This is a genomic window from Candidatus Enterococcus moelleringii, assembly GCF_017377575.1.
Lineage (GTDB): Bacteria > Bacillota > Bacilli > Lactobacillales > Enterococcaceae > Enterococcus_A > Enterococcus_A moelleringii.
In genome coordinates this window covers 1-83,800 of the sequence record NZ_JAFREM010000017.1, presented here as the reverse complement: position 1 = coordinate 83,800, position 83,800 = coordinate 1, and the positions used below count along the sequence as shown (strand labels likewise).

The following is an 83,800-nucleotide window of genomic DNA, read 5'->3' as shown; positions in this document are numbered from 1 at the left end:
GACTTATGTCACAGCCTCTTCTGTGTTTGCTTATTGTTTTAAGATGTAACCTTTGCGCCAAACGGTTTGAATAATTTCGCCTTCGATGTCGTTGGCTTCAAATTTCACCCGCATGTTTTTGATTAAGGAAGACAACTGAACCATTCTTGATTGGGTAATTTCACCCCACAGCAATTCACACAGCTCTTCTCGGCCAACTGTTTGACCACGTTCTTGTTTCAGCTTCTGGAAAACCTTGAACTCACTAGCTGAGAAGGACGCCAGTACATTTTCCATTTGTTTGCTGTTGATTTTCGAAAATTGACCTTGCGTAAATTGCTGGAATGACGAGTTGTCCAAGGCAATATTGTAAAATGGCGAAGCAATTAGTTCGCGAATTTCTTCTGCCGAAGCGTCCGAGAACATCCAGTCAGTAATTTGATCCTGACCTAACAACACTTTTTCTTCTTCGACAAACGAACGATTCGCTTTACGGAAAATCAACCGTCCTTCTTTAACGATATGAGGCAGAATTTCTTGAACTTCCCGACATGAGATTGTTTCGCTTAGGATCACTACTGAGAAATAATCGGCTAAGCCAGCACTGTCGTCAGATACGATTAACGACTGAAGGGTACTTGAAGATGAGAAAACTTCGAAGTTTAATCGTTGAAGCTGTTGAAGTAATTCTTGTTCGGACAACACGTTTTTGGTGAGTAATAGTATTCTGATCATTGGTCTTCCCTCTTTTTATGTATTAATTTTCTAAAATTTAACTTTCTATTACTATACAATAAAATAATATTATAGTCTTGCTTTTTTAGAAAATTCTTTTTCTTTCAATACTTGTTATTTAAGAAGGGGAAACCGCGCCAATACTAGGCTCAGTTGTTCTTTTTCCATTTTTTTTACAAAACTGAAAATAATTTGTCAAAAAAATTACTGAAAAAAAGAAAAATCGCAGTAGCAACTGCGATTAAGCGACCATTTTTTTCAGTTCTTTTTCCTGTTTAATTGCTTTATCAAAAATTGGTAAATTGAAATGTTTATAAAGCGTGCCGGCCACAAAGTAGGCAATGTTGTAATCCACTAGGCTGTGAATCACTCCGCCGATCCCCATCAAAATAAACACGGTGTAAATATAACCTTGCGAATAATACGTATCCGGCATATTTCCCATAAAGTAGAACACGCTGACTACGATCATTTCCGCAGCTGAATGAATTAAGCCGATAATTAGGTTAAAGACTTGAAATTTTCCATTCGACAAAGTAAACTGACCGTTTTTAAAGACGATTTCGGGATGCTTTTGCAGGTAACGAGCGCCGATTACCGCAAACAAAATGTGAGAAAACGCCCGCAATGCGATGATTGGTGATGTTGAGATGAAAAAGCCAAAGGCGGTTCCGAGAACTACCGCTACTGCCATTCCTGGTGAAAAAAACATGGCGATAAATACTGGGACGTGACTGGCCAACGTAAAGGATGCCGGTGGAATCACTACCTTGGGCATTACCATAGGAATCAAAACCCCTAACCCGATTAGTAAAGCTGAAATCGTTAAATGTTTTACAGAATTATTTTTCATAATTGCCTCCTGAGGTGTCTTGACATATATAGCTGAGTTCAAGTTTAGTTGAAGTCGACAGATGTGTCAAGACATATCAAAAAGAAGCATGGCGATCCATGCTTCTAGCGGTAGGCGATTTGAGCTAAACGGTCTTCTTTTTCTGCTTCGGAAATATCGTGTGCTTCGGCATAACGATTGTGTTCGTGAGCCGCGCATTCATAAGAGCAAGCGCCTAAATAGCGTGCTTCATTTTCTTCTGAGACTAAAATCTGACGGTTGCATTCTGGATTGCTGCAATTGATATAGCGTTCGCAAGGTGTTCCGTCGAACCACTCTTTGCCGACAACCTGTTTATCCACTTGGTTGATTTCGACTGCGATCCGTTCGTCAAAGATGTACATTTTGCCATCCCACAGCTCCCCTTTGGTTGCTGGGTCCTTGCCGTAGTTGGCGATTCCACCATGTAATTGAGCTACATCGTCAAAGCCTTCTCGCAGCATCCAGCCGGAAAATTTTTCACAACGGATCCCGCCGGTACAATAGGTAACGACTTTTTTGTCCATAAATTTTTCTTTGTTAGCGCGAATCCATTCAGGCAGCTCACGAAACGCACGAATATCGGGACGAACAGCGCCGCGAAAATGTCCCAAGTCATATTCGTAATCGTTTCGAGCATCAATTACGACAGTATTTTCATCTAATAGCGCTTCCTTGAATTCTTTTGGTTCCAAATAGTTCCCCGTTACTTCTTTCGGATCGATGTCGTCTTCTAAATTCAAAGAAACCAACTCTTTACGAGGTCGGACAAACATCTTCTTAAAGGCATGATCTTCACTTTCGTCTATCTTGAAAAAAGTATCCTTAAAGCGTTCATCTTGATGCATGTATTTCATATAGCGATCAGTTGCTTCATTGGTGCCGGATAACGTTCCATTGATGCCTTCTTCAGCCACCAGAATCCGCCCTTTCAAATCCAGCTCGCGACAAAAAGCCAAATGCTCCTTCGCAAACTGCTCCGGATCGGCAATTGGTGTGTATAGATAATATAATAAAACACGGTAATTCATGATAATTCCCCCACTTTCTTCTCCCACTATACGGAAAGTTCAGGAAATTGACGACTGCTTTGCTTGTTCGGTTATGTACAAATAGAACTACCGGGGTACGAAAAAGATCTTAGCGAGACGCTAAGATCTTCATTTATTTTACTCTTGATCATTTTCTTTTAGCTGACTTACCAACTAACGTTTGGTTTTAAAGTTCTTTATACTTAACTCATACAAAGTCTCACTAATTTTATCTAATTCACGATTAGTCTCTTTTAGGTAGCCACCTTGGCTGCCTATCGCTGTTGCAGAGAGTCCTTTTTCCAAAAGACTGATTATACTTTGATTCAAAGACATGCCATCATCTTCCGCATAGTCCGCAACTCTTCGATGCAGATCTTTTCCAATTCTCACAGTTAGTCTGCCACTATAACTATGATTTTCTTTGAATGGCAAGGGAATATCTCTGCCTTCAGCTAAACGAGCATCCACCCAAATTTCTTTTGCTTCCAATAATTCATCATAGACCTCTTGATAAGAGTCTCCGTAAACTTTCAAGCCGGGCATTTCTTTAATCTCGGCTGAAAAAATATCCTGTTCCTCATCTTCATCATAAAATTTCTTGATTACGACAGGGTATTCTAAAGTTAAATACTCTTCTTTAGTCATCAATTTCTTTCACCTCATCTATGAACCTGACACAATCTCTTATATAAACAGCTTTTATTGGTTTCTTTGAAGGGATTGTCAGAGTCCTTTCAATTTTTGGGTGACTAACTGCAAAATGACTTCCACCCGACCTCTCAAAAACAGTACATCCAAATCTTCTAAGAATAGTTATTAGTTTTTCTTTCGAAACATTCTTAGGGTTATTCCTCATTTTCTCTAACTCTTTTTCCGCTCTTGTCAGATTATATCACCACGCACCATATATAGTGTCATTATATGTTTAGTATCCCATAAATAAAATTCGGATTCAAGCACCCTCTGATCTTTCCAACAAATAAAAACTGACCCGCGCGTAATTCGCCGGATCAGTTAGCTTGCTTATTGAATTGATTCTACATTTTCTGCTACGGGTTGTTCCGCTTCCGGAGTTGGTGCTGGATGAGCGGCTAAATATTGCGCCACTCGGTTTTCCGCATTTTGCTGCAGGTTGTAGTAATAGAAGCTGATATCGTTATTGTGGAAAGACCCTTCTGGGAAAATTTTGCGGGCACTTTCCGGCATTCCGTAACGAGCGACATCGGCAGTGGAACAAATAACTAAGCCGCGCGCGGTGTCAACGCGGGCATCTGCCACTCCCATTGCTCTTTCATAGTTCCCTTCCTCATTACGCACATAGGAGCCTAGGTTAGCCTCCACTGGTGCTGGTGTCTCATCTCGCGTCCAAGTGATCGGGTTAATTGCCAAAGCACCAGGAGCCGTAGTAGACAGCTCTCCTTCAAAGGTTGGCGAAACTGTGTTATAAGAAATAATTACGCCAGTATCATCGGGACCTTCCGCAAACTTAGTTTGAGGATTGGCATCTAGTTCAGCTTGAGTTACTGATTGACCTAACACATAAGCCGCTACCATTCGCTCATTTACCTCAGGATTCTTTTTCAAATAGTCAAACAAAATTTCTTTCACCATTGAAGCCCCTTGAGAATGTCCAACTAAAATAAATGGTCGACCATTGTTATAATTTTCGATGTAATAATGGAAGGCCGCTAGTACATCAGCTTTCGGTACACCGTTAGCATATTCAGCCTGCTTTTCCGCTGATTGACTCAGCAGCCAATTAGCATCCAACTGACGATAATATGGCGCAAAGACGTTGCCGCTGCTTTCAAAGGCTGAGCCTTGGTTGGCCAGGAAGACTTGCGCACCTGCTTGCATACTCAAATTATCAATCTTCGATACTGGAGATTGATTGCCCTGTTTTTGATAAGCGGTCGGATATAAAATAAATACGTCCGCCAGTTCAGTTGGATCGGTGGTTTTCGCCAACCAATTGTCCACATCATGATAATCAGATGGTTCAATCGTATCCCCGGTTTTAGCCGGTGTTTCTACCGCCGCTGACTGTTTGGTTTCAGTTTTTTTATCGTTTTGATTACAAGCAGAAAGCAAACCTAACGCCAGTAATCCGATCATGGAGCCGTAAATCAATTTTTTCATAGGAATCCTCCTTGCAGCTTAGTATAAATAAATTCCGAGGAATAAAGCAGAGCCGCGGGTTCTTTTTAACAAAAAATACGAAAAGAATTACTCTTCTCGTATCGTTTTATTGGCTTCTAATGCATTGGATAAATCAGCATATTCCGCTAATGACAAGGTCTCGCCTCGGCGTTTTGCATCAATGCCAGCTTGTTCTAAACTTTTCTCCAACCAGGCGCGGGTTTCTTCATCCTTGCCATAGCTGTGCAGCAAGTTGTTCCAAAGAGTCTTCCGACGCAAAGCAAAACCGGCTTTAGTTAAACGGAAAAATTCTTTTTCGTTGGTAACCGTCACTGCTGGTTTTTCCCGACGGACCAGACGCAAAATTGCTGAATCCACATTTGGTTGCGGAATAAAGACGGTTTTAGGCACAATAAAAGCCGTAGTTGCTTCCATATAATATTGCACAGCAATGGTTAGTGAGCCGTAAGCCTTGGTTCCCGGCTGAGCTGACACACGATCCGCCACTTCCCGCTGCATCATTACTACCATTTCATCGACTTCCAGCGCTGAGTCCAGCAAGTGCATCATGATTGGTGTCGTAATGTAGTAAGGTAAGTTTGCCACGACTTTAATCGGACCTGCTTGGTCGAAATAATCAGCTTCTTTGACTAAGTCCGCTTTCAAAATGTCCTCGTGTACCACTTTGATGTTGTCATAAGGGCTCAGTGTATCTTCCAACACAGGAATTAGACGATCATCGATTTCAAAGGCTAACACTTGATGCGCGGCTCTAGCCAGGTGCTCAGTTAAAGCACCAATCCCAGGACCAACCTCGATGACATTGGTTTGGGCATCAATACCGGCAGTTTCGACAATTTTTTGTAAAATATTTGGTTCAGTCAGGAAATTCTGACCTAGGCTTTTCTTAAAGGAAAAACCGTGTTTTTTCAAAATCTCTTTGGTTCTTGAAGGTGTTGCTATATCTTTATTCACAGTGTCTCCTCGACTTTCTTCATGGCCGCGTGCAATTCTTCTTCGGTGATACGAAACATCGCTAGACGCTTTTCCAGCTGTTTGGCATTCATATAGCCAATCCGCAGTTCTTCACCTAAACGTTCCCGTTTTTCACGGGCTTGAGCTCCCGCTATTAAACCATATTCCATCAAGGTTTGTCTAGGTATCATCGTACTTTTTGTTTGTTGCGGCGTAACCACCTGCCGCAGCGCTTCAATAATTGCCTCGTCACTGGCATGTTCGACTCCAAGACTGGCTCCGCGTTTTGCCGGGGTGGCCATGCGCCGAGACAAGAAAGCATGCTTAGCTTCGGGAATCTCTGCCATAATGGTTTTGCGGATCTTCTCCCCGGAAAAATCTGGATCAGTAAACACGATTACCCCACGAGTATCTTGGGCATGTTCGATTTGCTCCAAAATATCTTCGTTAATTGCTGAGCCTCTAGTTTCAATCGTGTCCACATCGCCAAAGACTTCCTTTAAACGCTTGGTATCGTCTTTACCTTCAACCACAATAATTTCTTCAATACTATGCTCAGTCATGGGCCGCAATCCTAAATAAACGATGAGCATTTTCAGTCGTATGTTGGGCAATTTCTTCCAATGGCAACTCCCGCAACTCAGCAATTTTTTCCGCCACATAGCGAGTGTAACCTGGTTCATTGCGTTTGCCGCGATAAGGCATCGGTGCCAAATAAGGCGCATCAGTTTCCACTAATATTTTATCCAAAGGCACAACTTTGGCAGCTGCCTGAACATCTGGTGCATTCTTAAAGGTCACCACACCAGAGAAAGACACGTGCATGCCTAAGTCCAAGAAACGCTTCGCCCATTCGTCATCACCGCTGAAGCTGTGCATGATACCGCCGATTTCACGAATGTCCTCTTCCTTCAGAACTTTATAGGTATCTTCAATCGCATCGCGGGTATGGATGCTGATAGGCAGGTTCATTTCTTTGGCAATCGCGATTTGGCGGCGAAAGACTTTATCCTGCACGTCTTTAGGATCTTCCATCCAGTGATAATCCAAACCGATTTCACCTAAGGCCACGACTTTTGGCAAGGTCAATTGCTGCAACAGTTTTTCTTCTACTGCTTTGGTGTAACTGCCGGCTTCAGTTGGGTGCCAGCCGATAATCGAATGGATGCCTTCATAGGTTTGGCTCAACTCCAGGCTTTTTTCAATCGTAGGTGTGTCAAAGCCCACGACCGCCATTTCGGTAACTCCTAGTTCTTTCGCACGTTCCACCGTTTCTGGGATTTCATCTTTAAATTGTTCTGCATTCAAATGGGTATGTGAATCAAAAAGCATTATTTATCGCTCCTTATTTCTTCAAATTCAGTTTCTTCACGCTTTCCATTCTACTACAATCTTAGCCGAAATGCAGAGTTCGCCTTTTTCTAAACTGACTCTTAAACTTATTAGGTAGAAACTTACATCTTTAGTCGGATGTAAGTCGGGTCAAAACTTTCTATAATAACTTAATGTCGGCAGCAAACCGACATACTTTAACTAGATGGAGGGATTCGATGAATAGTTTTCAACAAGAATATCCCAATACAGCAAAAGCTCTCAAACAAAAATTTCCCGAAAAAGCGCCCTTATCCAGCATTTGGCACTGGGTAGTCTTAGTACTTTTCAGTTTTCTAACCGTCACCACCATCCAAAATCAGCTGTGGACAATTGGCGGATTAATTCTTTTGACCGCCTTAGTAAAAGGACCAGGTTTACTGATTTGGGGGATTATTTATTCCTTTTTAGTCAGTTTGTTTCCACCATTAGGGATCGTTTTGTCCGCTATTTTCTTTTTGCTGAACATTCGATTGCTGACTCGCAGCTGGCGCGTCAATCTGATTACCACCCTGTTTTATTTTTACCCGTTAGGAATCAGTATCCTGCAGCACTTCACTAACTGGACAGCTACTTGGCAATCCGCTTTACTGCTGTTACCGGGTTTGATTGTTCTGCACTTTGGCTTGACCAAAGTTTATGCTTATCATCCTAACGCTCGCCAAGTGGCTTGGACTATTTTAGCCACTCCTTTTGAGCTGATGTCCTTGCTGCTGCCAAAACGCTTCAAGAACCGTTTCAAAGGACCGGATTACCGGAAAAAACCAACCATCCATAAAACCAGCCGATTTTAGGCGAAAAAATAGCCGTAGGCAGAGTGCCCGCGGCTATTTTCTTATTCAAAATCTAATCGTTCCTGTGCATGCATCTCTCTCTTTAGTTTCTTAGCTGCTCCGATGTAAAGGGTGCCTGTCAATAAAACTGACACTGCATCGGAAAATGGTGCGGAATATAAGATACCTTCCAAGCCCCAAATATTAGAGAACACGAAAATCGCTGGCAGCAACAATAAAAATTGCCGAGTCAAGGTCAAAATAATCGCAATTGTCGTCTTACCAGTCGCCTGGAAGTAGTTAGAGGCAACAATTTGAAAGCCAATCACTGGCAAACAAGTGAACCAAGCCTGTAAGGCGAATGAGCTAAAAGCCATCAACTCTGGATCGCGGTTAAACATAGATACCAACAATCCTGGTGCCACACGAGTGACAATCCAACCAACCACAACGATGGTGGTCGCTGCCATAATGGCGATTTTCTGCGCCTGCCATACCCGATTGAATTTCTTCGCTCCATGATTGAAGCTGATGATCGGCTGCGTTCCCTGCACCAATCCCGTAATCGGCATCAACAAAATCGTTTGAATACTGTTAACAATCCCCATACCAGAAACTGCGATGTCGCCACCGTAAGCGGTCAAATTCACATTCAACACAACATTTAACAAGCTATTAGCCAATTGAATGAAAAACGAAGGCAAGCCCAGCGCAGTTAGACGGCTAGCCGTGCGCCATTTTAGACGCATGTTTTTCAGGTGAATCTTGTGCCGGCTGCGTTTGCCTTTAAAATAAGCTAGAATCCAAACCATGGAGATAAACTGTGAAAGAATGGTCGCCCAAGCCGCACCAGCCATTCCCATATTGAAGACATAAATAAAGACTGGGTCCAAAACGATATTCACGCCGGCTCCCATGAACATAGTGATCATGGCTAGTTTCGGCTGACCATCTGCCCGCATGAAGTTGTTCATGCCCAGGCTGACAATTTGAAAAATCGCACCAAAGAAAATAACCCGCATGTATTCCATTGAGTAAGGCAAGACTGTTTCACTGGCACCGAATAGCGTCAGTACGCGGGTTAAGAATAATTGGCCCAATATCATAAAGGCTAATCCGCTGACAATCAATAAAGTAAAGGCATTCCCCAAAGCTTCTTCCGCTTCCTTAGGCTTCCCTTCCCCTAGTTTGATAGAAAACAGCGTTGCACCGCCGACACCAAACAATAGTCCGATCGCGATCAGAATAATCATAATCGGAAACCCGATTGTAATCCCAGCCAATCCATTTTGGCCTAAACCAGGTGCATTGCCGATATAAATCCGGTCTACTACGTTGTACAAGGCATTAATCACCATGCCGATAATTGCGGGAATTGAAAATTGAATAATTAATTTTGAAACCTTCTCGATTCCTAATGGATTTTTACTTTCTTCCATTGCTTCACCCCTCATATTTTTCTGCTTTTTCAACGATATCTAACAAACTATTGTAAATAAATTCCTGTTGCTCCTGATCAAAATCCTCTAATAAAAACCGATTCCAGTCCTGCAGCTTTTCCATAATCGTAGGCTTGATTGCTGCACCCTTTTCCGTAATTGAAACGAGGTTATACCGCTTATCAGCAGCATCCTTCTTCTTCGTCACATACTCTTTTTTCATCAATGACTGCAGTGTCCGGGTGATTGATGCCTTATCCAATTGCAGATAATGGGCAATCTCGTCTTGGGTAACCGGACTCTTCTTATATAGATACATTAAAACTGCCTGTTCGCTGGCTGTCAGATCATAAACCACCAGCGCTTCATTTAAGTAGGCCTGATTTTTACGATACAAAATAGAAATTAATCGACCTAAGCTTTGTGCCATACATTTCGCCTCCCTATTCATACTAAGAAGAATTAGTTGCGTTGTCAACTAATTTTTTTAATTGCTCTACTTGATTAGTTTTAGGTTGAGCCAATTTATGAGGATTTTCTTATTCAAATAAGCATTAATTTTGTCGTGATTTTGCCGATTTGTTACGATAAACCTGAAGATAAGCCAATTTGTAATTATTATCGAAAGGAAGTGAAACCAATGACTGCAACTCGAGCACCCTTTCTCAAGACCATTATGCCTTATAAGGAACCCGAGGAATTGAGCTTTTACTGTGCTTCAACGATGGTCAGCACCCACCGGGTTACCTCCTATCAAAAAACAAATGGTTCATTATTTTACATAGCTGAATATTTATATGGTACACCAGCTACTATGTGGTGCGAGCAAGACATGATCATTGCCTGTGCCTACTTGAATACAAAAAATCTCGAAATGTACTTCCAATTACCAGATAATCGTTTCGAGAAAATCGTTTATAAACGGTAGCTTTCAGCATTGTAAGGTTGCTTGCCTATTTTGTAAGTGGTTTCTCCTTTATCGGCTTGGTATGATAAATACAACAAGAAGGACAAAGGAGATGGATGAAAATGGATCAAGTATTAGTAGCAGCAGCAGCGGTGAGTGCGATGTTAATCGTCAGCATCATTCGTAAAAGAAGAACCCAAAATAAATAATCCACTTAAGGCTGGCCTTGCCAGCCTTTTTTGGTATAATAGCCTGTAAAAAACGATTAACATTGGAGGCAGGCATGGATCAAACTTACTCGTGGAACACCCATGAACAACTAACGGAAAAGCAATTGCCAACTGCTCCCAAAATAAAAATACTGGATGATCCTCAGCTGCGCATCCAGCTGGAAGCTACTTTAGAACTGCTTCCCCATGCCTTATTAGCTGAATGGACTATACACCAAGCGCTGCCCTACTTGCGTTACCTGGATGTACCCTTGCAAAAAGATCCGCGAATTAATAAAGCAATCGAAACTTTAAATCGGCGAATCAAAGGTGAGTGCTCGGCTCACGAACTCCGGCAAGCCGGGTTTGCGGCAAATCAATTAGCCCAGGAATCTTCTTCAGAACTTAGTAAATACGCGGGCAGAGTCTTTGCTCAAGCCATCGCCACCGGCCACATGCGGGGACACGCCTTAGTTTCGGCAGATTACGGAATTAAAGTGATCAACCGGCTTTTTCCTAAGGATTCATTACAGGTTAGACAACAGCGAGAAATGCAGCTGGCTAGTGCCCGGCATTTTTTAACTCGAAAAAAATAGACTGAGTACGGCAACGGGGGCTGCCATACTCGGTCTATTGGTGCTGCCTAGTTGGTTAAATCTTCGCCATTAGTTTCAATGACTTTTTTGTACCAATCAAATGATTTTTTCTTGCTGCGTTTTAACGTTCCGTTGCCTTCGTTGTCACGATCGACATAGATGAAGCCGTAGCGTTTTTTCATTTCACCAGTTCCCGCAGATACTAAATCAATACAGCCCCAAGTTGTGTAGCCTAATAGGTCCACACCATCTTCGTCCACTGCATCACGCATCGCTTCAATATGTGCTGCTAGATATTCAATGCGGTAATCATCTTCCACATAACCATTTTCATCCGGGTTGTCCACAGCACCTAAGCCGTTTTCTACTACGAATAATGGTTTTTGGTAGCGGTCATACAGGTCGTTCATCGTAATCCGCAATCCAAGTGGGTCAATTTGCCAGCCCCATTCGCTTGCTTCCAAGTAAGGGTTCTTCACTGAAGCAAAGATGTTGCCTTCAGTTTGTTCCAACAATTCTGGGTCCGTTGTTGATACACGAGAAGAATAGTAAGAAAACGAAATGAAGTCAACAGTGTGAGCCTTCAATAATTCTTTGTCTCCTTCTTCCATCTTGATCTCGATGCCTTTACGTTCCATTTCTTTTAATGCATAGGCTGGGTATTCGCCGCGAGATTGTACATCGATAAAGAAGTAGTTTTCACGGTCATCTGAACGAGATGCCCAAACATCTTCAGGTTTTGATGAATATGGATAATAAGCACCCGCTGCCAGCATACACCCAACTTGGTTTTCTGGATCAACTTCATGGGCAATTTTCGTTGCAACTGCTGAAGCTAACAATTCATGGTGAGCGGCTTGATATTTGATTTGTTCCACATCGTCGCCTTCTTCAAAGTACAACCCAGCGCCCATAAATGGTGCGTGCAGGATCATATTGATTTCGTTGAAGGTCAACCAGTATTTAACTAAGCCTTTGTAACGAGTGAAAATCGCTTTACATAAGTTTTCGTAGAAGCCGACTAATTCACGGCTGCGCCATGCACCATATTTTTCAACTAAATGCATTGGGCAATCAAAGTGAGTAATCGTTACTAATGGCTCGATGCCATGTTTTTTGCACTCTTTGAACATATCTTCGTAGAATTTCAGACCTTCTTCGTTTGGCTCAGTTTCGTCGCCTTTCGGGAAGATCCGGCTCCAAGCAATCGATAGACGGTAGGTTTTAAAACCCATTTCCGCAAACAAAGCAATATCTTCTTTGTAGTGGGTATACATATCAATCGCTTCTTTAGCAGGATAGAAATGGTCCTCGTCAAAATCGAACATTTTCTGTTGTCCGCTGATTACTGGAAAACGATCCTTGCCGATTGGCACAACGTCTACGTTAGCTAAACCGCGTCCACCTTTATCATAGCCGCCTTCACATTGATTGGCCGCTGTTGCGCCGCCCCATAAAAAGTCTTTTCTAAATCCCATGTTTTATCTACTCGCTTTCTTTTATACTTCTCGTAATGATTTTGCTACTTCGTCTTGCACTTCAACGCCTTCTTTTTCTAAGCGTTCGATGGTTTCTTTGAAGTTTGGTAAATGTTTTTTGTGAGCAATAAATAATTCATCCATGATTCGTTTCGCTGTTTTACCAGAACGAACCATTGGGTTAATGGTAAATGCTTGTAATGCTGTATTGTAATCACCAGTTACGGCTGCTTCCAGCGTTAACAATTCCATGGCCTTCATCACTTGCAACCAGCCGCGTTCAGCAGTTGGTAATGAACCAAAGGCCACATTGCGGGCACCTTGTCCACCGATATAAGCTGATACTTCCACAACGCAATCCGCTGGCAGGTCAGGAACCGCACCATTGTTTTTAGTTGAGACAACCAATTGCGTATTTTTGTTGGAATAAATTGAAGCTATGGTTTCGCAGGCTGCATCTGAGTAATACGCGCCGCCTCGTTGTTGCAACTGTTCTGGTTTGTAATCCAACTCAGGATTTTTGTACAATTCGAACAGTTCGGCTTCGGTTTGTTTGACTTGCTGTGCCCGCGTACCGGTTGGGCTGTTGTATTCTTCTAAGGCATGCTCCAGCATTTCTTCTTCTAAATAGTAGTAACGGTGGTAGCCGCAAGGAATCATCTTCATTTGTTCCAACAATTCCCGTTGGAAAGGAATGTCGTGAATGTTCTTCGGTAGGCCGGTTTCACCTTCGTACATTTTATCGACGATATCCATTGTTACGTCTTTGCCGTGGTTATCAGTAACTTTATGCCAGTGGAAGTGGTTTAAGCCGGCAAATTTGTAAATCAATTCTTCCGGTTTTCTGCCTAACAATTCAGGTTCCACCATCGTTGCCATTACTGGTACGTTACATAAGCCGATGACTTTGTCCCATTTACCATAACGAACAACTGCCTCGGTCACCATGCCGCTTGGGTTCGCAAAGTTGACCAGCCAAGCATCGGGACATAGACGTTTCATGTCTTCAACGATTTCCAAGATAATCGGAACAGTTCGGAAGGCTTTAAACATACCGCCGGCACCGTTGGTTTCTTGTCCCAACATGCCATAATAAGCTGGAATCCGTTCATCTTTGATCCGAGCTTCTAATAAACCAACCCGGAATTGAGTAGTAACGAAATCCGCATCCTTCAACGCTTCTTCACGGTCTAGAGTCATGTGGATTTTCACATCATATGGGGAAGCATCCCACATCCGCTGCGCCATCGCACCGACAATCTCTAATTTCTCTTTACCCGCTTCAATATCGACTAACCAGATTTCGCGAATTGGTAATTCGTCGTAACGTTTGATGAAACCTTCCATTAATTCTGGGGTATAGCTGCTGCCTCCACCGATTGTCGCAATTTTCACACCTTGGGTCATTGAATTCTCTCCTTTGTTTTTATTTACAATATCATTATCAGATATGTAAACACCAACTACAATAGAAAACGCTTCGATTGCATGCTCGTTTACAAATGTTCACGGATAACCCCTTCGTTTTGTAAATATCGTTTATAAATCCAGCGTATTTTAGGAATAAAGCTATCCAAATCACCTGTCTTCATTTACAATCAATTTAACGATATTGTAAAAACGAGGTGAAACCTGTGTTAATCAGCGAAAAAATGAAGCAAACCGACTTTTCAGCGGCTGAATCTGCTCTAGTCAACTATATCTTAGAAAAAGGTACCGCCATTGAAGAGCAAACGATCAAAGAAATTGCCCAGGCAACCTTTGTCCATCCATCCACTTTAATCCGTGTTTCTAAAAAATTAGGCTTCGCCGGATGGGTGGAGCTGAAGACGGCTTTTTTAGAAGAACAGACCTATCTGCAAACCTACTTTGATACCGTAGATGCCAATCTACCCTTTTCTGCAACTGATGGTTTAATGACGATTGCCAATAAAGTTGCCACGCTTGAGCGAACCACCATTGATGATACATTAAGCTTGTTGAATCACGACAATCTTCAAAAGGCCAAACAGTTATTGCTGCAGGCCAATCAAATCAAGATTTTCGGCAGCAATGCTAATACCTTGATCGCCCAGGATTTTGCCTTAAAAATGCGCCGCATCAAAAAGAATGTGATCATCTCTCAAACTATGGGAGAAAATGCCTATGAAGCTTACAATTGTCATCCCAAAGATTGCTGCATACTGATTTCTTATACTGGCGAAAACGAAATGATTATCCAAACAGCCGAAATTTTGCAAAAGCAGCAAATTCCCATCATCGGACTAACCAGTATTGGTGAAAATTCACTGGCTGCTGCTAGTGATGCCGCTTTACGCCTGACAACTCGCGAACGCCTGTATTCCAAGATTGGCAACTATACGATTAATACATCCATCTGTTACTTATTGGATGTTTTGTACAGCTGCTGTTTTGCTGAGGAATACTCTTTGAACCTTAACCATTTGATCAAAATCGGCGAACATGTGGATACTCGAAAATCCAGCTCTTCCATTATGGAGGAATCCTCAGAGGCTCGCGTCCACTTTACTGAGTCTTTTCGCCCGAATTAAAAGGAGGGGGCTCCCCCTCCTTTTAATTTCTGCTTTCCGACAACTTACTTATACCAAGACTGTCAGCAGATCATCGTCGCTGCAAACTTCTTTTTTATCTGAGTCAATGATATCCAAGTAATCTGCTGAGTTGGTAACAATGACCGGTGTTTCCACACTGTAGCCGGCAGCTTCAATTGCTTCTTTGTCAAAGCTGACTAATTTTTGTCCTTTTTTCACTTTATCGCCTTGTTCTACATGGGCAGTGAAATGTTTGCCGTCTAATTGCACAGTATCTAAACCGATATGGATCAATAATTCTAAGCCATTTTCTGATACTAAACCAATCGCATGTTTTGTTGGGAACAAGGTCATGACTGTTCCATCAAATGGTGCAACAACTTCGCCTTTAGTTGGATGAATCAAGACACCTTTTCCTAAAATCCCTTCCGCAAATGCTTGATCTTTCGCAGTAGACAAAGGCATCATTTGACCTTCAACTGGTGATTGGATTGTTTCTTTACGAACGCTTAAGCCTTCTGCTTTTTCAGGTGTTTCTTCTACAACAGTTTCATCTTTCCAGAAAAGCATAGTTACTACAAAGCTGAAGACCATTGCGATCCCTACAGCAACAAACTGGCCGATCATATTACTAATATCATTAGTTTCCGTATTGATGTGGTTAACAAAGCCGAAGACACCTAATCCGCCCATAACATAGCTTTTCGCACCGAATAATGCTGTAACTAATCCACCGATAGCAGCACCGATCATTGAGATAACGAATGGTTTCTTTTTAGGCAAAGTCAAACCGTAAATCGCTGGTTCGGTTACCCCGAAGAAGCCGGAGATAACTGCTGGGATACATAGTTCTTTAAGTTTTTTGTCTTTTAGTTTGAAGTACATTGCCATAACAACCGCTGTTTGGGCAAAGCTGGCAGTAAATGAAGCCGCTAAAATGGTATCTGAGCCTAATGTTTGAATATTGATCATCGCTAGTGGAATCAAGCTCCAATGCAATCCGAAGATAACCAACGGCTGCCAGAAGAAACCTACCACGACACTCATTACGATTGGAGAGAAATCATACAAGGCAGTAAATCCAGCGCCCAGGATATTTGTCGCAAAGGTAATGATTGGGCCGATAATCAAGAAACCAACAAACATTGAAATAACGATAGTAAAGAATGGTACCAAGAAGGTTTGAACGATTTCTGGAATAATCTTCTTCGCAAATTTTTGAACATATTTCGCAAACCAGACCACCAAGATAACCGGAACTACACTACTTGTGTAGTTATTGGCAATAATTGGTAAACCAAATACTTGGATAAATACAGGACTCTCAATGATTGTACCTTGGAACAAAGTCATCAAAGGATCGCCTGCACCAACTGCGGCTGCTTGGATTGTTGGATAAACTAGCGCTGCACCAATGGCAATACCAGTAAATTCACTAACTTTAAATTTACGAGCAGCAGTCAAACCAATTAAGATTGGCATGAAGTAGAAAATACTATCGCCAACTGCAGTAAAGAACAAGTCTGTCCCTGAAGCTGCTTCATATAATCCTAAGTAAAGGAATAATGCATTGAAACCCTTCAGCATACCGCAGGCACATAACGCTCCCAAGAACGGTTGGAAACATCCACTGATTACGTCGATTAATTTATTGAAGACATTAGTAGAGCCTTCATCTTCTTCAGAGCTGCTGCTATTACCGCTGATACCGGCAACATCTAATACATCTTCATATACATGAGGAACATGGTTGCCGATAACTACTTGGTATTGACCGCCACTTTTCATAACAGTTACAACGCCATCCATATTTTTCAATACATCGTCGTTGGCTTTGCTTTCATCCTTCAATTTAAATCGTAAACGTGTAATACAATGGGTCAAGCTATTGATATTGTCTTTCCCGCCGACATTTGCGACGATTTTTTCTGCTAAATCATGGTATTTTCCCATGGGGTAATTCCTCCCTTTAATGTTGTTATGATTCGACTTTTTGGACAAGTCGTGCAATATGGATCGTTAAGTATAATTTTTCATCGTTAGACATTGGATACTGATATTTCTTTTGAATAAATTCAGCGATTTTCTCTACACATTGGTAGGCATTTTTATATTTCTTTTGAATGATCAGCAGCAATTCATCGTCGGTCTCATCGCTTAATTGATTGTGGCTCATAATCCGAGAGGCAAAGAATCGCAAATGGGTAGTAAAACGGTAGAAATAGACCGAGTCTTCTTCAAACTGAACCTTAAAATAATAGCTGGTAATCTGGATAATCTCTTGCATCAGTTCGGTTAGTTCGTAGACATCTTCGTTATCAGCTTCGGTCTGAGCATTTACCAGGTGCAATGCAATATTGCCCGCCTCGTCTTCGCCTAGATCAACCCGATATTTTTTATAAATATTAGCAACCGCTTTCTTACCAATGGCAAACTCTTCCGGGAAGAAACGCTTAATATCCCATAAAAGTAAATTGCGGACACGAACGCCTGATTTTACTCGTTGAATCGCTGAATACAAGTGATCGGTAATTGAAATATACAGTAAATCGCTTAAGGGATCCTTTAGTACTTCTTTTGCATCTTCGATAATGTCATTGGCCAATTCTAAGTAGCTTACCGGAACGTCTTCCAATAATTCTTGCAGTTTTTGAGATAGCTCATTGTTTGCTAAGCGATATTTCTTATCAATGTTTTCCTCTGAAATCTCATCTCCTACTTTTTTTTGAAAGGCTAGACCCCGGCCCATTACCACGATTTCGTTATTTTTTGAATCGGTGGCAATTACAACGTTGTTATTCAAGATCTTCTGGATCTGCATGTAAAGCTTCCCCCGTTCTACGCTGTACGTTGCAGAGAAATTTAGTAACACTTAATTTTTCTCTCATTAAAATGATAGATTGTTTAGTAATTATTGTCAATCAAGTTCTGATCACTCGTGTTCTTTTTCACCTCCAAAAGAGCAACAAAAAAACCCGACGAGCGCACGACAAAAAAACTTGTCTTACGTCATCAGGTTTAGCTTGTATTTAAACAATCACTATCCATCACTGGTCTATTTAATTCTCATTTATCTTAGCAAATATAGAAAACGCTGTCAACAACTTTTTTTCAAAAATCTACAATTAATGACTAAAAAAAGACTTGAAACCATTAAATATGGCTCCAAGTCCGGTAATTTATCCAACAATTGATCCGTTTGGCATATCCTTTGGCGCTTCAACAACTTTTAAGCTGCCGTCAGGTGCTTCAGCCGAAAGAATCATTCCTTGACTGACCTCGCCTCGCATTTTACGTGGTTTCAAGTTCGCTACGATAATCAGCTTTTTGCCGATTAAGGAAGCTGGATCAGCATAGAATTCAGCAATGCCTGACAGAATTTGGCGGTCTTGTTTATCGCCGGCATCTAAACGGAACTGCAGCAGTTTATCGGCGCCTTCAACTTTTTTACAGTCGATGACTTCGGCTACTTTCAGTTCTACTTTATCAAACACATCAAACTTAATTTCTTTATCCTTCACTGAAACTAATTCGGTTTCTTCAGGATTCCATTTGATAGCTGCTTCTTCAGGTTGACTGCCTTCACTCATTTTTTGCTTGATATAGGCAACTTCTTCTTCCATGTCTAAACGCGGGAAGATTGGTTTGCCCTTAGGAATCACTTTAGTGTCTTCAGGGAATTCACCAAAATGGATTTTTTCCAGCTGCATCATTTCAGTATTCAAACCAAGTTGTTCGAAGATCTTCTTCGGTGTTTGAGTCATTACAGGTTGCAGTAAAATTGCGACAATGCGCAAGCTTTCCGCTAAATGAACCATTACACTGTCTAGCTCTTCTTGCTTCTCTTCGTCTTTAGCTAGGATCCAAGGCTCAGTTTCGTCGATGTATTTATTGGCACGAGAAACCAGCACCCAAATTTCAGCTAAAGCATTGTTAAATTCCATTTTTTCCATTGATTCACGGTATCGGCCAACTACATTAGCAGCCGTCGTCGACAATTCGCTGTCAAACGGTGTCACCAATGATTTATATTTCGGTACGACGCCACCGCAATATTTGTTAATCATAGCAACAGTACGATTTAACAGGTTGCCCAGGTCATTGGCTAAATCGTAATTCACCCGAGAGACAAAATCTTCCGGTGTGAAGACGCCATCTGAACCAAAGGGTACTGCCCGCAGCAAATAATAACGCAATGCATCTAAGCCGTAGCGTTCCACCAGCATTTCTGGATAAACCACATTGCCCTTAGACTTAGACATTTTACCGTCCTTCATCATTAACCAGCCATGGCCAAAGACTTTTTTAGGTAATGGCAAATCTAATGCCATCAGCATAATAGGCCAGTAGATCGTATGGAAACGCACGATTTCTTTTCCAACCATTTGAACGTTAGCCGGCCAATATTTTTGGAACAGGCTGTCATCATCTGAGCCGTAGCCTAACGCTGTAATGTAGTTAGACAAAGCATCAATCCACACGTAAACCACGTGTTTTGGATTAGCATTTACTGGGATTCCCCAAGCAAAAGTTGTTCGTGAAACCGCCAAGTCTTCCAAGCCGGGCTTGATGAAGTTATTGATCATTTCATTTTTACGAGATTCTGGTTGAATAAACTCTGGATGGTCCTCGTAATACTTCAATAGACGATCTGCGTACTTGCTCATACGGAAAAAGTAAGATTCTTCGCGAACCAATTCAACTTCGTGTCCACTCGGTGCTTTCCCGCCGATCACATTGCCTTCTTCATCACGATAAACTTCATCCAATTGGGTTTCCGTGAAGTATTCTTCATCCGAAACCGAGTACCAGCCTTCGTATTCGCCAAGGTAAATATCCCCTTGCTCCAACAGCTGATCAAAGATTTTCTTCACACCTTCTTGATGATACTCATCAGTGGTACGAATAAATTTATCGTAACTAATATCTAGCGTTTTCCATAATTTAGTAATATCTGTGGCCATCTTGTCAACATATTCTTTCGGTTCAACGCCTAATTCTTCGGCCTTTTTCTCAATTTTTTGACCATGTTCATCGACACCAGTCAAATAGAATACGTCATAGCCCATCAGACGCTTGTACCGAGCTATCGCATCACAGGCAATCGTTGTATACGAGTTACCGATGTGCAATTTACCGCTGGGATAATAGATCGGTGTAGTGATATAAAATGTTTCTTTCTCTGCCATGAGGCTCCTCCTTTGATCACAAATCATTCTTTGCTAGTATACCACAACTTCTATTTACAGTAGGAGGTTTTTACTGTTACTAACGTGTTACACCATCTTTTACAGCCGCCTCGGATACCTTCAAAGTAATCGCTTCAACCACCTGCTTATCAAAGACCGACGGAATGATGAAATCACTGGTTAAACGCTCTTCTGCAATTGAGTCAGCAATCGCATGAGCCGCAGCCAATTGCATGTTCGGGGTAATCTTTTTCGCTTCGGCAACGAAGGCTCCTCGGAAGATTCCCGGGAAGGCTAAAACGTTGTTGATTTGATTCGGAAAATCAGAACGGCCTGTCCCAACAATCGCTGCTCCGCCAGCTAACGCATCTTCGTACATAATTTCCGGCTCGGGATTCGCCATCGAAAAGACAATGCTGCCTTGATTCATGGAAGCTACCATTTCTTTAGTGACTAACTTAGGTGCAGATACACCAATGAAAACATCTGCTCCTTCAAAGGCTTCCGCCATGGTTCCAGTGAAATTCTTAGGCTGAATCAGCTCTAAGATTTCCTTTTCCACAAAGGTGGCATCCTTCATTTCTTCATGTAAAGAGCCAAATTTATTGAAGGCAGTAACGTGTTTAATACCGAAATGAACCAACATATGAATAATTGCACTGCCCGCTGCACCAGTTCCCGAAACGACTACTTTTAAGTCTTCCGGTTGCTTCTTAACAATCTTCAAAGCATTAATCAAGGCTGCTGTTACGGTAACCGCAGTTCCATGCTGATCATCATGGAAAACTGGAATATCCAAAGTTTCAATCAACGCTCGCTCAATTTCGACGCAACGGGGCGCACTAATGTCTTCCAAGTTAATCCCGCCAAAAGTTGGAGCTATGGCTTTAACGATCTGAATAATTTCTTGGGGATCTTTCGTATCCAAGCAAATCGGCACTGCATCAATGTCCGCGAATTCCTTAAACAGCAACGCTTTGCCTTCCATAACTGGCAAAGCTGCTTCTGGACCAATATCTCCCAAGCCTAACACTGCTGTTCCATCAGTTACGACCGCGACCGTGTTGCCTTTCCAAGTATAGTCATAGGCTTTACTGACATCCTTTTGAATTTCACGACAAGGTTCCGCTACACCAGGCGTATAGGCCAAAGACAAATCATGACGATCGACTACTTTGGCTTTTCCCGCTACTCCGATTTTCCCACGCCATTGTTTGTGTGCTTCTAAGGCTTCTTCGTAGATATTCATTAATTTTTCTCCCCAATCATTTTTTCCGGACGTACCCATTGGTCATACTCTTCCTCGGTTACATAACCAAGCGTCAAAGCTGCTTCCTTCAAGGTCGTTCCTTCATTAAAAGCCTTCTTGGCAATTTCTGCCCCTTTGTCATAACCAATGTGGCTATTTAAAGCCGTTACCAGCATCAATGAACTAGATAGTAATTCTGCCATCCGTTCCTTGTTAACAGTAATTCCCGCTAAACAATGGTCAGTAAAGGACTCTAATGCATCGCCAAGCAGACGAATACTTTGCAGAAGATCAAAAGCGATCACTGGTAAATAGACATTTAATTCAAAATTCCCTTGTGAAGCTGCGATCCCAATGGCTGTATCGTTCCCCATTACTTGCACTGCTACCATGGACAAGGCTTCACACTGGGTTGGGTTAATTTTGCCAGGCATAATGGAACTGCCAGGTTCATTGGCCGGAATTGAGATTTCTCCAAGCCCGCTGCGGGGGCCGCTGGCCAGCCAGCGAACATCATTAGCCATTTTCATACAATTGGCCGCTAACGCTTTCAAGGCACCACTGGTAAACACTACCGCATCACGATTAGCTAAAGCATGGAACTTGTTTTCTGCACTGATAAAATGAATCCCAGTTTCTACATGCAAAGCGCCAATAAACGCTTCTTCATAAGCTAGTGACGCATTCAATCCAGTACCTACCGCTGTCCCGCCGATGGCCAATTGCTTCAACTCAGCCAAGCTGTCAATCAGCATTTGGCGGTTACGCTCCAGACCTACCCGCCAGCCGCTGATTTCTTGGGCGAAGGTAACAGGTGTTGCATCCTGCAAATGCGTCCGGCCGATTTTGATGACTTCACGATTCGCTTCTTCCAGATCTTTCAGCACAGCGACTGTTTTTTCGATCATTGGCAGCAGATGCTTCTCAATCGCTAACGTGCCCGCCAAATGAATCGCTGTTGGAAAGACATCATTGGTACTTTGAGACATGTTCACATCATCATTCGGGTGAACCTTCAACGTGCTGTCACTCGCCAAATGAGCAATTACTTCATTGGCATTCATGTTGCTTTGTGTACCGCTGCCTGTTTGCCAAACCACTAATGGAAAAGCATCCCAGCGTTTTTCCCGCAGCAATTGATCAGCAGCCGTTTTAATCGCTTCCGCTTTTTCATTTGATAATTTCCCCGTTACTTGGTTTGCGGTTGCCGCCGTCTTTTTCACAATCACTAATGCTTCCAGTAATTCCGGTGGCAATTTTTCTCCACCGATTTTAAAATTTTGACGGCTGCGCTCCGTCTGCGCACCCCATAATGCATCAATCGGTACCTCAATTTCGCCCATTGAATCTCTTTCTATTCTCGTCTGCATAGCATTACTCCTTTGGCTTTTTTTCAATTATCACCTATTTTCTTCCCTTTTGGTAGTTTTCCTGACAAAAAAGACCCGAAACCTTGGAGAAAGTTCGGGTCTAGGATTAATTGTCAGCTGATTATCCTTGAATAGATGAATAGATTCGCTTAATTTTCAATAAGCTTCAACTTTTGCGCACACTCCGTGAGCATAAACAAAAAACCTTTAAGGAGCACTCTGTTGTGCTCCTCAAAGATTCTACTTGTCTCTCGTATCAAAAATAATCGTTACTGGCCCGTCATTGACTAGGGCTACATCCATATCGCCGCCGAACTCGCCGGTTTCTACTACTAAACCTTGTTGGCGGAGCCCTTCGTTAAAGTACTCGTACAGCGGAATCGCTGTTTCTGGCCGGGCAGCTTTAATGAAGCTGGGGCGGTTGCCTTTTTTGGTGTCTGCATACAAAGTAAATTGCGAGACACTTAGAATACTGCCTCCGACGTCTTGAATGTTTTGATTCATCTTGCCATCGGCATCTTCAAATATCCGCAGCAAAGGAATTTTACGAATCAAATAATCAGCATCCTCTTGGGTGTCTTCTTCATGAATGCCCAACAGAATCATATAGCCTTTATCGATTTTGCCTATAACCTGTTCATCAATTGTTACCGATGCTTGACTTACTCGCTGAATCACTGCTCGCATGTTTGGTCTCCTATCCTTTGGTCCGTTTGACACTGTAAACATCTGGGACCGATTTGATCTTATCAACAATCGAATATAAATGGCTTAGATTTTGAATCTTGATCGTTAAGCGAATCATCGCCATTTTATCCTTAGTCGGCTTGGCTTCGACGCTGACCAATTGCTTGGTCATGCCGCTGACAATATTCAACACATCATTTAACAGGCCATCACGATTAAAGCCGTAAATTTCCAAGTCCGCATTATAATCCTGGCTGATATTGGAGGTATCTTCCCATTCGACTTCGATCAGGCGTTCTTGAATACTCTTTTGATTAGTAATATTTGGGCAATCACTTCGGTGAATTGAAACTCCCCGGCCTTTGGTGATGTAACCAACGATTTGATCCCCCGGCACCGGGTTACAGCAATGACTGATCCGAATCAGCAGATTGTCAATCCCTTGAATCACAATGCCGCCTTCATGACGAATCTTGATTTTCTCTGCTTCTTTCTTCTGCGGCTGGTTAACTAATTCATCAACCGCATCTTGTTTCTTCTGCTTCATTTGTTCGCGGCGTTCTTTTTCCGTCAAACGGTTAGAGAAGGTCAGTGCACTTAATTCCCCGAAGCCAATTGATGCATACAAATCATCTTCACTGTGGAAGTTTAATTTGTCTAAGGTTTTCTGCAATTTATCCTTGGTTAAAACTTCTTTTGGTGTAAAGCCCATATCGTTCAAGCACTTGACCACGGCTTCGTGCCCTTTCGCGATATTTTCGTCGCGATCCTGAGTCTTAAAGAAGCGTTTGATCTTATTGCGGGCTTTGCTGGTTTTTACCATACTCAGCCAGTCGCGACTTGGACCGAAGGAATTCGGTGAAGTCATGATTTCAATAATATCGCCGTTTTTCAGCTTATAGTCTAATTGCACCATTTTGCCGTTTACTTTGGCACCGGTAGTTTTGTTGCCGACATCGGTATGAATACTGAAGGCAAAATCTAATGGACCTGAACCTTTTGGAAGCTCGGTTACATCACCTTTTGGCGTGAATACGTAAACCTTGTCGCTGAAAATGTCGCCTTTCACGCTTTCCATAAATTCAGAAGCATCGTAGCTTTCATCCTGCAGCTCCAAAATTTCCCGGAACCAGTCCAGCTGCTTACTGTCAGCTTCAGCATCCAATTTCTCAGTTTTGCCTTCTTTGTAGGCCCAGTGAGCCGCAACCCCGAATTCAGCGATTTGATGCATTTCGTGGGTACGAATCTGCACTTCGACTGGATTGCCGCTTGGTCCAATAATGGTGGTGTGCAATGACTGATACATGTTGGCTTTCGGCATCGCAATGTAATCCTTGAAACGTCCTGGCATTGGTTTCCATTTGGTATGAATGGCTCCTAATACGGCGTAACAGTCCTTAATTGAATCAACAATTACGCGAATGGCTAACAAGTCATAAATTTCATCAAATTGCTTCTTCTGATCTCGCATTTTACGGTAGATGGAATAGATATGCTTCGGCCGGCCATAAATATCGCCGATAATGTCTAACTCCTGGGTGGCTTCTTTGATTTCTTCGACGGTTTCTTTGACGTAAGCTTCCCGTTCTTCCCGCTTGCTTTGCATCAAATGAACGATGCGGTAATATTGCTTCGGATTCAAATAGCGCAGAGCAGTATCTTCCAGCTCCCATTTGATCCGGCTCATCCCTAAGCGATCTGCTAAAGGCGCATAAATCTCTAAAGTTTCTCGGGCAATTCGACGTTGCTTGTCGTCTCGTAAATAGCGCAACGTTCGCATATTATGCAGTCTATCGGCTAGTTTTACCATGATTACCCGCAAATCTTGGGCCATCGCCAATAGCATTTTCCGGTGATTTTCTGCTAACTGTTCTTCATGGGACTTGTATTTAATTTTCCCTAATTTGGTAACACCATCGACTAACGAAGCGACATCTGAGCCAAATTCTTCCTGCAGATCAGCTAGTGTTACTTCGGTGTCCTCCACCACGTCGTGTAAAAAACCCGTCGCCACGGTGTGAGGATCCATATGTAAATCCGCTAAGATTCCTGCTACTTGAATTGGATGGATAATGTAGGGCTCGCCAGATTTCCGAATTTGTTCTTTATGAGCTTCGAAAGCATATTCGTAGGCCTTTTTTACAAAGGCGGTATGCTCCTCGCTCATGTAGCCGGAAACCAGCTCAATCACATCGGGTCCTGTTAATTCTATATCTTTTGCCATTAGACATCCTCCTTAAAAGGGACGTATTTTTTCTTGTGTCTGGCACTTTTCCTAGTTATTTTTAAATAATTGTTTCTATTATACAGAGTTGCTGAAGGCTTTTCAATCAATCATTAAGTAAATCGTAATAAAAGCCGGCCGCGCTCATGACATAAAGTGGCGCTGTTTCTGTTCGCAAAATACGCGGACCTAAGCCGCATAATTTGGCACCTGCTTGTTGAAAAGCTTCGACTTCCTTAACAGAAAAGCCGCCTTCTGGTCCAAAGATAACCAGTAATTTGCTGCCTGTTTTTAAATTTTTCAGCGTCTGAACTAGTTGCGCTTGCTCACCTTGCTTAGCCGATTCTTCATAAGCAATTAAAACTTCATCATATTCCTCAAAGGTCTTCACCAGTTCAGCTTCGTTGGCTAAAAACTCCAGCTGCGGCAAAAACTGTCGATGGGACTGTTCTGCCGCTTCTTGAATGATTTTGTTCAAGCGCTGCTGTTTTTTCTGCTGCTTTTTATGATCCCATTTCACCACCGAGGTCTCAGCCGGAAAAGCGATAAACTGGTGAGCACCTAGTTCTGTGGCTTTTTGGGCGATCAGCTCCAGCTTTTCTCCTTTAGGAAAGCCGCTGGCTAAGGTGATAGCTACAGGCAATTCACGGGAGAAGGTTTCTTTTTCCAGTTCTTTTAGTTGAACACTTTCGGAATCGATCGCCGTGATCTCCGCTTTAACTGCTGTTTGGTCGTTAAACACTAAGAATACTGCATCCCCTGCCGACATCCGCATTACCCGCATCATGTGGTGATGGGGCTCGCCGGTCAATTGGACAGTGGGTTGATAAGCTTCATTGATAAAATAGCGCTGCATATTAGTCTTCCTCAGGTTTCTTCAAGATCATGGCATACCAGTCTTTTTGTTGGAAAATCCGATCCACTTCAAAACCTTGGCTGTACAACTCTTCTAGGATCATGTCTTTTTTATCTTCAATGATGCCAGAAATAATAAAGGTGCCGTCTGACTTCAGTAAACGCCAAGCATCAGGAATCATCAGCTTGATAATATCCGCCAAAATGTTGGCTACAATAATATCTACGGACTTTTCAACACCGTTCAACAAATTATTGGCTGCTACGGTAATATTTTCAGTACCTTCATTCATATCGACATTTTCTTGTGCCGAACGAACCGCTACTTCGTCTAAATCATAAGCGTAAATTTCTTTAGCGCCCATTAACGAGCAGGCAATACTTAATACGCCGGAACCAGTACCGACATCCAAGACCGTTTCGCCGCCGCGAATGACGGTTTCCAAAGCTTGCAAAGTCAAGTTGGTAGTAGGATGAGTACCAGTGCCAAAAGCCATGCCTGGATCTAGAGTGATAATTTTTTCTTCCATTGATTGAGCTTCGTATTTTTCCCAGCTTGGTACAATCGTTAAATAGCGAGTTACTCGTACTGGATGGTAATATTTTTTCCAAGCCGTCGCCCAGTCGCTTTCTTCCACTTCACTGACGGTGATTTCATTTTTACCAATGGCTAAACTAAATTCTGGCAGCTGAGTAATACTGTCGGTAATAAAAGGTAAAATCTCCGGTAAAAAGATAGTTTCGGGGAAATAAGCACTGACTTCAGCGCCTTCCTCTAATTGCGTAAAGGTCTCCCGATCAAGCAATTCGCCATATTGATCTTCTTTATAAAAAGCGATATCCAATGCATCTTCAATCGCGACGCCTGTTGCACCAGCCTCCATTAAAATATTAGAGACAGCTTCAACTGCTTCACTGGCCGTCGCTACTTTTACTTCATTCCACTTCATGGTGTTCCTCCTTGATTAACAAATTAAAATTTAGGATAAGGCAAATAAGTTTCGTCACTTGTCTTACTATGTTTTTGGAATTCTTCTTCTGACCAAGTTAATTCAAATACAGCATCTTCACTGTCGTCAGCTAAAAAGTCCAACAAATCACTTTGGCCTTCTTCGATTACTTCTCGTAAATAATCGACCACTGCAGTAAGCTGAGTTTTTTTCATTCCTTTTTTTCCTTCATAAGGAATGACTGCCAAGTATTCTTCGGGATCAATGGTTGATTTTTCAGGATCGTATAAGAGAATCGCGTCTTCAAATTCGATAATTTCTTCTTCAGAAGCTACTCCATCTACATCGTCCAGTTCGATTTGCTGCTTGTTTTCAGCATACAAGCGGAAAGCCACTTCAAAGGTGCGATTGCGCGTGTCCCAATCTAAATTCAATTCGTACTCTGGAATCTTTTTGCCTAGGTAGGCATCTAAGTAACTAATCATTGTTTCTTTGGCCATTTTTGTTGCTCCGTTCGTTTTTTATAGTTCAATTAGCGCCAGCCATTTGCTGGATCAATTTGATTTTTTCGTTGTTTGGTTAAATAAGGGTTGCCCTTAACGGTAAAGCGCAAAGGCAGATCGGTCCAGATTCCTTTGTTGGGAATTCCGATTCGCGGCAGGCGTTCTATTTCTTTTGGATAGCGGCGTTTTTCCGGAACGAGATGCAAGGTGCTGGTAAAAATTGATTCTCCATATAGTTCCTTGCCGATTCCCATTGCTTGAACCAATTTACCAGGTCCATCGCTAATGGCAGCACCTGTTTGACCGCCGCGATTGCGGATCATTTCCGGTATGCCTTCGGCTGGTTCTAACCCACGGATCATTACTCCTTGGGGAATCCCTTTTGGTTGTGTGATCATATTCAAAATCAAGTGAGTGTGCATCGTGTATAAGTAAATCGTCCCTGGTTCTTGGTACATCGCTCGCACACGCGGAGTATCTCGCATTCCGTAGCTGTGCGCAGCCTCGTCATCAGGTCCTAAATAGGCTTCGCAGTCGACAATATAGCCGCCTAATTTCCCGTGAGGTGTTTCATGCTCCACGTACATTCCTAACAGATATTCCGCCACTTCTTCTGTTGAATGAGTATTAAAATATTTGATCGTTTTTTCCATTTATTTCACCTCTTACATCATACACAATAATAAGGGTAGATACCACGTTCACCCTTTCAGTTTCCTATAATTTATTAGAAAAAAATGGTATAATAGAACATACATTCCCAATTACGAATGTTTCGTTTACTGATTTTTCAAAAATTTGACTACTATATAAGGAGGGAAACCATGCAGCAACCATTAGCGTATCGCATGCGCCCCCGAAATTTAGATGAAGTTGTCGGTCAGCGACAGCTGGTTGGTCCCGGGAAAATTATCCGCCGAATGGTGGAGGCCCGGATGCTGTCTTCCATGATCTTGTACGGACCACCAGGAACTGGAAAAACCAGTATCGCCAGCGCGATTGCCGGTTCTACGAATTACGCCTTTCGCATGCTGAATGCCGCAACGGATACCAAGAAGGATTTGCAAATTGTCGCCGAAGAAGCCAAAATGAGCGGGACGGTCATTTTGCTGTTGGATGAAGTCCATCGTCTGGATAAAACCAAACAGGATTTCCTGCTGCCCCACTTGGAAAGCGGGCGGATCATTATGATCGGTGCCACCACAGAAAATCCTTATATTACTATTAACCCGGCGATTCGCAGCCGAACACAAATATTTGAAGTGAAGCCTTTAACGGAAGAAGATATCCAAATTGCAGTAAATTTTGCCTTAAAGGATGAAGAACGAGGACTGGGAACTTATCCAGTTGACTTAGACGAAGAAGCATTGCGCTTCTTGTCCCAAGCGACAAATGGCGATTTGCGCAGTGCCTTAAATGGCTTGGAGTTGGCAACTAAGTCTACACCAGAAAATGACGAAGGAAAAATCCATCTCACCTTGTCGATTATCGAGGAGTGTGTGCAGCGGAAAGCATTGACCCACGACAAAGATGGCGACGCTCATTACGATGTTATCTCGGCATTCCAGAAATCAGTCCGCGGCAGTGACGTAGATGCGGCTTTGCATTATTTAGGCCGATTAGTTGAAGCTGGCGACTTGCCGATTATTTGCCGCCGTTTGATGGTAATGGGTTACGAAGATATTGGTTTAGCGAATCCGCCGGCAGCTGCCAGAACCGTGCAAGCGGTGCAGGCTGCTGAAAAACTAGGCTTTCCGGAAGCCCGGATTCCTTTAGCCAACGCGGTAGTTGATCTATGCCTGTCGCCTAAATCCAATTCCGCCTACGTAGCACTGGATGCGGCGATTACCGATATTCGGGCCGGTAAAGCCGGCGATGTTCCTGATCACTTGCGGGACAGTCATTACAAAGGGGCCAAGGATTTAGGTCGCGGCATCGACTATCAATATCCCCACAGCTTCGACAATGCTTGGGTGGATCAACAGTATTTGCCTGATAAGCTTAAAAATGCTCACTATTATGAACCCAAAGCTACAGGGAAATATGAACAAGCGCTGGGACAGCAATATCACCGGATTCAGGAATGGAAAAAGAAAAAATAGGAACAATTACTTTGACATCTTCACTAGTTATCGCTACAATAAGAGCATAAAGTTAGACGCATTGAAAAACATCAAATTTCTGATTTATCAATTTGATTGATTGCGTCTTACGTTTGACTATGCTATGATTGAATTGAAAATTCTGTGATGTGCGCGTTGCCCATTTCAGTGTTGACCGAACATTTTTATTGATATATTGGGATCTGTCTTGTGTCAAAGCTGGTAACAGGCCTTTTCATTTGGTAGTTCGAGGCTTAGACCATGGAACCCACCTGCTTGAATTTGCGGGATCAATACTATCGGGTAAATAACGGCATCGACGGAGTTTTCCATTCTTTTGGAATGAAAGCAATTTGCATCTGCAAATTGCTTTTTATTGTATTTAGGAGGAAAAATGATGATTCGCATATTGATGGTGCTGATGGCGATTTTGCTATTATTTTGCAGCTATTATCTTATTCAAAAATCGGATGGACTTTTAGCCTTATTAGCTAAAACACCCGCCAATAAAAATTTTCTGCGCCATTACGGACTTCTTTATGCCGCTTTAGGAATTGTCGGCTTCTTTATTGCCATCATAAACCACTCTACCCCTTCAATGGTCTACATTATTGTCGTCATTTTATTTGCGGCCTTATTCAGTATTCAACTGGCTCAGAAAACGAAATCATCTTAAGTATATGATTTTACGCCAAAATGTTTTAAAATATAAGTAGAAAAGGAGCTGAGAAAAATGGAACAACAATATACAAAAATCATGACCGCTGTCGATGGTTCAAACGAAGCAGAGCTTGCCTTCCAAAAAGCCGTCAATGTCGCAAAGAGAAATAACGCAGAATTGCTATTGGCTCATGTTATTGATACCCGTGCTTTTCAAACGGTTTCATCCTTTGACAATGTCTTAGCAGAACAAGCAACTGAAATGGCGAAACAAACCTTGAACGATTACGAGAGCTACGCAAAGAATGCAGGCTGTCAAAAGATTTCTAAGGTAATCGAGTACGGTGCACCAAAATTAATGATCGCAACTCAAATTCCAGAGGAGCACGATATCGATCTAATTATGTTAGGTGCAACCGGACTTAACGCGGTGGAACGTTTGTTTATCGGATCAGTTTCTGAATACGTGATTCGCAACGCCAGCTGCGATGTATTAATTGTACGTACGGACCTAAATAATCAGCTGCCTGACGACGACAAAGATTAAATGATACGCAAACAGCACTTGAACCGGATGTTTTGGTTCAAGTGCTGTTTTTTATCTTCCTAAATAACTCCCTATCATCAAACCAAAAAAACTGCACAGCAATCCTAATCCATAGGAACCAATCAAATAACGATAGAACATCTGGCGATCATTTTTCCACAAAACGAATACTTCAAAATTGAAGGTAGAAAAAGTGGTGTAGCCCCCCATCACGCCGGTACCTAAGAACAGATACATAGACGAGGACATGTGGATGCCGAAGAAAATTCCCAATAAGAAACTCCCAGTCAAATTGATAAAAAAGGTAGCTCGCGGCAAGCGTTTGGTTTGAGATTCAAAATAATTATTCAAAGTAAAGCGCAGCATCGCTCCCAAAGCCGCTCCGCTTCCAACTAACAGTGTATTTATCATAGGTCTGCTTGCACCCCTTTGTGATAAATTGCTTCACCAAAATAAGTCATGGCTAAGCCGCCTGCAAATGACAGCAATAAATACAAAAAGGCCAGTCCCCATTGTCCAGCTTGCATCAGCTGCATTGTATCCAAGGCAAAAGAAGAAAAGGTGGTTAGTGCGCCGCAAAAGCCGATACCCAATCCTAAAATCAATCTTCCCGAGACGTCCCTATCACTCAAAATATGCTTCACTAGCCAGCTGAAGATAAAACAGCCAATTAAATTAGCCGCCAATGTGCCGATTGGAAACCCGCCGATTTTAGGAAGAAAGATACCAATCCAATAGCGCAGTGAACCACCGGCAAAGGCAAATAAAGCAATGATTAAATAGTCCAACATGTTTAATTCATCTCCATAATAAATTCTTTTCCACTATAAGCCTTGATGTGAGTTTATGCAAATTAAGAGGAGGCACTAAAAAAGCAGTCAAAAGAGCTTGTTATCACTCTTTTGACCGCCGTCAGTTCATTCATTTAAATAAGTGTTGCTCCTAAGGTATTTTTAAAATGGGCTAAGGCCCATTCGTGGCCAACTGGATCAAAGCTTGCGACCGCCTTTTCTGGAACCACGATTTTATAACCTAAATTATAGGCATCCACCGCTGTATGCAGCACACAAATGTCGGTACATACACCCGTTAAGCACAATTCGGTAATCCCCCGCTCACGCAAGCGGATGTCCAAATCGGTTCCGCTAAAGGCTGAATAATGACGCTTATCAATCCAGTAAACATTTTTTTCCTGCTGATTGGCCTGATAGAAATCAGCCAATGAACCATACAATGCCCGGCCTTCTGTGCCGATCACATTGTGAGGCGGAAATAGTTTGTTTTCTGGATGGTATTGATCAGTGGGATCATGTCCATCAATAGCAAAGACGACAAAATCACCATGGTCAAAATAGTTTTTCGTTAAAGCGACTATTTCGGGTTCAATCGCCTGTCCGGCTTCTCCGGTGGTTAATTTCCCGTCGGTAGCAACAAAATCGTTGGTATAATCAATCGAAAGCAATGCGCGCATCAGTTAGCCTCCCTATTTTAAAATATGAACAAATTCAACAACCATTTCTGCTGAGCGTTTGCCGGCTTCATCAATAAACTCGTCGAAGCTTTGAGTTGCTTGGTGATCGGCAGTGTCGCTAATTGCTCGTACCACTAAAAATGGAATCTCAAATTGTTGAGCGGTTTGAGCAATTGCTGCTCCTTCCATTTCACAAGCCAAGGCATCTGGGAAATTAGTTAAAATATCTTTGATCTTCGCAGGAGCATCGACAAAGGTGTCACCTGTGACGATCAAGCCTTTTTTCACGTGATGTGAAGTGTTTTCGGCAGCTTTCGTCATGTTGTCGACTAAGTAGCGGCTGGCTTCAAAGTATAAAGGCATTCCGCCTGGCAATTGTCCTGGTTTGTAGCCAAAGCCGGTGGCATCTACGTCAAAGTATGCCAATTTTTCTGAAATAACTAGGTCGCCGACTTGCAAGCCTGCGCCAATGCCACCTGCAGAACCAGTATTAATGACCATGTTTACGCCATATTGTTGGATTAGCAAGCTGGTTGTCAGTGAAGCGGCCACCTTGCCGATACCTGAGCGCACCACAATTACTTCATGTTTGCCAATGGAACCAGAAATAAACAACGCACCAGCTCGCTCCCATGATAGCGGGCTTTCCAGCTGTTCACGTAAAATTTTGACTTCTTGATCCATGGCACCGATGATACCGATTTTCATTTGAATTCCCTCCGATTACATCGTGTTAAGACTCTTATTTTTTGAAAAATTGTTTTGATTCTTAGCACGAATACTATTTGCTAGATAAAGAAAACGGCTAGCATTACAACTACTAATAATACCACAACTATTAAAATTGCTTTATTCAAAAGGGAGCCGCGTTCTCGGTAGCGTTCCTTTTCACCGCTGCGGGTTTTCTCCAGCGGTTTGTTCTTTTTCAGCTCTTTGCGGTACACGCCGCTGATTTCTTTTTGTTTCTTGGCGTAGGCTTTTTCGGCCTCCGCCTTTTGCTGCTGTGCTAATCGCTCCTGTTCTTCCTTACGTTTGCGTATTTCACTACGCGTTATCAGGGGACGACTCATTCTAATCCTCTCCTTGTTTCACCTGCATTAATTCCCAATACTGAACCGCATAAATTGTTTTCGCATCGCAAATTAAGCCATCGGTAATTGCTTGTTTCGCTTCTTCTAAAGTTAATTCGTATAATTCCAACACTTCGTCATCGTCTTGAGGCCGAGGGTTTTCGACCTTTTCCAGCTTGTCGGCTGCATATATGTAGAGCTTCTCGTTGGAAAAACCAGGGGACAAATACATTTCTGCTACATATTTCAATGATTCTGCCCGATAGCCGGTTTCTTCTTCTAGTTCGCGGCTGGCAGTTTTTTCGGGATACTGACCTTCGCCAGGATCAATTTTACCAGCTGGAATTTCTAACACAACCTTTTCCAGCGGTTTGCGAAATTGTTTCACCATAATCATTTTATTTTCTTTGGTAATCGGAATAATTCCTACCCCGCCATGATGGAAAACTAATTCCCGTTTAGCGGTTCCTCCCATTGGCAATGCTACATCGTCTAAGACGACTTCGATAATTTTTCCTTTAAAAATTTCTTCTCGTTGAATGGTTTTTTCTTCAAAATCTTTATATTCTAACATAACTTCACCCTTCTTCTTTAAGAATACTTCGTTGATTTAAATAAGACAACGGACTTAAGACTTATTGTAGCATAGAAAATTTCTTATGTTTTTTCTAAATCTAAAAAATCCATCTTTGGTCCGATACTAATTCTATAGAATTTCGTGCTATTATGAGCGTGTAAGGAAATACGTGAAAAATAAATGCATTAGATACCCGCTTTACTTACTAGATTAGGAGGATCATTATGCGAAAGAAAATATTCCCGATAATTGTGGTAATCATTGGGATCATCTGTTTTTTAGAAGGTGACTTTGGCGATTTTATCACATTAGTACTACTTGTGACAGGTGTTACCTTAATTTATCGTGGCATTAAAGGACGAAAAGTTCAGAAAAAAGAAGAAATGCCGTTACTTAGTCCTGAAAAGGAAGATTATTACCGTGAAGCTGGCATGACCGACAGCGAAATTGACCTTTTCCGCGAAACAATGAATCAGTCGAAGAACCAAATTGTTCAGCTGCAAAACAACATTAAAAACAACGCAAAGCTAAAAGCGATTGATTTACGTCACGATATGTTAAAAGCAGCCAAGGCTCTGTTTAAAGAATTGGTAAAAGAACCAACCCGCTTGCCTGAAGCGAGCCAATTTCTTTATACACACTTACCGAACATTGTTGATTTGACCGACAATTATATCGAAATCAATAATCATGAGGTTAAGTCGAAAGAAGTTTATGGTAAACTAGAAGAAAGTGCACAGATCATCGATCAAATGGCCGCTTTGGTAGTTAAAGATTATCAACAATTCGTTTCCAATGACTTGGAAGACATGGATGTAGAAATCTCGATTGCCAAACGAAACATTGAAAAAGATCCTGATCTGTCCAAACAATTTAGCGAATAAAAAATCTAGCCTAGCTAGATTTTTTTCGAACAGGAGGAACCATAGTGGAACCGGAAAACAAACCCGCACCAGTAAATGACACATTAGATGATTTGTTAAGCAACCCATTTGGCACTGATAGCCTAACACCTGTCCAAAAACAAGAAATTTCAAGTCTGCAGGAACAAGAAACAGCCGATCGCTTAGTCGACAAGCTGCCTGAAGAACGCCAAGCCCAAGCTCGTGAATTAGCCAAGAAAATTGATGTAAACGACTCCCAAGCTGTGATTACTTATGGCGCAACTGCGCAAACAAAACTGAGCGAATTTTCACAGTCGATGCTAACGACTGTATCAGCCCAAGATATTGGACCGATCGGTGATTCATTAAATCAGTTAATGTATCGTCTGCAAGAAGCAAACCCGGATGAATTACGGGTTGGCGAGGGTAATCTTTTCCAACGGGTTTTCGGAAAAGTAAAACAGTCGATTTATGAAATTACGACGAAATACCAAAAAATTGGTGCCCAAATTGATAAGATTGCTATGAAGCTGAATACAGAAAAAGATGGTCTGTTAAAGGACAATCAAATGCTGGAACAGCTTTATACTAAGAACAAGGACTATTTTGACGCCTTGAACATTTATATTGCGGCAGCTGAGCTGAAGATGGAAGAGTTGAAATTCGAAGTTATTCCAGAAGCCAGCAAAAAAGCGCAGGCTAGCGGCGACCAAATGGACGTGCAGGTTGTTAACGACTACACACAATTTTTGGATCGTTTAGATAAACGGACCTACGACTTGAAACTGGCGCGTCAAATCACGATCCAGCAAGCACCGCAAATTCGTTTGATCCAAAATACGAACCAAGCCTTGGCTGAAAAGATTCAAGCCTCTATCAATACGGCGATTCCATTGTGGAAAAACCAAGTAGCGATTGCCTTGACTCTGTTGCGTCAAAAGGATGCGTCGATGGCTCAACGCCAAGTATCTGAAACAACCAACGATCTATTGAAGAAAAATTCAGAAATGCTGAAAATTTCGACGATTGAAACCGCCAAAGAAAACGAACGGGGCATTGTGGATATCGAAACACTACAACAAACGCAAAATGATTTAGTGGAAACCTTGGAAGAAACCCTTCGTATTCAAAAAGAAGGCAAGGAACGTCGTCATGCCGCCGAATTGGAAATCAACCATATGGAAAATGAGTTGAAAAACAAGTTGTTGGAATTAACAACGAAAGAAAACTAAAGAGTAAGACGCTGACTAGCAGAGAGATCTGCTAGTTTTTTTGTTAACACAAGATTAACCACTTGCTATAAACATTGATAAATCAAGGTTTCGATGCTATAATTACATCATATTCTACGCTAACATTAGCCCAAACAACTTATCAAAAGGGAGGTCGTTAATCGTGACTGTACACCTTCATTTAACACCAGAAGAAGAGAAACTCGTTAAAGAAACTTTGGCTAAAGATGGCCAGACACCTGAGGAAGCTTTTATGAGCTTCATTTACCTCAAACTTGAAACCGAAAAGAACCCACATATTTCTATGATGGAAAATCCTAACGTTCAAAAAGTTATTGCCGATGTAGATGAAAACGGCACTTTAGTTATCCCAGAAGATGCTCCCGAACATATGAAAGATTGGATTCGTCATGGATGAGTTTCAATTATATATCGTAAATTCTATGTTATTCGGGGATCCAACCCCCAACAAGAGACGACCTTCTGTTTATATTGGTCTTTCTTCAGAAAAATTCGGTTATATACGACTCCTTGGCGTTTACACTTACAAAGAAAAGTTTGGCCGAGAAGATTTTTTAAACCGGATGTACAAAATCCAAGACAAGGAAATAGCCAATCTAATCTCTAAAGCAGACTCTTATATTGATGTTTCCTCTGAAATTCTCCTCTCTCTTGCAAAGGTAAAAGAGTTAGCTGAGCCAAAACCAATTGGCAAACTTTCCGAAAGAGACATACTTGGTTTAATCACGAAATACCATAGGTACAAGCAGCAATGATTAATTAATGGATCCTTACTCTCGTTTTTCTGCGGGAGTTTTTTTGTTTTCACCGATTGACTCTCCCCTTGGAGCAGACATTATGCTTGGTTCTAGGAGGCGATAAGATGGGTATCATCACAGTAAAGAATTTATCCAAACAGTTTGGAAACAAGCAAGTATTAAACGACGTTAGTCTTCAGGTAAAGAAAGGGACGGTCTTTGGTCTCTTGGGGCCAAATGGTGCTGGCAAATCGACTTTGATTGAATGTATCCTTGGTCTGAAGAAATCTGACAGCGGCGAAACGCTAATTTTTGGCAAGACAGCGAGTAAGAATCGCAAGAGCTTATTTGAGAAAATTGGGGTTCAGCTGCAGGCTTCAAGTTTTCAAAACAATATCAATGTCGAAGAATTATGTCAGGAAATGGCGGCGTTGTATCAACAGCCGCAAGACTATCAAGAACTGTTAGAGCAGTTTGGACTTTCCGAATACCAAAAACAGCGGGCCAATAGTTTGTCTGGTGGACAAAAGCAGCGGCTTTCTTTGGTCTTGGCTTTGCTGCCGAATCCAAAGATTGTTTTCTTGGATGAGTTAACGACTGGTTTGGATACGGAAGCGCGAAGGGATGTCTGGCGGGTCTTACGAGGATTAAAGAAACAAGGATTAACGATCTTTTTGACGACTCATTATTTAGAGGAAGCCGAGCAGCTTTGCGATGAGCTGGTCTTTTTGAAAAAGGGCCGGATTATTGAACGGCAAAATCTAGTTCAATTGCAGCAGCAGGACAATTTCCTGACGCTGGAGGACTATTACTTGCAGATAATGGAGGAAAGCGCATGAGAAAATACTTAACCGTTTTGTCGGTAGAAGGAAGAGTATCGTTGCGGACACCGGAAGGGTTGATGTTTGGGATTGGGATGCCGATGGCCGTGTTACTTTTGATTAGTATGTTGGCAGGTAATCAAGTAGTCAAAACTGGTGACTATACGTTCTTGCAAAGCAGTTATCCTGCTTTAGTAACCGTCGGTATTTGCGCGACAGCTTTTATGGGCCTCCCCTTAACCATCGCGGATTATCGGGATAAAAAGATTTTAAAACACTTTTTTACTACTCCTACCAGCCCGCTTTTTTTAATGAGTATTCAGGTCGTTCTGTGTATCCTGCTGGCTCTGGCTTCTGCTTTAGGCGTCACTGGCGTTGCCGTCTTGGTGTTGGGCTATCGGATGCCTGGGTCTTGGTTAGGTTTTGTCAGTGTGTATTTTCTTGTGATGTTCTCCATGTATAGTATGGGTATGATGCTGGCCAGTCTTTGTCGAACTATGAAGCAGGCCAACTTGATCTGCAATCTGGTTTATTTTACGATGCTCTTTTTGTCGGGATCGGTGATTCCCTTCGAAATTTTTCCTGAAAGGATGCAAAAAATCGCCAACATGCTGCCACTGACTCAAGGGGTTCGCTTATTGAAGATCGTTTCTCTTGAAGGTCTCCGCAGTTTGCCGCTGCTGCCGTTGCTTTATCTGCTGCTGTTTGGCATTATTGGTATAATCGTTTCAGTGAAAACCTTCAGATGGGAGTGAGTACATGTTAGATAAACCGGATGAAAATCTGTATCGAGTAGGGATTTTTTCCCAAATGAATCAAGTAACCATCAAAGCACTACGCCACTATGATGAAAAAGGACTGTTGGTGCCTCGCTATGTTGATCCGGAAAACGGCTATCGTTATTATAGCGCTAGTCAGCTGCCGGATTTGCATCAAATTATTGCCTTGCGGAAGATCGGCTTTTCACTGGAAGAAATCCGCCAAGTCCAGCAAGGTGTCAGTAAAGACAAGCTGTTGCGCCTGAAAAAGAAACGGGTTTTGGAAGAAATTGCGGAACGAACACAGGAGTTGTCGGTGATTGAAAGCTATCTGGCTGACGATGAGGAATTAGTGGAGTATGACATTATTGAAAAATCATTGCCGGAAATCACGGTAGCTTCCATGACTTTGACGGTGAAAACGTATGGCGACTTGATGCAATACATGCCAAAAATGGATCGTGAACTGGAGCGCTTGGACAGCCGCTATACCACCCCGCAATATTGTTTTAACCGTTACTTGGATGGTGAGTACAAGGAAGAAAATATTCGAGTGGAGATTTGCGAGGCCGTTACGGCGGCTTCAAAGGAAGATACTTTTCTTTCCTTCAAGGTGATTCCTAAAGTTGAAAAAGCGGTCTGTGCTCTGCACCAAGGAGTCTATGACCGACTGCCCTTAAGCTATCAAGGGATCCTTTCCTTTATTGATCAAAATGACTATGAGATCGCTGATTTGCCACGAGAATCTTACATTGATGGTATGTGGAACAAGGAGAAACCCGAGGAATGGTTAACGGAAATTCAGATTCCGGTGCGAAGAAAAGACACCTCCCAGTGATACAGGAGGTGTCTGTTTATTTTAGCGAACGAAGCAAGAAGCTTTTTGCCCGCTCGGTTTCTGGACTACTGAAGAATTTTTCTGGGGTGTTGTCTTCGATAATCTCGCCATTCACCATAAATAAAATCCGATCGGAAACTTCTTTGGCAAAGCCCATTTCATGGGTAACAATAATCATGGTCTTGCCTTCTTCCGCCAAGTTTTTCATGACATCCAGCACATCCCCGACTAATTCAGGGTCAAGGGCTGAGGTCGGTTCATCAAACAGCATGATTTTCGGATTCATCGCCAAACTGCGGGCAATCGCTACTCGCTGCTTTTGTCCACCTGACAGCTGCTCGGGATAATCATCGCCTTTATCCCCCAGTCCAACCTTTTTCAGCATCCGCATTGCCTCGGCTTTGGCTACAGTAACGTGCATTTTTTTAACAATCTGCAAAGGCATCGCCACATTTTCCAGCACGGTTTTCAAAGGAAACAGATGAAAGGACTGGAACACCATCCCAATTTCTTCTCTCAGCTTACGAACATCGTATTTAGGATCGATTGTGTTTTCCTGTTTGTACAAAATCTCCCCTTCTGATGGTTCCTCCAGCTGATTGATGCAGCGTAAAAAGGTACTTTTTCCAGCGCCGGATGGTCCCAAAATACAGGTGACCGAATTTGGCTGAATCTCCACGGAAATATCGTTAAGAATCCTTTTGCCAGCGTAAAAAGATTTGTTTAAATGCCTTATTTCTAGCAGTGCCATTTCGCGTCTCCTCCTTCTTTCTCTTCAATAAAAAGCTTTTTTCAATCTGTTTTTGTCCAACAATCAACAAACTGATCAGCCCTAAATAAAACACGGCTAAAACTGTGTAGGTACTGACATAATCAAAGCTCAATGACGCATAGTTCATGGCCTGCTGCGTCATTTCGCTGACGGCAATCACCGTCAGCAAAGACGTATCCTTAACCGAAGTAATAAACTGGTTTCCCAGCGCCGGCAAAGCACTGCGAAAAGCTGGCGGGACAATGAAATGAATCAAAATCTGGTAATCCTTCATTCCCAGCGAACGACCTGCTTCCCATTGACCAATATCTACACCTTCTAAGGCTCCACGAACAATTTCGGAAATGAAAGCCCCGGAATTAATCGCGATGACGATAATTCCGGCTGTAGTGCTGTTTAAATCTAAGCCTAAAAGACGTGGGAGTACAAAGTAAATGTACAACGCTTGAACAATTAAAGGGGTTCCGCGAATCAGCCAGATGTAAACCGAGCTGATTCCTTTAACAAAAACATTTTTTGACCGCAGGGCCACGCCTGTAACACAACCGATCACAAATCCGATCCCAATCCCTACAATGGCCACCAGCAAAGTCATGACTAAACCATCTAGCAATAAAGGAACCAGGATACGCAGCGTTTCTTGAGACACCATAGTGCTCAGCTCCTATTCTGTCCATTTTTTGTTTAGCTCTTTCAAGGTTCCGTCTTCTTCAAAGACCTTTAAGGCCAACTCGAAGTTTTCTTTATAAGGACTGTCCTTAGTCAAGGCCACCGCATAAGGAGATTCATCTTGATTGAATTCCTCACCGATGCCTTCCAAGGTTGAATCCGTCTGCGTTTTCACATAATAAGCCACGTTTGGTGCATCTTGGATTACGGCATCCACTTTATTTTGCTGCAAGGCTTCAAAAGCACCGGTGATTTTATCGTAGGCTTCAATCTTAGCACCCTCTAAATTCTTACTTGCGTAAGCATGAGAAGCTGTTCCTTTTTCCACCCCTACCGTTTTATCCCCTAAGTCATCAATTCCGGTAATTCCGGTATCAGCTTCGGTATTAATCATCACCCGCTGGCCAGAATTTAAGTACGGTTCGGTGAAATCCATAATTTCCTGACGTTCACTGGTGGCACATAAGGCAGCTGCCGCAACATCCAACTTACCTTCCGATAACGAGGTGACTAAAGGTGCATAATCTTGCACTTGATATTCGCCGCCTGCTAATTCGTATCCTAGAAATTCCTGCAATTTGTCCAATAGTTCAATGTCGTATCCGGTCAAGGTCTGTCCGTCCTCTTCATAGTAAGAAAAAGGTGCAAATACCCCTGACGTACCAATGCGCAAGCTTTCACCTTCTAAAGATCCTTCGACATTTTCTTCAGTGACCGCTTCGCTGCTGGTTTCTTCCTCCGCATTGTTGCTTTGGCAACCAGCCAAAAACAAAGTTGAAAGAATCGCAATTCCTCCCACAAGCATGAACTTTTTCATCTGTTTCTTCATATTCTTTCTCCTCCCTGATACAACTATTAGTAACTTACAAACTTTCATGTTAGAAATTATAACACATAAAAATGCAATTGGAAGACGTTTTTTCAATTTTTATTAATCCGAATAAGTCTTAAAAACCCAAAAATCCGCTTTGAACAGGCGTATCAAGCGGATTTACAGGCAAAAATATTTATTTTTTCGCTTATTCCTATCTTGATTAATCGATAATTTTATGTTAGATTATCTTCCATAAAAGATTTTACTACTAATAGAAGGCAGGGTGATTTTATGCGTTTAGCAGAAACGAAGTACTCAGCACAGGAGATCAAGGACTTGGTGGACACTTATATGATGGAAACCTATGAACGTTTTGATTTCATTGCTGAAACAGCTGAAGGAATGTATCTATATGATGAAAACGGCGTTGGCTATTTAGATTTTTACGGCGGTGTTGCGGTCAACAACATCGGTAATACCAATCCACGAGTTGTAAAAGCCGTGATTGACCAAGTACAAGATGTCTCTCATACCTTCAATTACCCTTATACTCTGCCGCAGGCTTTGCTGGCGAAAACCATTTGCGAAGCGATTGGGATGGACAAAATTTTCTTCCAGAATTCCGGTACCGAAGCCAATGAAGCGATGATTAAGCTGGCTCGCAAATACGGCGTGGAAAACTTCGGTCCTGATAAATACCATATTATTTCAGCTAAAAAGAGCTTTCACGGTCGAACATTCGGTTCCCTGTCAGCAACTGGGCAACCAGAAACCGCCAACCACAACGGCTACATGCCTGGGGTTCCCGGTTTCAGCTATGTTCCCTTCAATGATATAGAGGCGATTAAAGAAGCATATAACGATCATGTTATCGGCATTATGCTGGAGCCGATCCAAGGAGAAGGCGGCGTCCACCCCGCAGATCAGGCGTATTTACAGGAAGTTCGTGCTTTTTGCGACGAAAAAGGAATTTTGCTTATGCTGGATGAAATTCAAACCGGCTGGGGCCGCACCGGCAGCTTGATGGCGTATATGTATCACGGGATCAAACCCGACATTGTTTCAATGGCTAAAGCGATGGGCGGCGGAACGCCACTTGGAGCGATTTGTGCCACTAAAGAAGTCAGTAAAGCTTTCACGATTGGTTCCCATGGATCAACTTATGGCGGAAGTCCGCTTTGCTGTGCAGCTGGCCTAGCTGCCGTTACCGAGATTATTGAGAAGGATTTGGCGACGAATGCTCATCAAGTAGGTACGTATTTTACCGATCTGCTGCGCTCAATGCCAGGAGTCAAGGAAGTTCGCGGTCGAGGACTAATGATCGGCGTCGAGTTTCATGAGCCGATTGCCCACGAGGTTAAACACCTGGCCTTCGACAAAAAGCTGCTGATCACTCAGATTGATCAGCATACGATTCGGATGGTTCCGCCGCTGATTGCCGATAAACAAAATTGTGATACGGCCTTCCAGATTCTGCAGCAGTCTGTTAAAGAACTAAGCAGCTTTACCGAATACCAAGCAAGATTAGCATAAACAATCCCTGCAAAGTCGTCATTTCGTTCGACCTTGCAGGGATTTTCTATTCGCTCACTTCACTAAAGGCGAAACCGCGACTTTGAACCGGGGTGGAGAAGACAATTTGGGTGTTGGTTCGGCCGAAACGCTGCAGTTCATTGATAAAACCATCCAAAGCTTGAGTACTTTCAAAAACTACTTTGATCATCATGGAATAGGCTCCGGTCACGCAATCACACTCTAAAACATTAGGCACCGAAGCAATATAAGGATAAAAGACTTCTTTTTGCTGCGGCTCCAGCGACAGTTGAATATAGGCCTTAATCGACAAGTCCGCTTGAGGAAAATTCAAATGGGCCTGATAATTCAAAATAGAGCCGTTCTTTTCCAAGCTGTGCAGTCGCTGCGAAACAGCTGGCGGGGTGATAAACAGCCGTTCACTGATGTTTTTAATCGACAGACGCCCCTCTTTTTGCAAGATATTCACGATTCTTTTGTCTAACTCATCCATCTGCTTTCCTCTTTTCAATAAAATGGCTGTTTTCCTTTGTTTAAAAAAGCAAAAGGCACTTTTTTCGACGATAAACAAAGAAAAGCTTCAAAGCTATAGCTCACCGATTAGTTATGTGATATTTTATCACATAAGACGAAGGAGTGATAGTTTATGATGCGAATTGAAAAGGACTCTTTGGGGAGCATCCCCATTTATCAAGAAGCTTATTATGGTATCCACAGTTACCGCGCTAAACAGAATTTCCAGATCAACCAAGTACCAACGGACCTGCAATTAATTAAAGAAATCGCCCGTATTAAGGCAGCCGCAGCTACAGCCAATCGAAAAACAGGAGGATTGTCTGTTGAAAAAGAAGCGGTTATCCGTCAAGCGGCGCAGGAAATTATTGCAGGGAAGTTCGATCAGGAATTTTTAGTTGAAGCGATTCAAGGCGGCGCTGGGACCTCAACAAATATGAACGTTAATGAAGTGATTGCCAATCGCGGCTTGGAATTATTGGGCCACCAAAAGGGGGACTATCAGTATTTACACCCCTTAGATGATGTCAATTGCAGCCAGTCCACTAATGATGTCTATCCAAGCGCTGGGAAATTAGCCACTTTGGTTTATTTAGATCAGCTGCTGCTAAAAATGGATTACTTGATTCAGGAGTTAAAGACAAAATCACGTACCTTTTCTAACATCAAGAAAATGGGGCGCACCCAACTGCAAGATGCTATCCCTACTACTTTTGGTGCCAGCTTTGCAGCTTACGCCAGTAATCTAGAACGCTGCCGCAAGCGGATCAAACATGCAACCCACGAATTAACTCAGCTGAATCTTGGGGGAACAGCCATCGGCAATGGAGTGAATGCTTCCCTGGCTTATCAGGAATTTCTCTATGAAGAGCTGAATCAAACTGTCGAATGGAAGGTTAAGCCTGCCAATAACCTAATTGACGCCACTCAAAATGTAGATGGTCTGTTAGCTGTATCCAGCAGTCTGAAGGCCTTGGCCGTTTCTCTACTGAAGCTTTCCCGTGATTTGCGACTGTTGTCCAGTGGGCCTAACAGCGGATTGAACGAGGTGATTCTGCCAGCCAAGCAAGCAGGCTCTTCCATTATGCCGGGGAAAATCAATCCGGTGATTCCCGAGGTAGTGACGCAGCTGGTTTTCAAAGTGTTGGGTAATGATACTACGATTTCCTTAGTGGCTGAATCAGGAGAACTGGAGCTGAATGCCTTTTGTCCAGTGCTTTTCCAAAGTCTCTACGAATCTTGCCAATTACTGGAGCAAGGCTGCAACGTGATGACGGTTCATTGTATCCGAGATTTGCAAGTGAATGAGCTAAAATGCGAAGAGGACGTCCAAAAGAATAGCGGAGCGTTGACCAATTTCGCGGCGGTCGTCGGCTACGAGCATGCCACAAAGCTAGTCACCGAAGCCCAGGCCAAAAACTGCTCCATCGAAGAGATCTTAAATCACTATCATTGGAACGAAGCGCAGCAGAAGCTTTCTTAAAGGCAGAGCTCGCAAAAAAAAGCCAATTATCCTCAAAAAGATAATTGGCTTGTTGCTGTTAGGCCTTCATATAGCCTAAAACGACCCCGCCGACAATAATCAGCAGACAGCCGATGACGACGTAGACCATTTCCTTTTTCGTCTTGCGTTCTCCTAAGAGGAAAATGCCGCCGAGAGTTGAAATGATGATTCCCATCTGAGACAAAGAAAAACCAATCGCCAGTCCCAACGATTGAATCGTCAGCAGCATACATACATTGCCGATCCCCCACAATAGCCCTGACAGCATGTTGCGCCAGACATATTTGTCGAAGCTGGTTTTTCCAAAAGCAAATAGACTGGCACCTGCCAGCATCCCGATGCTTTGCGGGAAAATCACGGCCAAGGGATCTATTCCGGCCCAGGTGATGATAATGGTATAAGAAGCATAGCCGATGGTGGAAAGAATGAGTGCTCGTAGTCCTTTGCCAAAGTCTAAAACCTGGTGATCCGTCTTTACCCCTGCTTCGTTGTCCTGCCGGGCAGTCAAGTATGCGCCAAAAACTAGCAAAGCCAACGCGATAAAACCTAGAATAAAATCCCGGGATTTGGTCCATTCGTGAAAGAAGACCGCGCCGGCAATCGTATTTAAAATCAGCTGAAAACCAGTCGACAGCGGCAGCCCCACAGAGACGCCCACTGATTTCATGCCGTGGAATTGTTTGTTTTGCCCTACCGACCAAAAGACTCCCGACAAAAAGCCGATGATTAAAATCCGCAGATCCAGCGTTGGGCGGACGACCATAAAGGTGACTAAAGCAAAAACAAAAGCTCCCATGGTCATGCCCAAGGTTTGCTGGTTGGCATCGCCGCCTAATTTCCCGCTGACTAACGCGATACTGCCCCAAGCAAATGTCGGAACGAGGGCGAGTAAAATTGTCATGTTTTTTCCTCCCGTATTTCAGTAGCTGCAAGACTTTGACAAGTGGATCAGCGACTTTCTTGGTAATAATTCAAGCGGGGAAAGAATAAGGTCATGGTGGTTCCTTCGCCCCATTGCGATTCCGCTGTTAACTCAACGCCTAATTTTTCGGCTAGCTTTTTAGCCAAGTACAAGCCTAGCCCGGTGGAATGCTGCTGGGCAGTCCGGCCGTTTTCGCCGGTAAAGCCCTTGTCGAAAATCCGCCCTAAATCCTCTGATTGAATCCCGATGCCGTTGTCCTTCAGTTGCAAATAGGCGCCGTCATTTTTCTGGGTAATCAGCACTTCAATTTTGCCGTTTTCTGGGGTGTATTTGATGGCGTTGCTTAACAACTGACGGAAAATAAAAGCAATCCATTTGCCATCAGTTAATACTTGGGCATCCTCTTCTGCCATCACCAGTTGAATATTTTTTTGAATGAAGTAATTGGCTTGGCTGCGAATCACCGGCTGAATGATTTTCTTCACTGAATATTCCTGAATCAAATAATCATTAATGAATTCGTCCAAACGAGAATAATACAAGACTTGTTCGACATGCTCGTCGATCTGCTGTACTTCATTTTGCAGCAGGATATACTTATCGTCGTCGATATCGTATTCGATGGACTGCAAAATCAAGCCCACTGCTGCCAAAGGAACCTTGATCTCGTGAATCCAGGAATCCACGTAGTCCTTTTGGTCCTTTTGATTGCTGATGGCCTGCTGCATCAGCTGATGGTGCTCGCGAACCTGTTGGTTAATGTATTCCTGCACCAGTTTTTCTTCTTCCGTGTCCGCCTCATCCAAAAACTGCTGCAGACTGTCTTCTTTTTGACTCAGCTGCTGGTACCAATCTTTTTTGCGATAATAATCGAAGGCGAAAAACAAAAACAGGATGAACAGCTGCAGCAACAGCAAGTAAGCCACATTGTCCATAAAGCCTTGCAAATCCGGCGTCAGCCAAATCATGAAGACCATCAAGGCACTCAAAATAATCCAGCCAATCAGGATGAGCAGCTTATCTTTTAAAAATCGTAAAAATGTCATACACTGCTCCTTTATGGCACGATATAGCCTTGGCCGACTTTGGTCTGGATGTAGTCTTGAATCCCGGCTTGCTCAATTTTCCGCCGCAGTCGATTGATATTCACCGTTAAGGTATTGTCATCGACAAAGCGTTCGTCATCCCACAAAGCCCTTAGCAATTTTTCCCGGCTTAAAATTTTCCCGTGCTGCTTCATTAAAATGTACAGCAAACGGTATTCGTTTTTACTCAAATCGATCACTTCAGCGTCGATTTCCATGCTGCTGTTGTCTAAATTCAGCGTGATCCCGTTGTGAGTCATGGTTTCGCCGCCTTCTGCGTAATTGTACGAACGCCGCAAAAGCGCATTGATTTTTGCTACCAAGACATCTACCTCAAAAGGCTTGGTGATGTAGTCGTCCGCTCCCATGTTCATCGCCATGATTTGATCCATATTGGTGTTGCGAGAAGAGATGAAAATAATCGGTACTTTCGAAACCTCGCGAATTTTTTGACACCAGTAATAACCGTCAAACACGGGTAAATTAATATCTAATAAAACTAATTGAGGGGCTTCCCGCTCAAAATCGGCAAACACTTCACTAAATTCGGTTGTCGCAAATACGTCGAAGCGCCATTTGGTCAATTCTTCGCCAATCAGCTGACGAATGACTGCCTCATCTTCCACGATCATGATCTTTGCCATCAATACCGCCACCTTTCTCCTCTATACTAACAAATATTTGGCGAAAAAAGAAAAAAGACGTCAGAATTACGACGTCTTCTTAGTAAAATCAATAAATCCTAAATTGTCATCAATCACGCCGCCATCGCCGGACAAGGCAAAGGTGCTTAATCGGGGATTCAGCGTGATCCGCATATTTTCCTGCAAATCTTCTTTGGAATAGCCCTTGATCCAAAAATCCCCTATATTGGTAGGGATCGTTTCGGTGTAGTCCTCCTTGGGCATGGTATCGCTGATGATGTTAATGGAAAATTGGACCTGCATATGGATCATGGCGTGCTGGGAATAGGGTCCGACGCCATCTTCAAAGGTCAACAGCACCAATTTATGTTCATCCGAATGCTGGGCGATCCGCTCTTTAGCTGCTTCGTCTAAGGTAATTTTCATCAAAAAAACCTCCCTCTGGCACCATCATCGGCCGAAGGAGGAAAAATTGCAAGCCAGAACGCTTACTTGATTTGCTGGTCTAATTTGGTTAAATTGATCCGGTCATCTTGGGCTAACAGCTCACGATAAATCGGCAATTGCTTTTGAATTTGATCCGCTTGATCATTTTCAATTTGCATGACTAACAATGGTTCATGCAAGCTCAAACGCAGCAGCATCCAGCCTTTGCCATGAGGTTCGGTAATGGAGAAGCGTACACCCTCATCATTTTCCGGATTTTCGGCAAAGCCGTCTTTCGTTGGCAAAGTTTGACGGAAGTTCTCGATCATCTTGCGGCCAGTCTCCCTGTGATCATCGCCGGCAATTTCGTAGCGGATTTCCAAGGTTTCTACAGGCTGTTCTAATTCCGCCATCAAGTCGGTTAATTGACGACCTTCCTGCTGTAATTTCGGCAGCAACATCAAAATCTTGGCAATCACGTAAGCACCATCGTCTAAGAAATAGTTTTCCTTGAAGGCCGCGTGACTGCTGGTTTCGATCGCTAAAGGACAATGGATGCCCTCTTCGTTCAGCTCAATTGCTTTGTTGATGACATTGCGGTAGCCGGAAATGTAGCGATACTGCTTGCCGCCTTTTTCTTCAATGAAGCGTTTCAAGTGATCAGAGGTTGGCGAATTCGTTACAATCGTGCTGCCAGGTTCTGCGTCTAGAACGATTGCTGCCAACACAGCGATCAAATTGTTGCGATTAATAATTTGTCCATCAGCTGAAACAATCGCTGAGCGGTCCACATCGGTATCGAAAATGACACCAAGGTCGGCTTGATTATCCATCACCGCTTTTTTGATGCTGGCCATCGCTTCTTTGTTGTCAGGATTTGGAATATGATTCGGGAAATTGCCATCTGCTTCTAAAAATTGCGAACCGGTAGTGTCTGCCCCTAAAACATCCAGAACTTTGCTGGCAAAATAACCGCCGGCACCATTTCCGGCATCTACGACAATTTTCATTCCCGTTAAAGGCTGATCGTTATCAGAACCGATGCCTTTGCGGATTTTTGCCACCATGTCCGCCGCATAAGCTGAAATCAGGTCGGCTTTTTTCACGCTGCCGTCTGCTGCAGCTGGTTGTGGATCGGTGTGTTCTAAAATGTAAGCAATGTCGGTTTTTTCTGCGCCGCCGGATTTGCTGAAAATCTTAATGCCGTTAAAGTAATAAGGCAGATGGCTGGCCGTCAGCATAATTCCCGCATCACAATCGAATTCTTCAAACTGAGTAGCCATAAATAAAGCTGGTGTCGTCGCCAACTCAAAGTCTAGCACCTGTACACCTGCTGCTTGGAAGGTATCCATCATCGCTTGTTTTAATTCCGGTCCGGTTAAGCGGCCATCAAAACCTAAACCAATCGTAAAGGGCTTAGTAATCCCTTTGTTTTCCAACCAATTCATGATACCGTTTGCAATTAAGATAGCTTCCTCGGTGGTTAAATTTTTCGTTTTACCCTCTGCGGAAATCGCGATTCCGCGAATATCTGATCCATTTTGTAATGCTGTTATCGCCATAGAACTGCCTCCTCTATTTACTTTTAGTCTATTATACCAAAAATCACGGAAAAGAAAGCCTTTTCCGTGATTTATTTGCATTTTTTTGGTAAATTCCACCTAATTAGATCCCACAGCAGCTAAATAACCCGCGAACGACGCTTGTTCCGGCGGCGTTCCTGCCAGCGGACTCTTGCGTTTACCAACTTGTTCATTAGTGCGGTCATGGCTTTAAACAACCAATAAACCCCGATGGTCAAAGGTATAACGAAGAATAAATTGCGATTGTATAAGACGTCAAAGTCAAAGAATCGCCGGAAAACTAAGAAACAGCTGAGATAGATAGCTGCAAGAACGGCAATTAAGGTAATTTTCTTTTTATCCAACGGGAAGGAAACTAAGTACAGAACCAGCAATCCGACACAGCCGGTTAAAAAGACCGACATGGTGGACGTCGCGCTAAAGGGCAGCTGGAATAGATAGCCGGCTAACTGAATCAGCATCACTGCCGCCACCACCGTCACCGCACCCGGTACCGATACCCGCAAAATATTGTTCAAAAAGTCCCCCTTGATTCGTTCGTAGCTAGGTTTCAAGGCTAGGAAAAACGATGGGATGCCGACAGTCAACGCGTTAATTGGCGTCAGTTGAATCGGCGCAAAAGGATACGGACTAGCTATGAACATGAAAATTACCGCTAAGATTAGCGAGTAGATCGTTTTGACCAAATACATGGAAGCGACCCGCTCGATATTGTTGATCACGCGCCGGCCTTCATTTAGCACATCCTTCATCCGTTTAAAATCCGATTCCAGCAAAATCACATCCGCCGCTGCTCTGGCCGCACTACTACCATTCGCCATAGCAACACCGATATCTGCTTGCCTTAAGGCTAACACGTCGTTCACTCCGTCACCAGTCATACAAACGGTGTAATCCTCATCCTGCAAGGCTTGGATCAGCCGTTGTTTTTGATACGGTGATACTCGGCCGAAAACCGTGTTAGACTTCGCTAAAACGCGGTAGTTGGTCCAATCGTCTATTTCAGACATATCCACATAATATTCCGCTCGTTGAATTCCGGCTTTTTGAGCGATTTTTGAGACGGTTAAAGGATGATCGCCAGAAATGACCTTTAGTTGGACATCCTGTTTGGCAAAATAGCCAAAGGTTTCCTGGGCATTTTCCCGCAAATTATCTGAAATGATCAAGGTTGCCAGCCAATTGGGTTCCTTTTCAAAGGTTTCGCTTAACACTTCAGGATAGGAAGCCAGTGCTAAGACGCGATAACCTTGTTCCATATAGGGTTGGATCGCTTGTTGGAATTCCTCCGGCACAGTTGAAAAAATAAATTCAGGCGCGCCAACGACGTAGCTGCCTTCATTTTGAAAGGTAACGCCGCTCCATTTACGGGCTGAAGAAAAAGGAATCATCTTCTCCACTTGCCAATCGTTGTCAGTTTGGAATGCATTTCGCAATGCTTGAGCTGTGGCATTATCGTCGGTTAGATTTTTCATCAGGGCCGACATAATCACTTTAAAGCGTTCCTCGGTGACTTGGCCTAAGAGACTTTCTTCAAAGCGCAAGGTGCCGTCGGTGATGGTTCCGGTTTTGTCCAAACAGATGACATCCACGCGTGCCAAGGTTTCGATGGAAGGCAAAGCCTGCACCAGTACTTTTTTCCGGGCTAAGTTGGCCGCCCCCACCGCAAAAGCGACACTGGTCAGGAGCATCAAGCCCTCTGGAATCATGCTGACGAGAGCGGCCACAGTTCCCAAAACTGCCTGCCGAATCGAAGAAGACGCTTGGTATTGAGAATACAGCATCATTAAACCTACCGGCACGATGATCACAGTTAAAACCGTAATCATGCGGCTTAACACCTTGGTTAGTTGCGAGCTGTTGCCGGTTTCGCTTTTGGCTTCGCTGGATAGCCGCTGGGCAAAATTATCCGCCCCTACCGCCGTTGCTCGATAAAAGCCTTGTCCGGCTGTCACGAAACTTCCACTATATAACCGATCCGTCGGCTGCTTGAGGATGCGATCCGCCTCACCGGTTAACAAGGATTCGTCCACTTCCATGCCTTCGCCCGAGAGGATCTCCCCATCCACTGGCACCTGATCGCCATTTTTCAACAGTAGCGTGTCCCCTAAAACAATTGCTTCTTGATCGATCCTCTGCAGCTTGCCGCCCCGCAAAACTGTCGCTTGATCCTTTGCCAAAACTGACAACTTATCAATCGTATGCTTGGCTCGCAGCTCTTGAAATACTCCGATCAGCGTATTGATGATTACTACGCCAAAGAACAACGTGTTTTTCGGTGAACCCACCAACAAGACAAAAAGTGCCAACACTAGATTCAGCAGATTGAAGACATTGACGGTATTTTCCTTGATGATCTGACCATCTGACTTCAACAAGTTCTCTTCTGTTTGGTTTACTTGACCCTTTTCGGTTCTAGCCGCCGCTTCCTGCTCCGTTAAACCATGAAGAACTGGGGGAATCTTCACCTGTTCAACAGCTGCCTGACTAGTCGCTGCTCGCTTCATTTTCTTCACGTGACTCACCTCTATTTCCATCTTACCACGATCGGAAATTTTCAAGGAAGATTCAGCTTTTGTAGGAAAGGCTTCGCAAACTCGCTCAGAGAACACAAAAAAACGCCTAAGCATCTTTCAGCTTAGACGTTGCGTTTTGTTCGTTAGGAAGACGAATTAATCCACATAAAATGCTTCATAAAAACCTTAGGAGGCTAGGAAGAAAACATTTGCGCAAAAACACTCCTGGGGATAATTTCGTTCGTTTGAATAGTTTGAATGTCATTATACGAATCTGGGGAAGTTGTTCTATTATAATGAGAGCGCCAAACACTGACTATACCCATTACTAAACGCTTAAATACCGCCGCCTCCTAAGTACTATTATTTTAGACCATTTTGACAAAAAATTAACAAGAATGTCAAAATCGACCCTTTTTTCGTCAGAATCATCGCATTTGTTAACATTCAAAGTTCATTATTTTTTGATAACGACTCGAATCTACTGACGAATCTAAGAAACCTCTCATATCGTTTTACATTATCAAAATATCGTTTTACATTAAAAGTTTTATGTTTTATAATATAGAAAAGGGGTGAATACGATGAATAAGTATTCGACAGCGATTATCGGTTTATTGAGTCTCTTTACACTTATGATGCAAGCATTTCTTTTTCTGGGGACGATTATGACTATCTGGATGTTTGGTTCCTCATCTACCAATAGAAAAGACGCCATTGCAATGATTCTAGACAATATTGACCTGACAAATAGTTCATTGACGCCCAATTTTTATGCTGCTTTCTATTTAGGGATTCTCTTTTTCACTAGCTTAACGCTGTTTCTATACCTCAACTGCATTCGACACTTGCTGCAAAATATTAACGAAAAGATATATTTTGAAGAAAAGAACCTTAAAATGATTAAACGTACCCTCATATTTTTCTCACTTTATACGTTAGTCAATTTTGGGCTGGAGCTTATTCACAGAGCATTCAACGTCACTTACTTATACGATGCTTCTGCTTATCCGGCTTACAGCTGGGTGGGCGTGTTTGATGGTTTGATTACTGTCATGGGAATTTATGTCCTCTATGTGGTTTTTCGACAAGGTGTTTTACTGAAACAAGAGAATCAATCAATAGTATAGAGATACAGAGAGGTGTGTAAAAATGAAAAAATATGAACGATTTATCTTGGGTGTGCTGGCGTTTTGCTGCTTCACCTTGCAGGTGCTTTTTGTACTTGCCTCAATCATTCTCGTAATAATGGCGTTCCCTGCAGATTCTCGCCAAGAAATGTTCAAAATCGTCAGTGAAGGCATGGTTTTAAAAAATAGCATGCTGTCCGTAACAACTGCTTCTGTTTATTTGTTTGCTGTTTCTGTCGTTCAGTCTATTCTGATGTTCGGTTACTTGAATTGTATCCGCAACCTGCTGCAAAACTTAAACGATGAGATTTATTTTGAGGAACGCAACCTGCAGCTGATTAAAAAAGTTTTGATTTTTTATGGCGCTTCAGCGGTCATCGAAGCTTTGGTTGCTGGGTTTAACAAAATCAACCATATTACATTGCTGACTGCAACCTCACCTAGTGCTCTGGTCTACTTATTTGAAGGTTTCCTAGTGGTGATGGGGATTTACGTTATCTACATGGTGTTCAAGCATGGGGTACGTCTGAAGAAAGAGAGTGACGCATTTATATAGAAGGAGATTGTCGCTTATGATTAAAATAAACTTGGATCGAGTGATGCTGGATCGCAAAATCACATCCAACGAACTCGCTAAACAAGTCGGCATCGCACCGGCTAATCTGTCTATTCTAAAAACAGGAAAAGCCAAAGGGATTCGGTTCAATACTTTGGAGAAAATCTGTACCATTTTGGATTGTCAGCCTGGGGATATTTTGGAGTTTGTGGGGGAGGAGTGAGATCATTAAAACGAAAAAGTCATCCAACTATACATCAGTTCGATTTCGACGTATGGTTAGATAACTTTTTTTGTTTTAGGCAATCTTTTATTTTGTGACATATCAGAGAATGTTCATTGATATCATGCTATAATTAGAATCAAAAATACATTCTTTTAGCAGTGTTAACTATCGATAGTACCCAATATACACCTTGTCGCTCGCTCTATAGAAGGAGTAAATTAGCGTCATGCCGTTGAATTTCTGCGGTGGTGGATATGAAAAAGTGAACTTTACCGCCATTCTAGGGCTTATTGCATTTGCCTGAGTAATTGCTGAATCCGAAATAGAATTTATAGATGTTGCTTGACTTGCCATGGGAGAAATAAATACAGTCATTATCCCCATAATTAAAAATATTTTTTTCATAGTGTCGCCTCCCTATTATCAGTATATTGATATTTTTTCAAGCCAGAAAACTTCGTCATAATCGACCCAAATACCATCATAATCGACACAATACACGGAGGTTGGAAATTGATAACAAGTATAGTATTAGACATCCTAGGCACCTTACCATTAATCTTTTGCATGTACTATTTTAAGTCTAGGCACTATAGCAAAGACATAATACTCGCATCATTACTATTATTGACAATACGGATATCTCCAGTTATTTCAAGCGAAACTCTGAGAATAATGATTTCTTTTTTTATTTTATTTTTCTCATTCTATTTTTCAGAAAAGAATACATTAATCTCTGGTATATATAGCTCTTTAGTCTTTATAAACGACAACATAACTAGAGTTATCACCAATCCATTAATGTTCTATAATATGAATTCGTTACTAAAGTCTTATTTATTAATAATGCTCGCATCTTTATTAGTGATTTTAACAATATCCATTTTAGAAAAAAAAGTATTACTATACTTAAAAAATAGAGTTCCAAAATCACTATTTCCAATTTTAGCACTTTGTTTATTTTTACTTTTTCTATTCATCAAAAATATTTTTTTAGTAGAGTTAACTATCCCAAATAACAAAATTGTTTCATTGAGTTTAATGAGCCAAATTTTCTTTACATTGTTTCTTTTTCTATCAGTAGTACTTTTTTTAGCTCAACGCAGCGAAGCGATGCGCCTAGAATCGGAAAGCAAAAAAGCGATCTATGAAAATCAGCTATCCTACTTAAAATCTATCGAAAAGAACGCTGAAGAGGTTCGGAAGTTTAAGCATGACTACCAAAACATTCTATTGAGCATGGATAGTTATTTCCATGAGGACAAGTATGAGGACCTGAAAAAGTATTACTTCACACAAATAAAGCAGAGTTCGGAAAGTTTGAATATCGTAAATACTCAGCTCAACAAGCTATCGAGAATTCAAAGTATGGCTTTGCGTAGCATTTTCTACGTAAAATTGAGTATAATTGATAGTGAAAAAGTAAATCTGAATTTAGAGATCGACAAGAATTTCTTTGTGGAAGAAAAAGACGAGATTTCGTTGGTTCGCGCATTGGGGATTATTCTGGATAATTCGGTAGATGCCCTTGAGGAGCTGGAACAAGGCGACCTGCAGATTGCTCTGATTGAAAATGATGGCAGCAATCTGATTATCGTCAAGAACAGCTGCTCTGCTGATTTGCCGCCGTTGTATCAGCTGGAGGAAAAAGGTTTTTCTACGAAGGGGTCAAATCGCGGAATTGGGTTGAGCAACCTGCGAGAAATCATGGAGGAAACGGACCTTTTATTGGAAACTGAAATCGTCGATCAATACTTTATTCAAAAAATTATTTTTTAAGGGGAAGTTTTATTATGATGAAGGTCTTCATTTGCGAAGATGAGTCACCGCTGCGGGCGTTCTACAAAGGACACATCGAGAGGCAGATTATGATTAAAGAGCTGGATGCTTCTATGACTCTATCTACAGATAAACCCAGAGAAATTTTAGCTTATCTGAGGGAAAATCGTGATACTACAGGGATTTATTTTCTGGATATTAATCTTGGCGAGGATGAGATGGATGGGATCATTCTGGCTAAGGAGATCCGAAAGTACGATGCATTAGGGAAAATTATTTTCATTACCACTCATGATGAAATGGTACCATTGACCTTTAAACACAAGGTGGAAGCTTTGGACTTTATTATAAAAGATACGGTTGAATCGATGCAGGCTGCGATCACTGAGTGTTTAGACACCATTTTTGAAAAACAAAAGGTTCAACCTGAAAAAAGGCAACAGTATATGATCAAGACGGGAAAAAGCGAGCGCTATGTGAACTATGAGGATATTCTGTTTTTTGAAACTTCGCCTAAACCCCATGTGCTCTATGTTTATACATCGACTGGACGGATTCCTTTTTACGGCGCGATCAAGGAGACTGTTGATCTGGGGGATAACTTTGAGCGAGTCCATAAATCCTATGTGGTTAACTTGGACAACGTTCGCTCCATCGACAAGGAAATGCTGGAGCTGACCATGCATAACGGCCAACGCTGTGCCATCTCCCGTAAAAAAATGAAAATGGTGCGGGATTATTTGAATCTTGAGTAAAACAAAGGATCATTCCACGGTGGAGTGATCCTTTGTTTGTGTTTCAACTGATTTTTAGCCTTATTCTTTCAGTTTCCGCACCGTAAAAAAGATCTGAACAAATCGCTCCGGTGCAGTCTTCACTATCCACCCTTCTTCCTAAACGACCCCATCTCAGCCAAAACCGTCGTAAAACGATCATAAAATCCACTTTTTTATGGTTTTATTGCACTTTATATGTTCTTTTGCGCTATTAGGGTGCTTTTTCGTATATAATACAATCATATAAAACGGTTTCTAGTTTGAGACTCTCGTAAGAAGGCAGGAATGACGAATGAAAAACTCGATAGCGGCGATTGATCGGCGACATGCTGATATTTTGGATGTGTTAAAGGAGAAGCAGCACCTGACTACGCAAGAATTAGCCGAAGCACTGAATGTCTCCCTGAGTACGATTCGTCGTGATCTGCATTTATTGGAAGAAAAAAATGACATCGTTCGCAAATACGGCTACTGCACGCTTAATTATGCGGATAGTGAAGAAGTAGATCCGTCTGGCTCAGAGCATCTGAAAAAAGCGATTGCTCGGGAAGCGGGTCAATTCGTTCATGATTGCGACACCCTTTTTATCAATGCCAGCTCGACTGCGTTGAAGACGGTGAATTATATGCATGCTGAACATGTGACCATTGTAACCAATAATCTGGAAATCAATCACCTGCCGCAAAATGCCAATTACAATTACCTCTTAACTGGAGGCGAGATGCGTTTTCCTAAAGAAGCTTTAGTGGGAGACATTGCTTTGAACACGATCGCTACCATCAATGCCGATACTTGCATTATGGGTTGCAGCGGGGTGAGCCTGGAGAGCGGCGTCACTACTGAGATTATTAATGAAGGAAAAATCAATGCCTTGATGCTTGATCACACCCTGAAACGGAAGGTTTTAGTGGCGGATCATCGCAAAATCGGGGTGACTTCGAAATGCAAGGTTGCTGATATTTCGGTCTTTGATTATTTGATTACCGATCAATATGCTTCGGCTGAAACGTTGAAGGAGATTCGAAAACTAGGAGTCAAGGTCATTCAAGTTGATTAACCACAGAAAGGAAGGAATTAGACTGAAAAAAAATGAACTCGTGCTATCACAAGAATTGATTTTTAACTTTCTACTATTATATGGTTTGCTGCTGACGATCGTTCCGATTGTCGTCTATCCAACCAGCTCGGTCATCGACGGGATGTTCCGTATTTTAAGCTCTCCCAGCAATTTGATCAGCGACTATGTTGAACTTGCTGGACCGGGAGCGGCTTTTGCCAACAGCGGCCTAATGACTCTACTTAGTTTGTTTATTTTACGAAAATACCGCCACTCTTTTAATCCATTGACGATTTCGGTGATTATGCTGCTTTCGGGCTTCTCCTTTTTCGGGAAGAACCTGGCAAATTCAGCGCCGATTCTGCTAGGCAGTCTTTTGTACCTGCATCATAAGCCGGCAACTCGGCAAGAATCGCTGGTTATGGGCTTATTAAGCACCTGTCTGTCTCCGATGGTCAGCGTCATTTATACAGCACCTAGCTCATTTCCGCTGCAAAATAAAGCCATCGCTGTCCTAGTTGGTTTGGTGATCGGCTACATCAGTATTCCGGTGTTCCATTATTTGAAGGCCCACACGAGAGAAATGAATCTGTACAATATGGGCTTTTCAGCTGGTTGTATTGGTTTGGTGGGTAATTTTGCCACTCGTAATTTGTTACATATCCGCGTTATGCCTCATCGGCTGAATGCGGCCCACAGCCAAGCGCTGTTTGTCTTCCTATTGATCCTTTTCACTGCACCGATTGTCTATTCATTTGTGCGAATAGCCTTCGAAAAAAAACTTCATAAAGGAACGCGGCTGAGTCTCTTAAAGCTGATTCGTTTTTCACTATATGGTTTGATGGGCTTGTCGGTTCCATTGATTTTACAGGTTCCGCTAAACGGCTTGCTGGTGGGTACGATTTTAACCTTTGCTGGATTTAGTATGTATGGCTTCAATTTCCGTTACTATTTCTTTCCAGCTTGCGGGGTGCTGGTGGCCTCTTGGTTCTTTTTCCAGGATCTTACGTCTACCACCACCATCGTTATCCTGTTTTTTGCCAGCACCTTAGCGCCTTTTGCTAGAAAATACGGCCTGATGTCGGGGATTTTATCTGGTGTGGTGTATACGGTGATTTCTCGTAACGCCCATGTGCTGACGGCTGGGGTCAACCTTTACAACTGCGGCTTTTCCGGCGGCGTGACCGTTCTTTTCTTGGATATGATGCGCTACCTGATTTTCCAATACCCGTTACTGAACAAAATCTTCAGCGCGGCTTACAGCAAGCTGATTCACGTCGAACAAAAAATACTGGTCCAAATCATCGCCTTAATCGATCGATTGAAACGACGGGTATTTCCTCTTAATTACGAATAAACGTCTGGCAGATCATTTAGGTGATCTACCAGACGTTCTTTTTTATAGCCAGCCGTTTTCCTTTGCCTTGGCGGCGGCATCGACGCGGTTTTTGGCGCCTAGTTTGCTAATAATTTCCGAAATATAATTGCGGATGGTGCCATCGGTTAAATAGAGCTGGGCGGAAATATCCTTTGAGGTGGCTCCGGTGGCAATCAGATTGAGAATTTCCTGCTCTTTCGGCGTTAAAGGATTACGCTGATTGTTCATGTAGCCAGTAATTAAGGAAGGTTCGTAATATACTTTGCCGGTCATCGCTGCGCGGATGTGCTGGATCAATTCCTCGCTGGGAGTGTCCTTCAACAAATAGGCAGATACCTTGGCATCCACCGCCTTTTCAAAGTACCCATCGCGGGCAAAGGTGGTCAGAATAATCACCTTGATGGGACTGTCCTTTAATTCTTCCGCTAAGTCCAAGCCGGTTTTGTGGGGCATTTCGATATCGGTCAGCAGAATATCCGGCTGCAGCTGTTTCAGCATGGCAGTCGCTTCGGCCCAATCCTTGGCAGTGCCCACTACCTCCAGGTCCTCCTCCAAATTCAAAATCATGGCTAAGGCTGATGACAGCAGGCCTTGATCTTCAGCTATCAATAATTTAATCATTCAATGCCTCCTCCAAAGGAACCGCAATCGACAGCCGCGTTCCTCGTTCGTCTTGTATTAAGATGGTTCCGCATAGCTTTTCCACTCGTTCCTTCATACCAGTCAGACCGTTTCCTGCAATCAGATCTTTGGCGCCGATGCCGTTGTCCTTAATCGAAAGCTTCAACCAGCCGGCTTCGATGGCAAAATCGATGGTACAAAAGGTGGCTTTGCTGTGGCGGATGATGTTGGTGACTGCTTCCCGTAGCACATTGCTGAGTTCATTTTGCTGATCGGCGGACAGGTTATTGGCCAGCTCCTCGTTTTCCGTGGTTAAAATAATTTCAGCCGATGTCAGGGCTTGGTTCATATCAATTAGTTCTTCCCGAATCGACCGCTTCCGCATATCCGAAACGATTTCCCGAACGGTTTTCAAGGTTGATCGAGAAAGCTGTTCCACTTCCTGCAGTTCGTCTGCCACCATTTGTGGATTTTTGGCTAAAATCTTTTGCGCCAAATCCAGCTTGAGGGTCATCACCGATAAGGATTGACCTAACGAGTCGTGCAATTCTCGGGCAATTCGGTTGCGCTCTTCACTCTTAATCACCGCTTCCAGCCGTTGATTGGCCTGGTACAATTGCTTGCGCTGCTCGATCGTTTTTTGAAATTCCCGGCCTGGCAGCGGTGCGATGATGGTAAACAAGCTGAAGGGAATCGCCATCACCATCTGATTGCCGCCAAAGGCTGGATTATCGATGGGTCCGAAAATCAGCCCGATGACTATGATCCCCATCTGACCAAAGAACAACAGCCAGAAGGTGGATTTTTTCATCTTAGGAAAGCCGAAGCCCATCTGCCACGAGGGAAACATGAACAAGTAAACGTACCCTAGTGCCAAGCCATAAAAGGCGGCAACTACATATTGACCCATCAGCCAGTAGACAAAATACTTTCCTTGGAACATGGCATTCCGGTAAAACCAGCAAAACAGCAGCAGCACAATTGTCGAAAATTGCTTCTCAAAGGTATCAAAAGGAAACCTGGAAAGAAAGGGAATTAATAGAAACAGCATCCAGATCAGGGAGGAAAGATTTTCTCCCTTGGGAAATAAGCGAAATTTAGTCATGAGTTTTCCTTTCTATGATGCTCTTATCTACGATGATACCATACCAGTTAAACCTTTTTGCGGTTAAATACCAAGCAGGCAACTAAGACAAAGCCTAAAATGTAAACGAGATTGCCCACTAACAACTGATTGGTGGCTAATTGGGTCAGCTTTTCCATGCTGTGGTTGTTTATTTGATTGCTTAAATTCAGCATGTTCAACGGGTTCCAACGCAGCCAGCTGAAGCGATCCAGCACCATAAACTGCATACCTGCCAGCATGGATGAAAGAAAATAAGTGACAATTCCCAGCATGCTAGCCAAGGATTCGTTGGTGACAACCAGCGAAATCATTAATGAAAGACTGGCGAACAGCCACATTCCTGCGAAGTTTCCTAACAAGTTCGTAAACAAGGTACGGATCACATCCGTTTGCTCAAGAGAGACTTCGGGAAAAAGAATCATGCTGAGACAAATGGTTACTGTGATTGCTACGACATTCAGATAAACTGAGTAGCCTAGCAGAGTGATGAGTTTGCTGAAGAAAATCGTGCGGCGCTGCTGATTTTTTTGCAGCAGGTTCTTAATCGTACCAAAACGAAATTCCATGGAGAAGGTTTGGCTGGCTAGATAGACCATGAAGAAAACGATCAGCCAGCTGCTGTTAAAGCAAGTTAGCACCAATTTATCCGCCGACAGCATGTCAAAATTGCCAAACTTGGTGACACAGGCAAAGCTGGTAATCATAAAGCTCAAGATCAGTGTTTGCTTCAGAATAATCTGCTGCTTCGTTAGTTTGAATACTTCCTGTTTTATTGCGTTTTTCATTTTATCCATCTCCTTAGGCTAATTTGGCTAATAAGTCATCTTCAAAGTTTTCCAATAATTCAGGGTGCTCCACGTTTTCCACTAGTTTTCCGGCCTTCAGCAGGATGACCCGGTCCACTAATTGCTCCAGCTCGCTGAGTATGTGGCTGGAGATGAGGAAGGCTGTTCCGTTTTCCTTGTAGGTTAAAATGGCTTTCTTCAGCAACTTGACTGAGTAAGGATCTAAGCCATTCATGGGCTCATCCAAAATCACCACTTGCGGCCGATTCAGTAAAGCCAAGGCAATTCCCAGCCGCTGCTTCATCCCCAACGAATAATCCTTGGTCTTTTTGTTGATAAACTCGTGCATGTCCAGCAAGGTGATCAAGCGATCAAGTTCCCCTTTTATCTGCTGGTTCTCAGAGAATAGTTGTAAATGATCCCAGCCAGATAAGAATGGGTAAAGTCCAGGCTGCTCGATCAGAGCTTCCATTGCGGTATCCTTTGCTTGCTGGATTTCTCCTTTGCTGACTGGGATAAAACCGATCATAGCTTTCATGAGTGTGGTTTTCCCTGCACCGTTTGGTCCCACCAGTCCCACCACTTCACCTTTTGCTAAGTGGCAATCGATTGTTTCCAGGGCTATTTTTCGTTTAAAGGTAACACTTATATTTTTTACGTTCACTAGATTTTCCATTTTCGCTCCCTCGCTTCTTCTTTATAGACATAGTTTACCGAAATTAGGCTCGGGAATTAAGAAGGATTCGTCATGACTTTTTATGACATTTGTCATGAGAAAGGCTAGTTTGGGAAGACAGACATCATTGACGTTGGTTAAATACAAAACGAGGCCCCAAGATTTGATTGTCTTGGGGCCTCGCTGTTTTCTATTCTAAAATCCTAGCCATTCGCTGAAGCTGTTTTCTTCAAAACTGATGTTTTCTTCGTCGTCTTCGTCTGGTGTTTCTTTGAGGTAAGTTTGGACAGTTGTCTTTACTGCTTCTTCGTTGATTGTGTGTTCCACTACCTGTGATGCTAATCCTAGACTTATTACTGCTGCAATTGCGATAATCATTTTTTTCATTTTAATTTCCTCCGTTTTCTGTTTTTTCGTCTGTTGGTGTTTTGAAGGTGCTGGTTACTGCTTCTTTTACGGCTTCTTTGTCCATGGTCCGTTCAACTACCTGTGATACCAAACCTAAACCTGCTACTGCTATAATTGCGACAATGATTTTTTTCATTTTAATTTCCTCCATTTTCTGTTTTTTCGTCAGCGGGTGTTTTGAAGGTGCTGGTTACTGCTTCTTTTACGGCTTCTTTGTCCATGTTTTGTTCTACTACTTGCGATACCAGTCCTAAACCTACTACTGCTATAATTGCGATGATGATTTTTTTCATTTTAATTTCCTCCGTTTTCTGTTTTTTCGTCAGCGGGTGTTTTGAATGTTGCTGTTACTGCTTCTTTTACGGCTTCCTTGTCCATGTTTTGTTCTACTACTTGCGATACCAATCCTAGACTTACTACTGCGATAATTGCGATGATGATTTTTTTCATTTTAATTTCCTCCGTTTTTTAGTTTTATTTTTCGTCTGCGAGTACTTCGCCCAAGTGTTTGATTACAAAATCTTTTACGGCGTCTTCGTCGATCAAAGCTTCGACGATTTGCGATACGATTCCTAAGGTTATAATTACTGCGATGGTTGTCATCATTTTATTTTCCTCCTAGTCTGTTGAAAAATGGGATGTGTTGAATTCTTTCACTTAATAGATCAAAAAATTGCGTTAAAATGTTTTCGCAAGTTCGAATGTCTAGGTTTGTTTCCTTCGCAATTGCTGTGGCGACTTCCACTAAGTTGTTGCGTTTAGCTTTCCTGATATGTTTTTCGGCGTATTTTTCGTAGGCCTTCATGACTGCTTCACAAGTTTCTAGTTGTTCGCCGCTGCGTTGTGCTAATTCTTTGATAGTTTGTTGATGATTCATTTAAAGTTCCTCCTGTGTAGACCGACCGTCAGTCTAATTTGTTTTATTTTTTAAACTCAATCGTTGTGATTGAGTTTAACTGGTGAAGATTTCTAAAAATTGTTGTGTGACTGTTTGCTTATCAAACTTGGCTTCGTCGATTCCTAGGATGCGAAAGATGAATTCCACAAAGGAGAAAAGCTTGCGTTGGATGGCTTCGGGATCTTCGCCGATTACCCGTTCGTCGGATAATGATTGGATGCCGGCGATTAAAAACTGAATACTTTCTAGCGGATACTCCACTGAAAACTCGCCTTGCTGCTTGCCTTCTTCAATGATTTCGGCTAAGACTGGACAAACGTGCTGAAGCGTTCCTTCTAATGCTCGCTGCTTCATGAGTGCATTCTCTGTGTGTTGAAATTGTTCCAGCAAATCGCTTTTTTGCTCGTTGTCTGCAGCTGACTGCTGTTTCAAAAATAGCAAGATTTTATCTAGGCTGCTGATGTCTGTCTTTTGTACTTCTTGGGCGATCAGGCGATCTTTTTCGACGACTCGCATGATGACTGCGTCCATGACTTCTTCTTTGGATTTGAAGTAGTGATAAAAAGTTCCTTTGGCGATGCCGATTTGCTTTAGGATGTCATTAATGGTTGCTTTCTCGTATCCTTTGGCTAAGAAAAGCTGTTCGGCGGTATCAATGATCTCGGTTCGCCGTGTCTCATGTTCCTTTACAATTCTCATAGGCTGCTCTTTCCGACCGACCACCGGTCTGTTTATATTTATACTATACCGCCGGTCGGTCAGTTTGTCAACGTTTTTTGTAAAACTTTTTTTATTGTCTGATAAATTGGCGTTAGTTGCAGTGAAACTCACTCTTTGATAAAAAATAGCATACTACGAAAGAGACCCCAGCAAATGCTGGAGCCTCCCCGATAGAGTGGCGCCGCGGACGCCGTCCTAAGTTAACGTTAAGGTTCTTCTGCTTGGCAATTAGCAGCTTGGCTAATATTGGAATTCGTGCTATCATATAAGCGAAGGAAGGGCTAAGCCCGACCTCGCAAATGATTTGCTATTTACGTTTCTTATGTTTCGGTTTGTATGACTTTTTGCCGAAGTCATGCAGCCAGATAGCTATCTGGATCAAACCAACAAGAATTGTAATAGCAGTAGCTAAGAGTTCCAATATACCACCTCCCTTAACTGTCTTTAATTATGCTACCGGTAGTAGTATACGTCAACAGTTAAGGGTATTTTTTTCGAAAAAAATAGGACTAAAATGCTCTAAACGTCAGCATTTTCAGCAGTTCCATCTACTAGTTGTTTCCGCCGAATAGTCATCAAATTTTCAAGCTCGATCAAATCAGCTTCCTTTGCCCAGTTTTTAATAAACCCACGCGCATCGGTCCGCCGACGCAGATATTTAGAACGTTCGGGATTTTTTTCTTGCCACCGTTTGTTGCGTTCGGTACTGGTAGTTTTCTTTTCTCCAGCCATTAGATTGATTATCCCTCCTCTTTATATATCTTTGTCAGCGCAGCAATAGCAACCATGGCAGCTATTGCCAAAATCCACTTTTGGGTAAAGGCTGCATAGAACAACGCTGCAATAGCCACAAGCCTCAAAACTAAAAGGACGTTACTTTTTTCCATGAGATACACTCACTTTCCTAACCTATGAAGAAGAACCAAGCAATGGCAGCCAAGATGATTAACCAGGCAACTAATTCTTTCGGGTTCTTTGTTCCTTTTTCCATTTTTGCAGAAACGTTAAGTTTGCCGTGCGTAAATTCCCAGTGTCTATCTTTCATAATACAATAAAGCATAGAAAACAGGGAGGATTCCCCCAAAACTTATGGTTATCGAGAAATTTGTAAATAGTAGCTACCTTAAAAGGTGCATTCTATTTTTTGGATTCTCTTTTTCTCTATGCTGTATTCATTCACCTCTTTCTTTATTGCCCTAATAATACTACCGGTAGTTAAAGCTGTCAACAACTGCGAAACCTTTGACTAGATTTTACCTTCCATACTTATTTTATAATCTGCTTCAAGATACTGAGCTTCATAAGCTTATTTGGCAAAAGACAAAAAAAGTTTCAAGAAGATGAGATCAATACTCTTTCTTCTTGAAACTTTTCTACATAAATGAACGCAAGATCGAAATGACATAGCGCAATAAGCGAAACACGATAAATAGAATAAAGATATTACCAAAGATAAAGCTGAAAAGATTTCCGATGCCGGCTTTGATATTGCCTAGGCTGAAGCGGCGCAAAAAGCGGGGCATGCTGCTGTAGCCATTGCGTTTCAAGCGGAACTTTTCTTCATATGTAATATCTAGCATATCGTAGTAGATAATTTGAAACGGCTGTTTGGCAAAGAAAGTTTTCTCGAAGCCTACCATCATAGTGTACTGTTTATTGTTGGATGGCAAGTTGCGGACTCCATTCTTATTGATCCGTACTTTTTCCTCTCCATTATCCTTCACGTTGTAGCTGTACTCGTCTTCTTCCAGCTGGTCAATCTGAGCATTTGGTTGATTGGCCTGCAGAAATTCGTTGTATAGCTCGTCAAATTTCCCTCGTTGACCAAATAAAAAGACCAAGATGGCGATCAGCAGCAAAATCAGCAGACCGTTTAGCAGCATGTGCTCCTGCATAAAAGCGGTATAGGCGCCGATAATCACCAAGGCCACCACAACCATGATGATGCGCTTGTTATAATACTTTTGGTACATGATCTCGATGGTGCGTTTGTAGTAATCAAAATCATGAGATACAAAATCTTCCAATTAAGGTTCCTCCTTCATAAGAAAGGCTTCGCAAAGCTAGTTTGGGAAGCCGGACATCGCTACTATTGTTGTAAGACACTTGCTAGTTGTAAAAAATTTATCCTTCTTCTAAAAGACTAACTATTATAAGTCAAGCTAATTCTGATGGAACTATGAAAAAGGAACAATAACGATATCTATCGGAATAAGTGCATAACAAATAAGCTTAAAACGAGAGTTTTTTTAAAGAAGAACTTTGTAAGGTTCATTTTTGGTCAGTATGGCATGAATCGTGTAAGTGAGCTTTCTGGCTACGGCACCAACTGCAGTGAGATGATGTTTCCCTTCTGCTCGTTTCTTTTTGTAGTAGGCACTGAATACTGGATCATTGTATGAAGCGATGAACGCAGCTGAGAACAAGGCTTTACGCAAATAGGGGGAACCGCGCTTACTCATGACATTGTGCGTAGCCTCGTATTCACCCGATTTAGTAACTGAAGCATCTATCCCCGCGTAAGCAACCAGTTTAGCAGCGGTTGAAAAGCGAGTGATATCGCCAATTTCTCCTAGGATAGCTGCGCCATTCACAGGGCCGACACCTGGAACGGTCATGATGACTGAATCCAGCTGAACAAAGATGTGCTTAATTTCTTTTTCAACTTCCTTGATTTGAGTTTCTAAAAATTTGATTTGTTCAATCATGGAACGAAGTTGAAACACATAGGCTTCTTGTGCAAAACGAATGCCAAAAGAGGAAGAAGCGGCTTGCTTGATCGCATCAGCTTTAGTAAGACCCAACCGTCCTTTGCTTGCTTGTTTTAACGCTTGAGTTAATTCGTCAGCGGTAACTTCCTCAAGTGCTTCAGGGGAACCATAAGTAAGAAGAACTTCCTTTGAAGCTGCACCAAAGATGCCTTTGCGCTTGAACAAGGTTTCGTATTCTGGAAAAATCTGATCCAAAACGGCAATGACTTTTCTTTTGAAGTCACTGGTAGTACCAACAAGATAAGTCCGGTAACGAGAAAGATTTTTTAAGGAGATAATATTCTCGTCCATCAGACTGGTATCTGTGAAATCACCATACCGAATAAGATCGGCGATCAGTACGGAATCAATCGTATCTGTTTTACGCTTGCGAATGTTAGAGGCATTGCGCCACCCATCCGTTTGAATCGGGTTTAAAACATGAGTTAAAAATTGTCGTTCATCAAGATAAGAGAAAAGCGCCAGCCAATAATGGCCAGTAGCTTCCATACCAACAATGAAGTCTTCTGGTGAAGTGGAGAACTTATGCAGAGCGCTAGTTAGTGCTTCAGCACCCTCAGTAGTATTTGAGAAAGAAAAACCTTTGAGAAGGATCTTACCAGTGTCATTCATCACGGAAGCAACGTGTGTACGTTTGCCAATATCGATACCAAGATAAAACATATGCACACCTTCTTAGTCGTATTAGGATTGATTGCCACTCATCTGGAAAGCGTCACTACCTTGTTCGAGATACGGAGTAAGGCACGAGGACCTTCAACATCTAACTCATTCGCAATCTGCTTAACAGAGAGAGGGACCAGTCTTTTGAAGACGAGCTCGAAGCTCAAGGAGAAAACGGCCTACCTCTCAATCCTTATCTATATTATCTCAGAGCGACTGAGGTAATACCAAACTTTAATAACATAGGTTCATAGGGTTATCCTTACAAATCATGAAGAGTAAAACCCTAACTACAATATACAAGGAGAAAAAGATAGGCGATGCATCTCCTAAGAGAATGCTCGCCTACTTTTGCTTACACATCTTTTGGCACATAGAAACTGCGGTTGTCCATGCCGAAGATACGCTCAGTATACGTACCTGGTTCGGTATTTTTCACGGCGCTGGACAGCATTTGCATTGACGCATCGATATTGTCGATTTGGTGTAGAACTTCTGCTTCCATAATTCTTGGGCGTACAGGTGAACCGTACTCCAACAGGCCGTGATGAGACAAGACCATGTGGCGCAAAACAACTACGTCTTCGTCAGCGTCATTGATTTTCAGCGCTGCACAAGCTTTGTTGATTTCTTCATCCACTAAAACTAAATGGCCGACTAGGTTTCCTACAACTGTATATTCAGTAGAAGTTGGGCCTGACAGTTCGATAACTTTTCCTAGGTCATGCAGAATGATTCCAGCATACAGCAGTGACGCGTTCAGCTGAGGATATTCTTTTACCAAGGATTTTCCAATGCGCAGCATAGTCAACGTATGGAAGGCCAAACCACCGGCAAAGGCATGGTGATTGCGTTTGGCTGCTGGAAACTCGAAAAATTCCTTTTGGTACTTGTTCAATAAGAAGCGGACGATTCGGTTCCAATGGGCGTTGGTGATTTCAAACAAGGTTTGGTTGATTTCTTCTTCCATCTCGTCGCGACGCAACGGCGCCCGTTCCATATATAGACTTGGATCGCCTGGTTCTTCTGGCCGAGTGGTGCGCAGGTGCAGAATTTTCACCTGCGGGTTGCCTTGGTAGATTTCCCGTTTGCCGTTTAAGGAAACGACTTGGCCGGCTTTAAACTTATTGATTTCTTCTTCAGAGGCATCCCAAAATTTGCCGTCTACGGTTCCGGAAGTATCTTGGAAGGTAAAGGCGATAAATTTCTTGCCATTTTTTGCTAGTCGGACATCGGCATTTTTGATTAATACATACATTTCAAATTGCTCGTCGACAGTCAGTTCTTTGATTTTCTTCATCTTGAATCTCCCTTCAATTCCCAAACTGGTTGGTGAAGCTCTTGGTAATAGCTTACCATTTCTTGGTCAGATGACAAACAGATGATTTGATAATCTTTGCTAAATTCCGCAAAAAGCTTAGCCAATTGTCGTTTTCGCTGGTGGTCGTAATGCAACCAGCCGTCATCAATAATAATCGGACACCATGGATGCTTCTTCTGCAAAGCTAAATAGGCAAAGCGAATCGCCATGATTACCTGGTCTTTGGTGCCGGTGGATAAGCTGTAGACTGGCCGCTGATTCACGGTAACCGTGCCCTCGGCAAAATCCAAGCGAGCTTGATCGTAATCCGTCAACAATTGGAAATAGCGGCTGGCCTGCTTCATTAGTTCCGGCAATTGCTGCTCAGACAGCTCAGTGGCGATGTCCTGCAATAATTGACTTTCTAATTTGGCAGCGGCGTATTCCTTCAATAGTTGCGTCACCACGGCTTTTTGCTGGCTGACCTGCTGATACCAGGCATCTAGCGTCCCATCGGCTTGCATCTGATCAATTTGCAGCCGCAAACGTTGCTCCTGTTCCTGCAATTGCCGCAGGGCTTCTTGGCTCGTTTGCTGCTTCTCTTTTAAGATACGCAATTGATCTTGAATTGTATCAAAATCAATTGAATTTGGAAAAAGCGGTGCCACGGTTTTTTCAAGATCCTTTAAGCGCTGCTGCTTTTGCGCGGTTTCCTGCTGTCTTTGCAAGAAAGCCGGGACTTCGGATGGGTAATGAAGGCCTAATTGCTGCAGCAAATGCTGATTGACGCTCAGTAAAATCTGCTGCTGTTTCTTGGCTTCGTTCATGCGCTGCTGCAGCATCGTGTTTTCCTGATAAGTTTGGGCGAAACGGATTTGCTCCATTTCTTTGGCGTATTGTTCTAAGGCAGTGAATTTGTCGGTAATTGTTTTTTCCTGCAGCGGCAGCCATTCTTGTAAGAAGGTAAATTCCTGCTCTTGCTTTAACAGCTGCTGATGGATTTCCTGCTGCTTGGTTCGCCAGCTGCTTTGCTCTTCCTGTTGTGTGAGAAATTGCAGCGCCGCCTGATTGACCTGCTGGATGTCCAGTTCGGTTTCCCGCAGCGGTAATTTGCGTCGTTGCAGTTCCTGTTGAACTTGCTGGCGCGCTTGCAGTCGGCGTTTATCTAAGCGAGCAAAATTAGTTTGTAATTCGGCTAACTGACCTTCATAAAGATCCAGCTGGCCTAATTTTTCCTGCCAGGTTTCTTTGCTGGCGGTGGTGTTTTTCTTCATTAAACCTAAAACCGCGCTGATAGCTGCCAGTACGACTAGGCCGTAGCGCCAAGGAACCGGTAAAAAGAAGGCCAAAACTAAGGCAATTACAGCAGCTACAAACCACCACGGCTTGCGCTTCGGCTGGTTAAAGAGTTCTGGATGCTGCTTTTCGTATTGGTTTAGGGCTTTTTCCGCCTGATCTCGCTGCTCTTGCACCAGCTGCAAGCGGATTTGTTGTTCTTCTGCTTGTTTTTGCAGCTGCTGCAACGGGGTTAAAAATTTAGTAACCGTTGCGTTGTCAGGGAAAGGCTGCGGAGCTTGGGTTGCGCTCCAGCCAAAATTGTCGGCTTGCTGCTGGGCTAATTGAACCGTTAAACGCTGTTCTTCATCTAATAAACGCAGAACCGCCACCTTTTGCTCCAATAATTGCTGAATCTTTTCTTCGTTTTCTAAATAGAAATAATACTTGGCCGAATGCTGGTCCATCCCGCTGTGGCGTTGCAAGGCCTGCTGCAGTTTCTCTAGCTCCTTGTTCAGCTGCTGATATTCTTGATAAAACTCCTGCAGCTGGGCCAATTCCTCGGGACTGCCCTGCTGACTTAAATCGGCATCCTTCAGCGTTTGGTATTCTGCATAATTGTTCCAGTTCAAGCGTTGCTGTTCTAATTGCAGCTGTTGTTGTTGGGCCTCGTGATTGGCAGCTTCCTGTTTGCTGACCTGCTTTTGCAGTTCGTCGGCTTGACGAACCAACGATTGGAAGTCAGCTTCTTGCGCTTCCTTTTGTTGAATTTTCTGCTGCAAGGTCTGTAAGCTTTGCAACGCTTGGTTCAAGGTCTGCTTGCGACCCCGCGGTTTGTAAATGGTCTCGTATTTTTTTTGCAGCGTATTTTTCTTTTCAAACAGCTGGTTGCTGCCGGATAATCCCAGCGAAACTAGCGCGTCATGCATCGCATCTTCCTGTAGGTATTCCAGCTGCTGCAGCTGCTCTTGTTGAAAGGTGAAGACCTGCTGAAACAATTCTTGATTCAATGGATACAAGATTGTTTCCAGTAAGGCTTCATCCCCTTGCTGCCCATCCGCAAGTAAAACTGCGGCTTTGCCTTTGTTTTTACTTTTATAGCGTTCAACCGTTATCTGTCCATATTTTTCAGTCATCAGGGTCAAGCGGCCGCCATAGCCGCTGCCGTCTTCCGGCGTATAGTCCTGGCCTTTTTTCCGTTTATTAGGAAAGCCAAAAAGAATCGCTTGAATAAACTGGTACAGGGTTGATTTCCCGGCTTCGTTCAAGCCGTAAACCAGCTGATTCTTCGGCTCAAATAAAAAAGTTTGCTGCCGCCATTTGCCAAAGCCGGTGATTTCTGCTTTCTTAATCCACATATGCATCCCTTTTCTATTCGTCGGTTTTTACCGCTCGAAAGCGATAAGTGTCTTTCATTATTTGGCTTAGTTCGGTGATTACCTCGGTTTTAAATTGCTGATTCAGCAACGGGTGAATCGCTGGATTTTGATCCAGCTCCTGCAGCAGCTCTTGAAAAACAGTCGGTTCTTGATAAGTCGCGATTAGCTGATCGACTAGCGCTTCCTCCACTGCCAAGTAAGGTCGTTCCTCCGGTGCATCGGCTACTGTCAGTTGCCACAAAAAGATGTGCTCCGGCAATTCTTCTTGTAGGGCTGAGCGCAATTCATCAGAAGCTGCTTGATAAGCCAACTCGGCTCCTAAAGCTTCGCCATCGGTTAACTCGATTTGCAGCAAGGTTGGCTGCATAATCTGCACCTGCTCCTTCACTGCTTGGAATAGCTGAGGATTGTTGCGCACTCGCGCCAACGAAACCTGCTGTTTTTGCCATTGAACTGCGGCGATTTCGACTGAGCGGACTGTCGTGGTTCCACCAATGTTTTCTACTATCTTTACTCCTGCTAGTTGCGTTTCCTTTTGGGTATGTCCTTGCGGCGTTCCTGGATAAACAATCCAAGGTTGTTCCGACAAAATCTGCGGCACATGAATATGTCCCAACGCCCAATAGTCATAGCCCTTCTCCATCAATTTTGACAAAGTAAAGGGTGCATAAGGCATTTGGCCCCCGTGGTACATGCCAATTTGAAAGGCATCGCTAGTTTTCGTCGGAAATTGATCGATCATTTCCTGCTCAATTAACGGATGCTGGAAGCTGAAGCTGGTAACGGCGGCCTGCTCACCTTTTTTGGTGGTGAAGCGTTTGGTTTCCACCGCTTCCTGGGTAAACAAGACCACGTTGTCGGGAAACGTAAACCAGTAACGCTCCGCCTGGTAATAATCGTGATTGCCAAAATTCATAAAAACCGGAATTTCGGCCTGATTCAAGCGCTCCATTTCCGCAAAGAAATAGCGCTGAGTTTTCAATGTCGGGCGATTTTGGTGAAAGGTATCGCCGGCTAATAAGACAAAATCGACCGCCTCTTGAATGGCTGTATCGACTAAATTCGTTAACATTTTTTGGTTTGCTTGTAATAAATACGGTTGAAAGCTGTCTGCTACTTCGATCAGTCCTTCAAAAGAACGGTCCAGGTGCAGATCTGCTGCGTGTAAAAATTTCATGATTATGCCTCCAATCCCATCTATTTTACCATAACAAGGCGAAAGTTTGTTCGTATAACTGATGGAAATTGCTAATCTTTTTGATTTATTAAAAAACAAATGCTCATGGCTTTTCTACATAAATTTAGGACCAGAGTTGTATGTTCTTACTTAGGAAATCTGTTATACTGAAGTTAGTAACTAGTTACTTAAAAAGGAGAAGCCTTATGGATATTAATCATTTAATTGAAGCCTTTAGTAAAACCCGCGATTCCCAGCAGCGAGCCATCTTTTCCAGCCTGTTTATTTTAGGCAATCGCCTGCAAACCTCATTTGACAAGGTGGACCCGGTGGTGACGTTGAAACAATTCATGGTTTTGACGATGGTGAAGAACGGCCCTGAAGAAGGACTAACGCTAACCCAAGTGGGGGAACTCTTAGGCAGCTCCCGGCAAACAGCCAAAAAGCTGGCCCTGTCTTTAACCAAAAAGGAATTAGTCAGCATCCAACAAAGCCCCCAAGACAAACGGAAAACCTTGCTGACCATCACTGCTGCAGGTCGCGAGTACTTTGCCAAAGTGGCGGCTTTGCACAACGAAGCGTTGAATCATTTGTTTGAGGATTATACCGATGAGGAAATCGCCCAGTTCTTTGCTATTTTCATGAAGCTGTATGGCGGGGCCGAACGGTTGGAGAGATTTGAAATGGAACAAGGAGAGGCGGACAAATAATGGAAAAAGTTGGGGTGATTTACGGTTCACATTACGGCACGACGGAGCAGTACGCAGAATGGATCGCCGAAAGCCTGGAGGCACCCGTGTTCGAGGCTTCCAAGGTGAGCAAGGAGCAGTTGGAAAATTTTGAGCTGATTATTTTTGGCGGCGGACTTTACGCTAGCGGGATTAAGGGCTTTAAGCTGCTGAAGGAGCATTCCGGGAAAAACCTAGTGCTGTTTACAGTTGGCTTAGCTGATCCGCAGGTCACAAATTATCAGCCAGTTTTACAGCATAACTTGAGTGATGAACAACTGCAACATGCTAAAATTTTTCATTTGCGAGGCGGGATTGATTATAGCAACCTTTCGAAGATGCATCGCATCATGATGACGGTGAAGAAAAAAGACGTGGAGAAGAAAATGAAGCTGAATCCTAACGAAGAAGATCGGGAATTTATGGCTACCTACAACAAAAAAGTTGATTTCCTAGATCGGCAAACTATCGCACCATTACTGGATTATGTGAAAAAGGAGTTGAGAAGCGATGTCTAAATTATTGATCGGTCTACTGACTATTCTGATTTTAGGTTTCCTGATTTTCTTTGTTGCTGACCGCTATACAAAATCGGTCTTGAAGGATGCCGCAGTTGCGGATATTGACCTGACAGAAGTATCTGATGGCACTTACACCGGCGAAGCAGCTATCAAGCCCGTGATTGCTAAAGTTGAAGTGACAGTCGAGAGTGGGAAAATCGCGGACGTTCAAATTCTTGCGCATCAAACCGGTTTAGGCAAAAAAGCGGAAGTGATCACTACGGATATTGTCGAAAAGCAATCCTTAGACGTTGATGCTGTCAGCGGTGCAACTATGAGCAGCCGCGCGATTGTTAAAGCTGCGGAAAATGCGCTGACTCAGGAATAGAAAACTCAGGTTTCTCGAAGTACAAAATAAGCCAAAACCAGACTGACAATTCCTTCAATCTGGGTTTGGCTTTGTTTCCTCTCAAAAAAATAGCGATATAATTAGCGATAAAAATAGCGATATCCTAAGATTTTTGGTACTCTAGATATGAGGAAGGTGGTGGTCTTTTGACTCCGCAATTTAGTATTACCAACAAGATGCTTCGTCAGATCGTTGAAATTACTCAACTAATAACCAGACTTGAATTGACCCGTGAACGGGATCTTCATCTAAGAAAAGAAAATCGTTTGCGTACCATTCACTCATCGCTGGCGATTGAAAATAATTCCCTCTCATTAGATCAAGTCACTGACATCATTAATGGCAAACCTGTTTTAGGCAAACCTCAGGAAATCCACGAAGTGAAAAATGCTTATGAGGCTTACGAAAAAAGTTTTCGGTTGAATCCCTATAGCGTCGAGGACTTTCTAACCGCCCATGCATTGCTTACTGCTGATTTAGTCGAAAATCCTGGGAAATTCAGAAATACAGATGTGGGTGTCTTCGATAATCAAGGAAAGGTAGTGCATGTCGGTGCTCGACCCGAATTCGTTCCCCAATTAGTTAAGGAACTTTTCGAATGGGGAAAAAACGATGATACGCCCGATTTGATTAAAAGCTGTATCATCCACTTTGAAATTGAAATTATTCATCCCTTTGAAGATGGCAACGGACGGATGGGCCGCATGTGGCAAAGCCTTATCCTAAGTAAATTTGCCGAAATTTTTGAATGGATTCCGATTGAGACAATTATTTATCAGCATCAGCAGGAATATTATGCCGCTTTGGAACAAGGCAACAACGCGGTAGATTCCACCGTTTTCATCGAATTTATGCTGGACGTCATTCTTGAAACCTTAAAGCAATATCCCCAGGCTGCTTCGGCTAAAATAAAAAACGAGCAACTGAATGCCCGTGAAAATGAGTTTCTAAACTTAGTCCTTGGTTACTTGCAGGATCACCCGGCTATCACAAACAAGGATGCCCAAGCCTTATCAGGAAAATCCCCGGCAACGGTTCGCGGGTATTTCGCTAAATTGGTTGACCTTGATCTGCTCGAAGCTGATGGCAACAATAAAGCCCGTAAGTATCGTTTACCATTAAACTAAATGCTGATCCAGACTTAATCTACTGGATCAGCATTTTTTACTCTTTAATCGGCACAACAATCTTCGTCTGATAACTCTCAGGATTCCCCTTAAAAAATTTCCCAGGCCCCTTCAAATACACTTCTCGCCAAGGTGTCTCCAAAGTTAATTCGTTAGCTTTCGCATAATCGATTAATGCCTTATAGGCTTCATTTAATCGGTCATAACTTCCCACATGCGTCGTGCACAATGCCTGCCCAGCAGGAAACGTCGTGATTTTCAGCAAATCCGAATCAAAGGTCTTCTTAATCGGAACTCCCAATGCCATTTTGCCAATTTCGTTGACTTCTTCATCAAAATACAAACAAAACGGTGCGCCGTTGCCGCGGCCTTTAACCTCTTGGAACAATTTCCCTGTGTACTGGCCAATTTCCTTGAAGGTTCCTTCAAAATACAATAATGCGACTCTTTCAGCCGACAACTCTTCAACAGTCATCTTGTACTCCATCTGTCTTCGCTCCCTCGTTTCGGTATGTTTCAGGAGGTCATCCATTTGCTGGATCAAAGCCTTTTGCCTAGCAACTTTCTCGGCTAATTGCGTGCGTTTTTCGGCTAAAAAGGCCGCTAGATCCTCTTCATTTAACTCATAGGCTACCACTTCTTTAATTTCAGCAATCGTAAAATCGAATTGCTTCAGCAGCAAAATCAACTCCGCCTTCGCCAAATCTTCGTTGGAATAATAGCGATAGCCATTCGCACCCCGATCCGAAGGCGTCAAGATCCCTTCTTGATCGTAATAGCGCAGCGCCTTAGCGGTCAGCTTTGAGATTTTAGAAAACTCGCCAATCGTGTACATGAAATTCCCTCCCTACCTAAACTATAGACCCTCCCCTATAGAGGAAGGTCAAGAGGTTGCTATAAGTTTTAGTCTTCTTTTATTTCGTCAGTCAACCGGCAACCAGATTTCTAAACAGGCCTTATCCTCCAAGGTCACATAAGTTTCCGGCTCTGGCCCTTCTATCCGTTGATAATCGGTTTGCGGCAGCCAAGTACTAAAGATCCGCTGCTGCAAGCGGTGATAGGTGTTCGACACATTCGCGGTGACCCGATAATCATAGGGCTCGCTGGTAAACACTGCATAGGTTTGCTTGGGAATCGAAAAAATCGGATAGCTGCTGGTTTGCCCCTCAGCCAAGACAAAGCCAGTAAAATAATTCAATTGATTACTAACAGGAGCCTGCGGATTGGCTACCGCAAAATACGGTTCCCGATTCACTCCGAAAAAGTGCTTATTGGTAGCTGCTGATTCGGCAAACTTTCGTAATTCACCGTCCATGAAAAATTCTCCCACTGCTTGCCGGTATGAGTGAACAATTGGTCGTCCAATAAATAGCTGTTCATTTTTCCAGTAATTTGAAAAGCCGGCAGCTGTTCGATGCGATAGTTCAGCGTTTCACCGCCGGCAATTTCAATATTCAAGCGGATTGGCGGAAAAAAGTTGATGCTGGCCTGTTCGTCCTTAGCCTGGGCCGGTGTTAATCCGTGAAAATTCACGAAGGCACGATGAAAAGCAGAGCGATTGGCGTAGCCGCACAGGTCGGCAAGTTCTTCAATCGTCTGCTCTTTTTTCCGCAAGCAATAAACGGCCTCAGATAACCGTCGATTGCGAATATAATTAGTGAAAGAATGCCCCGTTAAATAAGTGAAAAAGCGATGGTAAGTGTATTCCGACAGCAGCGCCTGCTTGGCCAGCTGCTTCAAGTCGATTTCTTCAAATAAATGTTCTTCAATATAGGCTAATGTGGCCGTAAAACGTTGGATATCAGTTGCCATGCCTACCTCCTGTTGTGATGTCTTATAATTATCTTAGCACATCAAAACAGCGCTTTATTGAAAAATTTCTATTTTTTCTTCACTGGCACCCAGATTTCAACCGCATCACCTTGACCGTACACTTCTAAATCTGGTCCGGCCGAAGTCATATCCCCAGTCATGTAGCCGGTGTTAAGCAATTCGTATTCCTCCGATTGCGGTCCCCATTTTGCCACAATATTGAACTGCGTCTGCCCGGAAGCCTCCCGTGTCGTGGGAAAAACCGCCCACGTGTTGGCTGGCACTTCCATTGATTCAAGCCCCACCGGTGCTTCAGCCGTGGTAGCCACCCCAATATAATAGTCAAAACGTTTGGCATCCTGCGCATCAACGTTGTAAAAACTGGCACCAATCAAGCCAAACGGCTCCCGATTAATCAGCGGCAACAACGCTTCCTGTTTCCCCGAAGAAAAAAGTTCATTCCAAAAAGCTGGACAGTCCTTCATTCCCTGCTGGTTCTGGTTGGTGGAGGCTTTCTTGTATCCCACCAGCTTGAATGCCTCTAGTTCCACGATTCTATGTTCCATGATGAATTCCCCCTTTGTTTGGTCTTACTATAGCAAGGAATCCATCCGGTTCATGTACCAATTTCTAAGCAGAAAAAGCAACATTCTTTAGTCACGCTGGCAGCAATCCCCCACTACCGCTTTTTCTTCTTGCTCTTGCCTTTCCCCTTTTTCGTTTTGTCAATCGCCTTCCGTATTTCCCGTTCTTTTTTCTCCTCTTCCCGCTGCTTCCTAATGGCTTCTTGACTGAAGACTGGCGGCTTATCTTTCTTCGTCTTTTTGTAGACCGGCTTTTGGAACGGCTTTTTCGGTTTTTTCGGTTTTTCTGGTTGTTCGTTTTTCGGCGGATCGGCTGGTTTCTGGAAATCCTTAAGCTGGGAAAGATCCGTCAGCGGCTTGGCTTGCTGCAGACGAATTCCTCCTAGTAAAGCGGCTGCTATCCGGCTCAAGGTTACCCTTTCTTCAGCTGCCGGATCTGGCACAAAGCCCTCGAACATATAGGCGGCTATTTCATCCATCGTTTTACCGGCATAGACATTGTTTTCCAAATAATGCGCTGATTCAATCACCAAGCCGGCATCGGGTTCATCGCTGACTTTCAGCTTCTGGAAAGCAGCCCAGGCTTCTGCCAGCTGTGCTTCTAGGGAAGTGGTTACCTCATCAGTTGCAGCAGCCAGCTCTTCTGCGACTGCTTCTTCCTCTAGTTCTGCATCGTAGATCGGAGTTGTCGACAAATAAATGTAGCGGACCAAGTCCGTGAAGCGGCGGACACCGTCTTTTTCAAATATGGTTAAGGTAGTTAAAATCGATAAAAGTTCCGTGGTTTCTTCCGCCGAATAGCAAGGATCGACATCTTTGATGGTAAAGCGATGCTTCTTGCCATTGGCGTCTTTAAAGACCGTGGCGATGTTCATCAGCTCTTTTGGCTGACGTTCTCCACAGTAAAGCATTTTATGTAAGTGATCCACCGTTTTTTGGGTAGATTCGGTAACTTTCAAGAACTCCGCTTGATTTTTGAACAGACGGTCTACGACTTTTTTCCATTCTTCAGTAGTGAAAAATTTTTCAAAATAGACACAAAGATGGCGAACCGCAGCCAAGTCTTTCACACTGCCTTCCAACAACAATTTGCTAATTGTCTCTTGGGTGGCCTCAGAGTAATCAAGGGGCGATAAGGCATTTTTGATTAACACCACAACGGCGCATTGCAGCAAATAGGCTGAATCAGAATTCTGTTCACGAAATTTTTTAAACCGTCTAGCCATTCCCTCCGGCTTAAGGGAGAAAAGCTGCACCTGACCCAATTTTAGCAATCTTTTTTGTGTGTCCACCTTCATTTTTCACTTCTCCTTGTCTGTATATGTAATATACGATTATCATATTATAGGAGGAGCGGATATTCTATAACATTTTATTGCCATAATGATACCGCTTCAAAAGCTAAACATTCAAAATGTTAACCTTTATATCTAGACACGATAAATAAACATACTGAGTCCTTGCCATCAAAGGATTCTTCTAGCATAGCTATTATTTTATACTTATTCTCTTATTTTTACCAAGTGTTTACAAAACGAAAATTTTGCCATTTGACAGTCCGTTTAATTACAAAATAGCCAAAATCACTTATATACCAACGTTTTTCTGACTACCAATAAAATACAAAACACTTTGAATAACAAGCAGAATCGTCATCCATCGGCCGAATACGGTGTCAAAGTTTATTTATTATTAAAGCATTGCCCGCAAGAATATCCCAGAAACAACGTATGATTGGTTTTCCCGGCTAATTAAACACCCAACAGGAGAGTAATACAAAAAATTCTAAAATAATATTTTTGGAAACCAGAGTGCATAAAATAACTACACGTAGTTATATAAACCGATGGATTTAGAGGTGGAAGAAGCGACTGCTAAGTTCCTTTTAGCAAAATATTGTCATTGAAGGTCCTTACTATTGGTATACACCAATGACGAGAACAACGATCCTTCATCTTACAAATCCACCTGCTGGAAATTTTTAACCGACAGCCGATAAGCCAGCAAACTAGCAACAACATATAGCAGGATTCCCACCACTAGAATCGGCAGCTGGCGAAACAGATCGGTTGAGTTCGTGCCATCCAGCCATTCAAATGCTGGAAAATGCACCACAATTTCCACCAAAGTCATAATGATCGTCATGGGAATCAGCGCTAAAATAAAGGCCTTTCCGGCTTTGTAGGCGGTTTTGAAAAAAGTCGGTAAAAAGATCAGATTAAACAATGCGTAAAGCAGAAAGCCCATGCCGTAAAAGGCAACATTCGCCTCAATCCCCACTGGGTTGCCGTTTGACAGCAGCAAGGTTCGGAAATAGGCAAAAGGCAGCGAAATCAGCATTTGCGTCATTTGCGCCAAGACAACCAGCCAGCATTTTGACCGAACAGTATCCTGCTTGCGCACCGGCAGCAGAGCCGTATAGTAAATATCATTGGTTTCCCGCCCGTACATGAAGCTGATATAAATCCCCAAACCGCTAAAAAGAAAAATCATCCCATACGGGTAGGCCGGAACTAACACCAGCGCCCCCATGCAGGTAAAAATAAATAAATTGGGGTGAGCGGCTAAACGGATTTCTTTAAATAGTAAATTAAACATCGTAGGACGTCCTTTCTGTACGGATCATGATTTCTTCCAGTGAAATTGTTGCTTCTCCCGGCTGTTTCAAGGAATCGAAGGACTGCATAAAGTCAGCTTTCGGGGCACTTGCCAGCATTTTTCCTTCTTTAATATAGGTAATAGTGTCCGCACATTTTTCCAAATCGGACGTAATATGGGTGGAAAACAGGATACTGCGCTCGCCGCTTTTTACCAGCTGCTGGAACAATCCCAGCAAATCATCCCGCGAAACCGGATCAAGTCCACTGGTTGGTTCATCCAAAATCAACAGCTTGGCCTGGTGTGACAGGGCCAAAGCTACCATATATTTCACCTTCATCCCGGCAGACAAATCCTTCACCTTCTTGTTTGGATCTAAAGAAAAAACTGACAAGTACTTTTGATAAACTGCTTCATCCCAAGATGGATAAAAACGTTTGGTTACGTCGGTGATTACTGACAGCTTTTTTTGCTCGTAGAAATCAATACCGCCTAGAACAATCCCCATTTGCTGCTTGCACTCCTCTTCATTTTCCAGGAAAGGTTTGCCGAACATTTCGATCTCCCCAGCACTGGGCTGAACTAAATTCAGCAATGCCTTTAACGTCGTACTTTTCCCCGCTCCATTTTTCCCAATCAGCCCCATAATCTGTCATTGCGGCAAGGCAAAAGAAATATTTTCTAGTGTAAAACTTTGGTAATGCTTAGTTAAACCCTCAACCTTTAGTAAATTCATTTCGTTCCTCCATCTGCATGTTCAGCACGTTTCCTTGAGCGTTGTCATTTTTCTTAGCTGAAATGCTATTTATCAGATCTTTCATATTTTTCATACTTTCTATATACCTATCATAAGCAACAACGGGGGAAACGAACACCAACCAAGGTTAACCAAATATGTTCGTTTTGGTTGCATAGCTTGCTTTTAGGTTGTTTTGGTTAGAAAAAAGCTGAATTCCATAGCTATTTACCATAGTTTATGTATACAATAGTAGGAACAATAACTACTGTCTCTTAATAATGAGTTGTTGAATGGGTAAAAAAGGGGTTAACGATGAAAATAATTAATCAAGTTCCTGGAGAAGTGGGCTTTGTACAAGCGATTAAAGATTTCTTTTTAGGATATGTAGAATTCAAAGGGCGGACAACCCGTGCGGGGTATTGGTGGGTGCAGCTGATTCTGCTCACTATTCGGTCAGTGTTCAGCCTGATTTTATTTACTTCCATGTTTTCAGCGTTTTTAAATGCTGGACTAATGTATGACTATTACATGTCGGAAGAAGATATGTTGTGGGAGGTCTTATTCAGCTTATTGCGGTTAATGCCGATTATCGTTATGTATTTGATCTTTTCTCTGGCTATGCTGCTGCCAAACTTGGCTTTAACGACTAGAAGAATGCGGGATGCCGGCTTACGGGGACGCGGATTGTTGGTTCATTATGGGGTACTTTTTGTGTTACTTTCCCTGCAATTCACTTTCGATGTTGCCAGTATGTGGTCGCCGGGCTATTATGTGGCCTCGATGCTTTGTCTATTATTCAATCTGATTATCTCGATTGAGCTGTTTGTTTTCACCTTGATGCCGTCTAACGAACTGACTACCAAAAGCACCAACAGCTTCCTGCGCTTTTTCTTCCGGGAAAAAGAACAGCCGGTGACAACTTTTAAGGCTGAAACGAAAGTCGAAACTGTTGTTGAGTCTGAAATTATTGCTGATGCTGAAGTTAAAACTGAAACCGAGACTGCTGTGAATGCGGAAACGGAAGACGAAACTGTTGTTGATGTTGAGACTCAAACCGATGTTGTTGTTGATGCTGAAATGGAAGACAAAACTGAGGCTGTTGTTGAAACTGAAACCAATACTCATACTGAAACTCAAACCGAATCTGTTACTGAAATCGAAACTGCAACTGAAACCGAGGCTGCAACTGATGTTGACTCCGAATCCGAAACCGAAACAAACGAGCCGCTGCAATAGGGCTCGTTTGTTTTTTTCTATTTGATTATTAACTTCCAATGCTAATTTAGCTGACAGACCATGATATATTCCTCTTCATCCTCCGCGACAATTTCAAAGCCGAGTTTTTCATACATTTCCAAGGCATAATTATCTTTTTGCACCGCCAAAGAAGTTTGGGTGTAACCGGCTTGCTTAAGCTGAGCCAACATCGCCTTCATTAATTCCGTGCCGATTCCCTGACCACGAAACTCCGGCAAAAGGGAAATCGCAAATTCTGGTGTTTTTTGATCCACTGAACCGAAGCCATCCAGAATTCTTACCCACACCGCGCCGACGACTTGTTTATCAACCTCTGCACATAAACAATGATCATCCGGCAGCCGGCCAAAATCCTTAATATACACATTCAATTCGGGATTTTTTATTTCAGCTCGCGGGATCACATGCTCTGAATCCTGCTGAAAAATCGCTTGATACAAAAATTCTTCTAGTAATGGGTATTCTGCTGGTGTCATTTCTCTGATGGTTGCTTTCATATTTTCCTCCGATTATTTTAGTTTGAATAATCAGCTGTCTCTCCAGGTTCTTTCTCAAGTTTGG

Annotated in this window: 94 protein-coding genes, 1 other RNA gene and 1 pseudogene; 29 read left to right on the top strand and 67 right to left on the bottom strand. The window is 42.8% G+C overall.

Features of this window, described 5'->3' with window-relative positions:
* Nucleotides 1–30: 30 nt before the first annotated feature.
* The 9 genes from JZO70_RS11145 to JZO70_RS11105 form a co-directional block, all read right to left on the bottom strand.
* Nucleotides 31–714: a winged helix-turn-helix domain-containing protein gene (locus JZO70_RS11145; RefSeq protein ID WP_207673648.1), complete on the bottom strand. Its 684-nt coding sequence runs from the start codon at nucleotides 712–714 to the stop codon at nucleotides 31–33.
* Nucleotides 715–955: 241 nt separating this feature from the next.
* The gene (locus tag JZO70_RS11140; protein WP_207673647.1) at nucleotides 956–1,567 is read right to left on the bottom strand and encodes a hypothetical protein; all 612 of its coding nucleotides are present in this window, start codon (nucleotides 1,565–1,567) and stop codon (nucleotides 956–958) included.
* A 104-nt stretch (nucleotides 1,568–1,671) separates the two neighbouring features.
* Nucleotides 1,672–2,616 carry an oxygen-dependent tRNA uridine(34) hydroxylase TrhO gene (gene trhO / locus JZO70_RS11135; protein WP_207673646.1) on the bottom strand — a complete coding sequence of 315 codons (945 nt, stop codon included), beginning with the start codon at nucleotides 2,614–2,616 and terminating at the stop codon, nucleotides 1,672–1,674.
* 174 nt (nucleotides 2,617–2,790) lie between these two features.
* Nucleotides 2,791–3,264 (bottom strand): type II toxin-antitoxin system HicB family antitoxin, encoded by a 474-nt coding sequence (locus JZO70_RS11130; RefSeq protein WP_207673645.1) that lies wholly within the window; start codon nucleotides 3,262–3,264, stop codon nucleotides 2,791–2,793.
* The gene (locus JZO70_RS22750) at nucleotides 3,257–3,475 is read right to left on the bottom strand and encodes a type II toxin-antitoxin system HicA family toxin (protein WP_207673644.1); all 219 of its coding nucleotides are present in this window, start codon (nucleotides 3,473–3,475) and stop codon (nucleotides 3,257–3,259) included. The genes JZO70_RS11130 and JZO70_RS22750 overlap by 8 nt, the downstream gene beginning before the upstream one ends.
* A gap of 167 nt (nucleotides 3,476–3,642) precedes the next feature.
* Nucleotides 3,643–4,758, bottom strand: coding sequence for a DUF3089 domain-containing protein (locus tag JZO70_RS11120; protein WP_207673643.1), 1,116 nt, complete (start codon nucleotides 4,756–4,758; stop codon nucleotides 3,643–3,645).
* 87 nt (nucleotides 4,759–4,845) lie between these two features.
* On the bottom strand, nucleotides 4,846–5,733 hold the full coding sequence (gene rsmA, locus JZO70_RS11115) for a 16S rRNA (adenine(1518)-N(6)/adenine(1519)-N(6))-dimethyltransferase RsmA (RefSeq protein WP_207673642.1): 888 nt from the start codon (nucleotides 5,731–5,733) through the stop codon (nucleotides 4,846–4,848).
* Nucleotides 5,730–6,296 (bottom strand): ribonuclease M5, encoded by a 567-nt coding sequence (gene rnmV / locus JZO70_RS11110; RefSeq protein WP_207673641.1) that lies wholly within the window; start codon nucleotides 6,294–6,296, stop codon nucleotides 5,730–5,732. Before rnmV ends, rsmA begins: the two co-directional genes overlap by 4 nt.
* Nucleotides 6,289–7,065, bottom strand: coding sequence for a TatD family hydrolase (locus JZO70_RS11105; RefSeq protein ID WP_207673640.1), 777 nt, complete (start codon nucleotides 7,063–7,065; stop codon nucleotides 6,289–6,291). The genes rnmV and JZO70_RS11105 overlap by 8 nt, the downstream gene beginning before the upstream one ends.
* 218 nt (nucleotides 7,066–7,283) lie before the next feature.
* Between JZO70_RS11105 and JZO70_RS11100 the strand changes: the two genes are divergently transcribed.
* Entirely contained in the window at nucleotides 7,284–7,898 is a 615-nt protein-coding gene (locus tag JZO70_RS11100) for a hypothetical protein (protein ID WP_207673639.1), read from the top strand.
* A 41-nt stretch (nucleotides 7,899–7,939) separates the two neighbouring features.
* On the opposite strand, the gene JZO70_RS11095 is transcribed toward JZO70_RS11100, so the two are convergent.
* Both JZO70_RS11095 and JZO70_RS11090 read right to left on the bottom strand, forming a co-directional pair.
* A complete protein-coding gene (locus JZO70_RS11095; protein ID WP_207673638.1) occupies nucleotides 7,940–9,316 on the bottom strand; it encodes an MATE family efflux transporter in 1,377 nt (458 codons plus the stop codon).
* Between the two features lie 4 nt (nucleotides 9,317–9,320).
* Complete coding sequence (locus JZO70_RS11090; RefSeq protein ID WP_207673637.1) at nucleotides 9,321–9,746, bottom strand: MarR family winged helix-turn-helix transcriptional regulator; 426 nt, start codon at nucleotides 9,744–9,746, stop codon at nucleotides 9,321–9,323.
* Between the two features lie 210 nt (nucleotides 9,747–9,956).
* On the opposite strand from JZO70_RS11090, the gene JZO70_RS11085 reads away from it, so the two are divergent.
* Complete coding sequence (locus JZO70_RS11085) at nucleotides 9,957–10,244, top strand: hypothetical protein (protein ID WP_207673636.1); 288 nt, start codon at nucleotides 9,957–9,959, stop codon at nucleotides 10,242–10,244.
* A gap of 262 nt (nucleotides 10,245–10,506) precedes the next feature.
* On the top strand, nucleotides 10,507–11,028 hold the full coding sequence (locus JZO70_RS11080) for a putative immunity protein (protein ID WP_207673635.1): 522 nt from the start codon (nucleotides 10,507–10,509) through the stop codon (nucleotides 11,026–11,028).
* Nucleotides 11,029–11,075: 47 nt separating this feature from the next.
* Here JZO70_RS11080 and JZO70_RS11075 read toward each other — a convergent pair whose 3' ends face one another.
* Nucleotides 11,076–12,506 (bottom strand): 6-phospho-beta-glucosidase, encoded by a 1,431-nt coding sequence (locus tag JZO70_RS11075; protein WP_207673634.1) that lies wholly within the window; start codon nucleotides 12,504–12,506, stop codon nucleotides 11,076–11,078.
* Nucleotides 12,507–12,527: 21 nt separating this feature from the next.
* The gene (locus JZO70_RS11070) at nucleotides 12,528–13,913 is read right to left on the bottom strand and encodes a 6-phospho-beta-glucosidase (protein WP_207673633.1); all 1,386 of its coding nucleotides are present in this window, start codon (nucleotides 13,911–13,913) and stop codon (nucleotides 12,528–12,530) included.
* A gap of 227 nt (nucleotides 13,914–14,140) precedes the next feature.
* On the opposite strand from JZO70_RS11070, the gene JZO70_RS11065 reads away from it, so the two are divergent.
* Nucleotides 14,141–15,058 carry an SIS domain-containing protein gene (locus JZO70_RS11065; RefSeq protein WP_207673632.1) on the top strand — a complete coding sequence of 306 codons (918 nt, stop codon included), beginning with the start codon at nucleotides 14,141–14,143 and terminating at the stop codon, nucleotides 15,056–15,058.
* Nucleotides 15,059–15,106: 48 nt separating this feature from the next.
* Here JZO70_RS11065 and JZO70_RS11060 read toward each other — a convergent pair whose 3' ends face one another.
* From JZO70_RS11060 to JZO70_RS11010, 11 genes are all read right to left on the bottom strand, one after another.
* Nucleotides 15,107–17,011 carry a beta-glucoside-specific PTS transporter subunit IIABC gene (locus tag JZO70_RS11060; RefSeq protein ID WP_207673631.1) on the bottom strand — a complete coding sequence of 635 codons (1,905 nt, stop codon included), beginning with the start codon at nucleotides 17,009–17,011 and terminating at the stop codon, nucleotides 15,107–15,109.
* 25 nt (nucleotides 17,012–17,036) lie between these two features.
* On the bottom strand, nucleotides 17,037–17,879 hold the full coding sequence (gene licT / locus JZO70_RS11055; protein ID WP_207673630.1) for a BglG family transcription antiterminator LicT: 843 nt from the start codon (nucleotides 17,877–17,879) through the stop codon (nucleotides 17,037–17,039).
* Nucleotides 17,880–18,237: 358 nt separating this feature from the next.
* Nucleotides 18,238–20,247 (bottom strand): methionine--tRNA ligase, encoded by a 2,010-nt coding sequence (gene metG, locus JZO70_RS11050; protein WP_207673629.1) that lies wholly within the window; start codon nucleotides 20,245–20,247, stop codon nucleotides 18,238–18,240.
* 79 nt (nucleotides 20,248–20,326) lie between these two features.
* Nucleotides 20,327–21,496 carry an NAD(P)-dependent malic enzyme gene (locus tag JZO70_RS11045; RefSeq protein ID WP_207673628.1) on the bottom strand — a complete coding sequence of 390 codons (1,170 nt, stop codon included), beginning with the start codon at nucleotides 21,494–21,496 and terminating at the stop codon, nucleotides 20,327–20,329.
* Nucleotides 21,496–22,866, bottom strand: a complete 1,371-nt coding sequence (gene fumC / locus JZO70_RS11040; protein ID WP_207673627.1) for a class II fumarate hydratase — start codon at nucleotides 22,864–22,866, stop codon at nucleotides 21,496–21,498. Before fumC ends, JZO70_RS11045 begins: the two co-directional genes overlap by 1 nt.
* 240 nt (nucleotides 22,867–23,106) lie before the next feature.
* Complete coding sequence (gene dtd / locus JZO70_RS11035) at nucleotides 23,107–23,553, bottom strand: D-aminoacyl-tRNA deacylase (protein WP_207673626.1); 447 nt, start codon at nucleotides 23,551–23,553, stop codon at nucleotides 23,107–23,109.
* 10 nt (nucleotides 23,554–23,563) lie between these two features.
* Entirely contained in the window at nucleotides 23,564–25,777 is a 2,214-nt protein-coding gene (locus JZO70_RS11030) for a RelA/SpoT family protein (protein WP_207673625.1), read from the bottom strand.
* 106 nt (nucleotides 25,778–25,883) lie between these two features.
* Complete coding sequence (locus tag JZO70_RS11025) at nucleotides 25,884–26,633, bottom strand: 16S rRNA (uracil(1498)-N(3))-methyltransferase (protein ID WP_207673624.1); 750 nt, start codon at nucleotides 26,631–26,633, stop codon at nucleotides 25,884–25,886.
* Between the two features lies 1 nt (nucleotide 26,634).
* Nucleotides 26,635–27,582 (bottom strand): 50S ribosomal protein L11 methyltransferase, encoded by a 948-nt coding sequence (gene prmA, locus JZO70_RS11020; RefSeq protein WP_207673623.1) that lies wholly within the window; start codon nucleotides 27,580–27,582, stop codon nucleotides 26,635–26,637.
* A gap of 23 nt (nucleotides 27,583–27,605) precedes the next feature.
* Nucleotides 27,606–28,082, bottom strand: a complete 477-nt coding sequence (locus JZO70_RS11015) for a DUF3013 family protein (protein ID WP_207673622.1) — start codon at nucleotides 28,080–28,082, stop codon at nucleotides 27,606–27,608.
* A gap of 32 nt (nucleotides 28,083–28,114) precedes the next feature.
* A complete protein-coding gene (locus tag JZO70_RS11010) occupies nucleotides 28,115–28,738 on the bottom strand; it encodes a DNA-3-methyladenine glycosylase (RefSeq protein WP_207673621.1) in 624 nt (207 codons plus the stop codon).
* Between the two features lie 171 nt (nucleotides 28,739–28,909).
* Between JZO70_RS11010 and JZO70_RS11005 the strand changes: the two genes are divergently transcribed.
* From JZO70_RS11005 to JZO70_RS10990, 4 genes are all read left to right on the top strand, one after another.
* Nucleotides 28,910–30,187 carry a replication-associated recombination protein A gene (locus tag JZO70_RS11005; protein WP_207673620.1) on the top strand — a complete coding sequence of 426 codons (1,278 nt, stop codon included), beginning with the start codon at nucleotides 28,910–28,912 and terminating at the stop codon, nucleotides 30,185–30,187.
* Between the two features lie 136 nt (nucleotides 30,188–30,323).
* Nucleotides 30,324–30,517, top strand: a non-coding RNA gene (ssrS, locus tag JZO70_RS11000) — 6S RNA.
* 64 nt (nucleotides 30,518–30,581) lie between these two features.
* On the top strand, nucleotides 30,582–30,863 hold the full coding sequence (locus JZO70_RS10995) for a hypothetical protein (RefSeq protein WP_207673619.1): 282 nt from the start codon (nucleotides 30,582–30,584) through the stop codon (nucleotides 30,861–30,863).
* A 57-nt stretch (nucleotides 30,864–30,920) separates the two neighbouring features.
* Complete coding sequence (locus JZO70_RS10990) at nucleotides 30,921–31,394, top strand: universal stress protein (protein WP_207673618.1); 474 nt, start codon at nucleotides 30,921–30,923, stop codon at nucleotides 31,392–31,394.
* Nucleotides 31,395–31,445: 51 nt separating this feature from the next.
* Here the strand turns inward: JZO70_RS10990 and JZO70_RS10985 are convergent, their stop codons facing one another.
* The 6 genes from JZO70_RS10985 to JZO70_RS10960 all read right to left on the bottom strand — a co-directional run bounded on the left by JZO70_RS10985 (nucleotide 31,446) and on the right by JZO70_RS10960 (nucleotide 34,509).
* Nucleotides 31,446–31,805 (bottom strand): fluoride efflux transporter FluC, encoded by a 360-nt coding sequence (locus tag JZO70_RS10985; protein WP_207673617.1) that lies wholly within the window; start codon nucleotides 31,803–31,805, stop codon nucleotides 31,446–31,448.
* Entirely contained in the window at nucleotides 31,802–32,185 is a 384-nt protein-coding gene (crcB, locus tag JZO70_RS10980; RefSeq protein ID WP_207673616.1) for a fluoride efflux transporter CrcB, read from the bottom strand. The genes JZO70_RS10985 and crcB overlap by 4 nt, the downstream gene beginning before the upstream one ends.
* Nucleotides 32,186–32,319: 134 nt before the next feature.
* Complete coding sequence (locus tag JZO70_RS10975) at nucleotides 32,320–32,865, bottom strand: cysteine hydrolase family protein (protein ID WP_207673615.1); 546 nt, start codon at nucleotides 32,863–32,865, stop codon at nucleotides 32,320–32,322.
* 12 nt (nucleotides 32,866–32,877) lie between these two features.
* Entirely contained in the window at nucleotides 32,878–33,573 is a 696-nt protein-coding gene (locus JZO70_RS10970; protein ID WP_207673614.1) for a 5'-methylthioadenosine/adenosylhomocysteine nucleosidase, read from the bottom strand.
* Nucleotides 33,574–33,653: 80 nt separating this feature from the next.
* Entirely contained in the window at nucleotides 33,654–33,935 is a 282-nt protein-coding gene (macP, locus tag JZO70_RS10965; RefSeq protein WP_207673613.1) for a cell wall synthase accessory phosphoprotein MacP, read from the bottom strand.
* Between the two features lies 1 nt (nucleotide 33,936).
* The gene (locus JZO70_RS10960) at nucleotides 33,937–34,509 is read right to left on the bottom strand and encodes an NUDIX hydrolase (protein WP_207673612.1); all 573 of its coding nucleotides are present in this window, start codon (nucleotides 34,507–34,509) and stop codon (nucleotides 33,937–33,939) included.
* A 227-nt stretch (nucleotides 34,510–34,736) separates the two neighbouring features.
* Here JZO70_RS10960 and JZO70_RS10955 point away from each other — a divergent pair, with 227 nt between their 5' ends.
* The 7 genes from JZO70_RS10955 to JZO70_RS10925 all read left to right on the top strand — a co-directional run bounded on the left by JZO70_RS10955 (nucleotide 34,737) and on the right by JZO70_RS10925 (nucleotide 39,803).
* On the top strand, nucleotides 34,737–35,396 hold the full coding sequence (locus tag JZO70_RS10955; RefSeq protein WP_207673611.1) for a 5-bromo-4-chloroindolyl phosphate hydrolysis family protein: 660 nt from the start codon (nucleotides 34,737–34,739) through the stop codon (nucleotides 35,394–35,396).
* A gap of 44 nt (nucleotides 35,397–35,440) precedes the next feature.
* A complete protein-coding gene (locus tag JZO70_RS10950; RefSeq protein WP_207673610.1) occupies nucleotides 35,441–36,628 on the top strand; it encodes a toxic anion resistance protein in 1,188 nt (395 codons plus the stop codon).
* A 163-nt stretch (nucleotides 36,629–36,791) separates the two neighbouring features.
* Entirely contained in the window at nucleotides 36,792–37,046 is a 255-nt protein-coding gene (locus JZO70_RS10945; protein ID WP_207673609.1) for a hypothetical protein, read from the top strand.
* The gene (locus tag JZO70_RS10940) at nucleotides 37,039–37,404 is read left to right on the top strand and encodes a hypothetical protein (protein ID WP_207673608.1); all 366 of its coding nucleotides are present in this window, start codon (nucleotides 37,039–37,041) and stop codon (nucleotides 37,402–37,404) included. Before JZO70_RS10945 ends, JZO70_RS10940 begins: the two co-directional genes overlap by 8 nt.
* A gap of 107 nt (nucleotides 37,405–37,511) precedes the next feature.
* A complete protein-coding gene (locus JZO70_RS10935) occupies nucleotides 37,512–38,225 on the top strand; it encodes an ABC transporter ATP-binding protein (protein ID WP_207673607.1) in 714 nt (237 codons plus the stop codon).
* Nucleotides 38,222–38,962 carry an ABC transporter permease gene (locus tag JZO70_RS10930; protein ID WP_207673606.1) on the top strand — a complete coding sequence of 247 codons (741 nt, stop codon included), beginning with the start codon at nucleotides 38,222–38,224 and terminating at the stop codon, nucleotides 38,960–38,962. The genes JZO70_RS10935 and JZO70_RS10930 overlap by 4 nt, the downstream gene beginning before the upstream one ends.
* A 4-nt stretch (nucleotides 38,963–38,966) precedes the next feature.
* A complete protein-coding gene (locus JZO70_RS10925; protein WP_207673605.1) occupies nucleotides 38,967–39,803 on the top strand; it encodes a MerR family transcriptional regulator in 837 nt (278 codons plus the stop codon).
* A gap of 16 nt (nucleotides 39,804–39,819) precedes the next feature.
* Here the strand turns inward: JZO70_RS10925 and JZO70_RS10920 are convergent, their stop codons facing one another.
* The 3 genes from JZO70_RS10920 to JZO70_RS10910 are packed head-to-tail and all read right to left on the bottom strand — an operon-like array spanning nucleotide 39,820 to nucleotide 42,073.
* On the bottom strand, nucleotides 39,820–40,554 hold the full coding sequence (locus tag JZO70_RS10920) for an amino acid ABC transporter ATP-binding protein (RefSeq protein ID WP_278252607.1): 735 nt from the start codon (nucleotides 40,552–40,554) through the stop codon (nucleotides 39,820–39,822).
* Nucleotides 40,493–41,227, bottom strand: a complete 735-nt coding sequence (locus JZO70_RS10915) for an amino acid ABC transporter permease (RefSeq protein WP_207673604.1) — start codon at nucleotides 41,225–41,227, stop codon at nucleotides 40,493–40,495. The genes JZO70_RS10920 and JZO70_RS10915 overlap by 62 nt, the downstream gene beginning before the upstream one ends.
* 12 nt (nucleotides 41,228–41,239) lie before the next feature.
* Complete coding sequence (locus tag JZO70_RS10910; protein ID WP_207673603.1) at nucleotides 41,240–42,073, bottom strand: substrate-binding periplasmic protein; 834 nt, start codon at nucleotides 42,071–42,073, stop codon at nucleotides 41,240–41,242.
* 276 nt (nucleotides 42,074–42,349) lie between these two features.
* On the opposite strand from JZO70_RS10910, the gene JZO70_RS10905 reads away from it, so the two are divergent.
* Entirely contained in the window at nucleotides 42,350–43,591 is a 1,242-nt protein-coding gene (locus JZO70_RS10905; RefSeq protein ID WP_207673602.1) for an aspartate aminotransferase family protein, read from the top strand.
* Nucleotides 43,592–43,637: 46 nt separating this feature from the next.
* Here JZO70_RS10905 and JZO70_RS10900 read toward each other — a convergent pair whose 3' ends face one another.
* The gene (locus tag JZO70_RS10900) at nucleotides 43,638–44,084 is read right to left on the bottom strand and encodes an Lrp/AsnC family transcriptional regulator (protein ID WP_207673601.1); all 447 of its coding nucleotides are present in this window, start codon (nucleotides 44,082–44,084) and stop codon (nucleotides 43,638–43,640) included.
* 153 nt (nucleotides 44,085–44,237) lie between these two features.
* Here JZO70_RS10900 and JZO70_RS10895 point away from each other — a divergent pair, with 153 nt between their 5' ends.
* A complete protein-coding gene (locus JZO70_RS10895) occupies nucleotides 44,238–45,587 on the top strand; it encodes an aspartate ammonia-lyase (RefSeq protein WP_207673600.1) in 1,350 nt (449 codons plus the stop codon).
* Nucleotides 45,588–45,645: 58 nt separating this feature from the next.
* On the opposite strand, the gene JZO70_RS10890 is transcribed toward JZO70_RS10895, so the two are convergent.
* From JZO70_RS10890 to JZO70_RS10865, 6 genes are all read right to left on the bottom strand, one after another.
* Nucleotides 45,646–46,509: a GRP family sugar transporter gene (locus tag JZO70_RS10890; protein WP_207673599.1), complete on the bottom strand. Its 864-nt coding sequence runs from the start codon at nucleotides 46,507–46,509 to the stop codon at nucleotides 45,646–45,648.
* Nucleotides 46,510–46,556: 47 nt separating this feature from the next.
* The gene (gene sapS, locus JZO70_RS10885; protein ID WP_207673598.1) at nucleotides 46,557–47,576 is read right to left on the bottom strand and encodes a two-component system sensor histidine kinase SapS; all 1,020 of its coding nucleotides are present in this window, start codon (nucleotides 47,574–47,576) and stop codon (nucleotides 46,557–46,559) included.
* A gap of 11 nt (nucleotides 47,577–47,587) precedes the next feature.
* A complete protein-coding gene (gene sapR / locus JZO70_RS10880; protein WP_207673597.1) occupies nucleotides 47,588–48,259 on the bottom strand; it encodes a two-component system response regulator SapR in 672 nt (223 codons plus the stop codon).
* Nucleotides 48,260–48,325: 66 nt separating this feature from the next.
* Complete coding sequence (locus JZO70_RS10875; RefSeq protein WP_207673596.1) at nucleotides 48,326–48,685, bottom strand: iron-sulfur cluster biosynthesis family protein; 360 nt, start codon at nucleotides 48,683–48,685, stop codon at nucleotides 48,326–48,328.
* Between the two features lie 62 nt (nucleotides 48,686–48,747).
* Complete coding sequence (locus JZO70_RS10870) at nucleotides 48,748–50,247, bottom strand: phosphohexomutase domain-containing protein (RefSeq protein ID WP_207673595.1); 1,500 nt, start codon at nucleotides 50,245–50,247, stop codon at nucleotides 48,748–48,750.
* A gap of 119 nt (nucleotides 50,248–50,366) precedes the next feature.
* Nucleotides 50,367–52,775, bottom strand: coding sequence for an HAD-IC family P-type ATPase (locus tag JZO70_RS10865; RefSeq protein WP_207673651.1), 2,409 nt, complete (start codon nucleotides 52,773–52,775; stop codon nucleotides 50,367–50,369).
* Between the two features lie 593 nt (nucleotides 52,776–53,368).
* Between JZO70_RS10865 and JZO70_RS10860 the strand changes: the two genes are divergently transcribed.
* From JZO70_RS10860 to JZO70_RS10850, 3 genes are read left to right on the top strand one after another with little or no spacing between them, the layout of a single operon-like run.
* Nucleotides 53,369–53,914: a DUF2975 domain-containing protein gene (locus JZO70_RS10860; protein ID WP_207673594.1), complete on the top strand. Its 546-nt coding sequence runs from the start codon at nucleotides 53,369–53,371 to the stop codon at nucleotides 53,912–53,914.
* Nucleotides 53,915–53,936: 22 nt separating this feature from the next.
* The gene (locus tag JZO70_RS10855; RefSeq protein ID WP_207673593.1) at nucleotides 53,937–54,470 is read left to right on the top strand and encodes a DUF2975 domain-containing protein; all 534 of its coding nucleotides are present in this window, start codon (nucleotides 53,937–53,939) and stop codon (nucleotides 54,468–54,470) included.
* Between the two features lie 16 nt (nucleotides 54,471–54,486).
* Nucleotides 54,487–54,693 (top strand): helix-turn-helix domain-containing protein, encoded by a 207-nt coding sequence (locus tag JZO70_RS10850; protein WP_207673592.1) that lies wholly within the window; start codon nucleotides 54,487–54,489, stop codon nucleotides 54,691–54,693.
* A gap of 168 nt (nucleotides 54,694–54,861) precedes the next feature.
* On the opposite strand, the gene JZO70_RS10845 is transcribed toward JZO70_RS10850, so the two are convergent.
* Entirely contained in the window at nucleotides 54,862–55,101 is a 240-nt protein-coding gene (locus JZO70_RS10845; protein WP_207673591.1) for a hypothetical protein, read from the bottom strand.
* Between the two features lie 708 nt (nucleotides 55,102–55,809).
* Here JZO70_RS10845 and JZO70_RS10840 point away from each other — a divergent pair.
* The 4 genes from JZO70_RS10840 to JZO70_RS10825 all read left to right on the top strand — a co-directional run bounded on the left by JZO70_RS10840 (nucleotide 55,810) and on the right by JZO70_RS10825 (nucleotide 59,665).
* The gene (locus tag JZO70_RS10840) at nucleotides 55,810–56,475 is read left to right on the top strand and encodes a sensor histidine kinase (RefSeq protein WP_207673590.1); all 666 of its coding nucleotides are present in this window, start codon (nucleotides 55,810–55,812) and stop codon (nucleotides 56,473–56,475) included.
* Between the two features lie 14 nt (nucleotides 56,476–56,489).
* Nucleotides 56,490–57,230: a LytR/AlgR family response regulator transcription factor gene (locus tag JZO70_RS10835; RefSeq protein WP_207673589.1), complete on the top strand. Its 741-nt coding sequence runs from the start codon at nucleotides 56,490–56,492 to the stop codon at nucleotides 57,228–57,230.
* Between the two features lie 313 nt (nucleotides 57,231–57,543).
* Nucleotides 57,544–58,308, top strand: a complete 765-nt coding sequence (locus tag JZO70_RS10830; RefSeq protein WP_207673588.1) for a DeoR/GlpR family DNA-binding transcription regulator — start codon at nucleotides 57,544–57,546, stop codon at nucleotides 58,306–58,308.
* Nucleotides 58,301–59,665 (top strand): DUF1576 domain-containing protein, encoded by a 1,365-nt coding sequence (locus tag JZO70_RS10825; RefSeq protein ID WP_242703899.1) that lies wholly within the window; start codon nucleotides 58,301–58,303, stop codon nucleotides 59,663–59,665. Before JZO70_RS10830 ends, JZO70_RS10825 begins: the two co-directional genes overlap by 8 nt.
* Before the next feature lie 42 nt (nucleotides 59,666–59,707).
* Here the strand turns inward: JZO70_RS10825 and JZO70_RS10820 are convergent, their stop codons facing one another.
* The 18 genes from JZO70_RS10820 to JZO70_RS10740 all read right to left on the bottom strand — a co-directional run bounded on the left by JZO70_RS10820 (nucleotide 59,708) and on the right by JZO70_RS10740 (nucleotide 73,485).
* Nucleotides 59,708–60,307: a response regulator transcription factor gene (locus tag JZO70_RS10820; protein WP_207673587.1), complete on the bottom strand. Its 600-nt coding sequence runs from the start codon at nucleotides 60,305–60,307 to the stop codon at nucleotides 59,708–59,710.
* Nucleotides 60,300–61,412: a sensor histidine kinase gene (locus JZO70_RS10815; RefSeq protein WP_207673586.1), complete on the bottom strand. Its 1,113-nt coding sequence runs from the start codon at nucleotides 61,410–61,412 to the stop codon at nucleotides 60,300–60,302. The genes JZO70_RS10820 and JZO70_RS10815 overlap by 8 nt, the downstream gene beginning before the upstream one ends.
* Nucleotides 61,413–61,459: 47 nt before the next feature.
* Nucleotides 61,460–62,218, bottom strand: a complete 759-nt coding sequence (locus tag JZO70_RS10810) for an ABC transporter permease (protein WP_207673585.1) — start codon at nucleotides 62,216–62,218, stop codon at nucleotides 61,460–61,462.
* 13 nt (nucleotides 62,219–62,231) lie between these two features.
* Entirely contained in the window at nucleotides 62,232–62,894 is a 663-nt protein-coding gene (locus JZO70_RS10805; protein WP_207673584.1) for an ABC transporter ATP-binding protein, read from the bottom strand.
* A 195-nt stretch (nucleotides 62,895–63,089) separates the two neighbouring features.
* Nucleotides 63,090–63,281, bottom strand: coding sequence for a hypothetical protein (locus JZO70_RS10800; protein ID WP_207673583.1), 192 nt, complete (start codon nucleotides 63,279–63,281; stop codon nucleotides 63,090–63,092).
* A 1-nt stretch (nucleotide 63,282) separates the two neighbouring features.
* Complete coding sequence (locus JZO70_RS10795) at nucleotides 63,283–63,438, bottom strand: hypothetical protein (protein WP_207673582.1); 156 nt, start codon at nucleotides 63,436–63,438, stop codon at nucleotides 63,283–63,285.
* Between the two features lies 1 nt (nucleotide 63,439).
* Entirely contained in the window at nucleotides 63,440–63,595 is a 156-nt protein-coding gene (locus JZO70_RS10790; protein WP_207673581.1) for a hypothetical protein, read from the bottom strand.
* Between the two features lies 1 nt (nucleotide 63,596).
* On the bottom strand, nucleotides 63,597–63,752 hold the full coding sequence (locus JZO70_RS10785; RefSeq protein WP_207673580.1) for a hypothetical protein: 156 nt from the start codon (nucleotides 63,750–63,752) through the stop codon (nucleotides 63,597–63,599).
* A gap of 24 nt (nucleotides 63,753–63,776) precedes the next feature.
* Nucleotides 63,777–63,908, bottom strand: a complete 132-nt coding sequence (locus JZO70_RS22615; RefSeq protein WP_278252606.1) for a hypothetical protein — start codon at nucleotides 63,906–63,908, stop codon at nucleotides 63,777–63,779.
* A 1-nt stretch (nucleotide 63,909) separates the two neighbouring features.
* Entirely contained in the window at nucleotides 63,910–64,179 is a 270-nt protein-coding gene (locus JZO70_RS10780; protein ID WP_207673579.1) for a hypothetical protein, read from the bottom strand.
* A gap of 75 nt (nucleotides 64,180–64,254) precedes the next feature.
* Nucleotides 64,255–64,899 (bottom strand): TetR/AcrR family transcriptional regulator, encoded by a 645-nt coding sequence (locus JZO70_RS10775; RefSeq protein ID WP_207673578.1) that lies wholly within the window; start codon nucleotides 64,897–64,899, stop codon nucleotides 64,255–64,257.
* Nucleotides 64,900–65,439: 540 nt separating this feature from the next.
* Nucleotides 65,440–65,652 (bottom strand): hypothetical protein, encoded by a 213-nt coding sequence (locus tag JZO70_RS10770; protein WP_207673577.1) that lies wholly within the window; start codon nucleotides 65,650–65,652, stop codon nucleotides 65,440–65,442.
* 8 nt (nucleotides 65,653–65,660) lie between these two features.
* On the bottom strand, nucleotides 65,661–65,807 hold the full coding sequence (locus tag JZO70_RS10765; RefSeq protein WP_207673576.1) for a hypothetical protein: 147 nt from the start codon (nucleotides 65,805–65,807) through the stop codon (nucleotides 65,661–65,663).
* A gap of 486 nt (nucleotides 65,808–66,293) precedes the next feature.
* Nucleotides 66,294–66,893 (bottom strand): hypothetical protein, encoded by a 600-nt coding sequence (locus JZO70_RS10760; protein ID WP_207673649.1) that lies wholly within the window; start codon nucleotides 66,891–66,893, stop codon nucleotides 66,294–66,296.
* Between the two features lie 276 nt (nucleotides 66,894–67,169).
* Nucleotides 67,170–68,354 (bottom strand): IS110 family RNA-guided transposase, encoded by a 1,185-nt coding sequence (locus tag JZO70_RS10755; protein WP_207673575.1) that lies wholly within the window; start codon nucleotides 68,352–68,354, stop codon nucleotides 67,170–67,172.
* A 355-nt stretch (nucleotides 68,355–68,709) separates the two neighbouring features.
* Nucleotides 68,710–69,654 carry a 3'-5' exoribonuclease YhaM family protein gene (locus JZO70_RS10750; protein WP_207673574.1) on the bottom strand — a complete coding sequence of 315 codons (945 nt, stop codon included), beginning with the start codon at nucleotides 69,652–69,654 and terminating at the stop codon, nucleotides 68,710–68,712.
* A complete protein-coding gene (locus tag JZO70_RS10745) occupies nucleotides 69,651–72,287 on the bottom strand; it encodes an ATP-binding protein (protein ID WP_207673573.1) in 2,637 nt (878 codons plus the stop codon). Before JZO70_RS10745 ends, JZO70_RS10750 begins: the two co-directional genes overlap by 4 nt.
* 13 nt (nucleotides 72,288–72,300) lie before the next feature.
* Nucleotides 72,301–73,485, bottom strand: coding sequence for a metallophosphoesterase family protein (locus JZO70_RS10740; protein WP_207673572.1), 1,185 nt, complete (start codon nucleotides 73,483–73,485; stop codon nucleotides 72,301–72,303).
* A 206-nt stretch (nucleotides 73,486–73,691) separates the two neighbouring features.
* Here JZO70_RS10740 and JZO70_RS10735 point away from each other — a divergent pair, with 206 nt between their 5' ends.
* The 4 genes from JZO70_RS10735 (at nucleotide 73,692) to JZO70_RS10720 (ending at nucleotide 76,249) form a co-directional block, all read left to right on the top strand.
* Nucleotides 73,692–74,195, top strand: coding sequence for a MarR family winged helix-turn-helix transcriptional regulator (locus JZO70_RS10735; RefSeq protein ID WP_207673571.1), 504 nt, complete (start codon nucleotides 73,692–73,694; stop codon nucleotides 74,193–74,195).
* Complete coding sequence (locus JZO70_RS10730; RefSeq protein ID WP_207673570.1) at nucleotides 74,195–74,731, top strand: flavodoxin domain-containing protein; 537 nt, start codon at nucleotides 74,195–74,197, stop codon at nucleotides 74,729–74,731. The genes JZO70_RS10735 and JZO70_RS10730 overlap by 1 nt, the downstream gene beginning before the upstream one ends.
* A complete protein-coding gene (locus JZO70_RS10725) occupies nucleotides 74,724–75,101 on the top strand; it encodes an FMN-binding protein (RefSeq protein WP_207673569.1) in 378 nt (125 codons plus the stop codon). Before JZO70_RS10730 ends, JZO70_RS10725 begins: the two co-directional genes overlap by 8 nt.
* 167 nt (nucleotides 75,102–75,268) lie before the next feature.
* Nucleotides 75,269–76,249, top strand: a complete 981-nt coding sequence (locus tag JZO70_RS10720) for a Fic family protein (RefSeq protein WP_207673568.1) — start codon at nucleotides 75,269–75,271, stop codon at nucleotides 76,247–76,249.
* Between the two features lie 37 nt (nucleotides 76,250–76,286).
* Here JZO70_RS10720 and JZO70_RS10715 read toward each other — a convergent pair whose 3' ends face one another.
* The 7 genes and pseudogenes from JZO70_RS10715 to JZO70_RS10690 all read right to left on the bottom strand — a co-directional run bounded on the left by JZO70_RS10715 (nucleotide 76,287) and on the right by JZO70_RS10690 (nucleotide 81,979).
* The gene (locus JZO70_RS10715) at nucleotides 76,287–77,084 is read right to left on the bottom strand and encodes a MerR family transcriptional regulator (protein ID WP_207673567.1); all 798 of its coding nucleotides are present in this window, start codon (nucleotides 77,082–77,084) and stop codon (nucleotides 76,287–76,289) included.
* Between the two features lie 87 nt (nucleotides 77,085–77,171).
* Entirely contained in the window at nucleotides 77,172–77,564 is a 393-nt protein-coding gene (locus JZO70_RS22430; protein WP_242703897.1) for a GyrI-like domain-containing protein, read from the bottom strand.
* Complete coding sequence (locus JZO70_RS22425; RefSeq protein WP_242703896.1) at nucleotides 77,501–78,061, bottom strand: helix-turn-helix domain-containing protein; 561 nt, start codon at nucleotides 78,059–78,061, stop codon at nucleotides 77,501–77,503. Before JZO70_RS22425 ends, JZO70_RS22430 begins: the two co-directional genes overlap by 64 nt.
* Nucleotides 78,062–78,129: 68 nt before the next feature.
* Nucleotides 78,130–78,627, bottom strand: a complete 498-nt coding sequence (locus JZO70_RS10705) for a GyrI-like domain-containing protein (RefSeq protein ID WP_207673566.1) — start codon at nucleotides 78,625–78,627, stop codon at nucleotides 78,130–78,132.
* Nucleotides 78,628–78,740: 113 nt separating this feature from the next.
* On the bottom strand, nucleotides 78,741–79,943 hold the full coding sequence (locus tag JZO70_RS10700) for a hypothetical protein (RefSeq protein ID WP_207673565.1): 1,203 nt from the start codon (nucleotides 79,941–79,943) through the stop codon (nucleotides 78,741–78,743).
* A gap of 658 nt (nucleotides 79,944–80,601) precedes the next feature.
* On the bottom strand, nucleotides 80,602–81,243 hold the full coding sequence (locus JZO70_RS10695; protein ID WP_207673564.1) for an ABC-2 transporter permease: 642 nt from the start codon (nucleotides 81,241–81,243) through the stop codon (nucleotides 80,602–80,604).
* Nucleotides 81,236–81,979, bottom strand: a pseudogene (locus tag JZO70_RS10690) (ABC transporter ATP-binding protein). The gene JZO70_RS10695 and the pseudogene JZO70_RS10690 overlap by 8 nt, the downstream one beginning before the upstream one ends.
* A 315-nt stretch (nucleotides 81,980–82,294) precedes the next feature.
* On the opposite strand from JZO70_RS10690, the gene JZO70_RS10685 reads away from it, so the two are divergent.
* Entirely contained in the window at nucleotides 82,295–83,218 is a 924-nt protein-coding gene (locus JZO70_RS10685) for a DUF805 domain-containing protein (RefSeq protein ID WP_207673563.1), read from the top strand.
* 41 nt (nucleotides 83,219–83,259) lie between these two features.
* Here JZO70_RS10685 and JZO70_RS10680 read toward each other — a convergent pair whose 3' ends face one another.
* Nucleotides 83,260–83,736, bottom strand: coding sequence for a GNAT family N-acetyltransferase (locus JZO70_RS10680; RefSeq protein WP_207673562.1), 477 nt, complete (start codon nucleotides 83,734–83,736; stop codon nucleotides 83,260–83,262).
* Nucleotides 83,737–83,800: the final 64 nt, after the last annotated feature.

Coding starts and splice junctions, on each gene's coding strand:
- JZO70_RS11145 (WP_207673648.1), bottom strand. CDS start 714: ATGATCAGAATACTATTACTCACCAAAAACGTGTTGTCCGAACAAGAA.
- JZO70_RS11140 (WP_207673647.1), bottom strand. CDS start 1,567: ATGAAAAATAATTCTGTAAAACATTTAACGATTTCAGCTTTACTAATC.
- trhO (WP_207673646.1), bottom strand. CDS start 2,616: ATGAATTACCGTGTTTTATTATATTATCTATACACACCAATTGCCGAT.
- JZO70_RS11130 (WP_207673645.1), bottom strand. CDS start 3,264: ATGACTAAAGAAGAGTATTTAACTTTAGAATACCCTGTCGTAATCAAG.
- JZO70_RS22750 (WP_207673644.1), bottom strand. CDS start 3,475: ATGAGGAATAACCCTAAGAATGTTTCGAAAGAAAAACTAATAACTATT.
- JZO70_RS11120 (WP_207673643.1), bottom strand. CDS start 4,758: ATGAAAAAATTGATTTACGGCTCCATGATCGGATTACTGGCGTTAGGT.
- rnmV (WP_207673641.1), bottom strand. CDS start 6,296: ATGACTGAGCATAGTATTGAAGAAATTATTGTGGTTGAAGGTAAAGAC.
- JZO70_RS11105 (WP_207673640.1), bottom strand. CDS start 7,065: ATGCTTTTTGATTCACATACCCATTTGAATGCAGAACAATTTAAAGAT.
- JZO70_RS11100 (WP_207673639.1), top strand. CDS start 7,284: ATGAATAGTTTTCAACAAGAATATCCCAATACAGCAAAAGCTCTCAAA.
- JZO70_RS11095 (WP_207673638.1), bottom strand. CDS start 9,316: ATGGAAGAAAGTAAAAATCCATTAGGAATCGAGAAGGTTTCAAAATTA.
- JZO70_RS11090 (WP_207673637.1), bottom strand. CDS start 9,746: ATGGCACAAAGCTTAGGTCGATTAATTTCTATTTTGTATCGTAAAAAT.
- JZO70_RS11085 (WP_207673636.1), top strand. CDS start 9,957: ATGACTGCAACTCGAGCACCCTTTCTCAAGACCATTATGCCTTATAAG.
- JZO70_RS11080 (WP_207673635.1), top strand. CDS start 10,507: ATGGATCAAACTTACTCGTGGAACACCCATGAACAACTAACGGAAAAG.
- JZO70_RS11075 (WP_207673634.1), bottom strand. CDS start 12,506: ATGGGATTTAGAAAAGACTTTTTATGGGGCGGCGCAACAGCGGCCAAT.
- JZO70_RS11070 (WP_207673633.1), bottom strand. CDS start 13,913: ATGACCCAAGGTGTGAAAATTGCGACAATCGGTGGAGGCAGCAGCTAT.
- JZO70_RS11060 (WP_207673631.1), bottom strand. CDS start 17,011: ATGGGAAAATACCATGATTTAGCAGAAAAAATCGTCGCAAATGTCGGC.
- licT (WP_207673630.1), bottom strand. CDS start 17,879: ATGCAGATCCAGAAGATCTTGAATAACAACGTTGTAATTGCCACCGAT.
- metG (WP_207673629.1), bottom strand. CDS start 20,247: ATGGCAGAGAAAGAAACATTTTATATCACTACACCGATCTATTATCCC.
- JZO70_RS11045 (WP_207673628.1), bottom strand. CDS start 21,496: ATGAATATCTACGAAGAAGCCTTAGAAGCACACAAACAATGGCGTGGG.
- fumC (WP_207673627.1), bottom strand. CDS start 22,866: ATGCAGACGAGAATAGAAAGAGATTCAATGGGCGAAATTGAGGTACCG.
- dtd (WP_207673626.1), bottom strand. CDS start 23,553: ATGCGAGCAGTGATTCAGCGAGTAAGTCAAGCATCGGTAACAATTGAT.
- JZO70_RS11030 (WP_207673625.1), bottom strand. CDS start 25,777: ATGGCAAAAGATATAGAATTAACAGGACCCGATGTGATTGAGCTGGTT.
- JZO70_RS11025 (WP_207673624.1), bottom strand. CDS start 26,633: ATGCAGCGCTATTTTATCAATGAAGCTTATCAACCCACTGTCCAATTG.
- prmA (WP_207673623.1), bottom strand. CDS start 27,582: ATGAAGTGGAATGAAGTAAAAGTAGCGACGGCCAGTGAAGCAGTTGAA.
- JZO70_RS11015 (WP_207673622.1), bottom strand. CDS start 28,082: ATGGCCAAAGAAACAATGATTAGTTACTTAGATGCCTACCTAGGCAAA.
- JZO70_RS11010 (WP_207673621.1), bottom strand. CDS start 28,738: ATGGAAAAAACGATCAAATATTTTAATACTCATTCAACAGAAGAAGTG.
- JZO70_RS11005 (WP_207673620.1), top strand. CDS start 28,910: ATGCAGCAACCATTAGCGTATCGCATGCGCCCCCGAAATTTAGATGAA.
- JZO70_RS10995 (WP_207673619.1), top strand. CDS start 30,582: ATGATGATTCGCATATTGATGGTGCTGATGGCGATTTTGCTATTATTT.
- JZO70_RS10990 (WP_207673618.1), top strand. CDS start 30,921: ATGGAACAACAATATACAAAAATCATGACCGCTGTCGATGGTTCAAAC.
- JZO70_RS10985 (WP_207673617.1), bottom strand. CDS start 31,805: ATGATAAATACACTGTTAGTTGGAAGCGGAGCGGCTTTGGGAGCGATG.
- crcB (WP_207673616.1), bottom strand. CDS start 32,185: ATGTTGGACTATTTAATCATTGCTTTATTTGCCTTTGCCGGTGGTTCA.
- JZO70_RS10975 (WP_207673615.1), bottom strand. CDS start 32,865: ATGCGCGCATTGCTTTCGATTGATTATACCAACGATTTTGTTGCTACC.
- JZO70_RS10970 (WP_207673614.1), bottom strand. CDS start 33,573: ATGAAAATCGGTATCATCGGTGCCATGGATCAAGAAGTCAAAATTTTA.
- macP (WP_207673613.1), bottom strand. CDS start 33,935: ATGAGTCGTCCCCTGATAACGCGTAGTGAAATACGCAAACGTAAGGAA.
- JZO70_RS10960 (WP_207673612.1), bottom strand. CDS start 34,509: ATGTTAGAATATAAAGATTTTGAAGAAAAAACCATTCAACGAGAAGAA.
- JZO70_RS10955 (WP_207673611.1), top strand. CDS start 34,737: ATGCGAAAGAAAATATTCCCGATAATTGTGGTAATCATTGGGATCATC.
- JZO70_RS10940 (WP_207673608.1), top strand. CDS start 37,039: ATGGATGAGTTTCAATTATATATCGTAAATTCTATGTTATTCGGGGAT.
- JZO70_RS10935 (WP_207673607.1), top strand. CDS start 37,512: ATGGGTATCATCACAGTAAAGAATTTATCCAAACAGTTTGGAAACAAG.
- JZO70_RS10930 (WP_207673606.1), top strand. CDS start 38,222: ATGAGAAAATACTTAACCGTTTTGTCGGTAGAAGGAAGAGTATCGTTG.
- JZO70_RS10925 (WP_207673605.1), top strand. CDS start 38,967: ATGTTAGATAAACCGGATGAAAATCTGTATCGAGTAGGGATTTTTTCC.
- JZO70_RS10920 (WP_278252607.1), bottom strand. CDS start 40,554: ATGGCACTGCTAGAAATAAGGCATTTAAACAAATCTTTTTACGCTGGC.
- JZO70_RS10915 (WP_207673604.1), bottom strand. CDS start 41,227: ATGGTGTCTCAAGAAACGCTGCGTATCCTGGTTCCTTTATTGCTAGAT.
- JZO70_RS10910 (WP_207673603.1), bottom strand. CDS start 42,073: ATGAAGAAACAGATGAAAAAGTTCATGCTTGTGGGAGGAATTGCGATT.
- JZO70_RS10905 (WP_207673602.1), top strand. CDS start 42,350: ATGCGTTTAGCAGAAACGAAGTACTCAGCACAGGAGATCAAGGACTTG.
- JZO70_RS10900 (WP_207673601.1), bottom strand. CDS start 44,084: ATGGATGAGTTAGACAAAAGAATCGTGAATATCTTGCAAAAAGAGGGG.
- JZO70_RS10895 (WP_207673600.1), top strand. CDS start 44,238: ATGATGCGAATTGAAAAGGACTCTTTGGGGAGCATCCCCATTTATCAA.
- JZO70_RS10890 (WP_207673599.1), bottom strand. CDS start 46,509: ATGACAATTTTACTCGCCCTCGTTCCGACATTTGCTTGGGGCAGTATC.
- sapS (WP_207673598.1), bottom strand. CDS start 47,576: ATGACATTTTTACGATTTTTAAAAGATAAGCTGCTCATCCTGATTGGC.
- sapR (WP_207673597.1), bottom strand. CDS start 48,259: ATGGCAAAGATCATGATCGTGGAAGATGAGGCAGTCATTCGTCAGCTG.
- JZO70_RS10875 (WP_207673596.1), bottom strand. CDS start 48,685: ATGAAAATTACCTTAGACGAAGCAGCTAAAGAGCGGATCGCCCAGCAT.
- JZO70_RS10870 (WP_207673595.1), bottom strand. CDS start 50,247: ATGGCGATAACAGCATTACAAAATGGATCAGATATTCGCGGAATCGCG.
- JZO70_RS10865 (WP_207673651.1), bottom strand. CDS start 52,775: ATGAAGCGAGCAGCGACTAGTCAGGCAGCTGTTGAACAGGTGAAGATT.
- JZO70_RS10860 (WP_207673594.1), top strand. CDS start 53,369: ATGAATAAGTATTCGACAGCGATTATCGGTTTATTGAGTCTCTTTACA.
- JZO70_RS10855 (WP_207673593.1), top strand. CDS start 53,937: ATGAAAAAATATGAACGATTTATCTTGGGTGTGCTGGCGTTTTGCTGC.
- JZO70_RS10850 (WP_207673592.1), top strand. CDS start 54,487: ATGATTAAAATAAACTTGGATCGAGTGATGCTGGATCGCAAAATCACA.
- JZO70_RS10845 (WP_207673591.1), bottom strand. CDS start 55,101: ATGAAAAAAATATTTTTAATTATGGGGATAATGACTGTATTTATTTCT.
- JZO70_RS10840 (WP_207673590.1), top strand. CDS start 55,810: ATGCGCCTAGAATCGGAAAGCAAAAAAGCGATCTATGAAAATCAGCTA.
- JZO70_RS10835 (WP_207673589.1), top strand. CDS start 56,490: ATGATGAAGGTCTTCATTTGCGAAGATGAGTCACCGCTGCGGGCGTTC.
- JZO70_RS10830 (WP_207673588.1), top strand. CDS start 57,544: ATGAAAAACTCGATAGCGGCGATTGATCGGCGACATGCTGATATTTTG.
- JZO70_RS10820 (WP_207673587.1), bottom strand. CDS start 60,307: ATGATTAAATTATTGATAGCTGAAGATCAAGGCCTGCTGTCATCAGCC.
- JZO70_RS10815 (WP_207673586.1), bottom strand. CDS start 61,412: ATGACTAAATTTCGCTTATTTCCCAAGGGAGAAAATCTTTCCTCCCTG.
- JZO70_RS10810 (WP_207673585.1), bottom strand. CDS start 62,218: ATGAAAAACGCAATAAAACAGGAAGTATTCAAACTAACGAAGCAGCAG.
- JZO70_RS10805 (WP_207673584.1), bottom strand. CDS start 62,894: ATGGAAAATCTAGTGAACGTAAAAAATATAAGTGTTACCTTTAAACGA.
- JZO70_RS10800 (WP_207673583.1), bottom strand. CDS start 63,281: ATGAAAAAAATGATTATCGCAATTGCAGCAGTAATAAGTCTAGGATTA.
- JZO70_RS10795 (WP_207673582.1), bottom strand. CDS start 63,438: ATGAAAAAAATCATTGTCGCAATTATAGCAGTAGCAGGTTTAGGTTTG.
- JZO70_RS10790 (WP_207673581.1), bottom strand. CDS start 63,595: ATGAAAAAAATCATCATCGCAATTATAGCAGTAGTAGGTTTAGGACTG.
- JZO70_RS10785 (WP_207673580.1), bottom strand. CDS start 63,752: ATGAAAAAAATCATCATCGCAATTATCGCAGTAGTAAGTCTAGGATTG.
- JZO70_RS22615 (WP_278252606.1), bottom strand. CDS start 63,908: ATGATGACAACCATCGCAGTAATTATAACCTTAGGAATCGTATCGCAA.
- JZO70_RS10780 (WP_207673579.1), bottom strand. CDS start 64,179: ATGAATCATCAACAAACTATCAAAGAATTAGCACAACGCAGCGGCGAA.
- JZO70_RS10775 (WP_207673578.1), bottom strand. CDS start 64,899: ATGAGAATTGTAAAGGAACATGAGACACGGCGAACCGAGATCATTGAT.
- JZO70_RS10770 (WP_207673577.1), bottom strand. CDS start 65,652: ATGGCTGGAGAAAAGAAAACTACCAGTACCGAACGCAACAAACGGTGG.
- JZO70_RS10765 (WP_207673576.1), bottom strand. CDS start 65,807: ATGGAAAAAAGTAACGTCCTTTTAGTTTTGAGGCTTGTGGCTATTGCA.
- JZO70_RS10760 (WP_207673649.1), bottom strand. CDS start 66,893: ATGTACCAAAAGTATTATAACAAGCGCATCATCATGGTTGTGGTGGCC.
- JZO70_RS10755 (WP_207673575.1), bottom strand. CDS start 68,354: ATGTTTTATCTTGGTATCGATATTGGCAAACGTACACACGTTGCTTCC.
- JZO70_RS10750 (WP_207673574.1), bottom strand. CDS start 69,654: ATGAAGAAAATCAAAGAACTGACTGTCGACGAGCAATTTGAAATGTAT.
- JZO70_RS10745 (WP_207673573.1), bottom strand. CDS start 72,287: ATGTGGATTAAGAAAGCAGAAATCACCGGCTTTGGCAAATGGCGGCAG.
- JZO70_RS10740 (WP_207673572.1), bottom strand. CDS start 73,485: ATGAAATTTTTACACGCAGCAGATCTGCACCTGGACCGTTCTTTTGAA.
- JZO70_RS10735 (WP_207673571.1), top strand. CDS start 73,692: ATGGATATTAATCATTTAATTGAAGCCTTTAGTAAAACCCGCGATTCC.
- JZO70_RS10730 (WP_207673570.1), top strand. CDS start 74,195: ATGGAAAAAGTTGGGGTGATTTACGGTTCACATTACGGCACGACGGAG.
- JZO70_RS10725 (WP_207673569.1), top strand. CDS start 74,724: ATGTCTAAATTATTGATCGGTCTACTGACTATTCTGATTTTAGGTTTC.
- JZO70_RS10715 (WP_207673567.1), bottom strand. CDS start 77,084: ATGTACACGATTGGCGAGTTTTCTAAAATCTCAAAGCTGACCGCTAAG.
- JZO70_RS22430 (WP_242703897.1), bottom strand. CDS start 77,564: ATGGACGGTGAATTACGAAAGTTTGCCGAATCAGCAGCTACCAATAAG.
- JZO70_RS22425 (WP_242703896.1), bottom strand. CDS start 78,061: ATGGCAACTGATATCCAACGTTTTACGGCCACATTAGCCTATATTGAA.
- JZO70_RS10705 (WP_207673566.1), bottom strand. CDS start 78,627: ATGGAACATAGAATCGTGGAACTAGAGGCATTCAAGCTGGTGGGATAC.
- JZO70_RS10700 (WP_207673565.1), bottom strand. CDS start 79,943: ATGAAGGTGGACACACAAAAAAGATTGCTAAAATTGGGTCAGGTGCAG.
- JZO70_RS10695 (WP_207673564.1), bottom strand. CDS start 81,243: ATGTTTAATTTACTATTTAAAGAAATCCGTTTAGCCGCTCACCCCAAT.
- JZO70_RS10685 (WP_207673563.1), top strand. CDS start 82,295: ATGAAAATAATTAATCAAGTTCCTGGAGAAGTGGGCTTTGTACAAGCG.
- JZO70_RS10680 (WP_207673562.1), bottom strand. CDS start 83,736: ATGAAAGCAACCATCAGAGAAATGACACCAGCAGAATACCCATTACTA.